Source organism: Corallincola spongiicola, from assembly GCF_004284785.1.
In the GTDB taxonomy this organism is placed as follows: Bacteria; Pseudomonadota; Gammaproteobacteria; order Enterobacterales; family Neiellaceae; genus Corallincola; species Corallincola holothuriorum.
In genome coordinates this window covers 519,044-634,386 of sequence record NZ_SHLY01000002.1, presented here as the reverse complement: position 1 = coordinate 634,386, position 115,343 = coordinate 519,044, and the positions used below count along the sequence as shown (strand labels likewise).

General features: G+C 50.4%; 94 protein-coding genes, 1 tRNA gene and 1 riboswitch (2 of these 96 running past the window's edge). Of the genes, 43 read left to right on the top strand and 52 right to left on the bottom strand.

Going from position 1 to position 115,343, the window contains the following annotated elements; genetic code table 11:
• Window positions 1-251, top strand: the 3' portion of a protein-coding gene (locus EXY25_RS08465) for an RDD family protein (protein WP_114337198.1). 250 nt of this gene lie to the left of the window's left edge; only the last 251 of its 501 coding nucleotides appear in the window; its start codon lies off the left edge, out of view; it ends in the stop codon at window positions 249-251.
• Between the two features lie 37 nt (window positions 252-288).
• Here the strand turns inward: EXY25_RS08465 and lptG are convergent, their stop codons facing one another.
• Window positions 289-1,353 carry an LPS export ABC transporter permease LptG gene (gene lptG / locus EXY25_RS08460; protein WP_114337387.1) on the bottom strand — a complete coding sequence of 355 codons (1,065 nt, stop codon included), beginning with the start codon at window positions 1,351-1,353 and terminating at the stop codon, window positions 289-291.
• A complete protein-coding gene (lptF, locus tag EXY25_RS08455; RefSeq protein WP_130566414.1) occupies window positions 1,353-2,462 on the bottom strand; it encodes an LPS export ABC transporter permease LptF in 1,110 nt (369 codons plus the stop codon). Before lptF ends, lptG begins: the two co-directional genes overlap by 1 nt.
• 230 nt (window positions 2,463-2,692) lie before the next feature.
• Here lptF and pepA point away from each other — a divergent pair, with 230 nt between their 5' ends.
• The 3 genes from pepA to EXY25_RS08440 are packed head-to-tail and all read left to right on the top strand — an operon-like array spanning window position 2,693 to window position 7,521.
• Entirely contained in the window at window positions 2,693-4,201 is a 1,509-nt protein-coding gene (gene pepA / locus EXY25_RS08450) for a leucyl aminopeptidase (RefSeq protein WP_114337196.1), read from the top strand.
• 1 nt (window position 4,202) lies between these two features.
• Entirely contained in the window at window positions 4,203-4,661 is a 459-nt protein-coding gene (locus EXY25_RS08445) for a DNA polymerase III subunit chi (RefSeq protein WP_114337195.1), read from the top strand.
• Window positions 4,662-4,671: 10 nt separating this feature from the next.
• Entirely contained in the window at window positions 4,672-7,521 is a 2,850-nt protein-coding gene (locus EXY25_RS08440) for a valine--tRNA ligase (RefSeq protein ID WP_130566413.1), read from the top strand.
• 1,024 nt (window positions 7,522-8,545) lie between these two features.
• On the opposite strand, the gene EXY25_RS08435 is transcribed toward EXY25_RS08440, so the two are convergent.
• The 5 genes from EXY25_RS08435 to EXY25_RS08415 form a co-directional block, all read right to left on the bottom strand.
• Entirely contained in the window at window positions 8,546-9,019 is a 474-nt protein-coding gene (locus EXY25_RS08435) for a hypothetical protein (protein ID WP_130566412.1), read from the bottom strand.
• Between the two features lie 69 nt (window positions 9,020-9,088).
• Window positions 9,089-9,310, bottom strand: coding sequence for a hypothetical protein (locus EXY25_RS08430; RefSeq protein WP_130566411.1), 222 nt, complete (start codon window positions 9,308-9,310; stop codon window positions 9,089-9,091).
• A 672-nt stretch (window positions 9,311-9,982) separates the two neighbouring features.
• Window positions 9,983-11,617 (bottom strand): methyl-accepting chemotaxis protein, encoded by a 1,635-nt coding sequence (locus EXY25_RS08425; protein WP_165419304.1) that lies wholly within the window; start codon window positions 11,615-11,617, stop codon window positions 9,983-9,985.
• A 146-nt stretch (window positions 11,618-11,763) separates the two neighbouring features.
• Complete coding sequence (gene rraB, locus EXY25_RS08420; protein ID WP_114337191.1) at window positions 11,764-12,120, bottom strand: ribonuclease E inhibitor RraB; 357 nt, start codon at window positions 12,118-12,120, stop codon at window positions 11,764-11,766.
• A gap of 11 nt (window positions 12,121-12,131) precedes the next feature.
• Window positions 12,132-12,851, bottom strand: a complete 720-nt coding sequence (locus EXY25_RS08415) for a 1-acylglycerol-3-phosphate O-acyltransferase (RefSeq protein WP_158537962.1) — start codon at window positions 12,849-12,851, stop codon at window positions 12,132-12,134.
• Window positions 12,852-13,066: 215 nt separating this feature from the next.
• Between EXY25_RS08415 and EXY25_RS08410 the strand changes: the two genes are divergently transcribed.
• The gene (locus tag EXY25_RS08410; RefSeq protein WP_130566409.1) at window positions 13,067-13,798 is read left to right on the top strand and encodes a 3-deoxy-D-manno-octulosonic acid kinase; all 732 of its coding nucleotides are present in this window, start codon (window positions 13,067-13,069) and stop codon (window positions 13,796-13,798) included.
• Between the two features lie 166 nt (window positions 13,799-13,964).
• On the opposite strand, the gene parC is transcribed toward EXY25_RS08410, so the two are convergent.
• The 9 genes from parC to nudF all read right to left on the bottom strand — a co-directional run bounded on the left by parC (window position 13,965) and on the right by nudF (window position 28,102).
• Window positions 13,965-16,310 (bottom strand): DNA topoisomerase IV subunit A, encoded by a 2,346-nt coding sequence (gene parC / locus EXY25_RS08405; RefSeq protein WP_130566408.1) that lies wholly within the window; start codon window positions 16,308-16,310, stop codon window positions 13,965-13,967.
• A 143-nt stretch (window positions 16,311-16,453) separates the two neighbouring features.
• On the bottom strand, window positions 16,454-18,874 hold the full coding sequence (locus EXY25_RS08400) for a putative bifunctional diguanylate cyclase/phosphodiesterase (protein WP_114337187.1): 2,421 nt from the start codon (window positions 18,872-18,874) through the stop codon (window positions 16,454-16,456).
• A 169-nt stretch (window positions 18,875-19,043) separates the two neighbouring features.
• Window positions 19,044-20,933, bottom strand: a complete 1,890-nt coding sequence (locus tag EXY25_RS08395) for a tetratricopeptide repeat-containing diguanylate cyclase (RefSeq protein WP_158537961.1) — start codon at window positions 20,931-20,933, stop codon at window positions 19,044-19,046.
• A 93-nt stretch (window positions 20,934-21,026) separates the two neighbouring features.
• Window positions 21,027-23,387 carry a bifunctional diguanylate cyclase/phosphodiesterase gene (locus EXY25_RS08390; protein ID WP_158537960.1) on the bottom strand — a complete coding sequence of 787 codons (2,361 nt, stop codon included), beginning with the start codon at window positions 23,385-23,387 and terminating at the stop codon, window positions 21,027-21,029.
• A 121-nt stretch (window positions 23,388-23,508) separates the two neighbouring features.
• Window positions 23,509-25,398, bottom strand: a complete 1,890-nt coding sequence (gene parE, locus EXY25_RS08385; RefSeq protein WP_114337184.1) for a DNA topoisomerase IV subunit B — start codon at window positions 25,396-25,398, stop codon at window positions 23,509-23,511.
• Window positions 25,399-25,511: 113 nt separating this feature from the next.
• Complete coding sequence (locus EXY25_RS08380; RefSeq protein WP_207232130.1) at window positions 25,512-26,090, bottom strand: YqiA/YcfP family alpha/beta fold hydrolase; 579 nt, start codon at window positions 26,088-26,090, stop codon at window positions 25,512-25,514.
• Window positions 26,090-26,920 (bottom strand): 3',5'-cyclic-AMP phosphodiesterase, encoded by an 831-nt coding sequence (gene cpdA / locus EXY25_RS08375; protein ID WP_233496418.1) that lies wholly within the window; start codon window positions 26,918-26,920, stop codon window positions 26,090-26,092. Before cpdA ends, EXY25_RS08380 begins: the two co-directional genes overlap by 1 nt.
• Window positions 26,921-26,932: 12 nt before the next feature.
• Window positions 26,933-27,391: a DUF1249 domain-containing protein gene (locus EXY25_RS08370; RefSeq protein ID WP_130566406.1), complete on the bottom strand. Its 459-nt coding sequence runs from the start codon at window positions 27,389-27,391 to the stop codon at window positions 26,933-26,935.
• Between the two features lie 3 nt (window positions 27,392-27,394).
• The gene (gene nudF / locus EXY25_RS08365) at window positions 27,395-28,102 is read right to left on the bottom strand and encodes an ADP-ribose diphosphatase (RefSeq protein WP_246019527.1); all 708 of its coding nucleotides are present in this window, start codon (window positions 28,100-28,102) and stop codon (window positions 27,395-27,397) included.
• A gap of 148 nt (window positions 28,103-28,250) precedes the next feature.
• Here nudF and tolC point away from each other — a divergent pair, with 148 nt between their 5' ends.
• From tolC to EXY25_RS08345, 4 genes are all read left to right on the top strand, one after another.
• Complete coding sequence (gene tolC / locus EXY25_RS08360) at window positions 28,251-29,564, top strand: outer membrane channel protein TolC (protein ID WP_114337180.1); 1,314 nt, start codon at window positions 28,251-28,253, stop codon at window positions 29,562-29,564.
• A gap of 274 nt (window positions 29,565-29,838) precedes the next feature.
• A complete protein-coding gene (locus EXY25_RS08355) occupies window positions 29,839-30,213 on the top strand; it encodes a hypothetical protein (protein WP_130566405.1) in 375 nt (124 codons plus the stop codon).
• A gap of 101 nt (window positions 30,214-30,314) precedes the next feature.
• Window positions 30,315-32,207, top strand: a complete 1,893-nt coding sequence (locus EXY25_RS08350; RefSeq protein ID WP_130566404.1) for a tetratricopeptide repeat-containing diguanylate cyclase — start codon at window positions 30,315-30,317, stop codon at window positions 32,205-32,207.
• Window positions 32,208-32,443: 236 nt separating this feature from the next.
• Window positions 32,444-34,591 carry a hypothetical protein gene (locus EXY25_RS08345; RefSeq protein WP_130566403.1) on the top strand — a complete coding sequence of 716 codons (2,148 nt, stop codon included), beginning with the start codon at window positions 32,444-32,446 and terminating at the stop codon, window positions 34,589-34,591.
• Between the two features lie 90 nt (window positions 34,592-34,681).
• Here EXY25_RS08345 and EXY25_RS08340 read toward each other — a convergent pair whose 3' ends face one another.
• The 3 genes from EXY25_RS08340 to hldE form a co-directional block, all read right to left on the bottom strand.
• Window positions 34,682-34,999, bottom strand: coding sequence for a hypothetical protein (locus EXY25_RS08340; RefSeq protein ID WP_114337176.1), 318 nt, complete (start codon window positions 34,997-34,999; stop codon window positions 34,682-34,684).
• Window positions 35,000-35,522: 523 nt separating this feature from the next.
• On the bottom strand, window positions 35,523-36,794 hold the full coding sequence (waaA, locus tag EXY25_RS08335) for a lipid IV(A) 3-deoxy-D-manno-octulosonic acid transferase (protein WP_130566402.1): 1,272 nt from the start codon (window positions 36,792-36,794) through the stop codon (window positions 35,523-35,525).
• The gene (gene hldE / locus EXY25_RS08330) at window positions 36,794-38,230 is read right to left on the bottom strand and encodes a bifunctional D-glycero-beta-D-manno-heptose-7-phosphate kinase/D-glycero-beta-D-manno-heptose 1-phosphate adenylyltransferase HldE (protein ID WP_130566401.1); all 1,437 of its coding nucleotides are present in this window, start codon (window positions 38,228-38,230) and stop codon (window positions 36,794-36,796) included. The genes waaA and hldE overlap by 1 nt, the downstream gene beginning before the upstream one ends.
• Window positions 38,231-38,402: 172 nt before the next feature.
• Between hldE and lpxL the strand changes: the two genes are divergently transcribed.
• Window positions 38,403-39,329 carry an LpxL/LpxP family Kdo(2)-lipid IV(A) lauroyl/palmitoleoyl acyltransferase gene (gene lpxL, locus EXY25_RS08325; RefSeq protein ID WP_207232129.1) on the top strand — a complete coding sequence of 309 codons (927 nt, stop codon included), beginning with the start codon at window positions 38,403-38,405 and terminating at the stop codon, window positions 39,327-39,329.
• A gap of 127 nt (window positions 39,330-39,456) precedes the next feature.
• A complete protein-coding gene (locus EXY25_RS08320; RefSeq protein ID WP_130566400.1) occupies window positions 39,457-42,021 on the top strand; it encodes an EAL domain-containing protein in 2,565 nt (854 codons plus the stop codon).
• Window positions 42,022-42,083: 62 nt separating this feature from the next.
• Here EXY25_RS08320 and glnE read toward each other — a convergent pair whose 3' ends face one another.
• Together glnE and EXY25_RS08310 are read right to left on the bottom strand one after the other, a co-directional pair.
• Window positions 42,084-44,990, bottom strand: a complete 2,907-nt coding sequence (glnE, locus tag EXY25_RS08315) for a bifunctional [glutamate--ammonia ligase]-adenylyl-L-tyrosine phosphorylase/[glutamate--ammonia-ligase] adenylyltransferase (protein ID WP_130566399.1) — start codon at window positions 44,988-44,990, stop codon at window positions 42,084-42,086.
• A gap of 73 nt (window positions 44,991-45,063) precedes the next feature.
• Complete coding sequence (locus tag EXY25_RS08310) at window positions 45,064-46,569, bottom strand: CYTH and CHAD domain-containing protein (protein WP_130566398.1); 1,506 nt, start codon at window positions 46,567-46,569, stop codon at window positions 45,064-45,066.
• Window positions 46,570-46,715: 146 nt separating this feature from the next.
• Here EXY25_RS08310 and EXY25_RS08305 point away from each other — a divergent pair, with 146 nt between their 5' ends.
• From EXY25_RS08305 to putA, 4 genes are all read left to right on the top strand, one after another.
• On the top strand, window positions 46,716-47,396 hold the full coding sequence (locus EXY25_RS08305; protein ID WP_114337163.1) for a TIGR00153 family protein: 681 nt from the start codon (window positions 46,716-46,718) through the stop codon (window positions 47,394-47,396).
• Window positions 47,397-47,408: 12 nt separating this feature from the next.
• The gene (locus EXY25_RS08300) at window positions 47,409-48,674 is read left to right on the top strand and encodes an inorganic phosphate transporter (RefSeq protein ID WP_130566397.1); all 1,266 of its coding nucleotides are present in this window, start codon (window positions 47,409-47,411) and stop codon (window positions 48,672-48,674) included.
• 100 nt (window positions 48,675-48,774) lie between these two features.
• Complete coding sequence (locus tag EXY25_RS08295; protein ID WP_130566396.1) at window positions 48,775-49,356, top strand: TIGR04211 family SH3 domain-containing protein; 582 nt, start codon at window positions 48,775-48,777, stop codon at window positions 49,354-49,356.
• Between the two features lie 203 nt (window positions 49,357-49,559).
• Window positions 49,560-52,721, top strand: a complete 3,162-nt coding sequence (gene putA, locus EXY25_RS08290) for a bifunctional proline dehydrogenase/L-glutamate gamma-semialdehyde dehydrogenase PutA (RefSeq protein ID WP_130566395.1) — start codon at window positions 49,560-49,562, stop codon at window positions 52,719-52,721.
• 68 nt (window positions 52,722-52,789) lie between these two features.
• Here putA and EXY25_RS08285 read toward each other — a convergent pair whose 3' ends face one another.
• Window positions 52,790-53,659 carry a general secretion pathway protein GspB gene (locus EXY25_RS08285; protein ID WP_130566394.1) on the bottom strand — a complete coding sequence of 290 codons (870 nt, stop codon included), beginning with the start codon at window positions 53,657-53,659 and terminating at the stop codon, window positions 52,790-52,792.
• Window positions 53,659-55,305, bottom strand: a complete 1,647-nt coding sequence (locus EXY25_RS08280; protein ID WP_130566393.1) for an ExeA family protein — start codon at window positions 55,303-55,305, stop codon at window positions 53,659-53,661. Before EXY25_RS08280 ends, EXY25_RS08285 begins: the two co-directional genes overlap by 1 nt.
• A 137-nt stretch (window positions 55,306-55,442) precedes the next feature.
• Here EXY25_RS08280 and EXY25_RS08275 point away from each other — a divergent pair, with 137 nt between their 5' ends.
• Together EXY25_RS08275 and EXY25_RS08270 are read left to right on the top strand one after the other, a co-directional pair.
• Entirely contained in the window at window positions 55,443-56,672 is a 1,230-nt protein-coding gene (locus EXY25_RS08275) for a multifunctional CCA addition/repair protein (RefSeq protein WP_130566392.1), read from the top strand.
• A gap of 102 nt (window positions 56,673-56,774) precedes the next feature.
• Complete coding sequence (locus tag EXY25_RS08270; protein ID WP_114337157.1) at window positions 56,775-57,023, top strand: hypothetical protein; 249 nt, start codon at window positions 56,775-56,777, stop codon at window positions 57,021-57,023.
• A gap of 86 nt (window positions 57,024-57,109) precedes the next feature.
• Here EXY25_RS08270 and EXY25_RS08265 read toward each other — a convergent pair whose 3' ends face one another.
• The 3 genes from EXY25_RS08265 to folB all read right to left on the bottom strand — a co-directional run bounded on the left by EXY25_RS08265 (window position 57,110) and on the right by folB (window position 58,825).
• Window positions 57,110-57,910: an undecaprenyl-diphosphate phosphatase gene (locus EXY25_RS08265; protein WP_114337156.1), complete on the bottom strand. Its 801-nt coding sequence runs from the start codon at window positions 57,908-57,910 to the stop codon at window positions 57,110-57,112.
• 67 nt (window positions 57,911-57,977) lie between these two features.
• Window positions 57,978-58,466, bottom strand: a complete 489-nt coding sequence (gene folK, locus EXY25_RS08260) for a 2-amino-4-hydroxy-6-hydroxymethyldihydropteridine diphosphokinase (RefSeq protein WP_130566391.1) — start codon at window positions 58,464-58,466, stop codon at window positions 57,978-57,980.
• On the bottom strand, window positions 58,466-58,825 hold the full coding sequence (folB, locus tag EXY25_RS08255) for a dihydroneopterin aldolase (RefSeq protein ID WP_130566390.1): 360 nt from the start codon (window positions 58,823-58,825) through the stop codon (window positions 58,466-58,468). Before folB ends, folK begins: the two co-directional genes overlap by 1 nt.
• A gap of 134 nt (window positions 58,826-58,959) precedes the next feature.
• On the opposite strand from folB, the gene plsY reads away from it, so the two are divergent.
• Window positions 58,960-59,562: a glycerol-3-phosphate 1-O-acyltransferase PlsY gene (gene plsY / locus EXY25_RS08250; protein ID WP_233496429.1), complete on the top strand. Its 603-nt coding sequence runs from the start codon at window positions 58,960-58,962 to the stop codon at window positions 59,560-59,562.
• A gap of 10 nt (window positions 59,563-59,572) precedes the next feature.
• Here the strand turns inward: plsY and tsaD are convergent, their stop codons facing one another.
• The gene (gene tsaD / locus EXY25_RS08245; protein WP_114337152.1) at window positions 59,573-60,586 is read right to left on the bottom strand and encodes a tRNA (adenosine(37)-N6)-threonylcarbamoyltransferase complex transferase subunit TsaD; all 1,014 of its coding nucleotides are present in this window, start codon (window positions 60,584-60,586) and stop codon (window positions 59,573-59,575) included.
• Between the two features lie 198 nt (window positions 60,587-60,784).
• Between tsaD and rpsU the strand changes: the two genes are divergently transcribed.
• The 8 genes from rpsU (at window position 60,785) to EXY25_RS08205 (ending at window position 67,358) form a co-directional block, all read left to right on the top strand.
• Window positions 60,785-61,000, top strand: a complete 216-nt coding sequence (gene rpsU, locus EXY25_RS08240; protein ID WP_114337151.1) for a 30S ribosomal protein S21 — start codon at window positions 60,785-60,787, stop codon at window positions 60,998-61,000.
• A gap of 26 nt (window positions 61,001-61,026) precedes the next feature.
• On the top strand, window positions 61,027-61,476 hold the full coding sequence (locus EXY25_RS08235; RefSeq protein ID WP_114337150.1) for a GatB/YqeY domain-containing protein: 450 nt from the start codon (window positions 61,027-61,029) through the stop codon (window positions 61,474-61,476).
• A gap of 97 nt (window positions 61,477-61,573) precedes the next feature.
• Complete coding sequence (dnaG, locus tag EXY25_RS08230; RefSeq protein WP_130566389.1) at window positions 61,574-63,355, top strand: DNA primase; 1,782 nt, start codon at window positions 61,574-61,576, stop codon at window positions 63,353-63,355.
• Between the two features lie 87 nt (window positions 63,356-63,442).
• Window positions 63,443-65,284: an RNA polymerase sigma factor RpoD gene (rpoD, locus tag EXY25_RS08225; protein ID WP_114337148.1), complete on the top strand. Its 1,842-nt coding sequence runs from the start codon at window positions 63,443-63,445 to the stop codon at window positions 65,282-65,284.
• Window positions 65,285-65,526: 242 nt separating this feature from the next.
• A tRNA-Ile gene (locus EXY25_RS08220) sits at window positions 65,527-65,603 on the top strand.
• Between the two features lie 222 nt (window positions 65,604-65,825).
• Window positions 65,826-66,173 (top strand): hypothetical protein, encoded by a 348-nt coding sequence (locus EXY25_RS08215; protein ID WP_114337147.1) that lies wholly within the window; start codon window positions 65,826-65,828, stop codon window positions 66,171-66,173.
• Between the two features lie 191 nt (window positions 66,174-66,364).
• Window positions 66,365-66,940: an SLATT domain-containing protein gene (locus EXY25_RS08210; RefSeq protein ID WP_131414232.1), complete on the top strand. Its 576-nt coding sequence runs from the start codon at window positions 66,365-66,367 to the stop codon at window positions 66,938-66,940.
• 196 nt (window positions 66,941-67,136) lie between these two features.
• Window positions 67,137-67,358, top strand: coding sequence for a hypothetical protein (locus tag EXY25_RS08205; RefSeq protein WP_130566388.1), 222 nt, complete (start codon window positions 67,137-67,139; stop codon window positions 67,356-67,358).
• 19 nt (window positions 67,359-67,377) lie between these two features.
• Here the strand turns inward: EXY25_RS08205 and EXY25_RS08200 are convergent, their stop codons facing one another.
• A complete protein-coding gene (locus EXY25_RS08200) occupies window positions 67,378-67,584 on the bottom strand; it encodes a hypothetical protein (RefSeq protein ID WP_114337144.1) in 207 nt (68 codons plus the stop codon).
• A 196-nt stretch (window positions 67,585-67,780) separates the two neighbouring features.
• Between EXY25_RS08200 and EXY25_RS08195 the strand changes: the two genes are divergently transcribed.
• Window positions 67,781-68,623: a 23S rRNA (adenine(2030)-N(6))-methyltransferase RlmJ gene (locus EXY25_RS08195; RefSeq protein ID WP_130566387.1), complete on the top strand. Its 843-nt coding sequence runs from the start codon at window positions 67,781-67,783 to the stop codon at window positions 68,621-68,623.
• Between the two features lie 113 nt (window positions 68,624-68,736).
• Here the strand turns inward: EXY25_RS08195 and EXY25_RS08190 are convergent, their stop codons facing one another.
• From EXY25_RS08190 to EXY25_RS08180, 3 genes are read right to left on the bottom strand one after another with little or no spacing between them, the layout of a single operon-like run.
• Entirely contained in the window at window positions 68,737-70,632 is a 1,896-nt protein-coding gene (locus EXY25_RS08190; protein WP_130566386.1) for an EAL domain-containing protein, read from the bottom strand.
• A 12-nt stretch (window positions 70,633-70,644) separates the two neighbouring features.
• Complete coding sequence (locus EXY25_RS08185) at window positions 70,645-71,292, bottom strand: transglutaminase-like cysteine peptidase (RefSeq protein WP_114337141.1); 648 nt, start codon at window positions 71,290-71,292, stop codon at window positions 70,645-70,647.
• 51 nt (window positions 71,293-71,343) lie between these two features.
• Window positions 71,344-72,399 carry an OmpA family protein gene (locus tag EXY25_RS08180; RefSeq protein ID WP_165419303.1) on the bottom strand — a complete coding sequence of 352 codons (1,056 nt, stop codon included), beginning with the start codon at window positions 72,397-72,399 and terminating at the stop codon, window positions 71,344-71,346.
• A gap of 288 nt (window positions 72,400-72,687) precedes the next feature.
• On the opposite strand from EXY25_RS08180, the gene EXY25_RS08175 reads away from it, so the two are divergent.
• The gene (locus EXY25_RS08175) at window positions 72,688-73,725 is read left to right on the top strand and encodes an NADP(H)-dependent aldo-keto reductase (protein ID WP_130566384.1); all 1,038 of its coding nucleotides are present in this window, start codon (window positions 72,688-72,690) and stop codon (window positions 73,723-73,725) included.
• Between the two features lie 30 nt (window positions 73,726-73,755).
• Here EXY25_RS08175 and EXY25_RS08170 read toward each other — a convergent pair whose 3' ends face one another.
• Window positions 73,756-74,376, bottom strand: a complete 621-nt coding sequence (locus EXY25_RS08170; RefSeq protein ID WP_165419302.1) for a TetR/AcrR family transcriptional regulator — start codon at window positions 74,374-74,376, stop codon at window positions 73,756-73,758.
• A 135-nt stretch (window positions 74,377-74,511) separates the two neighbouring features.
• On the opposite strand from EXY25_RS08170, the gene EXY25_RS08165 reads away from it, so the two are divergent.
• The 7 genes from EXY25_RS08165 (at window position 74,512) to EXY25_RS08135 (ending at window position 85,419) form a co-directional block, all read left to right on the top strand.
• Window positions 74,512-75,621 (top strand): efflux RND transporter periplasmic adaptor subunit, encoded by a 1,110-nt coding sequence (locus EXY25_RS08165; protein ID WP_130566382.1) that lies wholly within the window; start codon window positions 74,512-74,514, stop codon window positions 75,619-75,621.
• A complete protein-coding gene (locus EXY25_RS08160) occupies window positions 75,618-78,707 on the top strand; it encodes an efflux RND transporter permease subunit (RefSeq protein ID WP_130566381.1) in 3,090 nt (1,029 codons plus the stop codon). The genes EXY25_RS08165 and EXY25_RS08160 overlap by 4 nt, the downstream gene beginning before the upstream one ends.
• 45 nt (window positions 78,708-78,752) lie before the next feature.
• On the top strand, window positions 78,753-79,067 hold the full coding sequence (locus tag EXY25_RS08155; RefSeq protein ID WP_114337134.1) for a hypothetical protein: 315 nt from the start codon (window positions 78,753-78,755) through the stop codon (window positions 79,065-79,067).
• Between the two features lie 256 nt (window positions 79,068-79,323).
• Window positions 79,324-82,413, top strand: a complete 3,090-nt coding sequence (locus tag EXY25_RS08150) for an amidohydrolase family protein (protein ID WP_130566380.1) — start codon at window positions 79,324-79,326, stop codon at window positions 82,411-82,413.
• Window positions 82,414-82,415: 2 nt separating this feature from the next.
• Window positions 82,416-83,729, top strand: a complete 1,314-nt coding sequence (locus EXY25_RS08145; protein WP_114337132.1) for an amidohydrolase family protein — start codon at window positions 82,416-82,418, stop codon at window positions 83,727-83,729.
• Between the two features lie 76 nt (window positions 83,730-83,805).
• Entirely contained in the window at window positions 83,806-85,050 is a 1,245-nt protein-coding gene (moeA, locus tag EXY25_RS08140) for a molybdopterin molybdotransferase MoeA (protein ID WP_130566379.1), read from the top strand.
• A gap of 57 nt (window positions 85,051-85,107) precedes the next feature.
• Window positions 85,108-85,419, top strand: coding sequence for a hypothetical protein (locus tag EXY25_RS08135; RefSeq protein ID WP_130566378.1), 312 nt, complete (start codon window positions 85,108-85,110; stop codon window positions 85,417-85,419).
• A gap of 183 nt (window positions 85,420-85,602) precedes the next feature.
• Here the strand turns inward: EXY25_RS08135 and EXY25_RS08130 are convergent, their stop codons facing one another.
• The 3 genes from EXY25_RS08130 to EXY25_RS08120 all read right to left on the bottom strand — a co-directional run bounded on the left by EXY25_RS08130 (window position 85,603) and on the right by EXY25_RS08120 (window position 87,045).
• Window positions 85,603-85,869 (bottom strand): hypothetical protein, encoded by a 267-nt coding sequence (locus EXY25_RS08130; protein WP_130566377.1) that lies wholly within the window; start codon window positions 85,867-85,869, stop codon window positions 85,603-85,605.
• A gap of 17 nt (window positions 85,870-85,886) precedes the next feature.
• The gene (locus EXY25_RS08125) at window positions 85,887-86,276 is read right to left on the bottom strand and encodes a hypothetical protein (protein WP_130566376.1); all 390 of its coding nucleotides are present in this window, start codon (window positions 86,274-86,276) and stop codon (window positions 85,887-85,889) included.
• A 97-nt stretch (window positions 86,277-86,373) separates the two neighbouring features.
• The gene (locus tag EXY25_RS08120; protein WP_130566375.1) at window positions 86,374-87,045 is read right to left on the bottom strand and encodes a Rossmann-fold NAD(P)-binding domain-containing protein; all 672 of its coding nucleotides are present in this window, start codon (window positions 87,043-87,045) and stop codon (window positions 86,374-86,376) included.
• A gap of 154 nt (window positions 87,046-87,199) precedes the next feature.
• On the opposite strand from EXY25_RS08120, the gene EXY25_RS08115 reads away from it, so the two are divergent.
• The gene (locus tag EXY25_RS08115) at window positions 87,200-88,675 is read left to right on the top strand and encodes a DUF2867 domain-containing protein (RefSeq protein WP_130566374.1); all 1,476 of its coding nucleotides are present in this window, start codon (window positions 87,200-87,202) and stop codon (window positions 88,673-88,675) included.
• Here the strand turns inward: EXY25_RS08115 and modC are convergent.
• From modC to moaA, 16 genes are all read right to left on the bottom strand, one after another.
• The gene (modC, locus tag EXY25_RS08110; RefSeq protein WP_114337124.1) at window positions 88,629-89,717 is read right to left on the bottom strand and encodes a molybdenum ABC transporter ATP-binding protein; all 1,089 of its coding nucleotides are present in this window, start codon (window positions 89,715-89,717) and stop codon (window positions 88,629-88,631) included. The two genes, EXY25_RS08115 and modC, sit on opposite strands and share 47 nt — an antisense overlap.
• A complete protein-coding gene (modB, locus tag EXY25_RS08105; protein WP_114337123.1) occupies window positions 89,714-90,403 on the bottom strand; it encodes a molybdate ABC transporter permease subunit in 690 nt (229 codons plus the stop codon). The genes modC and modB overlap by 4 nt, the downstream gene beginning before the upstream one ends.
• Entirely contained in the window at window positions 90,403-91,263 is an 861-nt protein-coding gene (gene modA / locus EXY25_RS08100) for a molybdate ABC transporter substrate-binding protein (protein ID WP_130566373.1), read from the bottom strand. The genes modB and modA overlap by 1 nt, the downstream gene beginning before the upstream one ends.
• Window positions 91,254-91,745 carry a molybdopterin synthase catalytic subunit MoaE gene (moaE, locus tag EXY25_RS08095; protein ID WP_130566372.1) on the bottom strand — a complete coding sequence of 164 codons (492 nt, stop codon included), beginning with the start codon at window positions 91,743-91,745 and terminating at the stop codon, window positions 91,254-91,256. Before moaE ends, modA begins: the two co-directional genes overlap by 10 nt.
• A 2-nt stretch (window positions 91,746-91,747) precedes the next feature.
• Complete coding sequence (gene moaD / locus EXY25_RS08090) at window positions 91,748-91,993, bottom strand: molybdopterin converting factor subunit 1 (protein WP_246019526.1); 246 nt, start codon at window positions 91,991-91,993, stop codon at window positions 91,748-91,750.
• Complete coding sequence (moaC, locus tag EXY25_RS08085; protein ID WP_130566371.1) at window positions 91,990-92,478, bottom strand: cyclic pyranopterin monophosphate synthase MoaC; 489 nt, start codon at window positions 92,476-92,478, stop codon at window positions 91,990-91,992. Before moaC ends, moaD begins: the two co-directional genes overlap by 4 nt.
• Entirely contained in the window at window positions 92,460-93,008 is a 549-nt protein-coding gene (gene moaB, locus EXY25_RS08080; RefSeq protein WP_114337119.1) for a molybdenum cofactor biosynthesis protein B, read from the bottom strand. Before moaB ends, moaC begins: the two co-directional genes overlap by 19 nt.
• A gap of 16 nt (window positions 93,009-93,024) precedes the next feature.
• Window positions 93,025-93,630, bottom strand: a complete 606-nt coding sequence (gene mobA / locus EXY25_RS08075) for a molybdenum cofactor guanylyltransferase (protein WP_165419301.1) — start codon at window positions 93,628-93,630, stop codon at window positions 93,025-93,027.
• 142 nt (window positions 93,631-93,772) lie between these two features.
• On the bottom strand, window positions 93,773-94,360 hold the full coding sequence (locus EXY25_RS08070; protein WP_114337117.1) for a cytochrome c3 family protein: 588 nt from the start codon (window positions 94,358-94,360) through the stop codon (window positions 93,773-93,775).
• A 7-nt stretch (window positions 94,361-94,367) separates the two neighbouring features.
• The gene (locus tag EXY25_RS08065; RefSeq protein WP_130566369.1) at window positions 94,368-94,832 is read right to left on the bottom strand and encodes a nitrate reductase cytochrome c-type subunit; all 465 of its coding nucleotides are present in this window, start codon (window positions 94,830-94,832) and stop codon (window positions 94,368-94,370) included.
• Window positions 94,833-94,843: 11 nt separating this feature from the next.
• On the bottom strand, window positions 94,844-97,339 hold the full coding sequence (gene napA / locus EXY25_RS08060; protein ID WP_207232128.1) for a nitrate reductase catalytic subunit NapA: 2,496 nt from the start codon (window positions 97,337-97,339) through the stop codon (window positions 94,844-94,846).
• The gene (locus EXY25_RS08055) at window positions 97,336-97,641 is read right to left on the bottom strand and encodes a chaperone NapD (protein WP_114337115.1); all 306 of its coding nucleotides are present in this window, start codon (window positions 97,639-97,641) and stop codon (window positions 97,336-97,338) included. The genes napA and EXY25_RS08055 overlap by 4 nt, the downstream gene beginning before the upstream one ends.
• Window positions 97,634-98,140, bottom strand: coding sequence for a ferredoxin-type protein NapF (gene napF, locus EXY25_RS08050; RefSeq protein ID WP_130566368.1), 507 nt, complete (start codon window positions 98,138-98,140; stop codon window positions 97,634-97,636). The genes EXY25_RS08055 and napF overlap by 8 nt, the downstream gene beginning before the upstream one ends.
• 4 nt (window positions 98,141-98,144) lie before the next feature.
• A complete protein-coding gene (locus EXY25_RS08045; protein WP_420810803.1) occupies window positions 98,145-98,324 on the bottom strand; it encodes a periplasmic nitrate reductase, NapE protein in 180 nt (59 codons plus the stop codon).
• A gap of 370 nt (window positions 98,325-98,694) precedes the next feature.
• Window positions 98,695-99,531, bottom strand: coding sequence for a choice-of-anchor L family PEP-CTERM protein (locus tag EXY25_RS08035; RefSeq protein ID WP_207232127.1), 837 nt, complete (start codon window positions 99,529-99,531; stop codon window positions 98,695-98,697).
• A gap of 358 nt (window positions 99,532-99,889) precedes the next feature.
• On the bottom strand, window positions 99,890-100,870 hold the full coding sequence (moaA, locus tag EXY25_RS08030; protein ID WP_130566366.1) for a GTP 3',8-cyclase MoaA: 981 nt from the start codon (window positions 100,868-100,870) through the stop codon (window positions 99,890-99,892).
• Window positions 100,858-101,005: riboswitch (molybdenum cofactor riboswitch) on the bottom strand. Its footprint overlaps the gene before it by 13 nt.
• Window positions 101,006-101,109: 104 nt before the next feature.
• Between moaA and narQ the strand changes: the two genes are divergently transcribed.
• Together narQ and narL are read left to right on the top strand one after the other, a co-directional pair.
• Complete coding sequence (gene narQ, locus EXY25_RS08025) at window positions 101,110-102,870, top strand: nitrate/nitrite two-component system sensor histidine kinase NarQ (protein ID WP_130566365.1); 1,761 nt, start codon at window positions 101,110-101,112, stop codon at window positions 102,868-102,870.
• 14 nt (window positions 102,871-102,884) lie between these two features.
• Window positions 102,885-103,520, top strand: a complete 636-nt coding sequence (gene narL, locus EXY25_RS08020; RefSeq protein WP_114337111.1) for a two-component system response regulator NarL — start codon at window positions 102,885-102,887, stop codon at window positions 103,518-103,520.
• Window positions 103,521-103,579: 59 nt separating this feature from the next.
• On the opposite strand, the gene EXY25_RS08015 is transcribed toward narL, so the two are convergent.
• Entirely contained in the window at window positions 103,580-107,782 is a 4,203-nt protein-coding gene (locus tag EXY25_RS08015; protein ID WP_130566364.1) for a PAS domain-containing protein, read from the bottom strand.
• Between the two features lie 413 nt (window positions 107,783-108,195).
• Between EXY25_RS08015 and leuA the strand changes: the two genes are divergently transcribed.
• The 5 genes from leuA to pulA form a co-directional block, all read left to right on the top strand.
• On the top strand, window positions 108,196-109,764 hold the full coding sequence (gene leuA, locus EXY25_RS08010; protein WP_114337109.1) for a 2-isopropylmalate synthase: 1,569 nt from the start codon (window positions 108,196-108,198) through the stop codon (window positions 109,762-109,764).
• Window positions 109,761-110,861 (top strand): 3-isopropylmalate dehydrogenase, encoded by a 1,101-nt coding sequence (gene leuB / locus EXY25_RS08005; protein ID WP_130566363.1) that lies wholly within the window; start codon window positions 109,761-109,763, stop codon window positions 110,859-110,861. Before leuA ends, leuB begins: the two co-directional genes overlap by 4 nt.
• Before the next feature lie 2 nt (window positions 110,862-110,863).
• Entirely contained in the window at window positions 110,864-112,264 is a 1,401-nt protein-coding gene (leuC, locus tag EXY25_RS08000; RefSeq protein WP_114337107.1) for a 3-isopropylmalate dehydratase large subunit, read from the top strand.
• A gap of 9 nt (window positions 112,265-112,273) precedes the next feature.
• Complete coding sequence (leuD, locus tag EXY25_RS07995; RefSeq protein WP_130566362.1) at window positions 112,274-112,879, top strand: 3-isopropylmalate dehydratase small subunit; 606 nt, start codon at window positions 112,274-112,276, stop codon at window positions 112,877-112,879.
• A 384-nt stretch (window positions 112,880-113,263) separates the two neighbouring features.
• On the top strand, window positions 113,264-115,343 hold the beginning of the coding sequence (pulA, locus tag EXY25_RS07990; RefSeq protein ID WP_130566361.1) for a pullulanase-type alpha-1,6-glucosidase. It continues 4,940 nt past the right edge of the window; 2,080 of the gene's 7,020 nt are visible here — the first part of the coding sequence; it begins with the start codon at window positions 113,264-113,266; its stop codon lies off the right edge, out of view.

The window sequence follows — 115,343 nt, the reverse complement described above, 5'->3', positions numbered from 1 at the left end:
GGTTTTGGAGCCATGGCGGCCAAACCATCGGCATGCGGGCATGGCGTTTACGGGTACAAAATGATGACGGCACGGCGATCACGTTAATGCAGGCGATCATCCGCTTGTTCTCTGCCGCCATGGGCATAGGCAACCTGCTGGTCATCATGGACCGGAAGCAAAAATTGGCGCTACAGGATCATATGGCGGATTGCGAAGTGATTGTTCTAAGTAAAGAAGCAAATCAATTTAGAAATTGGCAAACCCCATAAATCAGGGGCTGCCAATCGTTTCTATTTTTGACAGTTGCTAGTGTTTTCGCCGCAGCAAAAATACCGCTATGCCGGTAAACAGAGTTGCAGGCAGGATAGCGCCGATCACCGGTGGTATCTGATACACCAGCGTAATGGGGCCAAATACCTGCTCACAGATATAGAAGGTAAAACCGGCCACTATCCCCATCAGGATCCTTGCCCCCATGGTGACTGAGCGCAACGGACCAAAAACAAAAGAGAGTGCCAGCAACATCATGACCGCTACGGTAGCGGGTTGCAGTAACTTACGCCAAAAAGCCAATTCGTAACGGGCTGACTCTTGATTACTGTTCTCCAGATAGGCGATGTAGTCAGACAAGCCCGCTAAAGAGAGAGCTTCCGGTTTAACCGTCACCACACTGAGCTTTTCCGGGGTGAGATAGGAGGTCCAAAAGTCTGTGGGTTGATGCCGATTGGTCACCTTATCTTCTTCAAACTGAGTAAATGTCACATCCTCTAACTGCCAGACACTGCCTTTAAACTCGGCGGCTCGCGCGGCTACGATACGGTGCAGATCCAGCTTGCGATCAAACTCATAGATAGTCACCTGCCCGAGCGTGTTCTCATCAACCACTTCACCGATATTGATAAAGCTGTCGCCATCTTTGGCCCAGATCCCGCGCTGTGAGGTAATTAAACTCCCGCCAGATAGCTCCTGTGCCCGCAGCTCTTTCGCCATACGTTCAGCCACCGGCGCGCCGTACTCTCCTAAGGCCATCACCAGTAACATCAGCGGGATCGCTGTTTTCATCACTGAGCCGGTGATCTGCAGCCGTGACCAGCCCCCAGCCTGCATGACAATGAGCTCGCTGTTTGAAGCCAGCATACCCAGACCAATCAGCGCCCCCAATAACACAGCCATGGGGAAAAACATCTCGATATCCCGTGGCACGCTGAGCACAGTAAAAAGCAAGGCATCACTCATCTCATAGGTGCCTTTGCCCACTCGTCGCAACTGGCCAACAAACTTGAGGATGCCAGATAAGCCAACCAGTACCACTAGACATAGTGAGGAGGTAGTGACGATAGTGCGACCAATGTACAGGTCAAGGATCTTAATCATCCCTTCATCCCCTTTAATCTCGCTACCAAGCGCACACCAATCGGCCTACCACGCATAATCAATACCGCGCCAAATGACGCGGCCAAAGCATGGATCCACCATAAACCCAGTGACGCAGGTAAGGCGCCATCTTCCAGCGCTTTATGACCCGACATTAGCAAGACGTAATACCCCAGATACAAAAGAATGGCGGGGAGCATTTTGGCAAATTTTCCCTGTCGTGGGTTAACCGCGGCTAACGGCACGGCAATCAATGCCAGAATAGGAATGGAAAGTGGCACAGCTAAGCGCCATTGGATCTCAGCCTTCGCCTCTGTCGACCCATCTTCAAACAATTTTGCCAATGGCCAGGCATCTATCTTTCGTCCGCGCTCATCAACATCAAACTCTTTGAGTAACACCTGATACTCTTCGAAATCAACAATATGATAATCCAAACGTCTGGGATGCCCCTCCCAGCGCGTGCCCTCATTCAGCACCAACATGCTGGGCTGGTTCTTGGCCTCCTGCACGGAGCCCATATCAGAGACCACAATAGAAAAATTCTTGTGCCGCTCATTTATGGAGGGTGTTTGCGCTAGGAACACTTTAAATAACGTCCGCCCATCGCGGCTCATCTTCTCGACAAAAACCACGGACTTACCATCGAAAGTTTGCTTAAACTGCCCGGCCACTAACGTACTCAAGCCAGCACTGGCGTCAGCATCTTCTAGCAGCTGCAGCTGCTGCTCTTCTGCCCAAGGTTTCAAATAGAGGCTGGTTGCCCCACCAATCAGCCCGAGGAATATGGCGGCCGCTAACGTCACCCGCGCAACGTACCACTCACTAACACCGCAGGCACGCAACACCACCATCTCACTTTCGGCGTACATACGCCCAAGCGCAATTAAGATCCCCAGAAACATACTGAGTGGCAGAATCATCAAGATCAGGCCTGGTAAGTTTAATAAAACCAGACTGGTCACTAAATCTGCGGGAAACTTTCCTTCGGCCGCTTTAGTTAACACCGAAACGAATTCACGGCTGAGGAAAATGAGCATTAATACAGCTAGCACAGTGAGTTGTGCTTTGAATAGCTCTCTTGCCAAGTAACGAAAAAGAATCACGTAATATCTGCCTACAAACTGCTCATTTTGGATACGTTATGCGTAAATTTAATCTAACGCACCGTTTTTATATTTTTAAGCTTGAAATCAGTGCTTTTGCCACCACTTCGACTATAGTACATAACCAAAAGTTCGCGGCCAAAGCGGGCTTTAATTCTTAGCACCGATAGTGCGTTAGCCGCATTATCTAACAAACACCTTGATTTGTCTGTAAGGTTTGAGGAGTCCCCATGGAGTTCAGTGTCAAAAGCGGAAGTCCGGAAAAACAACGTAGCGCTTGTGTTGTCGTTGGCGTTTTTGAACCACGCCGCTTATCACCGATCGCTGAACAGCTCGATAAGATAAGCGATGGTTATATCAGTAACCTGTTACGCCGTGGCGATCTAGAAGGTAAGCCAGGGCAGATGTTGCTATTACACCATGTGCCTAACGTCCTGTCCGAACGTGTATTGCTGGTTGGTTGCGGTAAAGAGCGCGAATTGGATGAAAAGCAGTATCGCCAAATCATCGCCAAAACTATCAGCACACTCAATGAAACTGGCTCCATGGAAGCGGTGTGTTTCCTTACCGAACTCCATGTCAAAGCGCGTGATACCTATTGGAAAGTACGTCAGGCGGTGGAAACCACCCGCGATAATCTGTACAGCTTCGACATGCTGAAAAGCAAGAAAGATGAGACGCGTCGCCCACTACGCAAGTTAGTTTTCAACGTCCCCACCAGACGCGAACTGTCCATTGGTGAACAGGCAATCAATCACGGTTTAAGTGTCGCAGCAGGTATCGAAACCTGTAAAGACGTAGCCAACATGCCACCAAATATCTGTAATCCAGTTTATCTGGCCGAGCAGGCTGAAAAACTGGCCGCAGAATATCCACAAATTGATGTTGATGTTATCGGCGAAGCAGAGATGGCCGAGCTAGGTATGAACTCCTACTTGGCAGTCAGCCGCGGCTCTATTAATGAAGCCAAGATGAGCCTTATCCATTACAAAGGGGATAAAGCCACGAATAGCCAGCCCATCGTTTTGGTCGGCAAAGGCCTGACCTTTGATTCCGGCGGTATCTCATTAAAGCCAGGCGATGGCATGGATGAGATGAAATACGACATGGGGGGTGCCGCGGGCGTACTGGGTACCATGAAAGCACTGGCAGAGTTGCAACTACCGCTAAACGTCATTGGCGTTTTAGCTGGCTGTGAAAATATGCCGGATGCCAACGCCTACCGCCCGGGCGATATCGTCACCACCATGAATGGCCAAACCGTCGAAGTCCTCAATACTGACGCAGAAGGTCGTTTGGTACTGTGTGATGCCCTTACCTATGTTGAACGCTTTGAGCCTGAGCTAGTGGTAGATGTAGCCACACTGACTGGCGCCTGCGTGATTGCGTTAGGTAAACATGCCAGCGGTTTGATGAGCACCCACAACCCACTTGCCCATGAGTTGCTCAACGCATCAGAGCAGAGTGGCGACCGTGCATGGCGTTTGCCACTATGGGACGAGTATCAAGAACAGCTGGAAAGCCCATTCGCTGATATGGCCAACATCGGTGGCCGCCCTGCGGGCGCAATCACCGCAGGCTGCTTCCTGTCTCGTTTCACCAAAAAGTACCATTGGGCACACCTCGATGTGGCCGGTACCGCTTGGCGAAGTGGTAAAGATAAAGGCTCAACTGGCCGCCCTGTTCCTATGTTGACCCAGTTCCTGCTCAACCGGGCAGAAGAAACACCGGGAGACTAATATGACGCAGGTAGTTTTTTACCTGCTACCGGAAGATCCGCAGGCGCCCAGTGCGCCTGCGTTGCTTTTATCTGCCTGCCGTTTGGCTGAGCGCTGTTATTTAGACAAAGAAAAAGTCTATATCCTGGCCGCAGATAGAGCGCAGGCAGAAGCGGTTGATGAACTGCTTTTTGGCTTCGATCCCGATAGCTTTGTTCCCCACAATTTAGCGGGCGAAGGGCCTGCTGGCGGTGCCCCCGTAGAGATAGGTTGTGATGCCCCGAAAGGACAACGCACTGTTCTGATTAATCTCTGCCCACAAATGCCCTCATTTGCGGTAAAATCGCGCCTCATTATCGATTTCGTCCCCGCTGACGCGACCAACAAACAGTTGGCCCGTGAGCGATACAAACAATACCGGACTGCGGGATTGGCCATCGACACATACGATCTGGCCACTCCAAACTCCGCTTCAAGCTGACATAAGATTTATGGATAAGACCTACACGCCGCAAAATATCGAGCAAGACCTGTATCAAGAGTGGGAAGCAAAAGGCTACTTCGCACCCGCCGGTAAAGGCGACCCATATTGCATCATGATCCCGCCACCAAACGTCACTGGTAGCCTGCATATGGGTCATGCTTTTCAACAAACCATCATGGACGCTTTAACTCGCTATCAGCGAATGAAAGGCAAAAATACCCTGTGGCAAGTGGGTACAGACCACGCCGGTATCGCCACCCAGATGGTCGTTGAGCGTAAGCTCGCTGCAGAAAATGGCCCCACACGCCAAGAGCTTGGTCGCGATGCATTCATCGATAAGATCTGGGACTGGAAGAAAGAATCCGGCGGCACCATTACCCGCCAGATGCGCCGTTTGGGCACCTCTGTGGATTGGCAGCGCGAGCGCTTCACCATGGATGCTGGTCTTTCCAATGCTGTGCAGGAAGTGTTTGTACGCCTGTATCAGGATGACTTGATCTACCGTGGCAAACGCTTGGTTAACTGGGATCCTAAGCTACATACCGCCATTTCAGATCTGGAAGTGGAAAACAAAGACAAAAAGGGCCACATGTGGCACTTCCGCTATCCGTTGGCGGATGGCGCCAAAACAGCGGAAGGTAAAGATTACCTGGTTGTAGCCACCACCCGCCCAGAAACCATGTTGGGCGATACCGCGGTGGCAGTGAACCCGGAAGATCCACGCTACAAAGACCTGATTGGTCAGCATGTGGTGTTGCCGTTTGTCGATCGTCAGATCCCTATCGTTGGTGACGAGCACGCCGACATGGAGAAAGGCACCGGCTGTGTAAAGATCACTCCAGCTCACGACTTTAATGACTATGAAGTCGGCAAGCGCAACCAACTGCCGATGATCAACGTGTTGACCTTCGACGCGATGATCCGTGACGAAGCTGAAGTATTCGACACCAATGGCGAAGCCTCCGACGCATACAGCACCCACTTGCCGGAACAGTTCCGCGGCCTTGAGCGCTTTGCCGCACGTAAAGCCGTTGTTGCTGCAATGGATGACGCTGGCCTGCTAGATGAAGTCAAAGACCATGACCTGACCGTGCCTTATGGCGACCGTGGTGGTGTGGTGATTGAGCCTATGCTGACCGACCAGTGGTACGTGCGTGTGGCGCCAATGGCAAAAACTGCTATCGAAGCGGTTGAAGATGGCCGTATCGAGTTTGTGCCAAAACAGTACGAGAACATGTACTTTGCCTGGATGCGCGACATTCAGGACTGGTGTATCTCACGCCAGCTCTGGTGGGGACACCGTATTCCCGCTTGGTATGACGAGTCAGGTAAAGTCTACGTTGGCCGTGATGAAGCGGAAGTACGCAGCAAACACGGTTTGTCTGACGACGTAAAACTGCGTCAGGATGACGATGTACTCGACACTTGGTTTAGTTCAGCATTGTGGACATTCTCAACCCTGGGCTGGCCAGAAGAGACACCAGACCTGAAAACCTTCCACCCGACCGATGTATTGGTGACAGGTTTCGACATCATCTTCTTCTGGGTGGCGCGCATGATCATGATGACCATGCACTTCATCAAAGATGAGCAGGGTCACCCGCAAGTACCGTTTAAGACGGTCTATGTCACCGGCCTGATCCGTGATGACGAAGGCAACAAGATGTCGAAATCCAAGGGCAACGTTATTGACCCATTGGATATGATCGACGGTATCGATCTCGACAGCCTGCTGGAAAAACGCACCGGCAATATGATGCAGCCGAAGCTCGCCGAAAAAATTGGCAAGCGCACCAAGAAGCAGTTCCCCGACGGGATTGAATCCCACGGTACCGATGCGCTGCGCTTTACCTTGGCGGCATTGGCGTCAACCGGCCGCGATATCAACTGGGATATGAAGCGACTGGAAGGCTACCGCAACTTCTGTAATAAGCTGTGGAACGCCAGCCGCTACGTACTGATGAATACCGAAGATCAAGATTGTGGCCGTAACGGCGGCGAAATTGAGCTATCGCTGCCAGATCGCTGGATCTTATCTGCACTACAAAGTGCCACAGAAGAGTTCAGCCAGCATATCGATACCTATCGCTTCGATTTAGCCGCCGGTACCGCGTATGAGTTCACCTGGAACCAGTTCTGCGACTGGTATCTGGAGTTAACCAAACCGGTACTGATGTCAGGCACAGAAGCGCAGCAGCGCGGTACCCGCCAAACCTTGGTCACTGTGCTCGAGCAGCTGCAACGTCTGATGCATCCATTAATGCCATTCATTACCGAAACCATCTGGAAGCGCGTCGCGCCGCTAGCGGGCGTCGAAGGTGATAGCTTAATGCTGCAGCCATTCCCGGCCAAGCAAGATGCATTGATCGATAATGCCGCTGAAACCGATCTGGAGTGGGTGAAGCAGTTTGTTGTTGGTATCCGTAATATTCGCGGCGAAATGGACATCAGCCCGAACAAAGAGCTGAATGTCATGCTGCGCAATGCCAGCGCTGACGATCAACGTCGCGTGGCACAGAATGAGTCGTTCCTTTGCACGCTGGCCAAACTGACAACCATCGAAGTGCTTGAAGCAGGCCAGGAAGCGCCAGCATCAGCCACTGCACTGGTCGGTGAGATGGAAGTGATGATCCCAATGGCAGGGCTTATCGACAAAGATGCCGAGCTTGCACGTTTGGGCAAACAGGTCGAAAAGCTCACCAAAGAGCTAGGTCGCCTAAAAGGCAAGTTGAGCAACGACAAATTTGTTAGCAATGCGCCCGAAGCGGTTATCGTCAAAGAGCGCGAAAAGCTGGCTGACGCGGAAAACCAGTTAGCCAAACTGCAAGAGCAGCAAGCGACAATCGCCGCTTTGTAAACTCAGGTTAGTTACAAAAAATACCAAAGCCCGCGGATTCAGCGGGCTTTTTTGTTTGCGGGGAATAACTCATTGATAGCGTGGGTGATGTATAAGAGAACAAGGCAGAAAAGCTTAACTCACCGCGTTTGACTTGAGTGCAGACTAGAACGGGTCAACTACATTACCCGCTGATTATTTTTGCTATAAAGCGCTTACAACACCCTTACTATAGGAGCCTTATAATCTAGAACGCATACGCAATCATTGCTCCCCATGACGATGAACTCCTTAGGCATACCATTGTGCTTTGAAATAAAACCATCCCTAGCACATTCTTGCTCAAGCCATCCACCACCATGAACCTGCACTAGCCAATTGTCATGGATTCCAGGAGCGTCCCAGTATTCGAGCATGTCACCTTCATCTAGACATCGGAAACCGATTGGTTGGAAAAAAGAAACCTCTACTCTCAAGCCTATATCGAATGACAGTCTTATTTTTAAGTAGTCCAGGTCATAGTGGAGTTCCTCAACCAAACTTGAAGTGGGTTTACTAACTGATGGGGTTTCAACAGGTGATACTTTCACTGAGTCTTTCGTGCTTTATAACGCCAAAATATGGGGCGAGCGGAAGCGAGTCCATAGCCCGCCGCGAAGCGGTTGGCGGGACAGCACAACATTGCCTTGCTAATTGCTACCACTGTTTGCCCATTTAATTAGTTCTGCTCTCCAGCTTATAGCTTGCTCCATGGTTGGCTTGCATTCTAAACCTACAGCATGCTTGACTATGAAAGACACTAAGTCAGTATCTGGTATTTTCTTTAACAGGACTATTTCCTTCTCAAATTCGCTAATTTCAACTTCAAAAGTCTTACAGTAAAGATTGAACATGAATTTATGGCCATTAAACCCATTCCAATCCATATGATGATAAGAGTCGTGTAATACAGTTTGAATATGTTTCATATGCTTATGCAATTAACGCCCAAAGCAGCGGCAAGCGTTAGCGCGTCCAGCCCGCAGAGCGATGCTGCCTTTGCTTGTTAGTGGTGACATGGCACCACTCTCTTTGATTTTAAAAACTTACCTTGCATATTAAAGCGCAGTATTTTTTTACTAGATCGAATACTAGTGACATTCTCATGGTTTGTGCATGATTTTGACGGCCCATATGGAATGAACAGCTCAACCCATGACTCACCTACAAAGTTATGAGTATAAGTTATATAGATTTGCTCAAGGGCGACAGACTCTAGGTCATCGATTTCACCATTTGGGATACTTAGCTTTGCTTCGCCGATAGTGATGCTTAAGGCCTTAATTATTTGTTTATTATCACGAAAGGTGTTTTGAGCATCCTTTAACTCAGCAACAATTCTATAATTAATCCTTACTGGCACATCGGGATCTCCTAAAACCCCTGATGTATCGACTCTGGTTGAGACAGGTACGACTAGCGCAGCAGAAAACGCAGCGCTAGAAATAAGGATTAGAATTAATACTGGGATGTATCTCATAAGTACCACTAACGTTCGAGGCTGGGGCGAGGAACGATTCCCAAGCCCGCGCTTGTTACATTGCGGTCACTACTCATCGCGAAGCCTATTCCTAGCGTCCTCAATAATCTGTAGCCAGTTCTTATCAAAGGGTTCAGCTAGTTGTTTCTCAAACACACAGGTAAGATTCCATAGGGCTCGTTCTTCCGCTTGATCTTGAATAGAGAGCTTGTCCTCATTCGAAAATCTAGAGAAAAAATCAAACAAGACTAAAGCTTCATCTTTTGTGATTTTCAGAGTTACTTCGTCCATAAGTCCTTCATGCAATGTAACGCCTAAAACAGGGAGCAAGTTAGCGGCGAAGCCGCGCGTACAACTTGTCCCAATGATTTTTCTTGTTATATGGCAGGACACTCGAGCTGCTGAAGCTCACCCTCAACAATATTAGCCCTGATGTGCCCATTTAACCCCTTTCCCGCTTGCCAGGTATATAAATTTCCATTAACACTTTGGGGTTGTCCCAATTGAAAAAAGACCTCTGAGATTGGCATGCCGACGGTAACATTTGGGCAATACCTTAACGGCGCTGACCATGAGCCACAGGTCTCACTTTTATAACAGTCTCTAGTTATGCAATATGAACCGTTAGAAGCCCAACGACCTTCTCTAATTTCGCATGCTGATTCGGTATGAAACCAAAAAACATAGCCAAATGAAGTGAGCACTAAAGCAACAATTAAAAGTGATACCTTTGACAGCATTTTATTTGCCATATAACGCTAGATAGATATACACGGACGTTCTATCTGGATAAGGGAGCTTGGTATACCTACCCCCCAATCCACTAGATGCCCTGCCCGACTTACTAATGAATGAGTACTTTCATTGTAACTGACGGATTGAACCCGTTTTAGCCTGCTTATCACAAAACAAGCCCGCTCATCAAGCAGGCCATTAGTCGTGAACATAGGCACAGTATTCGGCTTACACTTTGAAGCGATTCACCAAACCAGCGATGTCACCACTCTGCGCCTGAACCCGTTCGCTGGAGTTAGATACGTCCTGAGCGATAGCATCGGTCTCTTCGGCCATGTGCTTGATCCGCACAACGTTTTCGCTGATCTGGTCCGCAGTGCTGGACTGTTGCTCCGCGGCGGTGGCTATTTGGGTGTTCATGCCTGCAATCTCTTGTACTGCAGCAGTGATCTGTTCCAGTACTTGGCCGGTTTGTCCAGCGTGTTGCACCAGATCCGTAGCACGCCCTTGGCTCTCACCCATGGCTTGAACGGCTTCGTGGGAGAGTGACTGCAAGCGTTCAATGATCTCGCGGATCTCGTTAGTCGAATCCTGCGTGCGCTGGGCCAGCGTTCTTACTTCGTCGGCTACCACGGCAAAGCCACGACCCTGCTCACCTGCTCGCGCCGCTTCAATTGCCGCGTTAAGCGCCAACAAGTTGGTCTGCTCGGCGATACCACTGATCACATCCATCACGGTGCCGATATCGCGGCTGCCATTTTCAACCCGCTGGATCACTTCTGCTGATTGCTCAATATTGTTGGCTAACTCTTCAATACCACCAATGGTTTGATCGACCACGGCGCGACCATTCACAACATCAGAGTCGGCCTGATGGGTCGCCTCGGCGGCATCATTGGCATTGCGTGCAACTTCTTGCACCGAGGCCGCCATTTCGGTGACGGCGGTAGCAACCTGATCATTCTCGCCTTGCTGCTCATTGGCAGCCTGACGAGCACGGCCAGCTAAGCTGCCCACCTGTTCCAGTTCATCATTCAATCCTGCAACCAGGCTCTGGATCTGCTTAATTAAATCTGATTGGTTGCCAACAAAGCGATTAAAGGTACTGGCAAGCTCAGCCACTTCATCTTTACCGGATACATTGAGGCGTTGGCTCAAATCTCCTTCACCATCTGCAATTTCAGCCATCCGATCACGAATATGAATAAGAGACTTACCTGCGACAGATCCCACCCAAAGTGCCAAGATGATACAAACAACCGCCCCGGCGATGCCCCAAAACAATAGCTGACTAATGGCGGATTCGGCATTCTCATCGGAACTGATTACTTTCTCATTGGCGTGCTTTTCAACTAACTCAGTCAAGGCGTCAACAACATTGCGCATGGCTTGGAACTGCAGCTCTGCCTCCCCCAAACTGAGCGTTTTTGCCTGTTCCCAGTCGTCATCAGCCACAGCTAAAACTTGCTGCGTACTTTTGAGCCATATCTGGCGCAGGCGAAGGTATTTATCAAATAGCTGCTTTGATTCGGTATCTAAGCTGAGTTCATTAAACTTCGCCATTCGATCGCCACTCTGCTTGATGTTTTCTTGATGCTGTTTTTTGAACTCGGCGTAACTTGGATCATCCACCGGAACAAACACTAACGAGCGCTCAGCCAGCTGTGCTTGATGCAGATCCCGATCGGCCTGTAGCAACAGCTCAAGACGGGGCATCAAGCGCTTACTTATCTCATCAGAGTCTGCCGCCAGCGCAGTTATCGCACTGTACGCCACGGAAAAGACAATCACTAAGACAAGTACAAACAGCGACGATAGAAACAGCTGCTTACCACGAAAATTAAGGTTGTTAATCCAGCTCATAGCTAAGTCCTCGATCATCAGGGATCGATAATTAAGTCATTAGCTGAAAAGTTAGCACAAGCAAAAGGTTAACAGCCAAAAGGGCTGCTAACTTCGTTGCTCAGTTCACAAAGAATTTCTATTTGGAAGGAGGGAAGGTAACCGATCTATTCGATGAAGTAGGTACCCCAGCCGTCATAATGCACGTCATGCTTTTCGGCGAACGCGAACATCTCATTGGTTTGTTTGTCGATTTTCTCGATATTCAATGGACCTTTGGCGATCACGTCACAACAAAGTAGAAGCTCACCGTCTTCCATCTCCAGCTCTTCCGCATCGGTTACTTCAAAGCCCTGCTTGAAAGCATCCAACACCAGTTTTTCCAACTGGTCGAAATCATCGCTGGCGAAGTGATGCTCGAAAGTGTATTCCGCATCTGGCTGGCTGCCATCTTCAAGCAGCGCTTCTACCGTTTCTCGGTTTATCTCTAGCTGTTCAGCGATCTCTTGCTCTAACTCTGTCATGTCAGGTTCCTTCATGCTAATGCGTCAGACTGTTCGGTTGCGCCATTGAGTTTGTCCAGCTCTGCCGACATCAAGCTATGGGTGTCAGCCATCAAGCTGCGTATATCTTTGTCTGTGGTATCAATAGGCTCAAGAAATTCAACGCGAATAACGCCATTAGACCACTTATTTAAACCAATACCATCCATCGACGAGACCGCCACGGGAACCACTGGCACCTTAGCTTTCATCGCCACCCGAAATGCGCCACTTTTAAACGGCAGCAGTCCTCTGCCTTTGCTGCGAGTGCCTTCAGGGAACATCCACACGCTCATCTGTTTCTCAGTGATGCGCTTAACCACCTGGCGGATCGTGCCGGCAGCACTTTTGCCGTCACTACGATTAATCAAGATGTTGCCGGTGATCCAAAATAGCAGGCCGAATACAGGAATATAAGCCAAGCTTTGCTTGCCAACGGACACGGTACGGGGGCGTAACACACCGGCGATCGCCAAAATATCGATGGCCGTTTGATGATTCGCTACGTAGACCGCGCTGCCGGTCGATTTAACCGAGTCAGGTACATTCGCTTCTAATCGCAATCCGAGAATAAAAAGCATCCAGCTAAAAGGCCGACCGACCAAATGCATGAGATTTGGATGAAATGGTCGTAACAGGCAAAACAGCACGCAAGGCACTGTAAAAATCAATAAATAGATGAGCAGTAGCACTACCCGAATAACAGCCAGCATGATTCCTCGCTTTTCTTCCCTTAAGAGGGCCAGTATACGTGTACCGGGCACGCTCGACAGCTCTGATCTCATCGAAAAACGACTAATCTATCGAGCTTTTCTTCATCAAGCGCATATTTGGCCGATGATAAAGCCTATCCAATCATGGTAACTAACTGCGCAGCCACATAAAATAGACTTTAATTTGATCTTACCCCGCGCTGAAGGCGAATTAGATGCAGCACCAGCAAGATGGCCACCATCTGGTATTTTGGCACTCTCCATTAAACCCACCACCTTCTCGGGAGTGGTTTTCAGCTAATCATTGGCGCTCACTCGATGCCATCAGCGGTGAAAGTCATGGCCGCGGCGTGACCTATTTTATCAACTTTCAAAGCCACTGCTGGGTGCTCAGACACTACCATCGCGGTGGCATGATCGCCCATATCAGTGATGACCAATACTTCTATAGCGGCTTGAAAAACACTCGCGTTTGGCGAGAGTTTCAACTGCTCCAGGAGATGCACCAACTTGGCCTGCCGGTTCCGCTGCCGATTGCTGGCCATATCTGCCGTCGCGGCCTGTTTTATCGCGCCGATCTCATTATTGAACGGATCGCCAATGCCTCAGATCTGTTTCAGCAACTGCAACAGCAGGCCCTGTCCGCCAACCAGTGGCAACAGGTAGGCGAAATAATTGGTCAGTTTCATGCCGCCGGCATTTATCATGCAGACCTTAACATCCATAACATTTTGCAGGACAACCAGGGGCGTTTCTTCCTTATCGACTTTGACCGTGGTGAGCAACGCTCCCCTGCACACCAGTGGCAAAATGACAATCTGATGCGATTGTTACGTTCATGTCGTAAAGAGGCGAACCGCGTACAAAAGTGGCATTGGCAGGAAGATGACTGGCAGCTGTTGATGCAGGGCTATCGCCAAAGCAACCCTGACTTCGCCAACGAATAACAACAAATAGAGGCGAATAGAGACGAGTAGGGGAAAATAGAGGCGACGAAAACAAAAAAGCGGCCGTAGCCGCTTTATATCTGGTTATCGATCAGGGGTGACCGTCGCTCAGAACGTGTTTCATTCGAACAAAATTCATACACAAAAGGCCAACAGACCCTAGGCACTAAAACAGGTTATCACTTTCGCCCGCAATACCACTTGGCGGGTTAACCGGATCCTCTGCGCCATTTTCAGTGTCACTCGAGCCGGTCGTATCCGCCGCCTGCCACTCTACTCTTTCCACCCGTTGCAGGCCTCGTGGTAACTTGTTGCCACGGCGACCTCGCTCACCACGGTAATGCTCGATATCGGCCGGTTTCAGCGTCAGCTTGCGCTTACCTGCCCACAAGGTCACATCGGCATTTTCTGGCACCACCTCAAGTATCGTCACCACCTCTTCCCGGCTTGCAGCACGCGCAGATGGAATGCTGATCACTTTGTTGCCCTTACCTTTGTTCAATTCTGGCAGTTGCGACAACGGGAACACCAGCATGCGGCCTTCATTGGATATGGCCAAACAGAGTTGTGCAGCAATATCGGTGATCGCTTTTGGCGCCAACACCTTAGAGCCGGTAGGCAGGTTCAGCAGGGCTTTACCATTTTTATTGCGCGCCACCATGCTGTCGAAACTACCAATAAAGCCGTAACCCGCATCGGAAGCCATCAGATAGCGCTGCCCCCCACTGGACATCAACACATGCTCAATAGTTTCACCGGCAACAATACTAAAGCGACCAGACAATGGCTCGCCCTGACTTCGGGCCGATGGCAAGGTGTGAGCATCGGTAGCAAAGGCTTTGCCTGAACTGTCCAGGAACACCACGGGTTGATTGCTACGACCGATCGCAGCCGCTTTAAAGCCGTCACCCGATTTGTAGCTTAAGTTCTCGGCATCAATATCATGCCCTTTGGCACAGCGTGCCCAGCCCTTCTCGGAAACGACCACGGTGACAGCTTCGCTTGGCACCAAATCTTTTTCCGATAACGCCTTGGCTTCATGACGCTCAACCAGCGGACTACGGCGGTCATCGCCATGCTTTTCGGCAACTTCCAGTAGCTCTTTTTTAATCAGCGTCTTCATCCGGCGATCTGAACCAAGGGTAAGCTCTAGTTGCTGTCGCTCTTTTTCCAACTCAGCTTGCTCGCCAGTGATCTTCATCTCTTCGAGCTTGGCTAAATCACGCAACTTCAGGTTGAGTACCGCTTCGGCTTGTATATCACTCAAGCCAAACCGTGCCATCAGCTCCACTTTCGGCTGCTCTTCGGTACGAATAATCTCAATCACTTCATCAATGTTGAGGAAAGCGGTGAGTAAACCTTCGAGGATGTGCAGGCGCGCTAACACCTTATCCAAACGGAACTGCAGGCGACGACGCACGGTTTCTCGGCGGTAGACCAGCCATTCGTTCAAGATGACATCGAGCGACTTCACCTGTGGTCTGCCATCCAGGCCAAGCATATTCAGGTTAACGCGGTAGTTTCGTTCCAGATCGGTAGTGGCAAACAGGTGCTGCATCAACTGTTCAATATCGACACGATTTGAACGTGGCGAGATCACTAAACGGGTCGGGTTTTCATGGTCTGATTCATCGCGCAGATCACTGACCATCGGCAGCTTCTTGGCCTGCATCTGTGCCGCGATCTGTTCAAGGATCTTGCCGCCAGACACCTGATGGGGCAATGCATGGATCACCACATCACCAGATTCCATCTGATACACGGCGCGCATTTTCAAACTACCGCGCCCCGTTTGATAGATCTTCTTCAGCTCACTCTGCGGCGTAATAATTTCCGCTTCTGTGGGGAAGTCAGGGCCTTTCACAAACGCCATCAAGGCATCCAGATCAGCCTTACTGTTATCTAGCAAATGGACACATGCATCGACCACTTCGCGGACATTATGTGGCGGAATATCGGTCGCCATCCCCACGGCAATGCCTGTCACGCCATTGAGCAATACATGAGGCAGTTGTGCCGGTAACACTTTCGGCTCTTTCATGGTGCCGTCGAAATTCGGCGTCCAATCAGAGGTTCCCTGCCCCAGTTCTGACAGCAGGATCTCAGAGAATTTGGCTAACCGCGCCTCGGTATAACGCATCGCTGCAAACGACTTCGGATCATCGGGCGCACCCCAGTTACCCTGACCATCAACCAGTGGATAACGATAGCTAAAGGGTTGAGCCATCAGCACCATGGCTTCGTAGCAAGCGCTGTCTCCGTGAGGGTGATATTTACCTAACACATCACCAACGGTACGCGCAGACTTCTTATGCTTAGACGCGGCGGATAGCCCTAGCTCACTCATGGCATAGATAATACGGCGCTGCACCGGCTTTAGGCCATCGCCGATATGCGGCAGGGCTCGGTCCATGATCACGTACATGGAGTAGTTAAGATAGGCTTCTTCGGTAAACTGACGTAGAGGCACCTGCTCTACACCATCAAGGCTGAATGCGACGGGATCGCTCATCTGACAAGGCACTTTTTCTAGGGTTAATTGGGCTGCTATACCATGCCAGAAATTAGCGCGCGCTTGAATAGCAAAGAGGCCAACACAGGGGCTTTATCACATCACAATGAACAATTATCGGTGGCAGGAAATGTGGATAGCTATCAGGCGCTACTCGTCTCAACCAAAATAGGTTGCACCGTATGCAACATCGGCGCAGGTTTACCGACATAATAGCCCTGTGCGTAATCGATACCCAACTCTTTAAGTACTTCATACAGCGCGGCATTTTCGACATATTCGGCGATGGTTTGGTAGCCAAAGTGGCCAGCGATCTCAACCAAGGCTTTAATAAATACCCGATCAGAGGGCTTATTTAGCAGCTCTCGCACAAATGAACCATCAATTTTGATGTAGTCCACCGGCAGCTCTTTTAGGGTGTGGAAAGAGGAGAAGCCGACACCGAAATCATCCAGCGCAAAACGACAACCCAGCGACTTCAAGCGATCTATCGCCTCGCAAGCCAGAGGCAAATTGTTCAATGCGGCTGTTTCAGTGATCTCGAAGATCAAACGGCGACAATCAACCCTTGATTCCTCTAAGATCTTTTCGATCTGACGCATCACCCGTGGATCGGCAAACGAACGCCCAGACAGGTTGATCGATAGGCTGATCTCTTTCTGTGATGATGGTAACCCCAGTAGGGTTTGTACCGCATTTTCGATAACAAACAGGTCGATGCGGGAGATATAGCCCCCGTCTTCGGCGGCCACGATCAGCGGATAAGCGGAGACCAGTCGATTGCTGTCGTCTTTAAAGCGCAATAACACTTCGTAATGGCTATTTTGGCCGTTGGCAAACCCCTGAATAGGCTGGAACACCAAGGTCAGCCTTTCTTGGTCAATAGCCCGTCGTGCTTGCTCCAGCCAATAACCACGTTGGCGGCTATCCTCTTTAATCGTTTCCCGCTGATACAAGGAGTAGCAGTTCTTGCCCTGCTGCTTGGCTTGGTACATGGCCAAATCGGCATGGGCTAACAGTTCATCCAGCGAACGCCCCTGCTCTGGATAAGCGACAATACCCAGACTGGCAGAAGCGGAATGCAACTGTTCTTTACCACCGATACGCAGCTGTGAAACAACACGCACGACTCTCGCGGCGACCATTTCGGCCAACTCGCTACAAACACCCGGCAGATAGAAAGCAAACTCATCACCACCAAAGCGAGCACATAGAACATTCGGTGACAGCACCTGTTCCAGTGCCCCGGAAACAGCCCTGAGCATGCGGTCACCCACATTGTGACCACTGTAATCATTAATATATTTGAAGTTATCTAAGTCGATAAAGAACAGGCAGCCACGTTCATCTCGTAATAAGCGTTGCCCCAGCAGAATTTCAAATTGGCGACGATTGATCAATCGCGTCAGTGAGTCATGACTCGCCAACCACTCCAACTCTTCCGCTCGATGGGTCAGCTCTTTCTCCATGCTTTCGAGCTGATCGGTCAACTGAGATGCAGCATTCGCCAGATCATCGGTTTCATCAGCGAAGTGGGTCTTCGGCAAAGAGGAGATTTCATTATGCACATCGCGGTAACGCGATTGCGCAAGCTGCGGCAAAATAGCGATCACTTTACGCACACGCAGCAGTGGGCCGCGTAAAACCAACAGCAGTGAAATAAGTAGAACAAACAGTGCAACAAAGCCAAATACCAAGTTGATGGCTTGCGCTTTACCAACCGCTTTCACCACCCCATCGATGTCGACAAGAGAACCAATAAACAGCGCATCATTGTCCACAACCGCCAATGGCAAGGCAGATAAACGCATCTCAAGGGCACGTTTATCCATCTCCACTATCACTGGTTTGTTCTCCAGTTCGCTCACTTGCCAGTCCGACAATAGCTGCTTCAACGGTTGCCGCTCACGGAATGTTGATTCCAGCAGCTCAAGTTTTTCGCCATTGGCGCGCACGGTAAACAGCGTCGAACCTAACTTCTTCTCCATCACCGGCATCAACTGGTTGAGCTTAATGACGTACACCAGACTGTAGCGCTGAACAACAGCCAGCCCAGAAGAGAAGCGATAAGGCACCACAGCCACTAAATAGCAGCGGTCACTGCAGTGAATATAATTGCGAGCAACGGGGGAATAGAGCATCTCGCTGGAGAGTTTGTCCAGCGGCAGGGTTTGATAGCCCCAGCTATCTAGGTATCTAGCTCGACTATCAAATAACATAAGACTATCAACGGAATAGCCTAAATTGTTGCGCAAGTCGCTCCAAAAAGTGGACATGTTTTGGTAGCTGGTTTCAGTGAGGCGGTCGTTTTCAAGTTCATTGAGGCCAACTTGACTGAGACGGTTTTGACTAAGCACCTGCAGTTGCTCAAGCATATTTGCAAGCATGCCTTCGAGCTGTGCACTGCGTAACTGACTTTGGCTTTGACGTTCAACGGTAAAGTAGTTGTTCAGACTACGGTGGTTCAGATAGGCGTAGGTAGCAAAAAGCACCAGGATCAAACACCCCAGTAACCCGCCAATCTTCCATCCTAAACCAAATCTAAAACTTAACGCCCACTTCACAACAGACCGCGCCCTGATACTACTGATGCGCTATAGCGCCGCTAAAAAACGGATTATCCTCCGCTAAATTAGCTGTGTAAAAGCTAACTTAGCAGAGATTGATTTGGATCGCGCTGGCGCGCGTTTTAAACGATGTTTAAGCGATTTGGCTCACACAGAGAGGGGCACCTCAGGGCAGATCCGCGGCCAATTCACCGGCCTCATCCAGTGCAAGATCAGATTTCTTAGGTAGGTCACGAAGCATAGATTCATGAGCCCGAAGCAATAGCTGCTCAACCGAACTATCATCGCCGGTGAAGGTCGCAACACCAAAACGGCATGAGAGAAAATCCAGATCTTCGATACGACTGGAAAACACATGAACAATCGCTTCACGCATACGTTCACATGCGCGCCAGGCTCTGACATCATCGGTATCGGGCAGCAAAATTAAAAAGCGTTCGCCACCAATTCGACCAAACAGGTCGTTGCCCCGCAACACCTGCTTCTCTGCCGCGGCTATCTGAACTAACAGGTCATCGGCCAACTGATGCCCATAGCGATCAGTTAGCACGCCAAATCCTTGTAATTCAAACTCTACCAAACTAAACACACTCGGTAAGCGCATCCCCTTTGGCTTTAGCCATTTACCAAGGGTATTGAGCATATAACGACGATTAAAGAGCTGTGTGAGCGGATCAGTATTGGTGATCCGTTTCAATTTGGTGTGGGCAAGCCATTGCCAATACAGGGAAACCGCCAGCGCCAGGCTCATTACTAGAAATACTGCACTCCAGATAAACCAACGCCGCTCTGATGCCTGACTCTGCTCCAGTGCCAATTGACGTAGCTCTGTTTCCTGTTCCAGCAATACATTTTCCAACGCTTGCCGGTCAACATCGAATGCCACTCTTAACAGCGCTTCTCTGCGCCGCTGCTCTGTATGGTAGAACTCCCGTAGCTGTTCAACATATTGATTGAGCTTTAAATAGGCTTCTGTATATGAACCGCGAGCCGCTAACACATTGGCATTCAACCGCTGGGATTGCTGGCTCATCCAAGTCTGTTCCAGATCATTATGCTTGTTCAGCACAGTCAACACGTGCTGGATCCGCACGTCAGCCTGTTCCACTTTAGCCAGACCCAAGCTTATCTCTGTACCTGTCATATAGAGTTGAACTTCGAATGCAGGATCACCGGTGTCACTCAACATTCGCTCCGCTTTGAGAAAAGCGCGCTCCGCTTTGCTATATCGCTTTAACGCCAACCAACCATTTGCCAGCCCCATCTGGGCGTATGCCATATCCTCTTTCAGCCCTACCGTTTGCGCCGCTTCGAAAGAGAGCTCAAAATTGGCGATCGCGTTTTGGTATTGTTCGTCGGCCTGATAAGCACTCGCCAGGTTATACAAGCTGACAGCCATCTCTACCGGATCGCCATGGGTTGCCGACAGTTCATAAGCCTGCAGATAGTACTTAATCGCGGTCTGGTGACGCGCCATATAACTGTAGATGGTGGCCATCTCGTTTGTGACAGCTGCTAATAGCCGGCTATCACCACTTTCACGCGCAAAATCGTGGGCAATTCGAATATGTTCCAACGCACCTTCGTTTTGCTCCAGGGTAGAAAGCAAGTTTGCCATTCCCATATGCGCTTCGGCACCAATATCGGCGTTGCTTGCCATCTCGGCATAGGTTATCGCACTGCCGTAAAGCTCTCTCGCTTCCGCGTACTGACTACGAGATAACAGCGTGTATGCCAATCCGGTTAACAGATGAGCCCGCGCTTCCGACGGTGTGTCCGGCAGTCGCGTCAGCGCCAAGCGCGCCACGCGTTCTGCTTCATCCCAGTTTCGAATGCCACTATATGCATCGGTCAATAACGCACTGAGAAAAGCAAACGACTCGGCGTCATGTTGACGCTCATTTAACGCAGTCGCCAGCTCCCTCACCGCGTCGGGGGGGGACTGATAAACCAGATCTTCATAACGCTGCCATTCCTCACTAGACATCGCTTGGGCAAACGATGAACACAACAGCAGGAGGCAGGACAATCGTCCAATGAAAGTGAATATAGTCAAACAGTGATCCATCAATGTCTTTAACATAGTGAGGTTAATTTACGTGAGATATGAAATGAGTTCAGCTCTAAACATCAAATAATTCGCGATGAGTTAATGCAAGATCCTAGTAAACGTTTCAAAAACCATCGGACGATAGTAATAGAAACCTTGCGCATGGTGGCAGTGACGACCTGTTAAGAAGTCCGCTTGTCCCTGGGTTTCAATGCCCTCTGCCACCACCTCTTTCCCCATGATCTGGGCAACAGCAATCATGGTGGAAGCCAAACTACGTTTCGCAGGATCATTCTCGGTGTCGCGTAACAAGCGCTGATCTATCTTCAATAGATCGATAGGCAACCGGGTGAGGGTCTCAACAGCACATGCGCCAGCACCAAAATTGTCGATGGTGAGCCCGACCCCCAGCTGATGAAGACGATGAAGTAAATTCTCAATCTCCGCCACATGATGTAGCAGCGTATCCTCTTTCAGTTCAATCCGCAGGCTACCGGCAGGAAGTTCACTCTCTTCAATCAACAAACGTAAGCGATCAACCAAACCGGCGTCGTCCATCTGTGAGGCCGATAAATTAAAGGAGAGTACGGTATCTTTGCCTTGTGCATTCAGTGCATGCGCATCCTTAACGACCTGCTGACACACCCATTCACCTATCGGTTTTAGCAGCTGATTACGCTCTGCCAGTTCAATAAACATCGCGGGAGCTAATAAACCTAAGCGCGGATGACGCCAACGCAATAAAGCCTCAGCACCAGATATGGCACCATCCTCCAGTGCGATCTGCGGCATATACACCAGCTCCATCTGCTCCTGCTCTACCGCACTGCGCAACTCGGAGATCAACGCATATTCACTGCGAGCATCCACCGCAACCTGGGTATTAGCAAACTGATAACTACTCACACCTGATGCTTTCACCCGATACATCGCCTGATCGGCCAACTTCATCAGCTCTTCGGCCTCCACCGAATCAGCTGGCGCTAAAGCGATACCAATACTGACACCAATCTCGACACGCTCGCCGTCAATCACATAGGGCTGGATCACTTGATGCAACAGCTTTTCAGCCACCTGAGCAACCAAGTTCGGCATCTTAACGTTATGCAACAACACAATAAATTCATCACCACCGATCCGGGCAATATGGTCGGTCTTCCGCAAACAGCGCTTCAGTCGGCTCGCAACCTGCTGCAGTAGCTGGTCACCGGCACTATGACCTAAGCGATCATTGACCTGCTTAAACTCATTCAGGTCGAGAAACAGCAAGCCGGAACCTTGGCCATCACGATGATATTTCGCCAGCGCATCTTTAAGTTGCTCATTGAATAGCTGTCGATTTTCTAACTGAGTCAACGCATCAAAATAGGCCAAGCCGTGCAGGCGAGTGCGAATAGAATCCGCCTCAAGCTCAATGATACGGGTAAGCATCACCAAACTGGCTGCCAGCACAAAGTTAAGTTCGTCAGGGTACCAATGGCGACTGATATCACACTGCTCAACCACCAACATGCCATAGCTTTTCTGGTGCAGATGTAACGGCACCACGATCATCGAACGAAGTTGTAAAGATGAAAATAGTTTGCTGAATTCGTTGGTGCGAGAATCTTTCTCGGCGTCATGGGCAGCAAACGCAACACCCGCTTCAATCGCTGTAAATAGATGATTGAACTGACGGCGATGCAGTTGATGGGAGATCAGCTTATGTTTAGCGACGCTGGTGTTCTCGTCTGGGTGCACAATCAACTTCAACAATTGGTGCCCCTGCTCAAATGACCAGACACCGCAATGGGATGCACCCAAAACACCGTTTATTTGTTCACAAACGTGGCTCACCACCAGCTCGACGGCTGACAATGACATCACCCCGGCAGTTAACTGATTGATCACCAACCCTTGGCGATACAGTCTTTTCTGTGACTGCGCTAATTTGACTTCATCGTGACGCGCACGATCTTCCGCTTCTACCAGCAACTGCTTCACGGCAGCCAGATCCCGGGTTTGCCGCGTCAGCGTGTCTTCCAAGGTTTTTTGCTGTTGATGCAAATCGGTCATATCGACCAAGATAGATTCGGTGAGACAATACTGGCCATCAACATGGCCGGCAATACGACCTGACTCCCAGATCCACAGCACACTGCCATCACGATGAACAAGTCTGTACTGCAAGGTAAAGGATTCTGTTTGATGAAGCTGCTGCAACGCCAAAGCGCGCAATCGGGATAAGTTTTCTTGCGGGTGCAACAAGGATTCGAAACTGCGCACGGCACCGTTCACAACTTCGTCAGCACGATAGCCAGTTAGTTGATGCATCGCGGAAGAAGCAAACGACAAAGACATGCTGGGATCCATTCGGCGGCAGCATATGGCACCGGGCAAACTATTCAGTAGCGCCCTTAGCTCACAATCACAACCCAATCGAGAACCCAACGACTCTCTATCAATTTTTTTCTGTTGCAAAGGGACACTCCTTGATCCCAGCGAACGGCCAATAATCTCAGTATAGTCAAACCTGTACAATTAATAGCCGCAAACAGTGAAAATTCCGTTTCCACCGTATTCCAATCAATAAAGAGGCGCCCTATAACTCGACGCGATCGCCTTTTTGTTCAAGCCACACTTTGCGGTCGGCGGAGCGCTTCTTTGCCAACAACATATCCATAATCAACATGGTCTGCTCAGCGTCATCAATGGTCAATTGCACTAAACGGCGAGTATTGGGGTCCATGGTCGTTTCACGCAACTGCAACGGATTCATCTCACCCAAACCTTTAAAGCGCGTCACCTGAACTTTGCCGCGCTTTTTCTCCGCTTCTATGCGATCCAAGATCCCCTGTTTCTCTGGCTCATCGAGGGCATAAAACACCTCTTTGCCGACATCCACACGATACAGCGGAGGCATCGCCACATAAATATGCCCCTCCTGCACCAAATGGCTGTAATGGCGTAAAAACAGCGCACACAATAAAGTCGCAATGTGCAACCCATCAGAATCCGCATCAGCCAGAATGCAGATCTTGCCGTAACGCAACCCTGATGTGTCTTCAGAGTCTGGATCCATACCGATCGCCACAGAGATATCATGCACTTCCTGTGACGCTAGGATCTGCCCGCTGTCAACTTCCCAAGTATTGAGAATTTTACCGCGCAACGGCATCACCGCTTGGATCTCGCGATCCCTAGCCTGCTTCGCCGATCCACCCGCCGAGTCCCCTTCCACCAAAAAGATCTCGCTCAGCGCGGGATCATCCGAGGCACAATCGGTCAACTTGCCTGGCAATTGTGGGCCACTGGTGACTTTTTTCCGCACCACTTTCTTGGCCGCGCGCATACGACGCTGAGCGCTGCTAATACAAACATCCGCTAACAGCTCAGCAATGTCGGTATGTTCGTTTAACCAGAGGCTAAATGAATCTTTGACGACACCGGAGACAAAAGCCGCACACTGGCGCGACGATAGGCGCTCTTTGGTTTGCCCGGCGAACTGTGGATCCTGCATCTTAACCGACAGAATATAACTACAGCGATCCCAGATATCATCAGGCGTCAGCTTAACCCCGCGTGGCAACAAATTGCGAAATTCGCAAAACTCACGCATCGATTCCAGCAAGCCATTCCGCAAGCCGTTGACATGGGTACCGCCCTGCGCTGTTGGGATCAAATTGACATAGCTTTCGCCGATCTGCTCGCCACCATCAGGTAACCAAGTGACGGCCCAATCAACCTCTTCGTGCTCAGAGCGAAACACGCCTGTAAACGGATCTTCAGGCAAGGATGGAAACGCTTTGACGTGTTCACGTAAATAGTCACGCAATCCATCTTCATAGAACCACTCGTGATTCTCGCCATTCACTTTGTCGTTCAGCTTGATGCGTAATCCAGGGCAAAGTACCGCTTTCGCCTTGAGAATATGTTTCAGCTTGGTGAGCGAGAATTTGAAACTGTCGAAATACTTAGGATCAGGCCAGAAATGGACACGGGTACCTGTATTGCGTTTACCAACGGTTCCAGTAACGGCTAATTCCGATACCTTATCGCCGTTCTCAAAGGCTATTTCATGTACTTCACCATCGCGACGAATAGCCACCTCTACACGGGTAGACAGCGCGTTGACCACAGAGATACCAACCCCGTGCAAACCGCCACTAAATTGATAGCTATCGTTGGAAAACTTACCCCCAGCATGTAACCGGCAGAGGATCAGTTCAACCCCGCTGACCCCCTCTTCCGGGTGAATATCGACGGGCATTCCGCGACCATCATCAATCACCTCTAGCGACTGATCGGCATGCAAGATCACTTGCACATTGCTCGCAAAGCCTGCCAGCGCTTCATCGACACTGTTGTCGATCACCTCTTGTCCAAGGTGGTTAGGGCGCGTAGTGTCGGTATACATACCAGGACGCCGCTGAACTGGCTCTAAGCCACTCAGAACTTCAATCGCATCGGCTGTATATTGCTGGTCACTCATCAATAGGGCTCTATGGTTGCTATTACTTACTGGCTAAACGCATTGGCGACTATCACCATGCGCATCACGAAAACATGGTGGCGAGGGTGCCATATCTTGTCAATCCTCACCACTCACACCGTTTGGGATTGCAGGAAAAAACGAAAAACTTCGGGAAGATAGTCTGCAAACATGGTGAAAAGATGATCGCCACCATCCTCAATTGAAAACTCAGCACCATAATACAAGGCTAAAGCATCACGATAATCTAACACCTCATCTCCCGTGGTTAAGAGTACTTTATAGCGAGCAGGCGCACTGATCGTGGGCGTCATATTCAATAATTCATCCATATGCGCCAAGGTTAGCTGGTAAGACTCGCCAGTATAAGGATTATGCTGCGGCCCCAACGCCTGACGCAGCAATTTGGCAGGGGCTACGGCCGGATTAACGAGTACGCTGGGCAGATTAAATTGCTCTGTTACACAGGTGGCGAAAAAGCCACCTAATGAGCTACCCACACAACCGATAAGGTTGGGTGTACTGAGGACAAGTTGTTGAATTTGTCCCCACGCGGCCTGAGGCGTATTAGCCAATTGCGGCGTTAGCAGTTCAATGTTTAACGCCGATTGCAGAATGTAATCGGCGAGTATTTTGGCTTTTGCTGACTGAGATGAGCTGTTAAAACCATGCAGATAAATCAATCGCTGCATCAGTAGCCTTTACTTGCCAAGTTAGGCGCAAACGGGTTGTCCTTCAGGCGCAACACTTCCGTATCAATCTCACCATCATCCAGCAGAGTCAAACGACGATAACCGGGAGCGACCGTGTCCAAAGTAAACTGGTCACAATTCGGCTTAAACTGGATACAAGTGGATGGCGTCGATAACAGACGGATCCCATTGTGCATCCGATCAAGGGTCTGGTGCACGTGACCCCAGACAACCCCTTTAACCTGAGGTAACCGGCTCAATAAATCGAGGAATTGACTACCGTTCTTCAGTTGATGCTGATCCAACCAGCGGCATCCAACCGGAATAGGATTATGATGCAGCAACACTAAACAGTGGCGATCCGGATACTCAGCAACCGCTTTTTCAACAAACAACAATTGCGATTCAGATAAAAAGCCATAGGTATGCTTTTTCACCTGGCTATCCAGTAGCAAAACCTGCCATTTAGGGTAAACAATCTGCTTTGCGGCGTGCAGTGTTGGGTTATCTAGCTCTGTCGCCATGATCCGCGGATCATCATGATTCCCGGGGATCCAGTAGCAAGGCGCGGCAAATCGGGCAATACCATGGGCGAAGGCGGAATAAGAGCTAATAGAATCATCCTGGGAGATGTCGCCAGTCGCCAGAAATGCGTCGATCTCAGCCGGTTGCTGTTCGATCAGATCCAGCACAGCATGAAAGCTATCCCGTGTATTGACCCCTAGTAGCGACTTTTCAGGACTACCGAAGAGGTGGGTATCTGTAATTTGAAGCAGTTGTGGGCATACCCTTCCTTCAGGTAGCACTGCTTCGACTTTGAGGATTTCCACTTAAATTAGCCACTATTTTCCGGAAACGGGGTCTACCTGTATCAGCGGAGCGGTGCCATAGCCAAACTTTTTGCTGTGCTGCAGCCACTCAGCAAGAAACTGATTAACCTGAATTTTTTCATCTTTATGATGCATTTTTTTATTAGGATAATCATACCTTGGCTTGAGCCTGGAAATCTGCTGACTAGTTAACACTTCTGCCACGCGGGCATCGTGGTACAGCCTCACCGTCATTTGTGGCAACAAAAAAGCAGCTGCACCTGCGCGATGTTGTTCCAGTAAGATGGTGCTGGTGTACTTAGTTTCTTCAACCAGCTGCATCGACACTTGTGTGTGCATGTCCAACGCCCAAAATAGGGTATCACCGGCGCTATCCAGCCTCACCAGCAAAAAACGTAAACTGGCATAGTTATGCTCACAGCAACGTAAAAACGCTGACACATCAGGTTGATAGCGGCCGCTGCGAGACATCAGCTAATCCACTTCCCAACGCGATTTAAGCGCATCACCATGTAACTGCAGCCACTGTAAAGCGATAATCGTCGCGGCATTTTCTACCTGCCCGTCAGCAAGCATCGCTAACACCTGCGATCGAGGTAACACCTGCACCCGGATATCTTCGTGCTCATTTGCTAAACCATGCAGACCGCCGATACCGCGACTATCAACCTCGCCGACGTACAGCTCAATCCGCTCGGTTGTGCCTCCTGGGCTAACCAGATAACTAAACAGGTGCTCCACCCGTCCCAGCGTTAATCCCGCTTCTTCGGCGGCCTCGCGATGGGCAACCTCCTCTGCAGATTCGCCCGGCTCAATAATGCCTGCCACCAGCTCGTATAGCCAAGGGTGACTGGTTGTCGCGCAGGCGCCCACCCGAAATTGCTCCTGGATCACCACACTATCGCTCACCGGATCATAGGGCAGCACCACGACGGCATGACCACGTTCAAACACTTCGCGATCCATCTCCTCGCTCCAGCCACCCGCAAACAATTTATGGCGCAAGCGATACTTCACCATAGAAAAAAAGCCAGCATAAAGCGTCTGTTTCGCAAGCAGTTCGACATCTTTATCAGTAAAACGATCGGGTAGGCTTTGTGATGAACTCAACGGATATTCCTCAAAGCAAAGATTATTCTGACGAAACTCATTATCTGCGCCGCCTAACATGACTACAAGCAAACAAGCACACCAAAAAAAATTTCTGTTACACTTCAGGCAAAGAATTGGTGAGTTCTCAAGGGTATACTGCTGAAAAAAAGCAGCCGATGTTGCTCAAAAGCCAAGTCATAAAGTCAAGTTAAAGAGACTTAAAGGAAGATAGATAACAATGGTCAAGAAGCCCCTTTCCCTTGCAGTCACACTGGTGCTAGGTTCTTTAACCAGTTCTGCTTTCGCCGATGACATCTGGCAAATCTATGAAAAATCATTAGAAGCCGATCCTGTCATTCTCCGAGCAGCCGCCCAGCGACAGCAAGCATTTGAAGCGATAAAGGAAGCGCGAGCGACCTTATTACCGCAAATATCAGTGACCGGTCAGTACACCGATACCAGCAGTAACCGTAACTTTCGTGAAGGTGACGGCACCAGCGCGAGCGTCGGACTGACCCAAGAGATCTATCGTCAGGAAAGTTGGATCAGCCTGGATTTAGCAGAGAAGTCAGCCCACCAAGCCGATGTTAATTACAACCTCGAACTACAGCGCCAGATACTCCGCGTGGCAGATGCCTATTTTGAAGTACTACAGGCAATGGACGATGTTGAATTCATCAGAGCAGAAAAACGGGCCATTGAGCGTCAATTAGAGCAAACCAAACAGCGCTTTGCCGTAGGTTTGACTGCCATTACCGACGTCCATGAAGCACAAGCAGAATATGACCGTTCTGCTGCCGATGAAATTGTCCAAGTCAACGTGTTGGAAAACAGTTACGAAGGGCTTCGAGTATTGACCGGCCTCAGCCATAGAGACCTCGACATCCTCAATACCGACCTGTTTTCACCTGCGAAACCGCAGCCTGAATCAGCGCAGAACTGGCAAACAATCGCGAAAGATAAAAGCTTATCACTGGCCTCTGCTCGCGTGGCTACCGATATTGCCAAGCAAAACATTGACTTGGCAGCGGCAGGTCATATGCCCACGCTGTCGCTGTTTGCTCAATATGACACCTCGAATATTGATAGCAACTTAAACAACGGCCCTGACAGCTATGATGACCAAACCATAGGGCTGCAGGTATCAGTGCCTATCTATACCGGCGGTGCTATCACCTCTCGCGAACAGCAAGCGCAGTATGCTTATGTTGCCACTAGCGAGCAGATGAACGAAACCTATCGTGAAGTCAATCGCGTCACCATCAGCAGCTATAACGACGTTATCGCTTCCATCAGTGCGATCCGCGCATTTGAACAAACCGTCGTCTCGCGGGTTAGTGCCCTGCAAGCAACGGAAGCAGGCTTTGAAGTTGGCACACGTACCATTGTCGATGTACTTGATGCCACTAGAAACCTTTATGATGCCAAAGCGCAGCTTTCCAGTGCTCGTTACGCCTATGTCCTCAGCGTACTGAGCCTGAAATTTGCCGCTGGTAACTTAACAGAACAAGATCTAAAAGATGTTAATAAGGGTCTGAAACGACCGGCGTAATAGTTTTTCCTGGTAAAAAAAAGCCGCAATAGCGGCTTTTTTTGTGTCAGATACAGAGCTACCGCGACTGGCCGAGCCATTGCGACTATGACACACATGCTCACCATTTCCTGAAACATGAAATCGTTATACAGCAAAAACTAACTTGTCAGACCAGCCAATGAGATGTGATAAAGATCACCTTCAGATGCTATCTCTTTGATTAAAATGCCGCTAGTTTATTCATGTGGCTTAAAAAGGGATCTCGCAAAGCGAGCAAAGGGATAATAAAACGATGGCAACGGGATTTTTGCTTCTAGTCTTGGCAGGTATTGCCTATTTGCTTTGGCGGTATCGTCAAGGTCAAAGTAGTAACGGTCAAGTTATCGATCAGCGCTACCATGCCGTATCCATAGAGCAGGGACTCATTTGCTGCCGCCACGTAGAAAAACTTCAACATCAACGCTATTTGTCGCACGAAGCACCACACATTCCTCTACCTGGCTGCGATCAGCCAACTTGCCAATGCCGTTATAAGCACCATTCAGACCGACGTAATCGACACAATGACAGACGCGATATATACGGTGTTAAGCAAGCGCTGTTCGATGTGTTGACCACAGGTGAACGGCGGAAAACTCGAGACAGAAGAGCAACACCGGCATCCTAAGATCATCGCTTTTTATAAAGATAGTCGCTGCGATAGGGTTGAATAGTTGTTAAGCTGCAGCCGAAAGACCCCCTCTAAGTCATTAGCAGTAAGGTAGTACGTTGCAGAAATCGAGCCGATATAACTTAATCGCCCGCCTTCTTATTACGGTCTACTTGTTACTACCGTCGTTGGCGTTTGCGCAGACTTCTTTTCCGGTTTTAGAGAAACAACTGTCCGAAGTAGACAATGACGACCATCAGCAAGCCTTAAAGATCCTCGCACGCTACCGCTCTGATTTAACGCTCTGGTCTGTGAAGGAGCAAGCACGCTTCTATCGGTTAAACGCGGATCACCAAATTGAGACCGGTCAACTAGATATAGCTAAACAAAACTATGATCGTAGTATCGGTATTTTGATGCCGCTAGGCGCATCAATAGACCTCGTACATAGCTTGTTGGAGCGTTCCTATATCCGCTACGTACAGACCAACGATCGCGAAAAATATTGCCCCGATAGAGTGATCGCAGAACAGTTCGCCAGAGCATTAGATAACGATGAGCTGCTGGTGAAAGCACTGACTCAACTTGCTTTCTGCAACAACGATGATCAGCAATTCGACAAAGGATTAAAGCTATTACAGGAGGCACTGTCGATCGCACAGCGCTCCAACTTATCCTCTGGGCGCGTTGCAATGATCTATAACGCCACCGCACTGATTTATAAAAATAATGGGCTCAATTCTCAGGCTTACGAACATTTCAGCAAAGCCTACCAACAGTGGCAGTCAGCGGATGACAAAGTGGACATGGTGAGCATGCTCCACGGTATGGTCGGTGCAGCCATTGAGCAAGCTAAATGGCAACAGGCGAAGCAGCATGTCGGTGAGATGTTTGAGCTAGCCAACTCCGCGCCTGAACACCCCGATTTCGAGTTTTTCGCCTATTACAATGCCGGCCGCACCGCTTTGGCCAAACACGAGCTTGAACTGGCTACCGGCTACTTGGCAAAAGCGCTAGACAGGCAAGCCAACACCGCAGAAAAATTCTTTGTAAAGCACACATATGCCTTACTCGCCGAAGCTCATCTCCGCAATCAAGCCTGGCAACAAGCCTATCGCTACGCCGAACAATGTTTAACCTTGTTGCAATCTTCAGCCAACGAACTCAATGATTCACGCTTACTTTGCCAAGCAATTATCGCGGCGCAACAGAACGTGCCACAAATAACCTTAGAGGCAATGCTGCAACTTGTAGATAAACAGACCAAAGCGAAGCGAGACTTCGTCAACAATGCCATTTTGAAAGCCGCCCTCACCCATAATGAAAAGCTAACCCAATTTGAAAACCAGCTGCTAATAAAGCAGGTGGAAATTAATGAATTGGCGCTACTCAATGAAAAAGACCAACGAAAAATTGCTTATCTGACTATCGCCATCTTCGTGCTCTTTATGGTGGCGTTAGCCGCAATCATCATCTTTCTGGCGCGCTCACGGAAGGTATTACAGCACCGTGCAGAAACAGACTTCCTCACCGGTATCGCCAATCGTCGACGTATATTTGAGCATGCACAACGGCTGATTGAGCGCGCGGCCCACAACAAAGATCCACTGTCGATCATTATCTTCGATATCGATCACTTTAAGCAGATCAATGACAACCATGGACACAACGTCGGTGACTTAGCCATTCAGCAAATTGCCCGCCTTACGGCGAATTCCCTACGCCCAGGGGATATTGTTGGCCGTATCGGTGGCGAAGAGTTTCTCGTTGTGCTGCCGAATACGCAAGAGCTTCAGGCACAGGAAGTGGCCGAACGACTACGCGCAATGATCGCTAGCACTAAGCTAGAGATCGAAAATCAGTCGGTACGCGTTACCGTCAGTTTAGGGGTGTGCACGTTAGACAAACAACGTAGCGCGTTACAGAGCATCATCAATGCCGCAGACGAAGCGCTCTACTTCGCCAAAAATGCAGGCAGAAACCAGGTAAAGGTCAGCCCCAGCAGTAACTGAGGCGCCACTGTAGCAGCACAATAGCGACGAAAAAACACCTTGTGTAAGCAAAGCCTTGTGATAATCCTTCACCAAATAGTCAGCCTGCTATATTTAAAGCGACCGCTTTAGCAGCGAACAAATTTTTACTGATATCGACAAAACATTGAAAATTCAATCCGATGTCAAAAAATTTTACACTTCAATAAGCTAAAGTCGGAGCAGCATGCCGTCAGTCATTATTGAAGAGGTGGGGAATGGGATCTAGCAAAGTCGTTAACAAGGACGATTCGCAAACAGCTACCGAAACGCAGCAAACAACAGAGACCGCTGAACGCGTCGTCATCACCGCGAATGAAATGGTGCCAGTCCCAGAGCCCTCCGAATATAACTTCTTCACCGAGCGGGAACTGGAAAAGATCCTCGCAAACCTCGATACCTTACGTGACGATGTTTACCCCAGCACTGGCGCCGAGCCAGAACACTCAGCTGCCAACCACAGCTTTCCATCGGTCTGCCTTATTGGCCTAGGACGTTGCGGTTCAAATATTGCGTTAGAAGTTGCTACTCTGGTTTATCGCGCCCGCTCCTATTATCTCAATGAATTTAAAACCCAAGAAACGCAAAGAATAGAAAAAGATGGTCGGCCACTGCGCTGGATCCGTCGGCGGCTGCATCTAAACGCCGAGAATACACTCAAACCTATCTTCCTTATCGAGCCGATCGTGATGCTCGGTGACCTGGATAAAGATATTGCTGGGCGGATCCGCTACTCCTCAAGAACCGAAGATGGCAAGTTCCTAGAGAACTACACCAAAATGAAAATCATGGATCTATCAGAGGTTCATGCGGGGGGGGCTGGTAACGCACCGATATTGGGTCAATATCTCGCTAAAATCATCTTGAACAAAGACACAGAGAAATTCAGTAATCAGGATTGGAAGTTTATCCACTCCTATCTAATCGACTCCTGCGGCATCAAGGCCAACCAGAGTCGACTGTACTTCTATATTTTCAGTGCCGGCGGCGGTACCGGTTCAGGCATGGCCTCTGAATTTGGTCTGGCACAGCAATATGCCTACATGCGCAAAACCTTTGAGATCCGCCCCCATGACACACTGGATGACGACCGCCATCGTTCATTTGTCTTCGAACCTATCTTTACCAGCGGTATCTGTATTCTGCCGAATATCTCCAACCAACAGGCATCCGTATCTGAAGCCCTGCATATCAATGCCGGCCGTCTGCTATGTAAGTACCTCTCTGAAGAGTGGGACTTTTCTTATAACTACGAAGATGAGGCAGAGAGCGAAGCCAGCGTCATGCAACGTATTCGCCCATGGAATGCGATGATGTTGATATCCAACGATATCATGCGCTACGCCGAGGAAACCGACGACGGAAAGATTGAAGACATCGATGTTAACTCGATGGAGAAGTACGCTAATCAATATATCTCACAGCAGATATTTAATATCTTGACCGCACAAGCAGTCACCACAGACTACGACGAAAACTACTTCCGCCGTGCCGGTATCGATATTGGAGAGACCATCCGCCTGGACGCCAACGACCTGTTTATGAGCCTGGCTGGCCCCGTGGCGGTGGCTTATGCGGAAAGCGTTGTGCCCCACCAGGAAGCAACGTTTGGCGATAAGCACCACAACATCGACGTTGATGACCTGTTTTACCGCTCCATTGAGCTGCCCCATTTCAACAAGGACACACAGGCAATTGAAGGCATCAGCTTGTTGCCAATTGAGTCACAACGCTATCGAGCGGCGTTAGAAAAGTATAAGAGCAACAGCTACGATGCATCAGCCCTCAATGATCTGCACTTTTTCAAGAACTGCTCATCCATTGTCTCAATTGTTTCGTTACCAAAAGATTTCAAGCTCTCCTATGTCGATTTAAATCGACTGAAGAGCCATCTGAATGCGCTGTTCCCGAACACCACACTAAAACGCTATGCTTTGGTGATTGGTACCTCTGCCAACCTGTCACTGACCACTTTGGTCGCCAAAAGCCCATGCCTCAGTGATGATTTCATCACGCTGATTGTCTCTTACATCAAACGCTGCTTTGCCAAAGACAAATATCGTTATGAAGAGACATTGGACAAGACCCTCATCGATATGATTAAGGCCGAAGAGTTTGATGAATCCAAGATTGATCAACTAGTCAATGTTTATGAAAGCCCAGCGAAGATCCTCGACACCAACTGGTTTGCAATCAAGCCAATGTATGAGAAAAAGTATCGAGAACTGATCCGCGACGACAGTAAATTCCAGTCGATTAACGATATTCGTCTCTCGTCGGAAAATATCAAAAAGACCATTCGCTATCTGCGCGAGATCTATCGTCACCGTATCAGTCGAACCAAGATCTTATCCCTGAGTGAGTGATCCACTTACCAGTGCTAGCTGCTATGCGGCTGGCACAGAAGCAATAAAAAAGCCGCATATGCGGCTTTTTTATTGCTTGCGTCAGTCGAGCTAATCACATTTAAGCAAATTGTACTCTTCGACAATGATATAGCGACCTTCAGCGATAGGCTCCTGATAGGCTACGGTATCAAATTTAAGGCCGTTCTTTTTCGCCAATGTCTTCGCCTCTTCCCGAAGCCTGGTAAATAGGTTGTCGTAGGTACGTCCCACCGACGCAAAAGCAACTTCTTGTAGATTCTTCATTCCCAAAACGATTTGACACTCATGGACTCTGGCACCATACCAAGGCACTAGCCGTGGCGTTTCAGCAGCCAGTGCAGAAAAACTCATCATGGAAACAACAATAGCCAGAACAATCTTCTTCATAGAACCTCCACATCTCACTCATGGCTGCCTGCACCTTTCTTATTATGGGGAAACCCTCTGCATGCAAGCGCCAAGTGTAAAAAAAGCCAACATAGATAACTCACTTTAAGGGTAGGCTACTGGTCTGACAACTTGGCTTGGCATATTAAAATTTTTGGTCGACCTCACGCTTTGAACCGAATTGTTTACAATTCAACCGCAGCCATACCTCAACACTTTATAAGCTGTCAGCCAACGGAACTGATAGATCGCTCATAGATTCGAAAAAGTGATAGCTTTAAGCATAGGTACACGGGTCTTCTCTATGTAAATCAGTATCTTCTAATTATTATATAGAGAAATATTGCACTATCTTTGGAAGTGTTTAAGACAAACAGAAAGCAAACAAGCGCCGTACTTAACTCTGCTGTGAAAGCATGGTTCAGCAACACCGTTAGAGGTTATCTCATTTTTTACTTTTTACCCGCAGCTTGCCAAACAGTTGAGAAAATCGGGGCTTTGAAACGGCAAACCGGAGAAACGGTTACATAAATTCGGAAATCGCCACAACGGTCTTTTGCAGCGCGCCCTGACTCTTAGCGACCACATCCTTTCCGGCTTTGGCAGCTTGTTCGGCTTCATCGGGGTTGGCGATTAGCTGGCTCACAGCCGCCGCCAAGCTGTCACTATCGGCTACCTGCTGGCAATTACCTGCGGCAACCAGCGTGCGCGAAATCTCTGTAAAGTTAAAATCAAACGGACCATTTAGCGTAGGCATGCCCACGGCCGCTGGCTCCAGCAAATTATGGCCACCATTAGGAACTAAGCTACCGCCCATAAAGCAGATATCGGATGCCGCTAACAGCAACATCATCTCACCCATAGTGTCAGCTAGGTAGATGCCACAGGTAGGATCTAACTGATTTAAACTACGACGATTAAAAATCATTCCCTCTGCCTCAGCACGCCGCTGACATAGCGACGCAACTGCATCAAAGCGTTGCGGATGCCGCGGGACAATGATCAGCAATGCGTCGTTATGCTGTTGCCGAACTCGCTGATGAGCATCCAACAAGATCTCATCTTCCCCCTGATGGGTACTGGCAGCGATCCAGACCGGACGATGTGCAGCGATGTTTTGTCGAAATGAGTGACCATCCGTTGTCGTTTGTTCGCTGATCTTTATATCGAATTTCAAGCTACCTGAAACAGTCACTCGACTGGCGTCGGCCCCCAATTCGATAAGGTGTGCTGCGTCTTGCCCCCCTTGGGCCAACACGCTATGAAACCCCAGCAAGGCAGGTGAGATTAACCACCGAAATCGGCGATATCCGCGGTAGGAGTTATCCGACATCCGCGCATTAATCAGTAGCGACGGCACTTTTTGACGACAACAGGCTGCCAACGTGTTTGGCCACAACTCCATCTCCATCATCACCGCCAAACGCGGTTGAGTTCTGCGCAGAAAACGAGAGGTGGCATCAGGTAGGTCCAACGGTGCATAACGGTGGATCACCCGCTCTCCAAAAGCGGCTTGTACCCGATCGGCACCGGTACGGGTAGTGGTGGTCACTAAAATAGGCAGTTTGGGGTATTCGGCAAGCAAGCGCTCAACCAGCGGCGTTACGGCGATCACTTCGCCGACAGATACCGCATGCAGCCACAATGGATGGCCATCAACTGGAGGCACAAAGCCTAAATGCTCAGGCCAACGCTTACCTATCTTCGGCTTACTGCCTTTGGGCCAATGCAGTAGCAGAAGCCCAACCGGTAAAGCCAAGTAAAGCAGGAGTGAATAAAGCGCCCGAATTACCATTACTTAGCGGCTCTATCACCGCGGATCGCATTGATGATCTCAGTAGTAGAGCAGCCGTCTTCAAAATTTAACACCCGGACTTCACCGCCATTGGCGCGTACGGCATCACCACCAGCGATTTCATCTGGCTGGTAGTCGCCCCCTTTAACCAATAGATCTGGCAATACAGCAGCAATTAAACGTGCAGGGGTATCTTCACTAAATGGTACCACCCAATCGACAGCGCCGAGCCCCGCCAATACAGAAGCGCGACGATCGGTTGGATTAACCGGACGACCAGGGCCTTTCAAACGGGCGACAGATGCATCGGTATTAACCGCCACGATGAGGCGATCACCCAGTTTTGCAGCCTGATTGAGATATGCCACATGGCCAGCATGCAAAATATCGAAGCAGCCGTTGGTCATCACCACCTTTTCGCCGCGAGCTTTAGCCGCTTCAACCGCGTAAAGCAGTTGATCTTCACTGACCGCACCGAAACCGCCCTCTTGCCGTTCACCGATAGCGTTGGCCAACTCGATAGTCGAAACAGTTGAAGTACCGAGTTTACCCACCACCACGCCAGCAGCAGCGTTCGCCAAGGCACAAGCTTCACCAAATGATTTATTCGCTGATAAAGAGGCCGCCAATACCGAGATCACCGTATCACCGGCACCTGTGACATCGAACACCTCCTGCGCTAATGCTGGCAAGTGCAGCTCTGGTTCATCGGCCTGCAGCAAGGTCATACCATGCTCACCGCGGGTCACCAGTAAAGCTTGCAGCTCTAGCTTTTCCCGGAGCGCGTGACCGCGTTCCACGAGCTCAGCTTCATCCTTACACTTCCCAACAATGGCCTCAAACTCACCGAGGTTTGGTGTCATTAAGGTCGCACCACGGTACTTTTCAAAATCGGAACCTTTAGGGTCCACCAACACGGGCACATTGGCCTCTTTCGCCAGCTGTACCATCTGCTGCACGGCAGACAGCGCGCCTTTGGCGTAATCAGACAACACCACCACCTTGGCCGTCGCCAACTGCGCTTTCATTTGCGCCAACATAGGTGCGGGGTCGACCTCGTCAAACCCCTCTTCGAAATCGAGTCGGATCAGCTGCTGATGGCGGCTAAGAATGCGTAATTTAGTAATGGTGGGATAGTTGGGAAGGCGGTAGAAATCACACTCAACATTCACCCCCTGCAACTTGCCTGCAAGTGCGTCTGCGGCTTCATCCTGCCCGGTCATGCCAATAAGTACCGCTTTGCCACCCAAGGCCGCCACATTAAGCGCCACGTTTGCAGCACCACCAGCTCGCTCTTCGATCTGCTCAACCTTGACCACGGGTACGGGAGCTTCGGGAGAGATCCGCGATGTCGGTCCATGCCAATAGCGGTCCAGCATCACATCACCCACTACCAACACTTGGGCCGTATCAAAATCTGGCAGGCTTACTCGCATAACTGTTTGTCCTGATGATATAAATTGTCGATATTCTAATGAGCTGACACGCGACATGCCAGTTTACTCACAGATATAATCATAGCGGTTGTGGTTCGACAGGCTAGCAACAGATATCTACAATACCTGCCCTGAACGATTTCAGGCTGCCACTAAGCCCGAGGATAGACGAGTGAAAGAAGCGCCATCACTGACATTAAGCATGTTTCACCCCCGCCACTGGCTGACTTGGTTCGGCTATGGGGTGTTCTGGCTTATTGTGCAGCTGCTTCCCTACCCCTTACTAATGAAGCTCGGCAGGGCACTTGGCCGTCTGATGCAGAAACTACTGAAAAAGCGCGCAGTCATTGCAGACCGCAACCTGCAGCTCTGTTTTCCGCAGATGAGTGACAGCGAGCGACAGCAACTGGTCGATAGAAATTTCGAATCTGCAGGCATGGCGGTAATAGAAACAGGCATTGCTTGGTGGTGGCCTGACAGGCGTATCCAGAAGCTTTGCCATTATGAAGGGATGGAGAACCTACCCAAGGAACAAGGGGGCGACCAAGGCATTGTCTTTCTAAGCATGCATTTTCAAACCTTAGAGATGGGCGCTCGGTTGTACAGTAATACCTACGCTGGCATCGGTTTCTACCGCCCGAATAAGAATCCGATCATTGAGTTTTTCCAATACCGTGGCCGCTCCCGCGGTAAGACCTACCTGATTGATAAGCGCGACATTAAGTTGGCTGTTAAGCAGCTACGGAAAGGCCACCGGCTTTGGTACGCACCGGATCAAGATTATGGTCGTCGCAGTAGTATCTTTGTGCCTTTTTTCGCCGTGCAAGACGCTCCAACTATTCCGGCCACCAGTAACCTAGCCAAATTGGGCAAAGCCAAAGTAATGATCTTCGTGCAATCCCGGCTACCCAATAACAAGGGGTACCAGCTAACACTGAGCCCTGCATTAGACAATTTTCCTTCCGATGATCTTGTTGCCGATACCACAAGAATAAACCAGCTGATTGAAGCCGAGATCTTAAAACAGCCGGAGGAGTATATGTGGATGCATCGGCGCTTTAAAACTCGCCCCGATCCCGAGCAGCCCTCGTACTACTAAGCTTTGATGGCCCGGTGCTGCCCTACATTAAGTTGAATACCTGCGTAAAAACAGCAGGATGAGATGACCTTGCTATACTCCAAAGAGGTGCCGCATCAGCGGCCTGTTACGGAGTATCTGCTGCAGCATGGATCAGTTTACGCCGCTTCTTAGAGCCAGAACCCTGACGCTATGGCTAGACAGCTTTTCAGATTGGTTTAAACAATACTGCGCCCATCACCGTCTCAGCATCATTTTTTGGGATGATGATATGGTGGCGCTTGTGCTCGACCATAGAGAACAAGCCAGTTATAGCTTTCACAGTAATCATGTCGAAGAGCTAGAGCCACCACTGCCCTGGTCAGCCTTGGGGCGGGTCGAGCCCAGTAGCCAAAGTTTTGTGCAGTTAGAAAATGAATCAGCGTCGCATCACAGCTGGCTGCTCAAACTTAACTGTACTGCACCATTAAGCGCCGTCATCTATTTGGAAACGTCGGACGCGGCAGATACCTCAGCATTGCAGCAGGTTGCCGATCAAAGTGAATCACTTGCCGCTTTAGCTGAGATCCAATGGGATTTCCATGTACTGCAACGGCAACAATATCGTATGTCGGAATCTCCCTTAAGCAGTGGTGAAGTAGACCTATTGCCCATCATTGAACACTGCCCAGCACTGATATCGGCTAAAGATCTTAACGGCAATATACTATTCGTTAATCGTCACTTTGCCTTGCTCGACGGCCCCTCCCCTGAGGAGTATGTCGGTAAGAACGTATTTGAACTGTTTCCAAAGAAGATCGCCTCAGAACTATGGAGCAACGATCTAAAAGCGATCAACCAAGGTGGGCTCGAAGTAGAAGAAACCTGCTATCACAAAGGCGGCAAATTACATACCTACCTTTCTAATAAGTTTCCGCTTAAAGACAGTACCGGAGAGATATTTGGCATCTGTGCGATCTCGACCGACATCACTGAACGCAAAGCGACTGAACTTCACTTGCGGGAAAGTGAGCAACGGCTCAAAACACTGCTGCGCTATGCGCCAGAAGCGATCCTGATTTTTGATGTTGATAAAGCTTGTTATATCGATGCCAATCGTAATGCGGAGAAGCTGTTTGGTCTCAATAAGCGCAACCTAATGACAGCAGATCCTGCCACCCTGAGCCCCTCTTTACAGTCAGATAAAGGCAGCTCAACCACCGTAAGAGCGCAGATGATCCAACGCACGCTGAATGGTGAAGTGCCGCATTTTGAATGGCTCTGTCTGCGTCATGGCAGTGAAGCTGTGCCCTGCGAAGTGCGTATGGTGCAATTCCCAATGAGTGGTCGGCGCCTGATCCGTGAATCATTTATCGATATTTCCAGCCACAAAGCATCGGAACGTAAACTGAAAGAGCATGAAGCTCACCTAGAGTACCTTGCCCATCACGATGCACTGACCGGTCTTCCGAATCGCCTGCTCTTGGCTGATCGCCTCGAGCACTCGTTGGCACTCGCCAGGCGCTCAGACACCCGGGTGGCACTGCTACTCTTTGACCTGGATCGATTCAAATATATCAACGATACCCTCGGACATGACACCGGTGATCGTCTGCTGAAAACCATCGCCAACCGACTGTCCGAAGCGGTCAGAACCATGGACACAGCCGCCCGGTTGGGCGGCGACGAATTTGTTGTGTTACTGGAACAGTTCGGTGCGCTGTCTGATGTCAGTCAGGTAGCCAGAAAGTTGATCGAAACCCTTGGTGAGCCCTGTAATGTTGCAGGTCACGAGTTGTCGCCATCCCTCAGCATCGGCATTAGCGTATTCCCCGATGATGCCAGCAGTGCAGAGAGCCTGTTAAAGCATGCTGATATTGCCATGTATAAAGCGAAAGAGTCAGGCGGTCGCCACTTCCGCTTTTTCACCGGCGAGATGGATCAACGCACAACACAGCAATTAAAGATGGAAAGTGAGCTGCGCCAGGCGATCATCAACAATGAGCTCTCATTAGTTTATCAACCGCAGCTTTCATTGGCGGATAATACGCTCTGTGGCATGGAGGTGCTGGTACGCTGGCATCACCCCAAACGCGGCATTATCTACCCAGGGGAATTTATCCCTGTCGCCGAAGAGACTGGCCTAATAAACGATCTAGGGTTGTGGGTAATGCGTCATACCTGCAAACAGATAGCCAAGTGGCGCAAAAAAGCACTCAAGACGCCGCGGATCTCTATCAACCTGTCGGCACGTCAGTTTCATCAACATGATCTGTTGGCGCAATTAAAAGAGTTACTCCAAGCACACCAGCTTACCGCCAGTGACATAGAATTTGAGATGACCGAAAGCATGCTGATGGCGGACGCAGAAGAGACAGCACGCCTGCTCAATCAATTGGCCAAGTTCGGTATCTCCCTAGCGGTCGACGACTTTGGCACCGGCTACTCTTCCCTTGCTTATCTACAGAAATTTCCTATCCATCGGTTGAAGATTGACCGTCGGTTTATTCAACATCTGCCTGATAATGGTAATGACAGTGTCATTGTCTCCACCATTATCGCCATGGCTCATAACATGGGTATGAAGGTCGTCGCTGAAGGGGTTGAAACAGGCGAACAGCAGCGTTTCCTGGCGCGACTAAAGTGTGACGAAGCACAGGGCTACCTGTTTGCTAAACCTCTGCCGACGGAAGCTTGCGCTGACTATCTCAAAAATCATCAAGCTGAACTTTAATAAACGACAGCCCCTCGCTAGCGGCGGCAAGAAGAATAGCGCGACACTATTTTCCAGCAGTATCAGCTAGTTTCGCTGAGCGTCAGGTAGTCTGGCAGATAACTTAGCCAAGCCTCTCTTACCTGCTGCCGCAGCGCTTGCCAACCATCAACAGGTAGCAGCCCCGGTAACTGCTGCAGAGCCAAACGGTGATTTTTATCCCGCAGTCGACAGTACGCGGCAATAAGTTGTTTAGATAACTCGGCAGAGACAATACCTTCCTCGGCTAAAGTCTCGAAAATACGCACATTGTCAGACCAGACACTCAGCGCAGGATATTGCTGGCTATAGGCTAATACCAAATACTGCGCCAGGAATTCGATATCAACGATCCCTCCCGTGTCCTGCTTCAGATCGTAAAGCTCTGCGTTACCCTTATTCAGGTGACCGTACATTTTAGCGCGCATCTTCGCGACATCCTCGGCCAACGTTCCTTGCTCACGGGAGCGTTGCAACACGTTAGCGCGCACTTGAGCAAAATCATCCGCCAGCTGACTGTCACCATAAACCACTCGACTCCGCACTAATGCCTGATGTTCCCAGGTCCATGCTTCCTTTGCTTGATAATCAGCAAAGGCGTCAATATGACTCACCATCAAGCCAGAAGCACCCGATGGTCGAAGGCGCATATCAATTTCATACAGCACACCAGAAGGCGTACGGGTGGCGCACAAATGAATAATCCGCTGGCCTAGTTTCAGGTAAAACTGCTGATTGGTCAGTGACTTTTCACCTTGGGTATGACCTGCCGGTGCCTGATGCAGAAATACCAGATCCAGATCGGAGCCATAACCCAACTCGATCCCGCCCATCTTGCCATAACCAACCACGGCAAAAGCGTAGCTATTATCTGCTAACCCTGATGGAAGCCCATAGCGCAGGGTCATCTGCTGCCATGCCATGCCAACCACTTGTTCCATTAGCGCTTCAGCCAATGCGGTTAAGTGGTCACTCACTTTCATTAGAGGCAGTGCGCCGGCGATATCTGATGCTGCAATACGCAGTTGCTGGATCTGCTTGAATTGCCGCAACGCTTCCATCTGCTGTTCCAAATCATCTTCAGGAATACGCAGAACAAATTCACGTAACTCTTCACGATACTGCGTCGGACTTGGCGGCTGATAAAGGTGGGCAGGATCGATCAGTTCGTCAAGTAAGATAGGAAAACGCGACAGCTGCTCGGCGATCCACGGGCTGGCGGCACATAGTCGGCAAAGTTGATCCAGCGTACCTGGGTTCTCAAGCAACAGTTCTAAGTAAGCAGTTCGGGTTAAGATCTTGGTGAGCACCTGGGTAACGCGCTCAAACAGGAGCTCTGGACTGTCACCTTGCACCACGCGCTGGAGTAGGCCAGGCATCAATTTCGACAGGGTTTCTCGACCCCGATTACCCATTGAGCGCTGCTGGCATTGAAGACGAAAATCACGCAACAGTTTAGCTAACCGTTGACTCTTGCTTTCGGCGACACCGCACTCCGTTAAAATCCCTTCCAGCTCATCCAATTCAAAGTCATGCTGCCAAAGCTCGATGTAGCAGTCATCGACCTCTTCCTTACGCTCCTCCTCTTCACCAATCACAGAAGCAAAGACCTCATGTACCGCATCGGTGTGGAGGATGAGCGCGTCAAAATACTGCGCGTAGCTGGCATACCCCAACACATGCGCTAGGCGCAGCTGGTCAACATCACCATCTGGCAGCATCTGTGTTTGTTGATCACCAATCGCTTGGATCATCTGTTCACTGCGACGAAGAAACAGATAGGCGCGCCGTAACGTTTCCGAATCCGCAGCGTTCAATAAGCCATGCTCACCCAGCAAGGCCAGCGTCTCCAATAGCCCGTGACTCTGCAGCTCCGGCATGCGACCGCCACGGATCAGCTGCCAAACCTGAACAATAAACTCGATCTCCCGAATACCGCCAGCCCCCAGTTTAATGTTGCTCAACTGCGATCGGCGGCGAACCTCACGGCTAATCATGGCTTTCATCTGGCGTAGTGAATCGATCGCGGAAAAATCGATATAGCGACGATAAATAAACGGACGTAATAAGCCTTCGAGCTCTTGGTGATAGCGACCGCGCGGACCGAGAATGCGTGCCTTGACCATGGCATAGCGTTCCCACTCTCGTCCCTGTTCTTGATAGTAATCTTCCAGCGCGGCAAAGCTCATCACCAAAGGCCCGCTGTCACCGAATGGCCGCAAGCGCATATCCACCCGATAAACAAAACCATCGGCAGTGCTTTGAGCTAACAAATTAATCAGCTTTTGGCCTAGCTTGGTAAAAAACTGCTGATTATCAAGACTACGGCGAGCCCCTTGGGTTTCACCGTTTTCCGGAAACGCAAAGATTAAATCAATGTCGGAAGAGAAGTTAAGCTCACCACCGCCCAACTTCCCCATTCCCAGTACGAGCATCGGTTGCGGTTGGCCACTTTGACGCCCCATAGGCGTGCCAAACTGCGTTGTTAACTGCTGATAGGCCCACGCCAATGCCTGACTGACCAAGGCATCGGCAAACTGAGAAAGCCGCGCTAGCGTTTGTTCAATCGGTGCGATATGCAATAGATCACGCCAAGCGATCAAAGTCATTTGTTGCCGCCTAGCAACCCGCAACACCTGCTGAACTTGGCGCTCATCGCCACCACACTGAGACAATTGCGGCGCCAACCATTGCTGATAACAGGCGGGGCCAGGCTGCTGCAGTTCGCCATCGATCACCTGCAATGCCCACGCAGGGTCTTTAATCAAATTTTCAGCCACAAAGTCACTCAGCGCAAACGCTCGCAATAGGCTACTTTTCACCGCCTCGGAAATAGCAGAGTCAGACACAGCTTGCTGCTCACAAGCGGTTTGAAAACGCTGCCAATAACGCTCGGCACCATCAGCTAGAACCTGCGGTAAGATCGGAAAGGTGGAGTCACTCTGGGACATGAAGATGTTCCTGTTAAGCGATGAAAAGCGATTCACAGCGCCCTAAAGCAGCGCTGCGCTAAAAACACGATGCTCATTCAAAAAGGGGATCATCAAGGGCCGATTGCCGGGATTGCTCAAGTGCGTGTAACAGCGCATTTCGCTTTCGCTCCAACCAGCGCCGATACGGCTTCTTGTCGGTCAAAGCTAAAGAATCAGCCACAGCATTAAGATAGTCTAACTGCGACCATTCAGCAGTACCGCGAGAGAGATCCAACCAGGCTTCACTGCACTCTGTGCCCTGCTCATTACTAAACAGAGCCGCAAAACAGAGCCGCAACTGCAACGCTTGTCTAAGCAGCGGAAACTTCTTCAAATAATCATCACCTGTGAACTCATGACCAGCATACAAAAGATGCAGCTGTTGCCACTGCTCAATTAGCGTATCGCGCCCCAACGAGATGACCGGCTCGTTTAATCGTGATGTCGCTCCTAACAGATAACGACGCCAGCCCTGTTCGAACAACCACTCAGTGAACGAGAGCACCAACTGACAATAACGGGAGGAGAGCAGTAGCGTAACCACCTCGGTTTCATCCGGAGAAGAATCCGAGATCTCAGCCAAACGTGATTTCAGCAACTTACGGTCATCTAGCTTGCGCAACTGATGGGCTTTATCGGCCAATGCGTGCTGACGAAATGACGCTTCAGGTACCCAGGCCAAGGTCTTAAGCAACCACTGCAGTTCATCACGCAGCGTTTCACTGGCTTCCAGTGGGATCGCATCCTGGTAGGCTTGCAACGCGCTATTGAGCCATTGGTAGCCATCATAAAGTGCTTCAACAGCAGCAAATGAAGGGCAACTAATAAAGCTCTGTTCATTGTGCTGGATGGTATCCAAGATATGCTTAAGCGTTGCTTCGAATGCCACTTCAACCGACATATCCAAACTAAGCTGCACCGGCACCAATGGGCACCGTTCATAGTGGGTTTCACCTTTGGCAAGACGATACCCCCGTGCAGCTTTACTTAAATGGCCTAACCTTGCGGGAACAGCACCAGAGATAGTGCGAGCCAAGCCAAATAGATGATCAGGATCGCCTTTCAGTAACTCAAACTCGACTTCCGCGATCGGCTCTTGCTGATGGTTAGCCTCAACATTACCGATATCCAATGCCACTTCAACTTCGGAGCCATCATCAAAGCGCAGACACCAGCTGCGGCGACGGAAATTAGTACTAAAAATCGGCACTAACTGTTTTTCCAGCCGTTCTGGCACTATCGTCTCAGGCCAAATATCCGCAGGAAATAGCGCTAAATCAGGACGACTTCCTTCAATAGGTTCGTTGTATTCAGGGCGCTGGTGTAACCCTCCCACCACCCGTCCTGCGGTTTTTATGGTCTGTACCGATACATTATCAGCAGTTCGGACACGCAACCCTGTGTCGATGGCGCGTAACTGACGATCTGGCGTATCAAAGTAGATATTAGCCAGCTGCTTGTCCGCGGAATAGTAGATATCAGCTGCAGTTTCAATTGCTTGAACTAATGCCTCTGACTCACCGGGGATCACAAGTTTGATCTCTATTTCTGTTTCCATCGACTACATTCTGTTGTAGCGGGCGGAGAAATCACCCACTAATTTCAAGACATGCGACTGAATAGGTTTCATGCTTCACTAACATCGGCTAGTATTCAGCGCCAAATTTTAACGTTTCATGACAAACAGCGTCAGGAATTGCGTTCATGCCATTAAATAACATCATGGGAGTTTTTGCTAAATCTCCCATTAAACCGCTCGAAGAACATATTAATAAAGTTCATGCCTGCAGCGAAGAACTAACTAAGTTCTTTAAAGTCGTTCTGCAGCAGGATTGGAAAGCCGCGGCTGAAATCCGTCTCAAAATATCGACTTTGGAAAAAGAAGCCGATGCGTTGAAGCGAGAGATCCGCCTCAAGCTGCCTAGCGGTCTGTTTATGCCAGTAGAGCGCACAGACATGCTGGAACTGCTCACTCAGCAGGACAAGATCGCGAATATCGTTAAGGATATTGCCGGACGCGTGCTGGGTCGAGAGATGGTGATCCCAGAATCGATCGCTGATGACTTCGAAAAGTATGTTGCTCGCTGTATCGATGCAACTGCGCTAGCTAAAAAAGCAATCAATGAACTGGATGAGCTACTAGAAACCGGCTTCCGCGGCCGTGAAGTTGATCTGGTTGAAAAGATGATCCACGAACTGGATCTGATTGAAGATGATACCGACACAATGCAGATCCGGTTACGCAAGCAGTTACGCTCCCTTGAATCTGAACTCAATCCTGTCGATGTGATGTTCCTATACAACATCATTGAATGGGTCGGCGCAGTCGCTGACCAAGCAGAGCGCGTAGGTGCTCGCCTGGAATTGATGCTGGCTCGTTCATAAGGTACTGAATAAATGGAAATCTTAGTCAATTACAGCTTTGAGCTGATCCTGATTGCTGCGCTTTTCGGCTTTTTTATGGCGTGGGGTATTGGTGCTAATGACGTGGCCAACGCCATGGGTACCTCTGTTGGCTCAAAAGCGCTGACCATCAAGCAAGCGATTATTATTGCTATGATCTTTGAGTTCGCCGGTGCCTACCTAGCCGGTGGCGAAGTGACATCAACCATCCGGAAAGGGATCATTGATAGTGGTTACTTCGTCGATGCACCAGAACTCCTGGTGTTTGGTATGACAGCATCACTATTAGCCGCCGGTTTCTGGCTATTGATCGCCTCCTACCTGGGTTGGCCCGTTTCCACCACTCACTCGATCGTTGGCGCGATTGTCGGCTTTGCTGCCGTGGGTGTCAGTGTTGACGCTGTCGCTTGGGGTAAAGTGGCTGGGATTGTCGGCAGCTGGATTGTCACCCCTGCAATATCAGGCTTTATTGCCTATCTCATCTTTATGAGTGCACAAAAGCTGATCTTTAATACCGACGATCCGCTAAAAAATGCGAAACGTTATGTTCCTGTCTATATGGGCTTTGCCGGATTCGTACTGTCACTGGTGACCATCAAGAAAGGTCTTAAACATGTTGGCTTACACCTTAGCCCGGTGGAAGGTTATGCGTGGGCCATCGGTATCGCTGTCCTAGTTGGTATATTAGGCTCTTTAACCATCAGTCGACTGAAGATTGATCCTAAGGCCGACCGCCGCATGCACTACGCCAACGTGGAGAAAGTTTTTGCCATTTTAATGGTGGTGACCGCTTGTTGTATGGCTTTTGCCCACGGTTCGAACGACGTAGCTAACGCTATTGGGCCTTTAGCTGCCGTTGTATCGGTAGTCAGCAACGAAGGTGAAATCGCCAAGAAAGCAACACTGGCATGGTGGATCCTGCCGTTAGGTGCTGTTGGTATTGTTGCTGGTTTAGCGATTTTTGGTCACCGCGTGATGGCGACCATTGGTAAAGGGATCACTCACTTGACCCCAAGCCGTGGTTTTGCCGCTGAGCTTGCTGCAGCATCAACCGTGGTTATCGCTTCAGGTACTGGCTTACCTATCTCAACCACGCAAACACTGGTTGGTGCGGTCCTTGGGGTGGGTATGGCTCGCGGGATTGCAGCACTTAACCTCAGTGTGATCCGCAATATTGTAGTTTCATGGGTGGTGACGCTGCCAGCAGGCGCCGTGATGTCCATCATATTCTTCTACATATTAAAGGCCATTTTCTCTTGATTTAGCGGGCCCCTTGACCGGGGCTCTTGCCAATTTTCGGGGTAGGCAATAGCATGGCTGTTGAGACTCGCTACCCCTTAATCAATAACAAGGCACCGCTGTGAAAAAACTTCTGGTATCTCTTGCTCTTCTTCTTCCTACTTTTATCGCTCAAGCCGCAGATGGTGGCTTCCGTTACGTCAGCGATGAACTGACCATTTTTATGCATACCGGGCCTAGTACCCAATACCGTATCATCGGCACGATTACTGCGGGCAGCCGGGTTAAGGTGGAACAAGCTCAGAGTGATACAGACTACATTAAAGTCACCGATCCTAAGGGGAAGACCGGCTGGGTCGACAAAAAGCTACTGATGACACAAGCCAGCCTGCAATATCGAATGCCGCAATTGGAAGAGCAGCTAGCAACATTGCAGATGGAACTCCAAGCTCGCAATGAAGAGCTGGCAGCGTTAAAACAAAACCTGCGCGGGCTACAAGAGCAATCTGAAATCTTGATTGAAGAGCGCGATGAAACCCTCTCCGCCAATCAACGCTTGACCACTGAGTTAGACACACTGGATGAGTCGACGCAGATGGAGTGGTTCTGGCGCGGCGGTATTGTGTTGGGTGCAGGTATTTTAGTTGGGATCATCATTCCTTTCCTACCTCGCAGAAGAAAACAGCAAGACCAGTGGATGTAAGTTCGCCGCTGTAGCACACGAATGTTTACAGGAACGGCCCTTATTTGGGCCGTTTTTTTTACCTAGCCGCTATCGCAGTCAGAAGCTTTTGCAGTCTAAAATCAAGGCATATTCTGATTGCCATGGTACTGCAGCGCCGATGCAATGCAGCCGAGTACCAGCACACCCTCCATGGCAACGCTGTTAATACCAGAGGGCACGCCATGTTCAGACCTTCACAATTGCTATCAGCAGAATACCGACCAACGCTGTCCCAGTTATGGGCTCAGATCAGCGAGACCTATCAGGCTGATGAAGCAACATATCTGGCTGAGTTGTTGGCCTTGGTTGAGCAACCAAGCGACGAACTGCAACAAGTTACCCGACACGCTGAACAGCTAGTGACACAAGTACGCCAAGAGCATCACGCGGGTGAAGGGCTGGATGCATTCCTGCAGCAGTACAGCTTAGACACACAGGAAGGTATCATCCTGATGTGCTTGGCTGAAGCGCTGCTGCGTATCCCTGACGGTGCTACTGCCGACGCCCTGATCAAAGATAAACTCAGTGGTGCGGACTGGGCAAAACATCTGAAAAGCTCTGAGTCTATGCTGGTGAATGCGTCCACTTGGGGATTGATGCTGACCGGCAAGGTGATCACCCTCGATAAGGGCATTGATGGCGAACCAGCCAACCTGCTTAACCGTATGGTCACCCGTTTAGGCGAGCCGGTGGTACGCAAAGCAATGTACGCCGCAATGAAGATCATGGGCAAACAGTTTGTCCTCGGCCGCAACGTCAAAGAAGCACTCAAAAGCAGTAAAAGCAGCCGCAAAGCCGGGTATACACACTCTTACGACATGCTCGGAGAATCAGCCCTGACCATGGCGGATGCTGACCGTTACCTGGCCAGTTACCAAGCGGCAATTGCTGCATTAGGGACTGCAGAATTTGACGAAGAACTAGCGCCACGCCCTACCATTTCAGTCAAATTATCAGCACTTTACCCACGCTATGAAGCCAGTCATAAGCAACAAGCGATCCCGGAAATGAGCCAACGTTTGGCCACACTGGTTAGCCAGGCACGCAGTCTCAATATTGGTATTCAGGTTGATGCAGAAGAAGCCGATCGCCATGAGATGATGTTGCAGATATTTGAACATGTCTATCGGAGCGATGCTGCCAAAGGCTGGGGCAATTTCGGCCTCGTCGTACAAGCTTACGCGAAATGGGCGCTACCTTCATTGGTATGGTTAACCGAGGTCGCCCGCAGCCAAGGCGATACCATCCCGATACGTTTGGTGAAGGGCGCATATTGGGACAGTGAGATAAAATTGAGCCAGCAACGGGGCTTAACTTGCTATCCAGTGTACACCCGCAAATCAGCAACCGATTGCAGCTACCTGGCGTGCGCCAAGTACCTGCTGAGCGCGCGGACAGAACACCTGATCCTGCCACAATTTGCCACCCACAACGCGCAGACCGTGGTGGCGATCCAAAGATTAGCCGGCAACCGCCCTTTTGAGTTTCAGCGACTGTGGGGCATGGGTGACGAACTCTATGGCACCTTGCTGATGACCCATGCGACTCAAGCTGTTCGTATCTATGCCCCGGTTGGCGAACACAAAGATCTGCTGCCCTATTTAGTCAGACGCCTACTTGAAAACGGTGCAAATACCTCTTTTGTCCATAAATTGGTAGATCCCAATACACCAACCGCAAGCTTGGCTGAGCACCCGCTAGATAACCTGCAAAAAGCTCACAGCTTAATCAATACTCGTATTCCGTTACCGGCCACCATCTATCCCGACCGAAGCAATTCCGCAGGACCAAACCTCGATATAAGTGCCCAGGCAGAGCCTTTCTTTGCACAACTGCAGGAATATCAGCACTGTCAGTGGCAAGCTCACCCTATCATCGACGGAGAGTCGGTCTCAGGCGCGACACAAACCGTCTGCTCACCCCGCAACAGAGATGAGATCGTCGGCCAGGTACAGTGGGCAACCACCGCTGATTGCGAACACGCTTTAATGGTCGCCCATCAGGCTTTTCCAAACTGGCGTAACACGTCAGTAGAACTGAGGGCCAAGCTACTTGAAACGCTAGCTGACCAGCTGCAAGCCCATCAAGTAGAGCTGATCGCATTGTGCACCCGCGAAGCAGGTAAACAGCTTCATGACGGTATTGACGAGGTAAGAGAAGCAATCGATTTTTGTCGTTATTACGCCGTTGAAGCACGCAAGTTATTCCGTCCCGGCGCGCCACTCCCGGGCCCAACAGGCGAACTGAACGAGCTATTTGTACAGGGCCGTGGGGTGTTTGTTTGCATCAGCCCCTGGAACTTTCCATTGGCCATCTTCCTCGGTCAAATATCGGCGGCGTTGGTCACTGGCAACACAGTGATCGCCAAACCCGCAGAGCAAACCAGTCTGATCGCTCACCGTACCGTGGAATTGATGCTGGAAGTTGGTTTTCCAGCGGATGTGATCCAGCTATTACCCGGCAGTGGCAAAACGCTGGGAACGGCACTGACGCAAGATAACCGCGTTACCGGCGTCTGTTTTACAGGTTCAACCCAAACGGCACAGCTAATCAACCGCAGTTTGGCGGCAAGGGACGGAGCCATTGCGACGCTTATCGCCGAAACGGGTGGTCAAAACTGTATGCTGGTTGACAGCACCTCACTGCCTGAACAGGTCGTTAAGGATGTAGTCCAGTCAGCGTTTGCCAGTGCCGGGCAGCGCTGCTCAGCATTGCGCGTGCTATATCTGCAAGCAGAGATCGCGGATAAGGTTATTGCGCTACTCGCTGGCGCAATGCAAGAACTGAATGTCGGCGATACCTGGTATCACCACACTGACATAGGCCCGGTCATTGACACGGCGGCGCAGCAACAACTGCTACAACACATTGCAGACATGCAGAGTAGAGGACGTCTGATCGCCCAATCCCCGATGCCGGAAGAAACCAACACAGGCAGCTATGTGCCGGCAACAGCAGTGGAAATAGAGAGTATTAACTGGCTCAGTAAAGAGCAATTTGGACCCGTGCTGCATGTGATCAGGTATAAAAAGTCCGACCTCAATGACGTTATCGCTCAGATTAACGCGACCGGTTTCGGTTTAACCTTAGGGATCCATAGCCGCAATACCCAGCTCGCCCTAACAATTGCCGATCAGGTCAATGTCGGAAATGTCTATATCAACCGTAATCAGATCGGTGCCATGGTTGGCACTCAACCCTTTGGCGGTCAGGGGTTATCAGGCACAGGCCCAAAAGCCGGTGGCCCCCGCTATCTGCCGCGATTTATTACCGAGAAAACCCGCAGCAACAATATTACGGCAGTTGGCGGCAATGCATCACTGCTGTCTCTTGGCGATGCTTAACAACAAAGCCTTTCTGTTACGCACAAAAAAGGCCGCATCAGCGGCCTTTTCACCCCTGCACAGGGATATTACCAATCGGTCAGTGCTGGCAAGCTAAACATATAGCCGTGTAAAGACATCACTACTGATTGCGGGTCGATGCGTTCAAGCACCAGATCCTCACTCACCGTCTCCCCTTCATGGACGGTTTGACCGTTAACTTTCACCCAACGCTTAGAAGCGTCTGACGAGTAGATATGCTGACTAAAGCTCAAGCTGGGCACGGCATCCTGTAACGCTTGCGATTTCTCCGTCAACATGGGTACCGGCTGTGCCATCATGGGGTCCAGCCCCGTATCATTCATATCCTGAGTCGCAGCAATGGCGGCCTGAAAACGCGCCATCAGTACCTCTTCTTCTAGCTGAGCTAATGGTTCAGCGTTGTCGCCAGGTGGCTGCTCAACAACAGCGGCCACAGGCGTTTCCAGATCTAAGCTAATGGCTGGTGCCGGCTCGGGTGGCAAAGCGGTAGGAGCAGACGCAGGTTTAGCCGGTGCAGTCACCACCGGGCGCGGCTGCATCTCTTGCGGTGGCCAACTGCCTGACGGCTTAACTTTAGCCACTTCTCGTTTACCAAGGATCCGCATATCGGTCGCTTCATCAGCTATCGCAGGCACCGTTTCTTCCACATTCGGCACTTCTGCAGCCGCCTCAACAGCAGCGACCTCAGCTTCAGGTACCGATGGCAAAGGCTGCGCTATCTTTAACATCACCCACATGCCACCAAGCACTGCGATACTGACAATCGCTGCGCCCACCAGCACGGGCAACCACACAGGCGTAGTTTGCGCCTCTTCAATAAACATCATGTCACTGCTTTGCTCGGTACTGATACCCGGCAACTCTGGCGTCTTCTGTTCATTTTCGGAGCGCTTTAACGCCTGCAATATATAAGACATCAGCCAGCCTCTTTCATTAATGTTGGCGCTTCAAGTTGCAGCATCTGATTCAGACGGATCAGAGTTTGCACTCCCGCAATACCATCGGCTTCCAGACGCTGCTCACGTTGAAAACGGCGGATCCGCTCACCTAACATTGAATCAAAACTATCTAGCCTGCGCGGACGTTCGCCCTGAAGCAACCCCAAAGAGGTTTCCAGCCATTGCACTGACGCGCCTTTGGCACTCCAGCCTATGGGGCCAACATATCCGGCCGGTGGCTGCCAGAGAACGGCATAAGAGCCTTTCCAATACCTTTCAAACCACCGTTCGCTGACTTCCATCTCGTTGCCAGCGATAACTAACTTCAGCAAACCATTTTTAAACCCTAGCATCGCCCCATAAGCAACCTCACCGGTATCATCGATGAGACGCACCACCGCAGGTCGGTTTAGGTGTAACAAGCCATGTAAACTCCCCTGCTTCCAGTAACAGGCTAAATCATTCTGTTTTGCCTGTTCACAGACATCAGCCCCTGTCATCAGGGATTTGTCCCACTCATTGAACACCACAGCAAAGGCGTCTTCTATCTCCCTGCTTTGTTCAAACATAGAAGCCAATAAGCGTTTCGAAGGCAGATCTAGCTGCATCTCAGTAGCAGGTTCGGCACCTTCCGAATCATCCAGCCGCTCATCACTCTCAGCCGCCAATGCTGGCTGCACGGGCCTTGGCACAGCATCACTGTCGGTATCCCCAAATTGCAGGGCCAACCAGGTCAATGCCACAACGAGGGCCGCCAAGGTGCCACCAATCGCCAGATAGCCAGGCCAACGGGCGATGCCACCAGACTCGGCATGTCCCGGTAAACCTAGAGCTTCAGAGGCAGCCTTACCGATCAGGTGGTGGTCAACACGCTGCTGCCCTTTACTATAAGCACCAAGCAGAGCGCGATCGCAAAGCAAGTTGATCACTCGAGGAATGCCGCCACTCAATTGATGCAATCTTTTAACGGCACGTTTAGTGAATAAGGGGTGGCTACTACCAGCAACCTGCAGACGATGTGCCACATAGTTGGCCACATCATGTTCGGTCAACGGCAACAGATGATAACGCGCGGTGATCCGCTGTGCTAACTGGCGCAGCTCCTTGCGTTGCAACAGCTCTTGAAGTTCCGGCTGACCAATTAAAATCACCTGTAAAAGCTTTTTGGTATGAGTTTCTAAATTGGTGAGTAATCGCAATTGCTCCAGCACTTCCGGACGAAGGTGTTGCGCCTCATCAATAATCAATACAGTGGTTTTTTCCGCCTCGTGATTGCGAAGCAGATGTTGATGAATGGTATCTGTTAGCTGCTTGAGTGTTGGCTGCGATGGATATTGAACATGAAATTCATCGCAAATAGTTGCCAGCAGTTCATGCTCGGTCAATGTGGGGTTGAGAACAAAGGCGGTTTCCGTCTGCGCAGGCAGCTGCTCCATCAAGCAGCGGGAGACGGTGGTTTTACCTGTGCCCACCTCGCCTGTCAGTAGTACGAAACCGCCAGTTTCCCCCAAACCAAACATTAAATGAGCAAGCGCTTCACGATGGCGATCGCTCATATAGAGGTATTGTGGGTTGGGCGCGATTGAAAAGGGGTTTTCCCTGAGCGCAAAAAATCCTGTGTACATGAGAGTTGTCGGGTATCCAAGGGCAATTTGCCAGTAGCGCCCAAGTTAAGACTTTCACCGAATGATGTCAAAACGATGCGCCCATTGAGAGGCCTCGATATAATGATCCTATGATGGAACTTTGAAAGCGGTCACAGGTGCAGATTTATTTAGTGGGTGGAGCGGTAAGAGACCGCTTGTTACAGATCCCGGTACAAGACAAAGATTTTGTGGTTGTCGGCAGCTCCTCAACAGAGATGCTGGCCGCGGGCTATCAGGCTGTGGGCGCCGATTTTCCGGTCTTTTTACACCCGACAACAAAACAGGAATATGCCCTCGCCCGAACAGAGCGCAAGTCAGGCCATGGTTATACCGGTTTCATCTGTCATGCCAGTCCAGAAGTGACCCTGGAAGAGGACCTGCTACGCCGAGATCTCACCATCAATGCGATCGCTGAAGCAGAAGACGGTAGTCTAATTGATCCCTATGGCGGTCAGGAAGATCTGCAGAACAGGCTACTACGGCACGTATCTCCGGCTTTTGCCGAAGATCCTTTACGCGTCTTACGGGTCGCACGCTTTGCCGCACGCTACGCTGCATTGGGTTTCACTGTCGCAGATGAAACCATGATCTTAATGCAACAAATGGCCGCCAACGGCGAATTGGCGCATTTAGTTGCCGAGCGAATATGGAAAGAGACCGAGCGCGCGCTGATGGGCCCCAACCCGGCCTGTTACTTTGAAATACTAAGAGAAGCGGGTGCCCTGCAGAGCTTAATGCCCGCTGTAGCGGCGCTTTGGGGAGTACCTAATCCGCCGAAATGGCATCCTGAGATCGATACAGGCATCCATACCATGATGGTATTGGAGCAAACCGCCTTGGCTAACAGAAGCTTGGAGGTTCGCTACGCCGCACTCTGTCATGATCTGGGCAAAGGGTTAACGCCGCCGGATCAGTGGCCAAGCCACCGAGGGCATGAAAAAACTGGTTTAGCGCTGGTTACCGAGCTCAGCCAAGCATTGAAAGTCCCCACCGCCTGCCGCGAATTAGCGTTATTGGTTTGTGAATACCATACCCATTGCCATAAAGCCGATACCCTGCGGCCAAAGACCCTGCTAAAAGTCCTTGATGCCATGGATGTTTGGCGCAAGCCGGAACGTTTTGAGTATTTCTTACAAGCCTGTGAAGCCGACTTTAAAGGACGCACAGGGTTTGAACACCGGCCATACCCCCAGGCCGATCTTTTCCGTCAGGCGCATCAAGCCGCTCTGAGCGTTAATCCAGGTGAAATAGCCCGTCAGGGATACAAAGGTGCGGAGATCCGAGAAGCGGTAAAACGTGAGCGGCAGCAAGCTATTGCACAGCAGGTGGTCAATCCCTCTCTCTAAAGGAGTAGTTGTAAAAAAACCTTCATCGAACTTCCATTCCGAACACCAGCTCAGCTGCTATAACCAGTAAAAGCAATACATTGGGCGGGAGTTTAAACAGACATGTGGTGGTTCGAAACTGATGTAGGTAAATATTCCACGCGTCAGGCGATGAAAAAGCTATTACATAAGCGCTATCGATCTCAGCGAGAGTATGAGGCATGCCTTGCGAAGCTGGAGGAGGCCACCGGTCACCCAGATCCAGAGGGCTTTCTCCGCCAACAGCGAGGCTCCGCTAAAGCCAAACAGGTACTCGCGGAACTTCGTGGTGAAGCCGCTCTTTTTCAAGCCATGGTTAACCATCGTGATTAAAAAAAGCCGCTAACTGACGCTAACGGCTTTCATTCTAACTTGATCTATCCGCTACCTGGGTTAGCAAGCCTGTCAACACGACATCCCTACCAAATCAGGTAACCAACTAACAGCAGACCAAGAGCCAGTCGATAGATCACAAAGGGCAACATACCCATACGGCTAACCAGCTTTAAAAATACATGGATACAAGCGTAGGCAGCAAAAAATGAAATCACTGTACCCAACGCGATCTGATCCCACTGCACCGGCTCAACTGCTTCAACCAATTTTTTGGTCTGCAAGCCACCCGCCAAAAAGATCACCGGGATAGACATTAGAAAAGAGAAACGAGCCGCCGCTTCGCGAGTTAACCCCAACATCAGGCCGGCGGTAATGGTAATGCCTGAACGAGAAGTGCCTGGAATTAAAGCTAATGCCTGCGCACAGCCAATGATCAGCGCTTTCTTCCAGCCAACGGCATACTCATCTAAAACCAGTTTCGCCTTAATGTCTGCCCACCAAAGCAATAAACCAAATACAATGGTCGTCGCGGCAATCACAGCCGCACTGCGAGCCAACACTTCAATCAAGTCGCCAGCCATTAAACCAAACAAGCCAGCAGGTATGGTAGCCAGTACCACAGACCAAGCTAACTGCGCTTCAGTGGTAAGACCGCGCCCAATGACCGATCCACACCAGTCTTGTGTCATGCGCCAAACTTCGTCGCGGAAATAGATAACAACCGCCAATAAAGTACCGACATGCACTGCCACATCAAATGCTAACCCCTGATCATTCCATCCCAAAATGGCTGATGGGAGAATAAGGTGTGCAGAAGATGAAATAGGGAGAAACTCGGTCAATCCCTGAATCAAAGCCAGAATGATAACTTCCAATGTACTCACAACAACAACCGCCTCTATAGATCTTAGCTTTGGTCGATCCTATCAGGAAAACGTGACGCATCTAACACTATTTTTGCAATACCAAATCAATTGGCCACAACTGCTGGCTGCCATCATAACTTTGCCACAGCTCGGCGTAGCTGCGGCCATCAACCGGATGAGTCAATATTGGTGCCAGTTCCGATAGCGGCCAGAGCACGAACGCATTGAATAGAATTTCAGCTCGAGGCAGCACCACAGGAGTATCGGTCACCAGATGGTCAAACAGTAACAGGTCAATATCCACGGTTCGCGGGCTGAACTTCTTGCCATCAATGGTGCGCCCCAGTGACAGCTCTATTTGTTTAAGACGCTCACTGATGGCTACAACAGTACGCGGCGATGAAAACTCGGCTACCAAGTTATAAAAGTTATCCCCGACAAAACCAACCGCTTCGCTTTCAAATACCCGAGAGCAACGAAGATCTGGGAACTGTTGTTGCAACGCAGCAACTGCTTTCACTATGTTATTAGCCGGATCGACGTTACTGCCGATACCAACAAAGATCCGAGCCATTAGAACCCCTGACCACGAACAATTCGCACACCAACAGACTCAGCCTGTGGTACCGCCCCCGGTTTATTAACCGTGAGTCTAACGCCAACCACGGCAAACTCTTCCAGCAACAACGTTGCACAACGCTCTGCCACCGTCTCAATCAGCTCCACTCGCATTCCTGACACGTACGCAGTTAACCTGTCGCTAATCGCAGCATAATCGAGCGCCTGCTGAATATCGTCGGCGGCAGCGGCAGGGGCCACATCACAGGCGAGTTCAAGATCCAGTACTAAGGTCTGCCAAATCTCTTTTTCCCACTGATAAACACCGATCACCGTGTCTATGCGCAATCCCTGAATTAATACTAAATCTGTCATATTTCTTGATCCATTTGCCAACTGGTGGTCGAATCACCCTATGGACGACCCTCGCGTATGCTAGCATTCTCGCTCTGGGTCGCGAAGCTCTGAGCGAGTTTCGCATTCAAAACAGGAAGGGAACATTGACTGAAATACTCTGCATCATCATGGTGATTAGCGCCTACCTGATGGGTTCCGTCAGTAGTGCCGTATTGGTGTGCAGATTATTTGGTTTACCCGATCCTCGTACTGAAGGCTCCAAAAACCCCGGTACTACCAATGTTTATCGTCTCGGAGGTGCCGTTCCCGCGGTGCTCACCCTACTTGCTGATATGCTCAAGGGTACCATCCCCGTATGGGGCTCCTATTTCCTGCAACTACCTGCGATTTGGCTTGGCGTAATCGCTGTTGCCGCTTGTATCGGCCATATGTACCCCTGCTTCTTTGAATTTAGTGGCGGCAAAGGTGTGGCAACGGCATTCGGTGCGCTGTTGCCCATAGGCTTGGATTTGGGAGCACTGCTGGTGATTACCTGGGGCCTAGTGATCCGCACCAGCGGTTATTCGTCACTCGCATCTATTGTCACCATCAGTTTATCTCCGCTGTTTGTGTATTGGATTAAACCACTTTACACGCTCCCAGTTGCCATGCTGGCCCTGCTGATGTTGTGGCGGCATCACCAAAACATCAGCCGCCTACTGGCTGGTACAGAAAAAAAGATCTGGGAAAAAGGCTCAACCAGCGAACAGTCCTAAACTACCCGAATTAAATGGAAGTGAGCTCTTCCAGTGGCCAACGCGGACGAGTCGTTACCGACAAAGGCTGAGTTTCCCCTGCTTTCAATCGCTGTAATCCGGCATAGGCAATCATCGCACCATTATCGGTACAAAACTGTGGCGCGGGATAAAACACTTCGCCCTGGCGCTCTGCCATTAACTCAGCCAACTGCCGACGTAGCTCCAGATTAGCACTTACGCCTCCCGCCACGACCAGACGTTTAAGCTGTGTTTGCTCTAACGCTCTACGGCACTTAATTGCCACGGTATCTATCACCGCTTGCTGAAAGGCATGAGCAATGTCAGCCTTGGTCTGATCACTAGCATCAGCAGCACGGATCGCCGTAGCGGCAGCAGTCTTCAAGCCACTAAAACTAAAATCCAACCCTGGCCTGTCGGTCATTGGGCGGGGAAACTTGAACACACCGGGAGTACCAGCCTCGGCCATCTTCGCCAGTAACGGTCCGCCGGGGTAATCCAAACCTATTAACTTCGCCGTCTTATCAAATGCCTCGCCCGCAGCATCATCTATCGATTCGCCTAACAACTCATACTGACCAATACCATCAACACGGATCAGCTGGGTATGCCCGCCAGACACAAGCAACGCCACGAACGGGAACTCAGGCACATTCTCTTCCAGCATCGGCGCCAAAAGATGACCTTCTAAATGATGCACACCAACCGCAGGCACATTCCAGCTGTAGGCCAAAGACCTACCCACCGTAGCCCCCACCAATAACGCACCAACCAAGCCTGGACCTCGGGTAAATGCCACGCCATCAATATCATCTGCGCTACAGTTAGCTTCTGCCATCGCGGCACGGATCAAGGGAACGATCTTGCGCACATGATCGCGGGATGCCAACTCAGGCACGACTCCACCATAATCTGCATGCAGTTTAACCTGACTGTACAATTGGTTAGCGATCAAGCCAGCATGATCGTCAACGATCGCTATACCAGTTTCATCACAAGAGGTTTCAATACCCAGCACACGCATGCAATTAAGGCCTTATAAATAGGGACAAATATAACGAACAGGAATTTTACCTGCCCCCTACCAACAAAAACAGTCTAGATGTCACTTTACTTTGTGGTGTCGATCAGATTAGAATTCCGCACCATTTTTAAACGGCGGTCAAATTTCGTACCGCGTTTCAGATTATTCTGATGATCCAGTTTCTGAGGTGAGAGTTACATGCCAGTAATTAAAGTACGCGAGAACGAACCTTTTGACGTAGCGCTGCGTCGTTTCAAGCGCTCTTGTGAAAAAGCAGGCGTATTGTCTGAAGTTCGTCGTCGCGAGTTCTACGAGAAGCCAACTTCTGAGCGTAAGCGCAAAAAAGCTGCGGCTGTTAAGCGTCACGCTAAAAAGTTGTTCCGTGAGAATGCACGTCGCACCCGTCTGTACTAAGCAGCGGTTAAAAGGTTTATACCCCCATGAGTGAATTGGTAGTACAGCTAAAAGAACATCAAAAAGATGCCATGCGCGCCAAAGATAAGGTTCGTTTAGGCACTATCCGGATGATCCTCTCTGAGGTGAAACAACGGGAAATTGATGGTCAGACTACGCTGTCCGATGACGAAGTTATCGCGGTCTTAACCAAAATGGTTAAGCAGCGCAGAGATTCCGTCAGTCAATTTGAATCCGCTGGTCGTGAAGATTTAGCAGCAGTTGAACGTTCAGAGATCAGTGTGATCGAAGCTTTCCTGCCGCAACAGCTTTCCGCGGACGAGATCCAAGCACTGATAGCTCAAGCAATTGATGCGACAGGCGCCAGTGGGATGCAAGACATGGGTAAGGTAATGGGAATACTCAAGCCTAAGATTCAGGGGCGTGCCGAAATGGGCCCCGTTAGTGCGCAGGTTAAAGCACAGCTAACAGCCTGATCTTTGAGTTACCCAAAAATCTGTTAACAAGCCGTGCCCCAGGGCACGGCTTGTTGCGTTTCTACTTGTCTGAAACAAAAGCAATAGTCGGAAATTGATGGCTGGACACATTCCCCGCGAGTTTATAGACGATCTGCTTGCCCGCACCGACATAGTCGAAGTGGTAGATAGCCGTGTACGTCTAAAAAAAGCCGGTAAGAATTATGGTGCCTGCTGTCCATTTCATAACGAAAAAACCCCCTCTTTCACCGTCAGCCAAGACAAACAGTTTTATCACTGCTTCGGTTGCGGTGCCCATGGCAACGCCATCGACTTCATCATGGAGTATGAACGTCTCGAGTTCGTTGATGCGATTGACGAACTCGCCGGTCAAATGGGGCTAGAGGTGCCACGCGAACAGCGCAGCGGCAAAAGCCCGCAGGCAAAGCAGGCCAGTGCCGAACAGAAACGCGACGGCTACGAGTTAATGGAGCAGCTGGCGCGTTTTTACCAGGCTCAACTCAGACAAAACCCAAATAGCAAAAAAGTCGTCGAGTATCTTAAGCAGCGCGGCCTCAGCGGCGAAACCGCCCGTGATTGGGAGATCGGCTACGCTCCTGCGGATTGGGATGGCGTGTTTAAAGCGTTTGGTCATACAGCACAGCAACAGGAACAACTGTTGTCGCTGGGTATGCTGATTGAGAATGATAATAAACGCCGTTACGACCGCTTTCGTGATCGCGTTATGTTTCCAATCCGCGACAAGCGTGGCCGAGTGATCGGCTTTGGTGGCCGTATTATCGACGATGGCACACCAAAATACCTCAACAGCCCAGAAACCCCACTGTTCCATAAAGGTCTTGAGCTATATGGCCTGTATCAAGTCAAAGAAGCCGAGCGAAAGCCAAAACAGGTGGTGATTGTTGAGGGCTATATGGATGTGGTGGCGCTGTCACAATATGAGATTAATTATGCAGTGGCCTCACTTGGCACAGCCACCAGCCGCGAACAGCTGCAAACCCTATTCAGACTGACGGACAAAGTCGTCTGCTGTTACGACGGCGATCGCGCAGGCCGAGAAGCCGCTTGGCGGGCTCTCGAAAATGCACTGCCACTGCTCAAAGATGGCATTCAGCTCCGTTTTGTTTTTTTACCCGATGGTGAAGATCCTGATTCATTGGTGCAAGCGCAAGGCAAAGCTGCCTTCGAACAGATTATCGATGATGCGCAACCCATGGCTGATTTCTTATTCCAACAGTTAACGGCGCAAGTCGATATGAATCAGCAAGAGGGTCGCGCCAAATTTGCCCAGCTGGCATCACCATTAATCAGTAAAATGCCTGATGGCGTCATGCGCGAGATGATGACGGATAAGTTATGCCAACGTTTAGCTATGCCCAGAGAAACTCTGGAGAAATTGCTAACCCCAGCTCAAGAAGACATAAAAAAACAGCCTACTGCACAGCAAAAAAGGACCCCGGTCCGTACCGCTATCGCCACACTGCTACAACACCCTGAACTCGGACAAACAGAACAGGTCAAAGCATTACATGGGATCGACGCCTTTGCTGATATCACCATGCCCGGCGTGCCGTTATTAAAAAGGCTAATTGAGCAGACCATTGCTGAGCCTCTTACTACCGCCCGTTTATTGGAGCGCTGGCGAGAGACTCCGGAGTACAGCAGCCTGGCTAAGTTAGCCAGCTGGGAACTCCATGTGGACGAAGAGTCGTGCGAACCACACTTTTTCGACACGTTAGAAAAGCTGCTAAATATGTTCGTTGAGCAGCGTACAGAGCTATTATTGGCTAGAGCCAGAGAAAATCGGCTTTCCGCCGAAGAGAAGCAAGAGCTTCAACAATTGCTGCGAGAACGTCAGCAGATAGAAACAACGCCCTAGCGGGCGAATAAGCAACAGGTTATACTGTAGGGCTTTCGTGCCCATCAGTTAAGCGCGGTATCACATCAAGAAGGTCCAAGAGAGTATATGGAGCAGACCCCGCAGTCTCAACTAAAACTCCTCGTTGCCAAAGGCAAAGAGCAAGGCTATCTGACCTATGCTGAGGTCAATGACCACCTGCCGGCAGATATCGTCGATTCAGATCAAATCGAAGATATCATCAGTATGATCAACGACATGGGAATTCAGGTTTATGAAACCGCCCCAGACGCTGACACACTGATACTCAACGAAAACAGTTCAACGGACGAAGATACCGCGGAGGCTGCTGCACAAGCACTCGCCACGGTCGATTCTGAGCTGGGACGCACCACGGACCCTGTCCGCATGTATATGCGTGAAATGGGTACCGTGGAGCTGCTCACCCGCGAAGGCGAAATTAAGATCGCCAAACGGATCGAAGAAGGTATCTACACCGTACAAAGCTCGGTCGCTGAATATCCAGCAGCCATCACTTATCTGTTAGATCAGTTTGACCAGTTTGAAGCCGGTGAAATGCGCCTGGCAGAGATCATCTCCGGTTTTATCGATCCCAATGCAGAAGATGTGGCTCCAGCGGCCACTCACGTCGGTTCAGACCTGTCTCAAGATGACCTTGATGACGAAGATGAAGACGATAAAGACGACGATGACGACGATGAAGAGGAAGGTCCAACCGGCCCGGATCCTGAAGAAGCGCGTGAGATGTTTTCCCAGCTGCGTGAGATGCACGATAAAACTCGGGACGTCTTAAGTTCTGAAGCCCGCGATACAAAAGCGGCCAAAGCTGCCCTCGCTGAGTTATCCGAGTTCTTCAAACAGTTCCGCTTGGTGCCTAAGCAGTTCGACAAGATCGTTGCCAGCATGCGTAACATGATGGATCGCGTTCGTACTCAAGAACGCCTCCTAATGAAGCTGTGTATTGCTAAAGCCTCTATGCCGAAGAAGATATTCGTCCAGACCTTTAGTGGTAACGAATCATCTGTTGAATGGTTAGATGCGCAAATTGCTGTCGGTAAAGCCTGGAGTCCAGTCCTCGAAGAGGAACGTGACGATATCCTTCGCAGCATAACGAAGCTGAAACAGGTTGAAGAAGAAACAGGCCTGAGCATCACCATCATCAAAGATATCAACCGCCGTATGAGCATTGGTGAAGCCAAAGCCCGTCGTGCGAAGAAAGAGATGGTTGAAGCTAACTTGCGTTTGGTTATTTCAATTGCGAAGAAATACACCAACCGTGGCTTGCAGTTCTTGGATTTAATCCAAGAAGGTAATATCGGTTTGATGAAGGCCGTGGATAAGTTTGAATACCGTCGTGGCTATAAGTTTTCAACTTATGCAACATGGTGGATCCGCCAGGCAATCACTCGTTCAATTGCTGACCAGGCACGGACTATCCGTATCCCGGTGCATATGATCGAGACCATCAACAAACTAAACCGTATCTCTCGCCAGATGCTGCAGGAGATGGGTCGTGAGCCTAGCCCGGAAGAGCTAGCCGAACGCATGTTGATGCCGGAAGATAAGATCCGCAAAGTACTGAAGATCGCAAAAGAGCCGATCTCGATGGAAACGCCTATTGGTGACGATGAAGATTCGCATCTGGGTGATTTTATCGAAGATGGCACGACAGAGTTGCCGTCTGATTCAGCCACCATGGCAAGCCTGAAAGGCGCAACCCATGAAGTGCTGGCGGGTCTGACTGCCCGCGAAGCAAAAGTACTGCGTATGCGCTTCGGTATCGATATGAATACCGACCATACCCTTGAGGAGGTTGGCAAACAGTTTGATGTTACTCGTGAGCGTATTCGTCAAATCGAAGCCAAGGCACTGCGTAAGCTGCGCCACCCTTCCCGTTCAGAAGTTCTTCGCAGCTTCTTGGACGAATAATAACCAACTGAATAATAGTTAGTTATTGTTAGTGTCACAAAGCTAGACAGGAGCGGCAGCAAGTCATAAAATTGCTGCCGCTTTTACATCTTATGGATGTATAAAAAATTAGGCCCCTTAGCTCAGTTGGGCGAAGTAGAATCGTTATGTCAGTGACATAACGCAGTCAACTGAGGTGGAGGCATGGATGCCGACAGGAAGGCACTCCATGGATGGACGACATCAGCGATAGATAAAAATTAGGCCCCTTAGCTCAGTTGGTTAGAGCACACGACTCATAATCGTTAGGTCCCCAGTTCAAGTCTGGGAGGGGCCACCATATATTACAAAGCCTGAACAGTTTCTGACTGCTCAGGCTTTGTTGCTTTTGCCCTTAGATGACTGCGGTCTTCATGCTTATCAGTGCTCTATCGATGCGCTAAGCAATATTTGCTCTCCTCCAACCGCTTGTAATTGATGGATCTTCCAGAATGCGACTTTCCTCACGGTTACCTGCACAAGGTTCCCGCCATCATATTTTAATCAGTTCAGAGGAGTCAGCATGGGTCGACAAGAGCAGGTTACCGCATCTCAACGAGCACGTTATGTTGAGATCTTAGAAGGTCTTTTCGATGCCACCTTCGAACTCAAACGGTTACAGCAAGATGCGTCGGTGGAAAAAGCACGGGCAGAAACCTTTGCGCTAGCAGGCGAAGTCCTTGGCATTTTTGAGCGCAGCAAGTTACAACAACTGATGAATGAGTCCCACGTGAGAATTTTAGGGACACAGATATCTCAAACAGAAAATGACCAAAGCGTCCAATATCGAGAAGCATTAGCGCAAAACAAGTTTGAACTCTTCGATATCCCTACCCTGCTGCGGCAACAAGCAGACACGCCTGATAAATAATCGAACAGCGGGCTCATATGCTAATCACTTGTATAAATAAGATGGACATAGGGCATGTTCCTTCCTACCTCTGTAATTAAAACTCTTTTTAACCAAACACCTATAACTCTTCAAATAATTTATTTATGCTGCCAATGGCCAAGGAAAATAATGCTCGGCCATTAGCAACAGGCTACGCAAGGAAACTATTCTTGAAAACTATCAATAGCATGGGCTTTCCCGAAGATCTGCAATGGACAACAGAAGAGCAGTCGGCACAAGCACTATCGCAACTATTTCATTATGCCAATCGACGCTGTGATGGTTTTCGCGAATGGTACCTCAAACGTATCGCAGTCAAAAAGCGTGCGGCCTTAAGTACCAGGCTGGGAGCCATCATGAGTACAACAATGGCAGGGATCATCCCGATGCTTTCAACACTGCCAATGTTTGCGCAATCAGAGTGGTTACATGCCGCCTGGTCCAGTGTCGCATTAGCGGTCGCTGCGCTCCTAGTTGCACTAGATAAATTTGCCGGCTACACCAGCGGGTGGATCCGTTACACGCTGACTGAACAAAAGCTAAGGCAGAGGCAACAACAGTTCTGCTTTGACTGGCAGCGAATAAAGGTTCTCAACACGACAGACAAGCCGCTCGAAGAAGTACACCAATTTCTCACAGATACTCAATCACTGGTTCATGAAGAAACCCAGCAATGGGCAAAAGAGTTTCAACAGCACCTTAGCCAATGGGAAAAAAGTGGCATGGCTTCACCAACAAGAAAGTAGCCCAACCAGCCACAACACAATGACAACGGGCGTAATGTTGTTTTTTTACAACACAAATACTAATCAACTGATTAGCTCATCGTACCAGCTGGTCATACCTTGACCCAGATCAATACCCACCTGGTCAGGCCAGTTAATATGTATACAAATTACGAACATCTAGTGCTCAGTTTATAAACTGAAGAAAGGAATTATCATGGATGCGCCTACCCAGCTTTTAACCGTTGTACTAACCCCGTTTGTGGTCTGTGTTGTTGCCGCTGTACTGGTATTGGCTTTTCAAAAAACGAAAAAAACCACCCAGAAGCTATGGGTTAATCCTCGTTGCGCAAACTGTAAAACCAACCTTTGCTGGTCTTGCACGCCAGAGGGCACCAGAGAGCATCAAGCTTATAGCTGGTCAGCCGAGCCGAAGTAGACCAGATGAAGATGACGGTTTAGACACCGTCATCTTCATAGTCGCTAAGGCTTATTCCTAATTCGTCTGCCACTTCCGCCCAATAGGGCTCCGCTTCACAGACACAACAGTCGCACCAATCCGCCACCCCCTCATGCATACTGATCGCGGATCTTTTCGGCCGTATTACCGCTGGAGAATGGCTCTGCGCTATCTTCCTGTTGGTCTTATGTTGTTTATTCACCATTTCGAATCACCCATTCGCACTGTATCAGTTGCTCTCCTGTAGGGAATCAAGACCTCACCCAAATTCCGACAGGCCAATCAAATCAACATAGCTTTTTGACAACATAAACCGGACAAGAGTTAGACCAATAAGTTATCTATTACACCGTTTTTACGATATTCTCGCGTTCAAATGTTTTGTCTCGCGGGAGCCCACTGTGCTCAGCTATCGCCACTCTTTTCATGCCGGTAATTACGCCGATGTCTTGAAGCATCTGGTGCAAGTACGGATCCTCAACTACTTCTGTCAAAAAGATAAACCCTTTTGCTACATAGACTCCCACGCCGGTGCCGGAGGCTATGAATTAAGTAGTGATCACGCACAGCAAACTCAAGAGTACCAGGATGGTATCCAACGCCTATGGCAGATTGAGGGATTGCCCGAATCCCTGCAGAGCTATTTAGAAGAGATACGCGCCTTTAACGGCAGCAAAGAACTCATTCGCTACCCTGGTTCGCCAACTATCGCGCAGCAGATATTGCGTCGTCAGGACAAGCTCTGGCTATACGAGTTGCACCCTACAGACTATAAGATCTTAAGCGACCACTGTCAGGAAGATAGGCGCATACGCTGCGAGCAGTCGGATGGTTTTCAGGGGCTTATCGCCAAAGTGCCGCCGCTAGAACGACGCGCCGTGGTTTTAATGGATCCTCCTTATGAACTGAAAGAGGATTATCAGCGTTGCATCACCACCCTGATCAAAGCAAACCGCCGCTTTGCGACAGGATGTTATGCTCTTTGGTACCCCGTCGTTGCGCGAGAACGTATCAACAAGATGGAAGCTGAGCTAGTCGCCAGCGGTATCCGTAATATCCAACTATTCGAACTTGGACAGAGTAAAGACACTGAGACTTTTGGCATGACCGCGGCAGGCATGATAGTAATCAACCCGCCTTGGACACTAATGCAGGAGATGCAGCAATGCCTACCTCTGTTAGCAGAGCTGTTGGGGAAAGAGGGCCATGGGCATTTTCGCTGCGAAACCTTAGTCGAAGAATAACTAAGGCACAGAGGATCCAGTGACAAACAACGCCCAATCCTAAATTCGTAATGCTTCCAAAAGTAAAGAGCCGACACTTGTCGGCTTTTTCAGTTTTGACGATAAGCTGTCAGCTATTTCTCAGTGAGATAGCCTTGAACACCGGCAATATTCCTTCCCCAAAGACGCTCTGCTTGCTCCAGAGTTTCCACGGCGGTTGCATAGATAGGAATACCGAGACTGCTGACCGTATTGACGACGGCCGTTAGCAGCTCTCCATACTCATCATCATCACGACACAAAGCAGGCGCGAGTTTGACATAATCAGGTCTTAACCCCTGCAGATAGTCCAAATTGAGGCCACTGGCGCCTAATTGATCCACCCCAAAGCGATACCCCAACTGTCGTAATACTGCCGCAAAACTAACAACCGTCTCCTGCTCTCTAAGCAGATTTAACTCTGACAACTCAAATAGTACCGTTTCCTTCACGTCTGCACCGAACTTAGACAAAGCACCGATAAATCGGGTATCCCTCATGGCTGAAAGGGATAAGTTAATCGCGGTGGGCACACTCTTCTCTGGTGACATTAACACCGACTGCACGACCGCCAGGTCCAACTCACCACCAAGTTCAAACTGCTCTATCACCGGCACGAAAAGCCCTGCATGCAGTGATTGACCCTGCTCATCTTTAACGCTGGTAAATACTTCCTTCTGCAGCGTCTCTCCCGAGCGTCCAACAACAGGTTGCCAACGCAGTGCCAGCGCCTGTTGCGAGAGTTGAGAACGGAGTAATGCCAGCCACTGCTCAGCTGTGCGCAGAACCTCTAGCGGCGCATCAGATTCAATCCAAGAGGCGCGCTGAACCAACCCAGCAGTGCCTCTAAGTTGCTCATCAAGACGAGTCAATAACTGTGGTAGTGACTGTTCGTTGAAAAGTAGACCGGCAGCTTGGCAATCGAGCTTGAGGTGGCTATCAACAACGGCAAGCGAGTTCAGGTCATCACACACCCCTTGTAGCTGTTCCTGCGGATAAGAGAGAGCATCGCTATCTAACAGCAGTGCAAACTCTTCGGAAGAGAGTCGCCCCACCAGCAGAGAGCTTTCTCCTGCGGTGTTAGAAAAATGGGAGATAAGCAGCTCATGGATACTGGCTAACAACGCGCGCCACTTTGGAAACCCTTCCTGCTTACGAATACTATCCAGGTTGCCGACTCGGATCAGCACCAACACGCCTTGCTCACTCTGCTCCTGCCGCAACGTCACCGCATCCAGTAACGCTTGTCGCGTCATCAGTCCGGAGTCGGCATCGGTTAACAGCTTGCCGCGAACTTCCTGCAATTGGCGGGCACTTTCTAAAAAGCGGCTTTTCAACAGCGCCGTTAATTGATTGAGTACGATAACCACCCGGCGAAATTCCCGAGTTGAGGGTAATGGGATTCGATATTCAAAATCTTTCTGCTCGATGGCATGTGCTTGATGTTCGATCTGTCGCAGAGGTCTGATCAACCAGCGGAGTGCCACTGCAGTAAACAAGGCTAATAAGGTAAACAACAAACCATAGACCATCAACAGTTCACGCATCAGTGTCCAAAGCTGTTTATAAACGGTGCCAGGATGACCTTCAACGGTGAGCAAAGCGACCTCGTTCCAACCTAATGTTAACGGCGCCTGTGTTACCACCGGCGGGATACTGAAAAGCGAGATAAACCACTCAGGCACCCCCTCATCAATATCATCTCTCACGCGAGTAATATGCGACTCATCGGCAAAAATTTCGACATCAATTCGTTTCAGAAAAGTACCGTCAAATGCCACATTCACCGTACTTTCAGCCGACACCCTATCTAACGGTTGCAAAAGCGGCGCCAAACGCATTCCCAAGCTGGTCACAGTACTATCGGTATTGGCATACAACTGCTGCTCAAGATAGCTCGCATTAGAGCGAAGATTCAAAGTCATCACCGCGATGAGCGATAGCAGCATAGTCACGATCAGCAATAAAAATACCTGACGATACAGGGTCATCGTTACTTCCTCTTAATTCTTCTGGGCTTGCTGCGCATGACGTTCCTGAAGATCACGCCATAGTGAAATTCGGTCAGACTTACCCACATGCTGGCCACTGCTACGCGCTTTGGCCAACCAAAGAAAATCTGCATTAAAGCTATAAATAGGGATCAGATCGTCACGTTCGCTGGCTGGACGGATCACCGGATCAATATTATCAAGTACCAAAGGCTCGGCACCACGCTGCTCATAATAGGTCAACACCATATGATGTTGATTGTATTCCACTGCTTTCACATACATAAGCCGTAGCTTGTCAGCAGGGAAGCCTGCCTCAATCAAGCTGTAGTACTTAGCTATCGTATAGTCCTCACAGTCACCCTCTCCCCGACCAATAAACTCAATCGGAGTCGCCCAATAATCCTCGACGCCCCAGACGGACTCGTCGGAAGAAAATTTCATCTGGTTAAAAAAATTATTGATCGCTTTTAATTGGATCAGAGGAGGCTGAGAACGACTGCGCTCGATGACACTCTGCCAAGCTTTGCCTCTGGCTTCAGCTTCCTCACCATAGACTTGCCGCAAGTGTGCCAACAAGGAGGAAAAGTCCAGTGGCGCTGCTGCCCACAGTAATGAAATCCCGCCAGCAACCAACAAAATAAATAGATAACGGCGCAAGGACTCTCCCGTAATCAAAGCGGCCCGAAGGCCGCTATCAACGAGCTATGATTATCGCTCGATCTCTTTCTTCTCAACCACTGTAAGCGTAGCCACAATACGACGATTCGCCGCAGCAGCTTCTCTACTATTTTCTGTACTCAGTGGTTTAGTCTCACCGTAACCAACGGTGCTTACGCGCGATGCAGGCACGGAATAGCGCTCAACCAACTCAGTGGCAACCGCTTTGGCACGTTTTTCTGATAACTGCTGATTATAATCCGCGGCACCGGCACTGGACGTGTGACCTTCAATCGTCACGGTCAACTGCGGATACTGATTCATGAATTCAGCCAACTCTTCTATCTCTGGCAGATATTCATCCTTCACATCGGCTTTGTTGTTGTCGAAGTTCACCAGCAATGTTTTGCTGACCACTTCATCTTTATAGAGGGTGCATCCTCTTTCATCAACGGCGTAACTCGCCGGCGTATCAGCACACTGATCATCAGCGTCATAAACGCCATCACCATCGCTGTCTTTAGGTGCAACCACGACTACTGGCTCAGGCTCTGGCTCAGGTGCAACTTCTGGGGCTGCAGTAGGCTCGACCGCTGCCTGTGTCCCGAAGTAGTAAGCCAAGCCAACACCGACGGTAAAGTCAGTAAAGCTCTCATCAATGCCCTGGTGAGCAATCAGTTCTGCCGACATCGCCACGGCATCATTGAAAAAATGACGTCCGCCAATACCTAAATGCACCGCTGTATTGCTGTCATCGAGATCGATATAGTCCAGACCGGTAATGATGTAATGCTTCTTCTCATTGAAGTAAAACAGTGCGTCGGCGGCATACCACATGCCATCATCATCTTTGCCATCTTCTACGTCCATGTCCGCGTATTCAGCTCGCAAACGTAAGCCGATCTCTTCCCAAGGATCCATGCCAAAGGATAACCCACCAAGCAGGCCATCATCATAATCACTACCTTGATACTGACGATCGCCGTCCATCGCGGCATAGCGCAAAGATGCACCAACATTCATTGGCATATTATTCAGCTCTTCCGCAACGACGCTGGTAGCCAGCAGACATCCAGCAACAACGGTTATTCCCTTATGTAAACGCATAGTCATCTCTCATTAAATTTCACATGTTGTTGGAGTACCACTCAAAGCTCCAGTAACCACCTCGCTCTAGTGGCGAGCGTGATAACATTTTGCATCGTTGTTACAACACAATCCAAACAAATTTAATGTTTTTCAGCACGGTATAGCGGTCAACACGCGACTTCGTGTTTTTTTTTGAAAATGCCCATGACACCACGCGCTCATCTGGTAACTTTAAGCAATCACATACTGATCCGATCAGCGAATGGTCACTAAACTGCATAAACAGCAGGTGACGAAGGAGTATCAATGCGATATCACACCTTGGCTCACACCGATCTCAAAGTCTCTAAGATCTGCTTGGGCACCATGACTTTTGGCGAACAAAACAGTGAGCAACAAGCTCACCAACAGTTGGACAAAGCATTGGCGATGGGGGTCAACTTCATCGATACCGCAGAGATGTATCCCGTACCGCCCAAACCAGAAACACAGGGGCGCACCGAATCACATATTGGCAGTTGGTTAAAAGCACGCGGCAACCGTCAGCAGGTGGTATTGGCAACCAAGGTGGCAGGCCCCGGCGGACCTGGTGATTACATCCGTGCCAATCTAAAACTGGACCGCGCCAACATCCGGCAAGCGATAGCCGATAGCTTGCAACGCTTACAAACCGATTATGTCGATCTTTACCAGGTGCACTGGCCAGAGCGTCAAACTAACTTTTTTGGTCAACTTGGCTATGTGCCACAAGCTGACGAAGATGCCACACCGATCCTGGAAACACTGCAGGCCCTTGGCGAACTGGTTGCCGAAGGCAAGGTACGTCATATCGGCATATCCAACGAAACGCCATGGGGTGTGGCACAGTATCTGAAGCTGGCAGAACAACACAATCTACCCAGAACAGTCACTATCCAGAACCCTTACAACCTCCTCAACCGCAGTTTCGAAGTGGGATTAGGTGAATTTGCTCACCGTGAGGGAGTAGAACTACTGGCCTACTCGCCGCTAGCATTTGGGGCATTGTCAGGGAAATATCTGGACGATCACTGGCCAACGGGCGCGAGAATGACGCTGTACAAACGTTTTGCCCGTTATTTTACCGCGAAAGGTATCGAAGCAACTCAGGCCTATGTTGATCTAGCTAAAGCCCATGGACTGGATCCCGCACAGATGGCCTTGGCCTACATCAACAGTCGCCCCTTTGTCGCCAGTAATATTATTGGTGCCACTGACCTTGCGCAGTTGCAAGATAACATCAGCAGCATAGAGTTGGTGTTGTCGGAAGAAGTGCTCACGGGTATTGAGCAGATCCATAGTCAAAATCCAAATCCTTGCCCTTAACCGACCCACCCAGCACTCAGGGATATTGCATTAAGCCTCGTTAACGGAATATCCCTGTATAAACAGGTCGACGCAAGAGGTAAGGTATTGCAGTCGCTCAGCATCGGTTTGTACTGGAGCTAAGCCTAGCTCCACACATATACGATCACGGCTTTGCGCCATCAACAGCAGTTGCACCGCAGCATTCGGCACATGAGCAATCTTCAGAGCCCCCCGCTGGCACATTTTTTCGAGGTAATTGGTCACTTCAGCAATTACCCGCTTCGGTCCTGCCTGAAAAAACAGTTCTCCTAATTGCGGATGAGTCTCCGCTTGCGCCACACAGGTGCGATAAGTTTTTACTGCAGCATCAGACAGAATCAATTCATTGAAGCGGATCGCTACCAGTAACAGGGTTTCCCGCAGATCCCGTTCAACATTAAATGCTACATCGGTAAGTTCATGGGCAATGCATTTCTGACCAACCGCAGCGACAAACAGCTGCTCCTTATTCTCAAAGTGGCTATAAACCGTTTGTTTCGAGACCCCGGCCAACACGGCTATCTTATCCATGCTGGTATTGGCATAACCCAAGTCAGTAAACAGCGAGATGGCTGCATCTAATATTTGTAAGCGTTTCTGCTCACTTTTACTTCGCCCTTTTACTGCCACCTGCTTACCTCTACCTATCGCTATAGAACAAATTTCTAACCACTAAATAACAAATCAAACTATACAGTCTAGTTTAGTTAACTTAAACTGGACTACATAGTCCAGTTTATACTACTTACTGCAGGAACGTTAGTCATGGGTTCGACGCCACCGCTCATCCTTGCTTTATTACTCGCTATTAGCGTGCCGACCTTAAATGGCTGCCTCCCCTCTGTTGCCGATGAAACTGCGACATCTTATCGACATAAAGTGCAAGCTTATCCCATCAAGCTTGCGCCGCACTATCAGGTGCCACGCCAGTTTGTCGGCCTCGTCAGCAACAATCAGGAAGCCCGAGTTGGCTTTGAACTGGCAGGCAAGATTGCCTCAATTGAAGTGAATGAAGGGGATAGAGTGAAAGCGGGCGATCTACTCGCCCAGCTTGATACCCAGCTGTTGGAGATTAATCGCCAAGAACTGCAAGCCCAACTAAACGAGATCGATGCCGAGATGCTGCTGATCGACAGCAACCTGAAACGCGTCGAAGCCTTGGTACCCAAAGGCTATGCTTCAACCCAAAGCTTGGAAGAGTTACATACACAACGCAATGCGCTCGCAGCAAGGCGAACCCGTCTACAGGCCAGCTTATCAGCGAATCAAAGCCGCTTAGACAAAGCGCAACTGCTGGCCCCATTCGATGCCATCGTCAATAAGCGCATGATATCTGAAGGAGAGGTCGTTGCCGCCGGACTCGCCACGTTCGAGCTGTTACAACAGGGCACACTGGAAGTAAAAGTTGGCGTACCGGTCAGGTTGCTGGAACTTCTGGCGCAAAAACAGCCGACGCTGCGCGTAGGCGAACAAACGTTTACTGCCACACTACTGACTCAGGGGGGCCAAGTTGATCCTGTGAGTCGCACAGTGCAACTAAGATACGCACTGCCCGCCGACGCCAGCGTGGTTAATGGTCAACTGGCTTACTTACAGTTAAAAGAAACCATTGAGAAGCAGGGGTGCTGGATCCCACTCACTGCGCTTACTGATGGCATCCGCGGCATGTGGAATGTTTATCTACTGGTCACTGATGACCATCAGGTTTACCGCTTAGAAAAACGCGATGTAGCCGTGCTCTATGCCAATGAAACTCACGCTTTTGTCAGTGGCGCAGTCACTGATCAGGATCTTATCGTCGCCGCAGGCTTGCATCGTCTGGCACCGGATCAAAGCGTGGAACTGGCTGCACAGGTCACGGAGACCGCACAATGATCCGCACATTGGTCGAAAATGGTCGCTTAACGGCATTGGCGATCGTGCTTTTAATCGTTGCGGGACTCGGGGCATTGAATCAACTGCCACGCACCGAAGATCCGCGCATCACTAATCGTCACGCCAGTGTCATTACCCACTACCCAGGTGCCAGTGCGGAACGGGTTGAAGCGCTCATCAGCGAGCCGATGGAAAGCAAACTACGCACCCTGCCAGAAATGGATGAGATCACCAGTGTCTCACGTCCCGGCATCTCCATCGTCAAACTAAAACTTAGGGATGATATCTACCACTCCACTCCTATCTGGAGTCAGGTACGGGACGAGATCGCCGAAGTTTCTTTTTCACTGCCACAAGGCGCCCTCGCGCCACGACTGGATGATGACAAAGGCTATGCGTTCACGACGCTGATCGGGCTGACCTGGAAAGGTGAGGGAGAAACTAACCTCGCCATCGTTCAACGCTACGCCCGTGAACTGCAAGATCAGCTGCGCAACCTCCACGGTACCGATTATGTTGAGCTTTACGGCCAACCTCAGGAAGAGATCCTGGTCGAAATAGACCCCCATGCTGCAGCAGCAATGCAATACTCCGCCGCCGAGGTTGCTCAATTAATTGGTGCGGCTGATGCCAAAATATCCGCCGGCGAGCTAGTCAATAAACATAACAAGCTCCAAGTTGAACTCACCGGCGCCCTTGATTCCCTCGAGCGGATCCGGCAGATCCCGCTACGCAGCGATCAGCGCGGATTTATTTACCATCTCGGCGATCTGGCCGATATCAGCCGTCAACTGCAATCACCCGATGCCCAGCGGGTACTGCTGGCTGGTGAACGTGGTATTGTTGTCGCGGCACGCATGTTGCCAAATGAGCGGGTAGACCTGTGGAGCCAAGATCTACGAGACAAGTTGACTCAATTTAAACAGCAGTTACCCGGCAATATCGAACTCACCATGCTGTTCGAGCAGCAGGAATATACCGACTGGCGTTTAGGGGAGTTACTGCTCAATGTACTGGAAGGGTTTGTCATTATCTCTCTGGTACTGTTTTTAACCCTCGGTTTCCGCGCAGCCATGATCGTGGCAACAGCATTGCCGCTGACGGTCATGTTCACCCTCACCTGCATGAACTACATCGGCCTGCCGATCCATCAAATGTCAGTGACAGGCCTGGTCGTAGCATTGGGGATCATGGTCGACAACGCCATCGTCATGGTCGATGCGATCCAACAGCGACGGCAAAAGGGGATGAGCGCACTCGCGGCGGTCAAGGCATCGGTACAACATTTCTGGCTCCCCCTACTCGGTTCCACGCTCACCACCGTTTTGGCATTTAGTCCCATCGTGATGATGCCCGGTCCCGCTGGCGAATTCGTTGGAGGTATCGCCTACAGCGTGATCTTGTCGCTAATTGGCTCCTACATTATCTCCCACACCTTGGTGGCAGGATTAGCCGGACGCTTTATCCGGGCTGGCGAAGATACTCACCATTGGTGGCAACACGGCTTGGCTTTTCACCGCACCAGCCAGTGGTTTAACCGATCATTGCGCTGGACTCTGCAGCGGCCAGTATTAACCCTGCTGGTGATGACCATACTGCCGTTCAGTGGCTTCTACGCAGCCTCGAAACTGACCGAGCAGTTTTTCCCACCGTCCGACCGCGATATGTTTCAGGTCGAACTTTATCTGCCAGCCCAAGCGAGTATTGACGCTACCACTCGCCTGGCAGAATCCGTTTCAGCAGCCATCGCAGATGAGCAGGATATCAAGAATTTACACTGGTTCATCGGTGAGAATGCCCCCAGCTTTTACTACAACATGGTGCCGCGACAACAAGGTGCGCAAAACTATGCTCAGGCCATGGTTACCACCACGAATATGGATGCCGCTAACCGATTAATCCCGGCATTACAACGCAAACTTGATGATCTATTCCCACAGGCGCAGATCCTGGTGCGCAAGCTGGAGCAGGGGCCGCCATTTAACGCTCCGGTAGAGCTCAGGATCTATGGACCCAACCTCGATACGCTGAAAACTCTGGGTGATCAGGCGCGACGCATCATGCTGGAAACTCCGCAAGTGATCCATGCCCGTGCCACCCTGCAGCCTGGCACGCCGAAAGTTTGGTTAAATGTGGATGAAGATAGCAGTCGCTTAAGCGGCCTAACCTTAACGCAGATCGCCAACCAGCTACAAAACGGCCTGACAGGGGCGGTACGCGGCTCAATATTAGAGACCACAGAATCTGTCCCCGTACGAGTACGTGTCAGTGGTGAGCAGCGTAGTAATCTGCATCGTCTGACCGAGCTGCGCCTTAGCTCACCAGAGCACCCCCATCCCATAGCTTTGACTTCCATCGCCACCGCTTCGTTGAAACCCAGCCGTGGTGCCATCCCCCATCGTAACGGCGAGCGGGTTAATATTATCGAAGGCTATCTCCGTGCAGACATTCTGCCGTCGGAGGTACTGAATGCATTTAAGCAACGTCTGGCAGAGGCCGAACTAGAGCTACCTACAGGCTATCGATTCGAATATGGTGGCGAGTCCGCCAAGCGCAATAAAGCCGTAGGCAACCTGCTCGCTAATGTTGGTTTTCTTGGCATATTACTAGTCACCGTGATCGTCGTGTCGTTCAACTCGTTCCGCATGACCACAGTGATCCTGTTCAGTGCAGTCCAAGCCGCAGGACTCGGATTACTGAGTGTCTTCTTGGGTGGTTACCCGTTTGGTTTTACTGTGATCATCGCACTGCTCGGCTTAATGGGCTTAGCGATCAACGCCGCCATTGTCATTTTGGCGGAGTTCAAAGCGGACCCCCAAGCCCTGGCAGGGGATCTGGATGCTATCCGTCATGCGGTCCAAAGCTGTAGCCGACACATCAGCTCCACCACCATCACCACCGTGGGCGGCTTTATGCCACTGCTGTTAGCTGGTGGAGGCTTCTGGCCACCATTTGCAGTGGCAATAGCCGGTGGCACTGCATTAACGGCACTACTTAGCTTCTACTTCGTACCTTCGGCGTTTGTACTGTTGCGCCGTATCAAACCCTTTTGTAAAAACAGCGAGGCAGCTACGGCCAACGCCTAATTTTTGTTATCCTGCCGAGCAATAATCATGAGATGGGTATAAGTGATGAGCTATGTAGGCCGGATGTGGCGCGGTGAGCTGCCACTGGCAGTGACTTTTTTCGGTTTTCACCTCGGCGGCTGGGCAACCCTGTTCGCCTTGGGGCATCTGTTATCTCGCACTATGCCCGTGGCGGGCTATGTCTGGGCATCCTTCCTGTTGATACCGATCTGGCTGGCGTTCTTTGTCTGGTCGCTCACTGGCTTGTGGCGCGCCGCCGAGCATGTGTCAAAGTGGCCAAAAATGTTTGCCCGAGGCTGGGTCATGGTCGTTGGCCTTACCTTAGTGCAAACCCTTATCCTGCCTATCTTTTTTAAATAGTTTCACGATCAGCGGAGATTATCGCTAGACAAATTTCTCCACAGACTTGCCGACCACCGGCCTGAATGATTAACATGCAGGTCACTAGTTGCGCACAATGTCGCCAAGTCCCTGTCTCAGCAGGCCGTTTCCGGCGATTGACTGACAAAGCATTCAGCCTGTCAGTCATAAGCTCCATTTCGTGCAGTAACAACGAAATTCCAGAGATAGCTCGGCAACAGAGCTAACCACAAAAATTAGCCAGAGAGAAAGCTGAATGTTCCCAGTTTTGCACCACACTCGTAGTATCGCGTGGCTGTTATGCGGGGTACTGTCTGTACCAGCAGTATTCGCCGACCAAACAACTCCGAACCAGGGGTTGCATGAGAACACGCCGACCCTGTTTGCTTTGGTCAACGCCACGGTGGTGACAGAGCCTGGCAAACGGATCCCGAATGCCACCCTGATACTAGAAGATGGGCGTATTCAACGGGTGATCGAAGATGGTGATGTGCCACCAGGCGCAACCATCATCGATCTTAAAGGCCATTTTATCTATCCGGGATTTATTGACCTCTATACCCAATATGGCGTTGAACCCTATTCAGGCAATGGCCATCACGATGAAGAGCCTATCTACGATGCCCACCGTAAAGGAGGTAATGCCAGCAACGATGCCATCCATAGCCAGATTAGCTGGATAGACAGGTTCGAACCCAATCCAGACAACGCACAAAGTTGGATCCAAGATGGCTTTACTGCCGTTCAGAGCGCCCGTTTTGACGGCATTCTGCAAGGTCGAGGCATGTTGATCAGTTTGGCTGATGGTTTACCCAATGACCTGGTTTATCGGGCACAAGCTCAGTACTTTGGCAGTTTTGATAAAGGAACATCAGAGCAGGCTTACCCCACCTCCTTGATGGGCAGCATCTCACTGATCCGCCAAACCCTGACCGATGCGCAGTGGTATACCGCTGCGCATAAACAACAAGGCGCAACCAACCTAGCGATAGAGTACAACGCAGCGCTGGCAGGACTGAGCGAGATCGCAGAGCGTGGCATCGTGTTTAAAACCACCGATGACCTGATGTTATTGCGCGCCGCCGGCCTGTTTAATGAGTTCGACGTGCCGCTCACCGCTTTAGGCAGTCATTACGAATACGGCCGCCTAAGAGAGATTAAAGCCAGCGGCGTCAATATAGTGCTCCCTCTTAACTTTCCTGATGCTCCGACAGTAGATAGCCTGGATGATGCCGCCGATGTGACATTGGCGAAGTTACGCCATTGGGAGCGCGCTCCTGGTAACCCCGCCGCGCTCGCCAACGCCAAGATCCCATTTGCACTCACCCGTGAAGGTAGCAATGGCAGCTTTTGGCAGAACTTAAAACAGGCGATGGCTCACGGCCTGAAAGCCGATGACGCGCTTGCCGCACTGACGCTGGTGCCAGCACAGCTGGCAGGCGTCAGCGATCAGTTGGGTCGTATAGCTCCCGGTTACCGAGCAGATTTAGTCATCACATCAGGGGATCTATTTGCTGGCGGCGAAATTCGCCAAGTTTGGTTGCAAGGGCAACAGCAACTCTTGGATCCGACTACACCACAACTACTCGCCGGTCAGTACCGCCTTGAGATTGATGGTAAACCGCTCACCCTGAGTTTTGAGTATAGCGATGGCAACCTGCACGGCGAACTGCTGCATGAACAAACCACATTGGCAATCAGTTCACTGAACCTGTTCAGCGATCGCTTACGCTTTAGTGCCGAACTAGAACAGATTGGCTTTCCCGGTGTTAGTCGTTTTGCCTTAGAACGCCATAAAGAAAAGTTGCTCGGCCAGATGATTGACGGGAGCGGCAAGCCCCATGCCCTGCTAGCGATCGCCAGCGGCGGCAAACAGAAAACAGCCGTCAAACCAACGATTAACGAAGCCAACTATATTGGGCAACTCACCTACCCTAACCGTGCTTTTGGTCTGACACAGGTACCGAGCGTAGAAAAGGTACACATCAAAAATGCCACGATCTGGACCTCGACTGATAAGGGCAATCTTCAGAACAGCGATCTGCTATTCGCCAACGGTGAAATTGAAGAGATCGGCCAAGATCTCGATACACCCAGCGGCTACCTGGTTATTGATGCCCAAGGTAAACACCTAACCGCAGGCATTATTGATGCACACAGTCACTTAGCGATCAGCCACGGCGTCAACGAAGCTTCTGATGCCGTCACCTCCGAAGTGCGGATCGGTGATGTGCTCGATCCAGAAGATCCCAACATCTACCGTGCATTGGCTGGCGGCGTCACCTCTGCTCACCTGTTGCACGGCTCTGCTAACCCCATCGGCGGTCAAGCACAAATGATCCAGCTACGTTGGGGAGCAACGGCCGAGGCACTAAAATTCAAAGGAGCACCCGCCAGCATCAAATTTGCTCTGGGCGAAAACGTCAAGCAATCAGGTTGGGGGGATCGCTTTGATATTCGCTATCCACAAAGCCGATTAGGGGTAGAAGCGATTATTCGTGACTACTTCCAGGCCGCAAAAGAGTATGAAGCCAAACATAAAGCGTATAACGATTTAGGACGTCGAGCGAAGCGCGATACCCTGCCTCCGCGTACCGACTACCGAATGGAAGCACTGGTAGAGATCCTCAATAGTGAACGCTTTATTCATCCTCACTCGTATGTCGCCTCCGAGATGCTTGCACTACTGCAGGTCGCCGATGATTTTGGCTTTACCGTACAAACCTTTACCCACGCCTTAGAAGGCTACAAAGTGGCTGACAGTCTAGCCAAACATGGCGCCACAGCCTCCACGTTTGCCGATTGGTGGGCCTACAAATTTGAGGTTTACGATGCGATCCCGCAAAACGCCTGCTTGATGCAGCAACGCGGCGTCAATGTCAGCATTAATTCCGACAGTGAAGACCTGATCCGTCGCCTGAATCAAGAAGCGGCGAAATCGATGATGTATTGCGATATGAAGCCAGAACAGGCTTGGCAGTTAGTCACCCTTAATCCAGCCATACAGCTGAAAATCGATGACCAAGTCGGCAGCTTAGAAGAGGGTAAACAGGCAGATATCGTCCTTTGGAACCACAACCCAATGTCCAGCTATGCCCGTGCCGAAGTGACCTGGGTAGCCGGTCAGCGCTACTTTGATCGCCAACGGGATAAAGTCATGCGCCAACAACAAGCCAAAGAGAAGCAATTGCTGATTCAAAAAATATTGGCAGGCGACAATGGCCATGCTGAAGATGACAGCGACACCGCGGGTGCCAGCTACAAAATCGATCAACCAAGCTGGCACTGTGACACCCAGCATGACATCTGGAAACAGACCCATCAGCATCACGTAGGAGGGCACTAATCATGAAGATGACAACGAAAGCCATTACCCTGATAGCCCTGTTATGCAGCCTCCTGCCCTGGTCTGCATCCAGCCATACCCAGTTACCGGGAGTTCAGCAGCAACAATCACTGTTGATCCAAGATGGCAATATCCATACAGGGGATGGCGAAGTACTCAAAGCCTACGACCTGCTGATTGAAGGCGGCATGATCACAGCGCTGGAGCCACAGATCCCAGCCCCCACAGGTGCTAAAGTGATTAACGCCAACGGCCAATCTATCTACCCCACATTAATCGCCCTGGATACCACCCTCGGCCTGCTTGAGATCGACGCAGTACGCGCTAGCGACGATATCGCCGAGGTGGGAAGTATCAACCCCAATGTCACCGGCTATGTGGCGTTTAATGCTGATTCCGAGCTAAATACCACTACCCGCAGTAACGGCATAGGCTATGCCCAGGTCGTACCTCAGCGTGGTTTACTCAGTGGCGGCTCCAGCTTAATGCAGCTCGATGGCTGGGATAATTTAGACGCATTAGTCATAGACCGAGTCGGTATCCACTTACGCTGGCCCACCATTAAGATCCGTGACCAAGCCCGTTCGTCACAATCGCCAGAAGAGCAGCGGGAAAAATATCAGGAAAAATTAGCGCAGCTACAAACGGCCTTTGACCAAGCGCGCCGCTACTTTAAGAGCTTCCGCGTTGATCAAGTGCAAGCCGTTGACCAGCGCTGGCAAGCGATGACCCAAATCCTCAACGGGGCGCAGCCACTGTTTATCCATGCCGATGACGCACGAGACATCGCACAGGCAATCGCTTTCGCCCAGCGTGAAAAGGTGCGCATGGTGCTCGTCGGTGGCGCAGAAGCGGATCAAGTTGCCGTACAACTGCTGCGCTTTAATATTCCGGTGATCTACACCCACAGCGTTGGTCAGCCATTTAAAGAAGACGCCAGCTACGACAGCGCGTATGGCGGCCCGGCGCGGCTACAATCTCTTGGCATCAAGTACGCCATTGCTTACCACAACGAAGGCAACTGGGACGTGCGTAACCTGCCTTTTGCTGCGGGTCAGGCGGTGGCTTATGGCTTAACCCCAGAGCAAGCACTGCAAGCGGTGACCCTGTCCGCAGCAGAGATACTAGGCGTCGACGATAAACTTGGTTCGCTGCGTCCCGGTAAGCAGGCCAGCCTGATTATCGCCCCCGGCGATATTCTTGATTACAGCGGCCACCCCATTACCACCATGTTGATTGATGGCCGTGAAGTGGATCTGAATAACCGGCAGACCCAGCTGTACAACAAATACAAGCAGCGCCCGGCGACGCATTAATCTGCGCCGGGTGCTCCAACCGTTTAAGCGGGCTTAGCAGCCCGCGTTACGCCAGTTAGCCAGAAAGGAACAAGTCATGGGATGTTGTGACGCGCCGGGCTTAATGCCCGTGGAACAAGCACTGACAGAGATGGCTGCGAATGTTACCAATGTCAGTGAAACCGAGTTCTGCGAACTGGCGCAAGCCTTTGATCGCATACTTGCCGAAGCCGTCGCCTCCCCTCTGGATATTCCACCATTCGACAACTCTGCTATGGACGGTTACGCCTTTCGTTTTGCCGACTGGTCAGCGGATACCCCCATGCCAGTCGTGGGTACCGCTCTTGCTGGCCAACCCTTTGCCGGCGACATTCCCGCTGGCGGCTGTGTGCGGATCATGACGGGTGCACTGCTGCCCGCCGGACTTGACACTGTGGTGATGCAGGAGAACGCCGAACTCACCGAAACAGGCGATAGTAAGTACGCCCGCTTTGCCAAGGTCAAAGCCAATAGCAATGTCCGTTACCGCGGTGAAGATGTCAGCACCGGCGATACCGTCATGACGCCGAGCTGTCGCCTGTCACCCAGACACATAGGCCAACTCGCCTGCCTCGGCATTGCGCAAGTAAAGGTCTACCGCAAACTCAAAGTGGCCATCTTCTCGACCGGCGATGAGCTAAAACAGCCTGGCGAAATCCTCGGCAAAGGCGAGATTTACGATTCGAACCGCATCGCCGTCAAAGCCATGCTGCAACGCTTGCCTGTCGACATACTCGACTTAGGCGTGGTACCCGATGACGAAGCCAAGCTGCGCAGTGTATTTCAACAAGCAGATAGCGAAGCTGACGTGGTCATTTCCAGCGGTGGCGTCTCAGTTGGTGACGCCGACTACACCAAACTGTTACTAGAACAACTGGGGCAGGTTGGCTTTTGGAAACTGGCCATCAAACCAGGCAAACCTTTTGCCTTTGGTACCCTGCCAAATAGTCGGTTTTTCGGTTTACCAGGAAATCCCGTCTCTGCCGTGGTCACCTGTGATCAACTGGTGATACCCACGCTACAGAAAATGATGGGCTGGCAGGCAGAGCCCGCTATCCAATACCCCGCAAAACTGACCTCTGGCCTGCGCAAGCGCCCCGGTCGCAAGGATTATCAGCGCGGCGAAGCGACCCTTGATAGCGATACCGGCCAATGGCAAGTAGTTACCACTGGCGCCCAAGGCTCAGCTATCTTTAGCTCCATGGTCTCAGCCAACGGCTATGTCCCTTTGCCTGCTGCGAGCGGCAATCAGGCTGAAGGGGATGAAGTGTGGTTTGAACCATTCGCGGAGTGGTTGCGCTAGGAAAGAACGCTCTCCTGCCAAGAACACTATTCATCCACAATCTATCGGGCAAAACTTATGGAAGAGTTAGTCGTCGCCATCGGCGCATTTATGCTTGAGCTGTGTATCTTCAGCATCATGGCCGTCAGGCGGCCATTTCAATTCCTGATATCTGGTCATTACCGACAGCAAATGAAAAACAAATGGGCAGGTCGTTCTCGTATCCGGCTTTACTTGCATCTGTTTAGTGGTGTGTTGCTGCTAACCGCACTGCTTATTGCTGCCGGTTGGTGGTTATACACAGCAGCGCCTCAGCCCAGCACAACGGATAAACTCCAACAGATAGTGACCGAAACCCTCATTGAAACAATTAAAGTCCCGCACCAATAACTCACCGCATCATATCCAGGAAAATGCGTTGGTCATGACGAAGCCATGAACATGGGCGAGATGAACGCCCCACACGTTGAAAAACAGAGGGGCCAGCAGGTCAATGACAGCATGGGGGTAGTCATTGATATAGATACGGCAATAGCTTCAAGTAACAGATAAACATAACCGATACGGGCCAGCTCAACACTTTCTCGCAGTTTTCTCGCTCAGCTGAAAAGAAACCATCAGAGATTGGATCACGTCGTCATCCCCTTCGATCTCCCATTCAAACCAGTTACTCCATTCAAAATGCAGCGTTTGCTGACCTTTTTTTAAGGTATAGCTATCAAAATCGATACCTTTATCAAAAGCCAACCGATTGTACTGCTTAGCGATTTTCCAACCCGCTTTACGCAGTCCGGCCAGAATTTCGTTGCCCCGTTCGGTCTCGATATTTTCTATTTTCACGTTAATGGATTCCGACCTTATGGATTAACGTCACTTGGTATTCTGGTCTCATTCAAGTAGTAACTTCTACCCAAGATTAGAAATGGAATAGCCAGATATAACGATACATAAGTTAAGATCTGATATACCCAGTCAAAAGAGGTCACCTGATAAACGGCTGCAACCTCCGAAAAGCGATACAGGGAGTATGACGGTATCGCAAGCAAATAGACCAAGCGCACATAGAACGTCATCGCAACCCTGTAGCCAGTCCAAACGACCACAGCAAAAGCCACACCGATATGAACAGCCCAAGTAGTGGACAAAGGCTCACCCGCTAGCATTGATTGTGCAATCAGAAACAGATAAAGCAGCAGATGCACAACACCAAGAACTGAAACCACTTTTAGCGCATTTGAACAACCCATAAACATCCCTATTTTTATGCTTTAATCTATCAGCAGACCACATTCTGAGGATCAATAACTCTGATCCCGTTGATACTCTACCAGCCATTCAGTTATCTCAACAACCAGCTAGCATATCCGCCGTCCTAAACCGCTTTACGCCGCTAAAGTCTGGCTGCAGTACCTGCTGCGTCATGCTGGCGGCGACTTGCTTACCGGCTACGGGCGCAAACGGTGAGCGAATACCGCCACTGAGTTTTGCCGCCAGTGCCAATAGAGGCGTACCGAGCTTCTCTGACCAGCGCAGGGCGGGTCGACCAGTTAGTGGGCCAGGTTGAAAGATCCCTAAACGATCGAAATTTAGTGCGACAAGCGCTTGTTCTGCTTCGCCTTTACAACGTAAGTAGGGCGAAAGAGATTTAGCCGAGGCCAGCGTTGACGACACCAGCAGGCAGTTTTTTATGCCGGCTTCACGAGCGAGTGTCGCTGCTTTGACGGTGTAACCCAGATCCACCTGCTGATAGCTGCCAGCATGGCCACTATGAGTCCCCAAGCAGAGTAGCAACCAGTCGATACTCGACAGCTTTTTATCCGCGTTAAATAAGTTGGCCGGGATCTGGTTGAAATCGATCACTGGCCGCTGCAGAGGATTATCCTCGGTCAAATTTAGATCGTGACTAAGTTTTTGTCTTTGCGGGCAAATAAGTGCTGTTATACGGCTATCGGCCAGCAGGTTAGCCGCCAGCTGGCCACCAATAAAGCCGCTGGCTCCAAATAGCAAAATACGCACTAAACTCTCCCTTAAGATAAGCTTTTTCCGACCAATCAAGTTGTTGGCGCCCGTAACCTCTATGCTAGTCTCTGTAGAGGTGAGCCACCAGCCGCGACATGAGTCAGCATGCCATAGGACGATAGCCGGTTAACCAGCCAGATCAGGGTAAGTAATGGAAAACAACTCTTCTACACTGCAAGCGATGAATATTCTGGTGGTCGGCGCCAGTGGTTATGTTGGCCGTCATCTGGTACCCAAGCTACTGCAACAAGGCCATAAGGTACGCGTAAGCGCTCGCCGCGTCACCGAGCTGGTGGCACTGTTTGATCAACAGCCTGTCGATATCTGTCCCATGGATCTGTTACAACCCACCACGGTAACCGAAGCGTGTCGGGATATAGATATCGCTTTCTATCTGGTGCATTCGATGCAGGCGGGCGATGACTTTGCCGAACGCGACCGTCGTGCCGCCCATGTCTTTGGTCGCGAGGCCTCCCGCGCGGGTATTAAACAGATCGTCTACCTTGGCGCCCTCGCCCCTGAAGATACGCATTCGCTACACCTGCGCTCCCGTGCCGAAACCGGCGAAGCGCTGCGGGAAGGTGGCGTGCCCGTTACCGAGCTACGCGCCCCTATTATTGTTGGTGCGGGATCGGTGCCGTTTGAGGCGATCCGCGATATGGTTAACCACCTGCCAGGCATGCTGTTACCGACGGCCGTAAAAAACAAAAGCGCCCCTATCGCATTGGATAACTTACTTTTTTATCTGGTCGGTGTGATGGCCTGCCGTGAAGCCTATCAACAGATCTACGACGTTGCCGGGCCAGATACCATCAGCTACCTGCAGCAGATAGAGAAGTACGCGGCCGTTACCGAACAACGCTTTAAACCGCTGCCCTTTTTTCTGATATCTATTGCCATGGTGCGCTTTGGCATGCCGCTGTTTAGCTCTGCGCCTAAAGGGGTGATAAAAGCGCTGTTAGGTGGCCTTAAGCACGACATACTCGCGGACGATAAGGCGATCCGGAGGCTGCTACCCCAGCCGCTGCTCAGCTATGAGCAAGCCGTTGAAAAGGCGCTTGCAGATGAACAAAGCTGGCCGGCACCACTGACTTGGTTTCAGGGCAATATGGCGTTTCGGGAAGGCTGGCGCAATGCCGCCTTTTATGGCGACTGCTTGGTACTCAGCCATGAATCCGCTATGCCCGCTAAACCGATCTGGCAGGTACTGAGCAAAATAGGCGGCAAGCAACGCTTCTTCTTTATGAACTGGGTATGGGCGATCCGTGAATGGATCGACTTTTGTGTTGGCGGCCCCGGTCGGGATCTGGGGCGAGATACCGCAGACAAATTTGTCGTCGGCGAACGGGTAGACTCCTGGAATATTCTGCGGGTAAACGAGGAAAAATCTGTGCTGCTGGGCTTTGGCATGAAGGGCCCCGGCTCAGGCAATCTGGAGTTTCGCTTAGAGCCACTGCCTGACGGTGGCACCCGCATCACGATGCTCGCGTATTGGCACCCGGCGGGGTTCTGGGGGCAACTCTATTGGTACTCAATGATGCGCCCACACACATTCCTGTTCTGGGGCATGTTGCGTCGGATCAGCGCGCTGGCAGTGAAGCAACATCTGCGCTCGTCACCAGACTGACCGCTTTCACATAAGCGTAGATCGGATCGCCAAGTTTGATCTTTAACTCCTCGGCGGATCGTTCGGTGATCCTAGCCAGCAATTTCTGTTCGGCCAATTGCAGCCGCACCAACACCTGACTTTCTGCCGTACTATGTATGCCTATCACGGTGACCGAGAACCCATTGCGTAGGCTAGTGCCCTGCAATGTATCGCGGGAAAGAATAATATCCCGGCACATCAGGCGTAACGGCAGAGTTTCACCCGCAGCAGTGACCACCGCTTTGTCTGCGGGGATCTCTAATGGTTGGCCATCGACCATCAGATGCTGAGTATGATGCACAGGATCGTACTCCATCATCTGCGCCAGCAGCAGTGACGCCGCACTATCACGGTGGGAGATCTGTAGATCCGGACGAGAAAATAGCTCCGATGGTGAGCCTTGTGCCCGTAAGCAACCCTCATCCATCAACAAGATATGATCACACAGCGCACCCAGCTCCTGCTCTGAATGACTGACTAATAAAATCGGCAGCCGCGCTGATAACTGTTTCAGGTAGTGACCGATCACGCGCCGGTGGACTTGGTCGACCGCCGACAGTGGCTCATCTAGTAATAGCCAACGGGGATTCACCAACAGTGCCCGCGCTAACGCCACCCGTTGACGCTCGCCACCGGAAAGCTCGGTCACCGGTTTGTCTAACAGTGGTTCCAGCATCAACACGTCAAGCAACTCTGCTTTTTCTACCACCGCAGCATTGGCGAACGGTTTAGCCAGCGCCAAATTACCCGCCACAGTCAAATGAGAGAACAACGCACTTTCCTGTGGTACATAACCGACCTGCCGCGCTTCCACCCGCAGCGAGCCGCTCAGCCCTTGCCAAACCGCGCCAAAGGCTTCAATAGTGCCCTCTTTTTCAATCAGTCCGGCCAGCCACCGCAGCAGCGTTGTCTTACCCGCACCTGAACGACCAAACACACCACACAAGCCGCTTTCGGCCAGCTGGATTTCTTTCAGGCCCGAAGCTTCAGTCGTTTGATTTATATAACTAAAACTAATCATCTTGGCGCCTTATTACCAGCACGAAGCCAGCTATAAGTGAGACTCAGGGCCAGCAAAGAAAACAGCAGAAGGCCACCAGCCAAACGATGAGCGGCCGCATAATCGAGCGCTTCAACATGGTCAAACAAGACAATAGAAAGTACCTGCGTGGCACCGGGAATATTACCGCCAATCATCAGTACCACGCCGAACTCGCCCACCGTATGAGAGAACCCCAGCACACCCGCAGCACCGGTGGCACGTTTGGTTTGCGGCAAGATGATTTTAAAGAACCGTCGCAACGGCGACATACCCAAGGTGCGCGCCACCTCTAACTGACGTTGATCGATCGCCTGATAAGCCGCTTGCAGTGGCTGCACAATAAACGGCAGGCTATACAGCATGGAGCCGATCACCAAGGCAGAAAAACTGAACGCCAATGGCGTACCAAACAACGCCTGCCAATAGCTGCCGACAGGCCCTTGCGGGGCAAAAGCGACCAGCAGATAAAAACCTAAAACGGTGGGAGGCAAGATCAATGGCAAAGCCACAATCGCTTCTATCAATGGTCGATGCCAGCGCCGTGTATGGGCTAACCACCATGCCAACGGCGGACACAGAACAAGTAGCAACAGCGTGGTGACAGCTGACAGCTTCACGGTCAACCAAAGGGCTGCGATGTCTTGTGCTGAGAAGCCGAAATCCATTAATCCGCCCCGCGATGCAAAGCGGTAGAGGCAAAACTCGCGGCAGGATAAAAGCCATGTTCAGCAAGTACGTTTTGCCCTGCCCCCAACAAATGCTGCAAAAACTGTCGCGCTAATTGGGCTTTGCCTTTCTTAATCACGACCGCCTGATGCGCCAAGGGGGGATACAGCTCTTGAGGAATAACCAGGTAGTCATGCTCAACACCGCCCTGCAGTAACAGGGACTGCGGCAATAAGCCCGCAGCGATGTTGCCGCTAGCGACAAACTGATAGGCCTGCGATGCCCCGGCGCCACGCACCAGCCTTTTCTGCATGCTTGTCCACAGTCCTTGCCCTTGTAGCAGCGCTTTCGCCGCTTCACCGTAAGGCGCCGTGCGCGGATTAGCGATTGATAAGCGGGAAACGTCGTTAAGTTGTTTTAAGCGTGGCTCTCCACCTTTGTGGCTACCACCGGGCGGCCACCAAAACACCAGAATGCCGCGCGCATAGGTCAAACGACTGTCTGCATAAGCCAGCCCCCTGTCCACCAGCAGCGCTGGCCGAGCACTATCGGCAGACAAAAATAGGTCAAACGGCGCACCGTGCAGGATCTGGTTTGCCAACACACCACTGGAAGCAGAAGCTAACTGGATCTGAACATTGTGTCGTTGTGAAAATTCTGCCGCGATTAACTCTGCGACGGGACGAAAGCTGTTCGCGACAGCAATGATCAGGGTACGAGAAGCACCTGTAGAATTAACCGCTCCGCCTTGTGGCGTAGGATCGGCATGTACTGAAGTAAACAGGCTTAAAAGCAGAAACAGCGCCAAAATGCGGCAGAATACACTCACGGAAAATAGACGAGAAACGCTTAACTCCATCGTTTACTCGCCTCCTGATCACTTTGCCGCGCATCTACCCAGCTAGTTTTACCGTCAGCAGTCTCTCTCTTCCAGAACGGCGCTTCGGTTTTCAGAAAATCCATGATGAACTGAGCAGCTGAGAACGCAGCATCACGATGGGCACTGGCGACCCCCACAAACACGATCTGTGCGTTCAATGGCAGTGCGCCAATGCGATGGATCACCGTCACAGGCCCGAGCGGCCAGCGCGAACGGGCGCGTTCGACGATATCAGCCAACGCTTTTTCGGTCATGCCTGGATAGTGCTCCAAGAACAGCTCGGTCACTTTCGGCGCATCCTGCTCACTTAACTTGGCAAACTCACGCACTAAGCCAGAAAAAGTCACCACGGCACCGCAACTGGCACTACCCGCTAACCGCTGATACTCAGCGGCCATGTCAAAGTCATCATGCTGAACAGAGATATAAGTCTCTGCATTGATTGGTGCCGGCTCAGTCATGTTCACCCCCCAGTCACCGGAGGAAATAGCGCAATTTCATCACTCTCATTGAGCGGTGTTTGCCAGTCCGCCATCTGCTGGTTCACAGCTAACAATAATGCCGGTTGGCTCAATGCTATTTGCCATTGAGGGTGGTCAGCTATCAACTGTGCGCGCAACGCTTCCGCCGTTGCGCCCTGTGCCAGAGAAACATCGACCTCAGCGGTGCCTAAAGCATCTCGCAGCGAGGCGAAAAACAGCACTTTCATGATGCCTCCGCCACAAAGAGGCCAGACTTTCCGCCCTGCTTTTCTAACAATTTCAGATCTTCTATCACGATATCTTTCTGTACCGCTTTGCACATGTCATACAGGGTTAGCGCCGCTACAGATGCCGCTGTCAGCGCTTCCATTTCGACACCGGTTTTACCACTGAGTTTGCATAACGTCTGAATACGCACGCAGCTTTGCTGTTCGTCTGCATTGAGGTCCACTTCTACCTTGGTCAGCATCAGCGGATGACACAGAGGGATCAACTCCCAAGTGCGCTTGGCGGCTTGGATACCGGCGATCCGCGCGGTAGCAAACACATCCCCTTTGTGATGTTGACCAGACACAATCATGGCTAAGGTCTCTGGTGCCATCCGTACAACGGCCTGGGCACGGGCAATGCGTGTGGTGATCTGTTTCTCACTCACATCGACCATGTGCGCCTGACCGCTTTGATTAATATGGGTTAACCCCTGCTCGGACATGGTTCTACCTTCTCGCCAGTGGTTTTCAGGTGCATCACAAAGTTACATGGGCCATGACGCGCATCTAACTGCTCGGCTATGATCTTATTCCAACCGGTACGGCAGGCATTGGTCGAACCCGGCATACAGAACACCACGGTGCCATTAGCGAAACCTGCCAGCGCCCGAGACTGAATGGTTGATGTACCGATCTCATCGTAGGAGATAGCTCGGAACAGTTCGCCAAACCCTTCCACCGGCTTATCAAACAGTATCGACAGCGCTTCTGGCGTGGTATCTCGTGCGGTAAAACCGGTGCCACCTGTCACCAACACCGCTTGTATATGGTCTGATGCAATCCAGCTGGAGACAATCGCTCTTAATTGGTAGACATCGTCTTTAGCGATCTGACGATCCGCTAACTGGTGTCCTGCCTCAGTTAATGCATCAGCCAGAAATTGCCCTGAAGTATCATTTTCAAAACTGCGGGTATCTGACACGGTTAATACGGCGATATTCAGCGCCTTAAAAGTGCGGGCGGCATGGCTCATAACGGTTTGTAAACTCCTATTCTTCACTTAGCGCTTGTTGCAGCGCCCACTGCCATTGCTCTGGCGTATTGACGTTACTTAGTAGCTCTGGTGGATCAGGTAACGGCAACCAACGTTTTGGTAACCGCTCTAACAGTGCCCGCAGCGAACGTAATTTATGCTCGTGTTGATCTAGCAGGCAACGCAGATGTTCAATCAGGTGATCATCAAGTATCAAACGTAATGGAAAATATGCGTCTTGGTAAGCGACAGCAGGGATCTCTGCCGGCTGCTCCAGTAACTGGTGGATTGTACTTGGCGGCAACAGGGGCATATCCACGGGCACGACGACCATAAAGCCATATTGACCACGAAGTTGCTCGGCCACACTCAGTAAGCCGGCTAACGGCCCTTGAGAGATAACTTGACCAGCGGCGTCCGGAAAGTCGATAAGGTGCGGATAATCGGGATAATCTCCACTCACGAATACCTGCGCTAAACCTGCTTGCCGCAAGCGCCCGAGCATGCGTGCGACTAAAGGCTCGCCATGAAATTGCAGCAAAGCCTTATCTTCACCCATGCGCCGCGACTGACCTCCGGCCAGCACCACGCCGCAACAGCTTTCTGCATTAACCTCGGCCATTATTAGCTCTATCGAAGAGGGGCACATCTATTCCCAAAAACTTATGCCCAAAACATCATCCTACCCAAGAATGGGCCGCTTTCAAATGAAAACGGCGAGGCTTGGCCTCACCGTTTATCCCAACACTTAGACCATCAAGCCACTACCAGCCCTCGACACCCGACATATCCGGCAACTGATGGGCAATGCCTTTGTGACAATCGATGCAGGTTTTCTCACCCGATGCCAGCGAGGTGCTGTGCTGGGCTGACGCGCGTTGGCTCTGTTTAGTGAAGTCCATGTAATCAAAGTTATGGCAGTTGCGACACTCCAACGAATCATTCGCTTTCAGGCGCGCCCATTCATGTTGTGCCAGCTCTAAGCGATGTTCGAGGAATTTCTCCCGCGTATTAATCGTGCCAAACAAAGTCGCCCATACCTCTTTGCTGGCCTGCATTTTTCGGGCGATCTTATCTGTCCAGTTATGCGGTACATGGCAGTCGGGACAGGTCGCACGCACCCCAGAGCGGTTGGTAAAGTGAATGGTACTGCGCATCTCCTGATAAACGTTGTCTTCCATTTCATGGCAGCTAATACAGAAAGCTTCGGTATTAGACAGTTCCAGCGCCGTGTTGAAACCACCCCAGAAGATGATCCCAGCAATGAAGCCACCAACAGTGAGAAAGCCAAGACTGTAATGAACACTGGGGCGGGCCACGACCCGCCAGCATTTAATAATAAACTTCTTCATAGTGGCCTCATTTCACCTGTCCGGCGCTTTTCTCTTTCAGCACCAAATCCACATCCTTGAAGTCATTTTCAATCAAAGGCTTCACCTTATCCTGAGTGACGTGGCACTGCTGACAGAAATAACGGCGCGGAGAAACATCCGCAAGAAAGTTCCCGTCCCGATCCATAAAGTGGGTCACACTCACCATCGGCGCCTGACTTTCAGCGGTTCTCTTTCTCGAATGACAGCTAAGACATTTATTACTATTTAAATCAACCTGATAGCCATCAATCTTATGTGGAATGATAGGCGGCTGCATTGGATACGCCCGCTGTAACTTCACATCTTCGTTGACCACTGGCGCCATCATGGGTGGCTTACCCTGTTCAGTGAGTTCAGTGCTTCCCCTGAGGGTAGCCACTTCCACTTTGGCGACCACGGCACCTGCAATCAGCATGGAGAGCAGGGCAAAAGTTGCGATTAAAACTCTCATGATCCTCTCTCCTATGCTTTTTCTACACGAACAGCGCACTTTTTAAAGTCTGTCTGTTTCGAGATGGGGTCAGTGGCATCCAATGTCACTTTGTTAATCAGCTGCGTGGCATCAAACCAAGGTACATATACCAGCCCTTTAGGTGGCTTATTTCGGCCTCTCGTCTCTACCCGAGTTCTGATCTCGCCACGACGAGAAGTCACTTTCACTTCCTCACCGCGACGCACCCCAAGCGCCAGAGCATCGTCTGGATGCATGTAGCAAAGCGCATTAGGGACCGCTTTATGCAGTTCGGGCACCCGCTGCGTCATCGACCCGGAATGCCAATGCTCTAGCACGCGTCCGGTCGATAGCCATAATGGGTATTCTTTATCGGGAGATTCAGCCGCTGGCTCGTATGGCAGCGCAAAAATGATCGCGCGACCATCCGGCTTACCGTAAAACTCAAAACCTTTACCCGGCTTCACGTAAGGATCAGAGCCTTCCCGGAAACGCCAGAGCGTCTCTTTGCCATCAACCACTGGCCAACGCAGGCCTCGCTCTTGATGGTAAACCTCGTAGTCGGCCAAATCGTGCGCATGACCGCGACCAAACGTCGCGTATTCTTCGAACAAGCCTTTTTGCACATAAAAACCAAAATGTTTGGATTCTTGGTTTTGATACTCATCGCTGATCTGTTCCAGCGGGAATTTATCTACATTGCCGTTTCGGTACAGCACCTCATAAAGGGTTTTGCCTTTAAACTCTGGATTAGCGGCAAGCAGATCTGCTGGCCAAACCTCATCGGTGCTGAAACGCTTGGAAAACTCCATCAACTGCCATGTATCAGAGCGCGCCTCGCCGGGCGCATCAGTCAACTGATACCAGGTCTGAGTTCTACGTTCCGCGTTACCATAGGCGCCCTCTTTCTCAACCCACATCGCACTCGGTAATATCAGGTCTGCGGCTTCGGCTGTCACCGTCGGATATGCGTCAGACACAACGATGAAATTATCCGGATTACGATAAGCCGGATAGGTTTCTTCGTTCATATTGGCGGCGGCTTGCAAGTTATTGTTCACTTGGATCCAGTAAGCATTAATCTTGCTGTCTTTCAACGCGCGGCTTTGAGCCACCGCGTGTAATCCCGGCTTGGCAGGGATCAAGCCACTTGGCAACTTCCAAATATTCTCAGCGGTCGCGCGATGCTTAGGATTGGCCACGAGCATATCGGCAGGTAGGCGATGGCTAAACGTACCCACTTCACGTGCAGTACCACAAGCCGATGGCTGACCGGTCAGTGAAAATGGACTATTCCCAGGTGTAGATATCTTTCCAGTTAGCAGGTGAATGTTATAAATCAGGTTGTTACACCAAACCCCACGGGTATGTTGGTTGAAACCCATGGTCCAAAACGATGTTACTTTCGTTTTCGGATCAGCATACAGTTTCGCCAGCTTCTCTAAACTGGCTTCTGGTACACCAGAAAGTTTAGACACGTAGGCCGCGTCGTATGTACTGACAAACTTGGCGTACTCTTCAAAAGATATCTTGCTTGAACCACCCGCTTTTCCGGCGTTTTTAGCCTTTTTCTGCAGTGGGTGTTCGTCTCGCAAGCCATAACCAATATCATCGTTGCCCATATGAAAATTGGTATGCTTATCAACAAAGTCCCAGTTCACTTTGTCGTTCTGAATGATGTAGTTAGCGATATAATTTAGCATCGCCAAATCAGTTTGTGGCGTGAAAACCACCGGTATATCGGCCAGTTCAAAACTGCGGTGTTCGAAGGTGGACAGCACAGCCACTTTGACATGAGGTGCGCTGAGTCGGCGATCGGTGAGACGTGTCCACAAAATCGGGTGCATCTCAGCCATGTTTGAACCCCACAGCACAAATGCATCGGCAGCTTCGATATCGTCATAGCAGCCCATTGGCTCATCGATACCGAACGTACGCATAAAACCTGCGACTGCCGACGCCATACAATGGCGCGCGTTGGGCTCAATATTATTAGAGCGGAAACCCGCCTTCATCAGCTTGACGGCGGCATAACCTTCCATCACTGTCCATTGACCTGAGCCAAACATACCCACGCCCTCAGGGCCTTTCTCTTTCAAAGTTTGCTTAAACTTGTCAGCCATGACGTCAAACGCTTCGTCCCAGCTCACCGGTGTAAACTCACCCTGCTTATCATATTTACCGTTTTTCTTTCGTAACAACGGCTGCGTTAACCGATCCTTGCCATAGAGGATCTTTGACAGGAAGTAACCCTTAACGCAGTTCAACCCTTTGTTTACAGGCGATTTAATATCACCATGGGTGGCCACGACCTTACCGCCCTTAGTGGCAACATTGACACTGCAACCGGTACCGCAAAAACGGCAAGCCGCTTTTGACCATTTCAATTTAGTTTGGTCTGAGGCAGTGATCAGATTACTCGCACTCACAGGTAAGGTAATGCCTGCCACAGCCGCCGCAGTAGCTGCAGCATTGGCCTTAATAAACGATCGACGTGTCACTTTCATAGCGCTTCTTCTCCCACATTAACCGTGACAGGTAAGCTCTCTTCCTGCGCACTGGCATCATCTATCTGGTGAAACACCAAGCTGGTATTTAACACGCCTGGCAGTTCATTGATGTCTCGTATGGCATCTAGTACCGGATGCTCTGTTGCTGTTTCGAGGGTCACCACCATTTTTCCGGTATCGTTGTGGCCTTGGATCTCTAAGCCATGAATATTGGTTAACGCCGCCGAAATCGGGGTTAAGAATTCAGGCTTAAAATGCACCACCAAACTGGAGATATGAACAATATCTGGCTCACTCATTTAGAGCATCCTCTGGTTTAATCACTATCGCCGACGCAGGACAGGGTGCAACACAAGCACCACACCCAGTACACGCCTGCAAATCAATCTCTGGCTGCGCCTTGCCACCAACGTGCAAACGAAACGTAATCGCTCGTGAGTCGCATGGATCGCTGCAGCTTCGACAAAAAACACCTTGTAAAGACAAGCAGCTATCTTCTTGCACTTCTGCCCGATAATCCCACGCCTGTTGATCCTCTTGTCTGCTCAGTGCGTCGGTCTGACATGCATCAACGCAATCACCACAAAACGTACATTCAGCAGCAGAAAAATCGACTTCAGGAAAACCACCGCTACCGATTTTAATCAGACCTGTGGGACACGCATCTAAACAGTCACTACAACGGGTACACAGATCTGTGAATAGATGCTCCGCCTGTCCCCATGGTGGACGCAAAGGTTGAGAAAGGCGTTCCGACTGACGGAACAATGCACGCCGGGCCAAGTTAACCGTGGTCATCTACTTACGATCCAGGAGGGCCCATCAACAGTTGTGAAAACCAGATAGCGAAGCCATAGGCGGTAACCAAACCCACAGTAATGGCTGGCGCCAACACCACAGTAAGGAAAAGGAACATGCGCCACTCCCAGCGTTTTTGCTGCTCTGGCGATGGTTGCTCTGTCATATTCTGAGATTCAGTCACAAATGCTCCCACTTGTTAATCTCCATTAAGAGTAACCGCTATCAGATTATTTGCCGCTATCCCTAAAGAGATAAATGATTGGACAAAGAAGCACCACATCAGCATTCTATGATCCTCATCAAAATCAGCCACCTAGCATCCATCATTGTTGAAAAAATGGGCGATAGATAACAGTTTTCTAAAGAAAGCTTAGACCAAACAGGAGGGATAGCGACTTGTCGCAGATTGCCATAGCGCCAAGGATGGCTCAGAGTAAAAATGCAAAACAGGGAACGAATTAGAAGAAGTAGAGCGCTTACCTTAGTTTTTCAACAAAACGAAAGCGCTCTGTTCGCATATCAAGCTGTTAATTGTTGCGAGTTGCTTAAGCTTATGACTTACGTAGTCTACGACCAAGCATCATCAGCAACCCTGATCCCAGTAAGAACAGTGGCGCAGGCTCTGGCACGTCAACAGGCTGATCAGAAAAGCTAGCAGCCTGGATGAATACACCCGAATCCAGCGCTGAATCACCCGCATCAGCAATAGCCAATGTGATGCGATAGGTTTCACCGATCACCAAACCGCTAATGCTAGCGGTCAGCATGTTAGTAAAGCCATCGTATTCAAATGCAAATTCACCAGCTTCATTACTGTTGTAGTAATTAGAATTGTCTTCATCATTGATGGTATTGATACTCACCGGAATATCAGTGTTAGGAATAACAGCAATGTTTTCTGATTCAAAAATAAATGCAAAAACATCGTTATATGAATCAACAAATTCGCTGTACTCTTCAGAACCGAAGGCATAGTTAAAAAATGCAGAATCTTTATCGCTGGTAAAATCAAACGACAGCAGGGCCGCATCATAGGTCTGCTGACCACTTAAAGTTGACAAAAAAGCATCGCCAGCAGTACCGTTTGACACACTGGTTGCATCAGAGTTGTTGGTCGTTCCGTTAACAGAGTTCGCAGCACCTGTCGTCAACACGATACCAGAATCAAAGCCCAAGCCTGACGCTAAACCATCGGTAAAGTAACCTGAAGCACTATTGGCCCCTGTATAGGAAGCGTTAGAAATAACAACGCCATCACCAGCCAAAGACTGAGCCATGTTATCAGCACTATCAAAATCAGTGATAACCATGGCAGAAGCCGAACCGGCGAATATCGACAGTAACGATGCACCAATCAGAGATTGCGTAAAGGTATTCATTTTCTTCATCATATTTCCCTATAAAAACTAAAAATAGCCACTGACAGCGGCTGAAGAATCATTCCATTTGATACTGATGACATAACTAAAATCAGATAATAAACAATTTCTTATGCTCAAAAAGAGCGCATTAATCAAACTCCACTTACCCAGCAGTTGGAATGACACCATTTTGAAGCAATAAACAAGCCAAAATCACAATCGCATGTATTTAAATAACTTTTACGTATTATGTATAACTAAAATATATTGTAACGTAAAATTTGCAGACACTTTAACGGCAGGGTTTATTACTCAGCAATGCTATTTGAAAGCACCAATATTCAATGAGTTAGACCGAAAACAGAATAATAGTAGGAGTCAAGCTTCAACCGCCTATTGAAGCCAAATGAGGGGTACTGCCTGCATCTCCTTGATGCAAATAGTGAGTTTCACGCTTGGTCTGTAAGGCGGATTGTAATCTAGCGATTAACTCATCCTGTTGCTCATCTGCGGCTAAAAGGTCACGCAACTCTACACCGCCTTCTCCGAACAGACACAAATGAAGTTTGCCTTGTGCCGACACCCGCAATCGATTGCAGCCTGCACAGAAGTCTTTACTGTAAGGCATGATCAAACCCAGTTTGCCCGCATAATCAGGATGCCAAAAACGTTCTGCAGGTCCGGCGTCTTTCTCTCGCAAAACCGATTGCCAGCCTTGCTGCAACATCCGCTGTTTGATCTGCTCTCCGCTCATGTGGTGCCGTTCAAAAAACTGATCCATTTCACCCGTTTGCATCAATTCAATAAACCGCATCTCCACTGGGCGGGTCTTTATCCAGTCTAGAAACTGATCCAGCTCTTTGCCGTTTAAGCCCTTAAGCAACACGCTGTTCAGTTTGACCTGCTCAAACCCGGCATCAAGCGCCGCATCAACCCCGGCCATCACCTCATGAAACAGGTTCTCTCCGGTGATTTGATGAAACATCTTCGGATCAAGACTATCGACGCTGACATTCAGATGGGTCAGGCCAGCATCACGCCACTCTTGCGCATGCTTTGCTAAACGATATCCGTTTGTCGTCAATGCAACTTTGGTTATCCCTGGCGTATCTGCCACCGTGCGTAACAACTCAGTAAAGTCTTTACGCATGGTCGGCTCGCCACCAGTAATACGCACCTTTTGCGTTCCCAACGCGGCGAATGCGCGGGTAATACGCGCCACTTCTGCTTGAGTAATAAAGTAGTTCCGCCCGTTAGGGCGATAGCCATCAGGCAAACAGTAAGTGCAACGAAAGTTACACACATCTGTTATCGATAGGCGCAAATAGTAAAATTGACGGCCGAAACCATCTTCAAGTTGAGTCATGGGCACCTTTCCAAGCATGGGAGGCTGACGCATTTCTACGGCAACCCTGGTGGCGAAATTGCCACGGCCCCCACTCCTTATTACTCAGCCACAGCGGAAAACTTAGGGCGAGAGGGCTCGGTGTCTGCACAGTTGTGCATATTCAAGTCTACCTCATAAACACCGATTAGGAACAATCACCCCTAAGTGGTAATTTGAACTAAATTCGAAACCTATGTTGATTTGTATCAGGTAATTGGATGACCAAAACACTGCAAGACATTGAAACACAACCATCTGTTCCGAAACATTCACTGACTCGGGTGATCAGCCGCACCATGACACTGATGGTAGTAATGGCCGCACTCGCTATCTCAGTGTCGATACTTACCCTGTTACAAAGCCATTCTGACGCCCGTGCGATTAATGTCTCTGGTTCATTGCGGATGCAAAACTACCGCATGGCCTACAGTATCGAAACCAAAGCGCCAGAAGCAGAGATCCAAGCCAAAATAGTGGCATTTGAACACTCACTGCATGAACCCGCCTTAGCCAAACTATTAGACCGCAACACACCACCGCCACTAAAACGTAAATACCAAGCGATCCTTGATGAGTGGCAAGTGCTTAAAGCACACCTCACTGACCCGACAAAGCGGCCGCTGTATTTGGCAGAAGTAAAAAGCTTTGTCGACCGTATCGACAAACTGGTGTTTCTACTGCAAAGCCACCTAGAAGACAAAGTGGCTATGTTGGTGCTATTTGAAGCGATCTGCTTGCTGGTACTGCTTGCCACGGCCGTCTTTGCCATACGCTTCGTCAGCAATCAGGTGGTACAGCCGCTTAAATTACTGCTTCATGCCGCCTATCAAGTGAAGCGTGGCGATTTCTCTGTGAAAGTGAAAACAGGTAAAGCCGACGAGCTGGGTTTGCTGTCTGATGCCTTTAACGACATGGCCGCGGACCTGGCCAAGCTGTACGAAGACCTAAACCAGAAAGTGGCAGAGAAAACTGAAAAGCTACACTTGGCCAACAACACCTTATCAGTACTGTTTCAGTGCTCGGAAGCTGTGCATGTCAGCCATGTTGATGATGCCCAGATCACTGAGCTAATGAACAAAATCATCGACAACACCCGTATCAACGCGATGCAAGCCACCATTAATCCACAGCTGGCCCACGCGCTGCGAGACAGAAGTAGCGTAGGCGATATGACCGTAGGCGGGCCAAGGGTCTGTTTTGCCCTTTACATAAACGACATATCGCTGGGGCATCTGGAATTAATCTCAGCTGAAGAGTTGGATGAAAATGAACTACGATTGATGTCTACCTTCAGCCGGCTGATCTCAAAAGTGTTGCACGTAGAGTTATTGCTGCAGCAAGAGCAGCAGCTTTTGCTGATGGAAGAGCGTTCGATTATCGCCCGCGAGCTGCATGATTCGCTAGCTCAATCTCTCTCTTATCTGAAGATCCAATTAACACTACTGCGACGCGCGACCCAGGACGTCGAAGGCCCAAGCAGTGCAATTATGGCGGATCTGAATACCGGCCTAAACTCTGCTTATCGGCAACTGCGCGAACTGCTCAGTACGTTCCGCCTATCGGTGAAAGATGACAACCTAAAAACAGCCATCAGTACCGTGCTCAAACAGTTACAGCCTCAAACCGAGGCGCAACTGCAACTGGATTATCGCGTATCTGAATACCCACTACCTCCCCATCAGTACATCCACGTGCTACAGATTGTTCGCGAAGCGGTGATAAACGCCATCAAACATGCTGATGCTAAACAGATTTTTGTGCGCTGTGTTTATGACGGCGAAGGTAAGATCGACATTCAGGTAGAAGATGATGGCAAAGGGATCGGCGGTGAAGTACCAAACAAGCTCCACCACTACGGCGTGGCGATCATGAAAGAGCGCGCGGAATCCCTCGATGGTGAGTTGGAAATTGCAAATAAGCCTGACGGTGGTACTTTAGTGTCGCTCTGTTTTCCAGCGGTTGGTAACAGCGTCACGTAAATAAGGGAGAAGTGATGAGTAGTCAGATGCATCGCGTATTAGTCGTAGATGATCATCCATTGATGCGCAAAGGCGTTATCCAATTGCTGGCATTAGATGAAGCATTTCAGTTAGTTGGCGAGGCTAGCAACGGTGAAGAAGCGGTTGCATTAGCACTGCACCGACGCCCAGACCTTATCTTGCTCGATCTGAATATGAAAGGCATGAGCGGCTTAGACACCCTCAAGGAGCTACGTGCAGAGGGCGTAGACTGTCATGTCATCGCTTTAACCGTCTCTGATGCCTACGAGGATGTCATCTCCATGCTCAGCCAAGGCGCTAATGGTTATCTGCTAAAAGATATGGAGCCAGAGCATATGCTGAGCTCTTTGCGTTTGGCTGCCAATGGTGAGCAAGTGCTGAGTAAAGAGATCGCGGGCTACCTGCTAAAACGGCCACAGGCGGAACAGACCCCGAAAGATGAAAAGCTCAGTGCTATCACCCGTCGGGAGAGCGAGATCCTGGCGCTTATCGCCAAAGGCAACAGTAACCGCGAGATTGGCGAGACGCTGCATATCTCAGAAGGGACAGTGAAAGTTCATGTTAAAAGCCTACTGAAAAAACTAGGCATGAAGAGCCGAGTTGAAGCTGCGGTATGGTTTTTAAGTTGATTGCAATTAAGCCCACCAGACTCTGACCATCAGGGTCTGGTAAATCGGCTTACAACAGCTCAACTAGATAAGCCCGCCAGTAACTTATCAGCCACCAGCAGCGCTTGTTCATAATCAAAGCTATCAATATGTTGTCGCAGTAACTCAAAATCCTCTTGTTGCTCAGGCAACGCTGTCGCTAGCTGATCCAGCTCGTCATCAGCGATAAAGTCATTGTCTTGCAACTTCTGCCGCAGGGTTTGCCACAGTAGCGCAACATCCACCTCGTTGGTCTGCTCATCAGGGAGCGATGCAGGTACAGATTGCTCCAGCTGCAACCGCTCAATTTCAGCCATCACATCCGCAACCGCTTTCGTCAGATCATCGAACGCTTGCGCTGTGGCAGCATTCTGTTGTCCATAATTGGCTTCAAATACAGCGGATCTCGCCGCCAACTTGGTCATTCCTAAGTTTGCCGCGACCCCTTTTAGCGTATGCGCAACCCGTTCAGCTTCTTGCCAATTCTGCTGCTGTTCAAAAGCGCGGAGCCGACCTACAACCTCTTGATAATCACGGGCGAATATATCCAGAGTTGAGTGCCATGCCTTCTTATTGCCGGACATCTGGCGTAAACCAAAATCAGCATCGAGCACAACCTCCTCAGCCTCCCTAGAGGGGCGATCACCAGCGCCCGCTTCAAGAGAAGAGGCCAATGCGCGATCCGGATCTATCCACAACGCTAATGTGCGGTATAGATCTTCTTGCAGTACCGGTTTCGAAATATGATCGTTCATCCCAGAAGCAAGACACTTTTCACGATCACCGGCCATGGCATTGGCCGTCATCGCGATGACGGGAAGTTCGGCAAACCGGGGTATTTTCCGCAGCGCCCTCGTCGCCTCATAGCCATCTAATACCGGCATCTGTACATCCATCAGCACGGCATCAAATTGGTGCTTATCTAACAGTGTCAGCGCTTCCTGACCATGATTCGCTATGCTGACATCGATCCCGACCAATCTCAGCATCTCCTGCGCTACCTGTTGATTAATCTGATTATCTTCAACCAACAAGACCTGCTTATTATGCAAAATATCTCTCAATATACGGTCGTCGGCGTAACTTTCCAGCGCACTCTCTTCTACCAAAATTTCGTTGCTGCCACGGATAGTAAAGAAGAAAGTCGAGCCTTTATCTGGCTCACTTTGCACCCAGATCTCCCCCCCCATCATTTCGACGAGACGGCGAGAAATTGTTAATCCCAAACCGGTACCACCGTATTTACGCGTGGTGGACGAATCCGCCTGCGTAAACGCTTTGAAGAGCTGCTCACACTGTGCTGCTGAAATGCCGATCCCCGTGTCGGTAACAGCAAACTGCAAATACGTTTCCGCCTCACTGCCACGTAGGTTCGTCACCTTGATAGAGATACTACCCTCGGAGGTAAATTTCACCGCATTGTTAATCAAGTTAATCAAAACCTGGCCAATACGAAGGGAATCCCCCATCATCCGATCCGGCACATCTTGACCAATATCGACATTCAGTTTCAGGCCTTTCTCCTGGATTTTTAACTGCACGACACTGGAAGCATTTTCAATCACATCTTCGACATAGAATGGCGCATCTTCCAGATCCATCTTGCCAGCTTCAATTTTGGAGAAATCAAGAATGTCATTGATGATATCGAGCAGGCTATTGGAAGCCCCCCAAATTTTACTGACATAATCTTTTTGCCGCTCATCCAACGGCGTACTTAGCGCCAATTGCGATAAACCAAGGATCGCATTCATTGGTGTACGAATTTCGTGGCTCATATTGGCCAGAAATTCACTCTTAGCGCGATTGGCTTTTTCAGCTTCCTGTTTCGCTCCAAGCAGGGCTTCATTGGTGTGCTTTAACTCGGATGTGCGCAGCCTGACGCGATCTTCAAGCTCTTCATTCAGGCGATACAACTGATCCTGGGCATGGCGACGTTGCGTGTCATCCATCATAAAGCCCTCTAACGCCTGCAGTTTGCCATTCTCATCAAATACACCGGCACCCTGTTCCCATAACCAACGGTAGCTGCCGTCAGCATGGAGAATACGATACTCAACGGTGTACTGTTCGCGCTTCGCTACCGCGCCCTGCACTTCCGCCCAAACACGATCGCGATCCTGCTGATGAATAATCTCACTGAACTGGCTATCGCCACCCATCACAAAACGTTCAGTGGCGTAGCCGGTCACTTTATGAAATGCAGGACTCAGGTATTCCATCGTCCAATGGGTGTCATTGGCACAACGGTAGGCAATGCCCGGCAAGTTACTCATCAAGAGTGAAACTTTGCGCTCACTTTCCCGCATCGCTTCCTCAACCGCTTTGCGGCTAGTGATGTCGATGTGGGTGCCCACCATACGCAGGGCTTCGCCCTGCTCATTGCGCTCGGTGACAGAGCCTCGAGCGAGGATCCAGCGATATCCCCCCTGCTTGGTACGCATGCGAAATTCACGCTGATAGTTACGCAGTTCGGGGTTATCAATCACCGCCTGTACAGCTTCGAATGTCGCGTCACGATCATCGTCATGCATTAGGTGGGAAAAGGTTTCCAAGACATTAGGCAGTTCGCCAGGCTGGTAACCCAACATGCCATACCAGCGAGGACTAAAATAAACCTCCCCGGTTTGTATTTGCCAGTCCCAGATACCGTCATTAGATGCTGTCATCGCTAAATTAAGTCGATGCTCACTTTCCAGCAACGCTTCCTGAGAAAGCTTCTGTTCAGTGATATCCCGTATGGTCACCAACACCAATTTAGCCTGTTCCAACTCTATGGGGCTCAAGCTGATTTCAGCAGGAAACATGGCGCCGTTTTTACACATGGCTAAGATATCCAGTCCTGCGCCCATGGTTCTCATTCTGGGATCGGCAAAATACTGGGCCATCCACGAGCTATGCTGAACCCGCCGATTAAACGGGATCAACATTTCCACTGAGCCGCTCACCAACTCGTCATGACGATATCCGAAACGTTGGATCGCACGCTCATTGGCTACGGTGATCACCCCCTCATGGTTAACCACCAAAATGGCGTCTGGGGACGCCTCCAACAACGCACGTCCTTGCTGTTCGGCACGCGTCATTAACTCAAGTTCAGCGGTGCGTTGCCCCAACACATCTTCAAGTTGCAAATTACTGTCGTTCAACTCCCGATTGAGCTTGGTCATGGAGTCAGCCATCTGGTTGAACGTATCTGCCAGCAGTCGCACTTCCAATGCTCCCGTGGCTGTCACTCGCTGGTCGTAATTCCCTAGTTTGATACCCGCAGCGACCTTAGTCAGCCCCAGCAACGGCTTCGTTACCCGGCGTACAACGATAATGATCAGCAACAGTGCCAGTGGCAAAACCGTGCCCGCGATAATCAGTAACCGATTTGTCATCGCGGCGTGTGATGCAAATGCTTCCTCGTGATTAAGGGTAACAACCAACCCCCAATCCGCTTCCGCCAGATAACGAACGGCAGCAACGACTGGCAAGCCGTGGTAGCCCGTCGCTTGTTCAATAAACTGTTCTTGCCCGGCTAACGCCAACATTTCAGGCGAACTTTCATCATCGCTGGCGATCTCAACCAGCACTTTGCTGGGAACAAAACGTCGGGGAGTGAGGTAAACAGGCTTGCCTTCTTTGTTGTAACTAATGACTAAAGTCTCACCGCTTTCACCTAAATGACTGTAGTCAGAGCTGACATTAAAAACGCCACTGACACGGCTATGTACCAAGATCACCCCTAAAAAATCACTTTCCAGCACCAATGGCGCACTAAGTAAATTTAGGATTAAGCCACCTTCCCGCTCATAGATACCGGTTTGCACCCGGGAGGAACCGATGATAAACGCCCGATGCTCTGCCATATTCCGTCCAATCAGCCCCTCATTTGAGCTGGCTACCAGCCGGCCCTTAAGGTCGAGAACAGACACAGCAAACAGATCAGGCAAAGTGAATTGGGCATCTTTGAGGATACGACGGATACGGATCAGCTCTTGCGTATCCCCCGTGTTGTTATAGGTCAGCAAAGAGCGACGCAACTGGGTGCGGCTGGCGATCAATGCAACTCGCTCCCGGCTTTGACGCAGATACGCTTCAATGCGCTTCGCTTGAGAATCGGCGAGCGTACTTAACCGCAGTTCGGTTTGTTCAAGTAGCGCTTCACGGTAGGCTGCCGCAGTTAACAGCCCCACAGACACCAGTGACAGCAGCACGATACTGCCAACCCCGAACAGGAATAGATTCCTTAGTTTCATCTTGCCGTTATCCCAGACATAAAACTCCCTGTGCAATAGCGCACGGCATCTATCATGCTAGCAAATCAATAGCAAAAGGCGAGCAACAACAACCCGTTGCGTAGTACAACTGGGGGCTAGCGCACGCTCTTAATCTCATCCTTAAATAAACTCAGATGGAAATATCTCTTGACAGTAACCCCTATCACAAAGTACACATAGCAGCATTAGTGATATTGACATTACAAAACTGACGGTAACGTGAATTCAATTCGGCATATCCTACGACTAAACCTACTACTGCTCGCAGTTCGCCTGCGCGGGTTTGTCATGCCGACCGTATAATACGACCGGACAGAACAAAAAACCCGTGCAGCAAGCGCGGGTTTTTTTATTGTTTAAGCGAAAGCAACTAGACGCCATCAGGGGGCACCATGAGCGACCAAGTGATCATCTTCGACACCACCTTAAGAGACGGCGAACAAGCGCTGTCAGCGAGCTTGACGGTGAGAGAGAAGCTACAGATCGCCCTCGCTCTTGAGCGCCTTGGTGTTGATGTAATGGAAGTTGGCTTCCCGGTGTCATCACCTGGTGACTTTGAATCTGTTCAAACCATCGCCAACACCATCAAAAACAGTCGTGTTTGTGCCTTGTCGCGCGCTGTTGAAAAAGATATCGATGCGGCAGGCGAAGCCTTACGTAACGCTGCGCAAGGGCGTATTCATACCTTTATCTCAACTTCAACGATCCATGTTGAAAGTAAATTAAAGCGGAACTTTGACGATGTCCTTGCGATGGGGATCAACGCGGTCAAACACGCACGCCGCTATACCGATGATGTCGAATTTTCTTGCGAAGACGCAGGTAGAACACCTATCGACAACTTGTGTCGCATGGTCGAGGCCGCCATTACAGCCGGTGCAACCACAGTCAACATTCCAGACACCGTGGGCTACACCATCCCATCAGAATTTGGCGGCATTATTCAAACCCTGTTTAACCGCGTACCCAACATCGACAAAGCGATTATCTCGGTGCATTGCCATAACGACTTAGGTTTGGCCGTAGCCAACTCTATCAGTGCCGTGCAACAAGGCGCTCGCCAAATCGAATGTACCGTCAATGGTATCGGCGAACGCGCCGGTAACTGCTCGATGGAAGAGGTGGCGATGATCATCAACACCCGTAAGGATATGTTCCCGAACGTCACCACGGGCATCAATACCAAAGAGATTTACCGCACCAGCCAGATGGTCAGCCAGCTTTGCAACATGCCGGTTCAATCTAATAAGGCGATTGTGGGTGCCAATGCATTTAGCCACTCTTCAGGTATCCACCAAGATGGCGTACTCAAAGCAAAAAATACCTATGAGATCATTACGCCAGAAAGCATCGGTTTAAGCCAAAATGTCCTGAACCTGACAAGCCGCTCTGGCCGTCATGTCATCAAGCATCGCATGGCTGAAATGGGTTATGGCGTTGATGACTACAACATGGATGAGTTATACGCAGCCTTTTTGAAGCTGGCCGATAAGAAGGGTCAGGTGTTTGATTACGATCTGGAAGCCTTAGTATTCTTCACCAATATGCATGACGCAGATGATTACTATCATCTCGACTATCTGTCTGCACAATCTGGTACCGGGATCATGAGCACTTCCAGCGTGAAGCTGCGCGCGGGTGACAAAACTATATGTGAAGCGGCGACAGGTAACGGCCCGGTTGATGCCGTATACCAAGCGATTAGCCGTGCCACTAATATCGAATTTGAAATGAAGGATTATCACATCGGAGCCAAAGGCGCTGGTGAAGATGCATTAGGTCAGGTCGACATAGTCGCCCTGCATAACGGCCGCCGTTTTCACGGCATGGGCCTTGCAACAGACGTTATCGAAGCTTCAGCGCAAGCCATGGTGCATGTGTTAAATCACATTCACCGAGCAAAGGCAGTTGAAGCCAAAAAACAAGAGATTCAAGACATTAAAGTAGCGGGTGAAAAATGAGTAAGCAAAACTACCGCATTGCGGTATTGCCAGGGGATGGTATCGGCCCAGAGGTAATGGCGGAAGCGATCAAGGTGCTGGACGCCGTACAACAGAAATTTGGATTCACCCTCGATTATCAGCAATATGATGTCGGCGGCATCGCCATCGACAACCACGGTGAACCTTTACCTCCAGCCACATTAGCAGGCTGCGAAGCTTCTGATGCTATCCTATTTGGCTCCGTGGGTGGTCCCAAGTGGGAAGGCCTGCCACCAGAAAAGCAGCCCGAACGTGGTGCATTGCTGCCCCTTCGTGGCCACTTTGATCTATTTTGTAACCTTCGCCCTGCCAAGATCCACCCTGGTTTAGAGTCATTGGCGCCGTTACGTGCCGATATCGCCGCCGCAGGTTTTGACGTGTTGTGCGTACGCGAACTCACTGGTGGTATTTACTTCGGTAAGCCCAAAGGCCGCGAAGGTGAAGGCGAAGATGAAACCGGCTTCGACACCATGAAGTACTCTCGCAAAGAGGTACGTCGCATCGCACACATTGCGTTTCAGGCCGCTCGCGGTCGTGGCGGCGTGGTCACCTCTGTCGACAAAGCCAATGTATTAGCTACATCGATTTTATGGCGTGAAGTGGTTGAAGAAGTCGCTAAAGACTACCCAGACGTCACCCTGAATCATCTATACATCGACAATGCGACCATGCAGATGTTGCGCTATCCAGCACAATTTGACGTACTGCTGTGCGGCAACCTGTTTGGCGATATTTTGTCTGATGAAGCTGCCATGATCACCGGCTCTATGGGTTTATTGCCTTCCGCCAGCTTAAACGCCGATGACTTCGGTTTGTATGAGCCAGCAGGCGGCAGCGCCCCGGATATCGCCGGCCAAGGTATCGCCAACCCGGTGGCACAGATCTTATCCGCCGCCATGTTGCTGCGTTTCAGTCTGAAGCAGGAAGCCGCCGCCAACGCCATTGATACTGCCGTGTCTAAGGCATTGAGCGAAGGCTATTTAACCGGTGAACTGTTACCCGCTGAAAAGCGTGACCAAGCCAAATCAACCAGTCAGATGGGTGACTTTATCGCCCAAGCCGTGTTGGAGAGTTAATCATGGCACAGACCTTATACGAGAAAATCTACAATGATCATGTGGTACGTGAGGAAGCTGGCGAGACGCCCGTGATCTATATCGACCGCCACTTGGTACACGAAGTGACCTCACCGCAGGCATTTGCCGGTTTAGAGTTGATGGATCGTCCTCTTCGTCAACCGGGCAAAACCTTTGCCACCATGGATCACAACGTGTCAACACGCTCCTTGGCGATAGACGCCTGTGGCCCGCAGTCTGAAACTCAGATGCGCACCTTGGCCAATAACTGTGAAAAGTTTGATGTGACCCTATATGAGATTGGTCATATCAATCAGGGCATCGTTCATGTCATGGGCCCAGAGCAAGGCCTCACCCTGCCTGGCACCACCATTGTGTGTGGCGATTCACACACCGCCACACACGGCGCTTTCGGCGCTATCGCATTCGGCATCGGCACTTCTGAAGTTGAACATGTGATGGCAACGCAAACGTTGAAGCAGCCGCGTTATAAAACCATGCAGATTAAGGTCACAGGTAAAGCTGGGCCGGGTATTACCGCGAAGGACATTATCCTGGCCGTGATTGGCAAGGTGGGCACAGCAGGCGGTAATGGCCATGTCATTGAATATTGCGGCGAAGCCATTGAAGCCTTGTCAATGGAAGGCCGTATGACCTTGTGTAATATGAGCATCGAGTTTGGCGGCAAAGCCGGTCTGGTGGCACCCGATCAAACTACCGCCGATTACCTCCAGGGTCGTCCATTTGCGCCGAAAGGCAAAGATTGGGAAGAGGCCGTGGCTTACTGGCAAACGCTGAAATCTGACGTTGATGCCAAGTTTGATACGGTCGTTGAACTAGACGCCGCCGAGATTGAACCTCAGGTCACTTGGGGCACTAATCCTGGCCAAGTCACCGGTATCAACTCTCCGATCCCACAACCAAACGACTTCGCAGATCCTGTGGAAGCAGACTCTTGCCGCAAGGCACTGGCCTATATGGGCATAGAAGAGGGGCAGAAACTAACGGATCTGACCGTCGACAAAGTGTTTATTGGTTCATGTACCAACAGCCGCATTGAAGATTTGCGTGCGGCCGCTGACGTGGCCAAAGGCAAGAAAGTTGTTGCCGGTATCGAAGCCATCGTCGTACCGGGCTCAGGCCAGGTGAAGAAACAGGCGGAAGCGGAAGGCTTAGATAAGATCTTCACCGAAGCCGGTTTTGAATGGCGCTTGCCAGGTTGCTCTATGTGTTTGGCAATGAATGATGATCGTCTGGGTTCAGGAGAGCGTTGCGCTTCCACCTCGAACCGTAATTTTGAAGGTCGTCAGGGCCGTGGCGGACGCACCCACTTGGTCAGCCCAGCAATGGCAGCGGCAGCAGCCGTCGCAGGTCACTTCGTTGACATCCGCAAGTTGAAATAGGAGCAGATCATGTCAGGTATAACTACATTCACCGGCTTGGCAGCGCCATTGGATCACTCCCATGTCGATACCGATCAGATCATTCCAAAGCAGTTTCTGACTAAAGTCGAACGCGTTGGCTTTGGCCAGCACTGTTTTCATGACTGGCGCTATTTGGATGAAGCGGGCGAGCAGGAAAATCCCGATTTTATTTTGAACGCACCACGTTACAAGGGTGGTGAAGTTCTGTTAGCCAGAGAGAATTTCGGTTGTGGCTCTTCCCGTGAGCACGCGCCCTGGGCACTGAAAGAGATGGGCTTCCAAGTCGTGATAGCCCCGACTTTTGCCGACATCTTTTATGGCAATGCCATCAATAACGGCATGCTGCCGATTCGCTTAACAGAAGCGCAGGTGCAACAGCTGTTCGAAGAGGTCGTCGCAGAGGAAGGCAGTAAGATCACTGTCGATCTGGAAAACCAAAAAGTGATCGCACCAAGTGGTGCCAGCTTTGGTTTTGATATTGATCCTTTCCATCGCGAATGCATCATGAAAGGGTTGGACAGCATCGGTTGGACGCTGCAGTTTGCAGAGCAGATCCAAAGCTACGAAGATAACATCCCTGCCTGGCGTCGTTAATTCTTAACAGCAGGTCAACAAAAAAGGCTTCCCTCAGGAAGCCTTTTTTATTATTTGCAGTATCACCACAGGCAACTTAGACAGATAGCGTCATCTCACGCAGGCGCAAATTCATTCGCTAATCGCCGACCCAACATTCAAACAGTCAGATCCTCCACCACCAATGTCTATTGCGCCATCAATGACAATTTCAAACGCCTGTTTTATGACGCTCTAGGTTTACGTCAGGCTTTTTTACAGAATTCTAATGCTGTGTGATGCCGTTAGCAAAACGTCGGAATGTTGACGGACAGTTCACTTTTTAGTCGGTACCATCGCTAAATTGTTTAAATTTTGTAAAACCGTAAACGCTAACTTTCTGTGACTTACCGAGGAACCATAAGGATGATTTGGTCTAAATTCGGCAAAGCGCTACTCATGCTGCTCATTGCAGCGGGACTAAGCGCCTGTAACGATCGCAAGATAGAAGATGAAGTGTTCTACTTTGTGCTACCCGATCGCTTTCACAACGGCGATACCAGCAATGATACCGGCGGTATCGAAGGCGAAAAGCAAGATCATGGCTATGATCCGGCTGATAAACGTTACTACCACGGTGGTGACCTCAACGGCTTGATTAAAAAGTTACCCTATCTGGATCAGATGGGCATCACTGCGATCTGGATGACGCCAGTATTCAAAAATATGCCCACCGTAGATAACTCCGCGGGCTACCATGGCTACTGGACCATCGATTACACCCAAATCGATCCGCATTGGGGCAGTAACGACGAACTACAAACCTTGATAGACAAAGCGCATAAGCGCGATATCAAGGTGTTTTTCGATATTGTCATCAATCATACCGCTGATGTGATCCGTTTTCAGGAGTGCCATAACGCCGACGGTTCACTGATCGATCCGGATACCGGCTGTCCTTATCGCTCTCTGGATGAAATAGCGAGCAATCCTTACACCCCGTTTGCCCTGCCCGGCATGGAAGCGGTGAAGGTTCCTGCTTGGTTAAATGATTTTGAGTACTACCACAATCAGGGTGATAGCACTTTCAGTGGTGAGAACTCATTCAATGGTGACTTCTTCGGTCTGGATGATCTGAAAACAGAACATCCAGATGTCGTTAACGGCATGGTTGACCTGTTTAAATATTGGATCAGCGAATACCGCATGGACGGCTTTCGTGTCGATACCGTAAAGCATGTAAATATTGAGTTCTGGCAACAGTGGACCCCGGCCATTATGGCTCACGCTGAAGATGAAGGGCTGGACGACTTCTTCGTATTTGGCGAAGTATTTGAAGGTCACCCTAAAGATTTGAGCGTTTACTCCACCAAGGGACAGCTCCCTTCAGTCCTCGACTTCGGCCTCTATTACGCCATTCGTGACGTAGTCGCCGATTCCCAAGGCACAGATCGCCTGCAGTGGATCTTTGATCGCGATGACTACTACACCGATGCTGACAGTAATGCGTCGCAACTGCTGACCTTCTCCGGCAACCACGATGTTGGCCGTATTGGCCAGCAGATCGACATCTTTAATCCAGAAGCCTCTGAAGAGGAACGTCTGGCGCGCGCCGAACTGGCCAACAGCATTCTATTCCTGGCTCGTGGTGTTCCCGTGGTTTACTACGGTGACGAGCAGGGTTTTACTGGTGATGGCAACGATGCTGACGCCCGTGAAGATATGATGCCCAGCTTGGTTGAAGAGTTTAACGACAATGATCTGATCGGCACGGATGACACAACCGCCGACGACAACTTTAATAAACGCCACCCGCTGTATAAAAATGTTAAGGCGCTTTCCAAGTTGCTCGACAAGTACAATGGTTTGCGTCGCGGTGACCAATACGCACGTTACAGCAGTGCAACCCCTGGTATTTTCGCATTCTCAAGAATGGACAGCGATGAGCGCCGCGAATACCTGGTTGCATTTAATACCTCTACCGAAGAGCAGAGCTTTTCCACTGATGTCGACGGCAGCGGCTATGCCCGTATTTGGCCCAAACCAGGTGAAAAGCTAACACCGGATGCTGACGGCCAACTAACGCTCACGGTACCAGCACTGTCTGCTGTGGTTTACCTGTCCATGGACAAGATAGCCAAGCCTGACGACACCCCTGCCCTCTTATTCAGCACACTCACTGACGGGGCGATGGTAATGGACCGCGTTGAAGTCGCGGTCACCATGGCTCATGAAGTGCCAGCCGCCTATCCAGGCTTATATGGTGTTGATTTTGAAGCCAGTGTTGATGGCGGTGACTGGATCTTTATCGGCCACGATGCTGCGCCTCCTTATCGCGTCTACTTTGACGCCACCGAACTCGCCGATGGCACGCCAGTCAGCTTCCGTGCCACTGCAACCAATGTTCCCGATGAAAGCGTGATTGAAGTAACCACCGAAATTGGTGCGGTCGAAGGGATGACCATCCTGTTTGAAAAGCCAGAGGAGTGGGAAGCACCCAACCTCT

Bases quoted from the DNA above. Each gene is read 5' to 3' on its own strand.
- pepA (WP_114337196.1), top strand. From the start codon at position 2,693: ATGGAGTTCAGTGTCAAAAGCGGAAGTCCGGAAAAACAACGTAGCGCT.
- EXY25_RS08445 (WP_114337195.1), top strand. From the start codon at position 4,203: ATGACGCAGGTAGTTTTTTACCTGCTACCGGAAGATCCGCAGGCGCCC.
- EXY25_RS08440 (WP_130566413.1), top strand. From the start codon at position 4,672: ATGGATAAGACCTACACGCCGCAAAATATCGAGCAAGACCTGTATCAA.
- EXY25_RS08435 (WP_130566412.1), bottom strand. From the start codon at position 9,019: ATGAGATACATCCCAGTATTAATTCTAATCCTTATTTCTAGCGCTGCG.
- EXY25_RS08430 (WP_130566411.1), bottom strand. From the start codon at position 9,310: ATGGACGAAGTAACTCTGAAAATCACAAAAGATGAAGCTTTAGTCTTG.
- EXY25_RS08425 (WP_165419304.1), bottom strand. From the start codon at position 11,617: ATGAGCTGGATTAACAACCTTAATTTTCGTGGTAAGCAGCTGTTTCTA.
- rraB (WP_114337191.1), bottom strand. From the start codon at position 12,120: ATGACAGAGTTAGAGCAAGAGATCGCTGAACAGCTAGAGATAAACCGA.
- EXY25_RS08415 (WP_158537962.1), bottom strand. From the start codon at position 12,851: ATGCTGGCTGTTATTCGGGTAGTGCTACTGCTCATCTATTTATTGATT.
- EXY25_RS08410 (WP_130566409.1), top strand. From the start codon at position 13,067: ATGCAGCACCAGCAAGATGGCCACCATCTGGTATTTTGGCACTCTCCA.
- parC (WP_130566408.1), bottom strand. From the start codon at position 16,310: ATGAGCGATCCCGTCGCATTCAGCCTTGATGGTGTAGAGCAGGTGCCT.
- parE (WP_114337184.1), bottom strand. From the start codon at position 25,398: ATGAGTGACCAGCAATATACAGCCGATGCGATTGAAGTTCTGAGTGGC.
- EXY25_RS08380 (WP_207232130.1), bottom strand. From the start codon at position 26,090: ATGCAGCGATTGATTTATCTGCATGGTTTTAACAGCTCATCTCAGTCA.
- EXY25_RS08370 (WP_130566406.1), bottom strand. From the start codon at position 27,391: ATGTCTCGCAGCGGCCGCTATCAACCTGATGTGTCAGCGTTTTTACGT.
- tolC (WP_114337180.1), top strand. From the start codon at position 28,251: ATGGTCAAGAAGCCCCTTTCCCTTGCAGTCACACTGGTGCTAGGTTCT.
- EXY25_RS08355 (WP_130566405.1), top strand. From the start codon at position 29,839: ATGGCAACGGGATTTTTGCTTCTAGTCTTGGCAGGTATTGCCTATTTG.
- EXY25_RS08345 (WP_130566403.1), top strand. From the start codon at position 32,444: ATGGGATCTAGCAAAGTCGTTAACAAGGACGATTCGCAAACAGCTACC.
- EXY25_RS08340 (WP_114337176.1), bottom strand. From the start codon at position 34,999: ATGAAGAAGATTGTTCTGGCTATTGTTGTTTCCATGATGAGTTTTTCT.
- waaA (WP_130566402.1), bottom strand. From the start codon at position 36,794: ATGGTAATTCGGGCGCTTTATTCACTCCTGCTTTACTTGGCTTTACCG.
- hldE (WP_130566401.1), bottom strand. From the start codon at position 38,230: ATGCGAGTAAGCCTGCCAGATTTTGATACGGCCCAAGTGTTGGTAGTG.
- EXY25_RS08320 (WP_130566400.1), top strand. From the start codon at position 39,457: ATGGATCAGTTTACGCCGCTTCTTAGAGCCAGAACCCTGACGCTATGG.
- glnE (WP_130566399.1), bottom strand. From the start codon at position 44,990: ATGTCCCAGAGTGACTCCACCTTTCCGATCTTACCGCAGGTTCTAGCT.
- EXY25_RS08310 (WP_130566398.1), bottom strand. From the start codon at position 46,569: ATGGAAACAGAAATAGAGATCAAACTTGTGATCCCCGGTGAGTCAGAG.
- EXY25_RS08305 (WP_114337163.1), top strand. From the start codon at position 46,716: ATGCCATTAAATAACATCATGGGAGTTTTTGCTAAATCTCCCATTAAA.
- EXY25_RS08300 (WP_130566397.1), top strand. From the start codon at position 47,409: ATGGAAATCTTAGTCAATTACAGCTTTGAGCTGATCCTGATTGCTGCG.
- putA (WP_130566395.1), top strand. From the start codon at position 49,560: ATGTTCAGACCTTCACAATTGCTATCAGCAGAATACCGACCAACGCTG.
- EXY25_RS08285 (WP_130566394.1), bottom strand. From the start codon at position 53,659: ATGTCTTATATATTGCAGGCGTTAAAGCGCTCCGAAAATGAACAGAAG.
- EXY25_RS08280 (WP_130566393.1), bottom strand. From the start codon at position 55,305: ATGTACACAGGATTTTTTGCGCTCAGGGAAAACCCCTTTTCAATCGCG.
- EXY25_RS08270 (WP_114337157.1), top strand. From the start codon at position 56,775: ATGTGGTGGTTCGAAACTGATGTAGGTAAATATTCCACGCGTCAGGCG.
- folK (WP_130566391.1), bottom strand. From the start codon at position 58,466: ATGGCTCGGATCTTTGTTGGTATCGGCAGTAACGTCGATCCGGCTAAT.
- folB (WP_130566390.1), bottom strand. From the start codon at position 58,825: ATGACAGATTTAGTATTAATTCAGGGATTGCGCATAGACACGGTGATC.
- tsaD (WP_114337152.1), bottom strand. From the start codon at position 60,586: ATGCGTGTGCTGGGTATTGAAACCTCTTGTGATGAAACTGGTATAGCG.
- rpsU (WP_114337151.1), top strand. From the start codon at position 60,785: ATGCCAGTAATTAAAGTACGCGAGAACGAACCTTTTGACGTAGCGCTG.
- EXY25_RS08235 (WP_114337150.1), top strand. From the start codon at position 61,027: ATGAGTGAATTGGTAGTACAGCTAAAAGAACATCAAAAAGATGCCATG.
- dnaG (WP_130566389.1), top strand. From the start codon at position 61,574: ATGGCTGGACACATTCCCCGCGAGTTTATAGACGATCTGCTTGCCCGC.
- rpoD (WP_114337148.1), top strand. From the start codon at position 63,443: ATGGAGCAGACCCCGCAGTCTCAACTAAAACTCCTCGTTGCCAAAGGC.
- EXY25_RS08215 (WP_114337147.1), top strand. From the start codon at position 65,826: ATGGGTCGACAAGAGCAGGTTACCGCATCTCAACGAGCACGTTATGTT.
- EXY25_RS08205 (WP_130566388.1), top strand. From the start codon at position 67,137: ATGGATGCGCCTACCCAGCTTTTAACCGTTGTACTAACCCCGTTTGTG.
- EXY25_RS08200 (WP_114337144.1), bottom strand. From the start codon at position 67,584: ATGGTGAATAAACAACATAAGACCAACAGGAAGATAGCGCAGAGCCAT.
- EXY25_RS08190 (WP_130566386.1), bottom strand. From the start codon at position 70,632: ATGACCCTGTATCGTCAGGTATTTTTATTGCTGATCGTGACTATGCTG.
- EXY25_RS08180 (WP_165419303.1), bottom strand. From the start codon at position 72,399: ATGCGTTTACATAAGGGAATAACCGTTGTTGCTGGATGTCTGCTGGCT.
- EXY25_RS08175 (WP_130566384.1), top strand. From the start codon at position 72,688: ATGCGATATCACACCTTGGCTCACACCGATCTCAAAGTCTCTAAGATC.
- EXY25_RS08165 (WP_130566382.1), top strand. From the start codon at position 74,512: ATGGGTTCGACGCCACCGCTCATCCTTGCTTTATTACTCGCTATTAGC.
- EXY25_RS08160 (WP_130566381.1), top strand. From the start codon at position 75,618: ATGATCCGCACATTGGTCGAAAATGGTCGCTTAACGGCATTGGCGATC.
- EXY25_RS08155 (WP_114337134.1), top strand. From the start codon at position 78,753: ATGAGCTATGTAGGCCGGATGTGGCGCGGTGAGCTGCCACTGGCAGTG.
- EXY25_RS08150 (WP_130566380.1), top strand. From the start codon at position 79,324: ATGTTCCCAGTTTTGCACCACACTCGTAGTATCGCGTGGCTGTTATGC.
- EXY25_RS08145 (WP_114337132.1), top strand. From the start codon at position 82,416: ATGAAGATGACAACGAAAGCCATTACCCTGATAGCCCTGTTATGCAGC.
- moeA (WP_130566379.1), top strand. From the start codon at position 83,806: ATGGGATGTTGTGACGCGCCGGGCTTAATGCCCGTGGAACAAGCACTG.
- EXY25_RS08135 (WP_130566378.1), top strand. From the start codon at position 85,108: ATGGAAGAGTTAGTCGTCGCCATCGGCGCATTTATGCTTGAGCTGTGT.
- EXY25_RS08125 (WP_130566376.1), bottom strand. From the start codon at position 86,276: ATGGGTTGTTCAAATGCGCTAAAAGTGGTTTCAGTTCTTGGTGTTGTG.
- EXY25_RS08115 (WP_130566374.1), top strand. From the start codon at position 87,200: ATGGAAAACAACTCTTCTACACTGCAAGCGATGAATATTCTGGTGGTC.
- modC (WP_114337124.1), bottom strand. From the start codon at position 89,717: ATGATTAGTTTTAGTTATATAAATCAAACGACTGAAGCTTCGGGCCTG.
- modB (WP_114337123.1), bottom strand. From the start codon at position 90,403: ATGGATTTCGGCTTCTCAGCACAAGACATCGCAGCCCTTTGGTTGACC.
- modA (WP_130566373.1), bottom strand. From the start codon at position 91,263: ATGGAGTTAAGCGTTTCTCGTCTATTTTCCGTGAGTGTATTCTGCCGC.
- moaE (WP_130566372.1), bottom strand. From the start codon at position 91,745: ATGACTGAGCCGGCACCAATCAATGCAGAGACTTATATCTCTGTTCAG.
- moaD (WP_246019526.1), bottom strand. From the start codon at position 91,993: ATGAAAGTGCTGTTTTTCGCCTCGCTGCGAGATGCTTTAGGCACCGCT.
- moaC (WP_130566371.1), bottom strand. From the start codon at position 92,478: ATGTCCGAGCAGGGGTTAACCCATATTAATCAAAGCGGTCAGGCGCAC.
- moaB (WP_114337119.1), bottom strand. From the start codon at position 93,008: ATGAGCCATGCCGCCCGCACTTTTAAGGCGCTGAATATCGCCGTATTA.
- mobA (WP_165419301.1), bottom strand. From the start codon at position 93,630: ATGGCCGAGGTTAATGCAGAAAGCTGTTGCGGCGTGGTGCTGGCCGGA.
- EXY25_RS08070 (WP_114337117.1), bottom strand. From the start codon at position 94,360: ATGAAGAAGTTTATTATTAAATGCTGGCGGGTCGTGGCCCGCCCCAGT.
- EXY25_RS08065 (WP_130566369.1), bottom strand. From the start codon at position 94,832: ATGAGAGTTTTAATCGCAACTTTTGCCCTGCTCTCCATGCTGATTGCA.
- napA (WP_207232128.1), bottom strand. From the start codon at position 97,339: ATGAAAGTGACACGTCGATCGTTTATTAAGGCCAATGCTGCAGCTACT.
- EXY25_RS08055 (WP_114337115.1), bottom strand. From the start codon at position 97,641: ATGAGTGAGCCAGATATTGTTCATATCTCCAGTTTGGTGGTGCATTTT.
- napF (WP_130566368.1), bottom strand. From the start codon at position 98,140: ATGACCACGGTTAACTTGGCCCGGCGTGCATTGTTCCGTCAGTCGGAA.
- EXY25_RS08035 (WP_207232127.1), bottom strand. From the start codon at position 99,531: ATGAAGAAAATGAATACCTTTACGCAATCTCTGATTGGTGCATCGTTA.
- moaA (WP_130566366.1), bottom strand. From the start codon at position 100,870: ATGACTCAACTTGAAGATGGTTTCGGCCGTCAATTTTACTATTTGCGC.
- narQ (WP_130566365.1), top strand. From the start codon at position 101,110: ATGACCAAAACACTGCAAGACATTGAAACACAACCATCTGTTCCGAAA.
- narL (WP_114337111.1), top strand. From the start codon at position 102,885: ATGAGTAGTCAGATGCATCGCGTATTAGTCGTAGATGATCATCCATTG.
- EXY25_RS08015 (WP_130566364.1), bottom strand. From the start codon at position 107,782: ATGAAACTAAGGAATCTATTCCTGTTCGGGGTTGGCAGTATCGTGCTG.
- leuA (WP_114337109.1), top strand. From the start codon at position 108,196: ATGAGCGACCAAGTGATCATCTTCGACACCACCTTAAGAGACGGCGAA.
- leuB (WP_130566363.1), top strand. From the start codon at position 109,761: ATGAGTAAGCAAAACTACCGCATTGCGGTATTGCCAGGGGATGGTATC.
- leuC (WP_114337107.1), top strand. From the start codon at position 110,864: ATGGCACAGACCTTATACGAGAAAATCTACAATGATCATGTGGTACGT.
- leuD (WP_130566362.1), top strand. From the start codon at position 112,274: ATGTCAGGTATAACTACATTCACCGGCTTGGCAGCGCCATTGGATCAC.